108 protein-coding genes, 6 tRNA genes and 1 pseudogene (2 of these 115 cut by a window edge) are annotated in these 115343 nt (G+C 45.1%); 38 read left to right on the plus strand and 77 right to left on the minus strand.

The genetic code is table 11. The features are described 5' to 3' along the window. Positions 1–171, minus strand: the 5' portion of a protein-coding gene (gene glyA / locus DA100_RS18140; protein ID WP_138973413.1) for a serine hydroxymethyltransferase. 1080 nt of this gene lie to the left of the window's left edge; the window shows 171 of its 1251 coding nt (coding positions 1–171); the start codon lies at positions 169–171; its stop codon lies beyond the left edge, outside the window. Between the two features lie 345 nt (positions 172–516). On the opposite strand from glyA, the gene DA100_RS18145 reads away from it, so the two are divergent. Beyond that, positions 517–1116 (plus strand): YitT family protein, encoded by a 600-nt coding sequence (locus DA100_RS18145; RefSeq protein WP_138973414.1) that lies wholly within the window; start codon positions 517–519, stop codon positions 1114–1116. Positions 1117–1177: 61 nt separating this feature from the next. Here the strand turns inward: DA100_RS18145 and vexH are convergent, their stop codons facing one another. Continuing rightward, complete coding sequence (gene vexH, locus DA100_RS18150) at positions 1178–4300, minus strand: vibriobactin export RND transporter permease subunit VexH (RefSeq protein ID WP_138973415.1); 3123 nt, start codon at positions 4298–4300, stop codon at positions 1178–1180. Continuing rightward, positions 4300–5370 carry an efflux RND transporter periplasmic adaptor subunit gene (locus DA100_RS18155; protein WP_138973416.1) on the minus strand — a complete coding sequence of 357 codons (1071 nt, stop codon included), beginning with the start codon at positions 5368–5370 and terminating at the stop codon, positions 4300–4302. The genes vexH and DA100_RS18155 overlap by 1 nt, the downstream gene beginning before the upstream one ends. 284 nt (positions 5371–5654) lie before the next feature. Between DA100_RS18155 and DA100_RS18160 the strand changes: the two genes are divergently transcribed. The 6 genes from DA100_RS18160 (at position 5655) to DA100_RS18185 (ending at position 6687) form a co-directional block, all read left to right on the plus strand. Further along, a tRNA-Tyr gene (locus DA100_RS18160) sits at positions 5655–5739 on the plus strand. 104 nt (positions 5740–5843) lie between these two features. After that, positions 5844–5928: transfer RNA gene (locus tag DA100_RS18165), tRNA-Tyr, on the plus strand. A gap of 104 nt (positions 5929–6032) precedes the next feature. Then, a tRNA-Tyr gene (locus DA100_RS18170) sits at positions 6033–6117 on the plus strand. 105 nt (positions 6118–6222) lie between these two features. After that, positions 6223–6307, plus strand: a tRNA-Tyr gene (locus tag DA100_RS18175). Between the two features lie 105 nt (positions 6308–6412). Further along, positions 6413–6497 (plus strand) — tRNA-Tyr (locus DA100_RS18180). A gap of 105 nt (positions 6498–6602) precedes the next feature. After that, a tRNA-Tyr gene (locus DA100_RS18185) sits at positions 6603–6687 on the plus strand. A 153-nt stretch (positions 6688–6840) separates the two neighbouring features. Here the strand turns inward: DA100_RS18185 and treC are convergent. From treC to gmhB, 5 genes are all read right to left on the minus strand, one after another. Further along, positions 6841–8523, minus strand: coding sequence for an alpha,alpha-phosphotrehalase (gene treC / locus DA100_RS18190; RefSeq protein WP_138973417.1), 1683 nt, complete (start codon positions 8521–8523; stop codon positions 6841–6843). Between the two features lie 80 nt (positions 8524–8603). Further along, positions 8604–10028 (minus strand): PTS trehalose transporter subunit IIBC, encoded by a 1425-nt coding sequence (gene treB / locus DA100_RS18195; protein ID WP_138973418.1) that lies wholly within the window; start codon positions 10026–10028, stop codon positions 8604–8606. A gap of 199 nt (positions 10029–10227) precedes the next feature. Next, complete coding sequence (gene treR / locus DA100_RS18200) at positions 10228–11175, minus strand: trehalose operon repressor TreR (protein ID WP_138973419.1); 948 nt, start codon at positions 11173–11175, stop codon at positions 10228–10230. Between the two features lie 72 nt (positions 11176–11247). Then, a complete protein-coding gene (locus DA100_RS18205; RefSeq protein WP_138973420.1) occupies positions 11248–11592 on the minus strand; it encodes an MliC family protein in 345 nt (114 codons plus the stop codon). Between the two features lie 42 nt (positions 11593–11634). Then, positions 11635–12186 carry a D-glycero-beta-D-manno-heptose 1,7-bisphosphate 7-phosphatase gene (gene gmhB, locus DA100_RS18210; protein ID WP_138973421.1) on the minus strand — a complete coding sequence of 184 codons (552 nt, stop codon included), beginning with the start codon at positions 12184–12186 and terminating at the stop codon, positions 11635–11637. A 223-nt stretch (positions 12187–12409) separates the two neighbouring features. On the opposite strand from gmhB, the gene metN reads away from it, so the two are divergent. Genes metN through DA100_RS18225 form a run of 3 tightly spaced genes read left to right on the plus strand, consistent with a single transcriptional unit; the run spans position 12410 to position 14968 of the window. Then, on the plus strand, positions 12410–13444 hold the full coding sequence (gene metN, locus DA100_RS18215; protein ID WP_138973422.1) for a methionine ABC transporter ATP-binding protein MetN: 1035 nt from the start codon (positions 12410–12412) through the stop codon (positions 13442–13444). Beyond that, a complete protein-coding gene (locus tag DA100_RS18220; RefSeq protein ID WP_138973423.1) occupies positions 13434–14111 on the plus strand; it encodes a methionine ABC transporter permease in 678 nt (225 codons plus the stop codon). The genes metN and DA100_RS18220 overlap by 11 nt, the downstream gene beginning before the upstream one ends. Before the next feature lie 47 nt (positions 14112–14158). Then, a complete protein-coding gene (locus DA100_RS18225; RefSeq protein WP_138973424.1) occupies positions 14159–14968 on the plus strand; it encodes a MetQ/NlpA family lipoprotein in 810 nt (269 codons plus the stop codon). 103 nt (positions 14969–15071) lie between these two features. On the opposite strand, the gene DA100_RS18230 is transcribed toward DA100_RS18225, so the two are convergent. The 4 genes from DA100_RS18230 to DA100_RS18245 form a co-directional block, all read right to left on the minus strand. Further along, on the minus strand, positions 15072–15794 hold the full coding sequence (locus DA100_RS18230) for a transporter substrate-binding domain-containing protein (protein WP_138973425.1): 723 nt from the start codon (positions 15792–15794) through the stop codon (positions 15072–15074). A gap of 218 nt (positions 15795–16012) precedes the next feature. Next, positions 16013–17599, minus strand: coding sequence for an AbgT family transporter (locus tag DA100_RS18235; protein WP_138973426.1), 1587 nt, complete (start codon positions 17597–17599; stop codon positions 16013–16015). Positions 17600–17974: 375 nt separating this feature from the next. Then, positions 17975–18100 (minus strand): type B 50S ribosomal protein L36, encoded by a 126-nt coding sequence (gene ykgO, locus DA100_RS18240; RefSeq protein ID WP_009847431.1) that lies wholly within the window; start codon positions 18098–18100, stop codon positions 17975–17977. Then, on the minus strand, positions 18101–18361 hold the full coding sequence (locus DA100_RS18245) for a type B 50S ribosomal protein L31 (protein ID WP_138973427.1): 261 nt from the start codon (positions 18359–18361) through the stop codon (positions 18101–18103). Between the two features lie 118 nt (positions 18362–18479). Here DA100_RS18245 and tsaA point away from each other — a divergent pair, with 118 nt between their 5' ends. Both tsaA and DA100_RS18255 read left to right on the plus strand, forming a co-directional pair. Further along, positions 18480–19175: a tRNA (N6-threonylcarbamoyladenosine(37)-N6)-methyltransferase TrmO gene (tsaA, locus tag DA100_RS18250; protein ID WP_138973428.1), complete on the plus strand. Its 696-nt coding sequence runs from the start codon at positions 18480–18482 to the stop codon at positions 19173–19175. Positions 19176–19285: 110 nt separating this feature from the next. Continuing rightward, a complete protein-coding gene (locus tag DA100_RS18255; RefSeq protein ID WP_138973429.1) occupies positions 19286–21001 on the plus strand; it encodes a proline--tRNA ligase in 1716 nt (571 codons plus the stop codon). Positions 21002–21166: 165 nt separating this feature from the next. Here the strand turns inward: DA100_RS18255 and DA100_RS18260 are convergent, their stop codons facing one another. Together DA100_RS18260 and lpcA are read right to left on the minus strand one after the other, a co-directional pair. Then, positions 21167–22012, minus strand: coding sequence for a class II glutamine amidotransferase (locus DA100_RS18260; RefSeq protein ID WP_138973430.1), 846 nt, complete (start codon positions 22010–22012; stop codon positions 21167–21169). Positions 22013–22086: 74 nt separating this feature from the next. Continuing rightward, positions 22087–22665, minus strand: a complete 579-nt coding sequence (lpcA, locus tag DA100_RS18265; protein WP_138973431.1) for a D-sedoheptulose 7-phosphate isomerase — start codon at positions 22663–22665, stop codon at positions 22087–22089. Positions 22666–22971: 306 nt separating this feature from the next. Here lpcA and fadE point away from each other — a divergent pair, with 306 nt between their 5' ends. Continuing rightward, complete coding sequence (fadE, locus tag DA100_RS18275) at positions 22972–25425, plus strand: acyl-CoA dehydrogenase FadE (RefSeq protein ID WP_138973433.1); 2454 nt, start codon at positions 22972–22974, stop codon at positions 25423–25425. A gap of 116 nt (positions 25426–25541) precedes the next feature. Here the strand turns inward: fadE and DA100_RS18280 are convergent, their stop codons facing one another. After that, complete coding sequence (locus tag DA100_RS18280) at positions 25542–26792, minus strand: TIGR03503 family protein (RefSeq protein ID WP_138973434.1); 1251 nt, start codon at positions 26790–26792, stop codon at positions 25542–25544. An 8-nt stretch (positions 26793–26800) separates the two neighbouring features. Then, on the minus strand, positions 26801–27538 hold the full coding sequence (gene dnaQ / locus DA100_RS18285) for a DNA polymerase III subunit epsilon (protein WP_138973435.1): 738 nt from the start codon (positions 27536–27538) through the stop codon (positions 26801–26803). Positions 27539–27594: 56 nt separating this feature from the next. Here dnaQ and rnhA point away from each other — a divergent pair, with 56 nt between their 5' ends. Then, positions 27595–28059, plus strand: a complete 465-nt coding sequence (rnhA, locus tag DA100_RS18290) for a ribonuclease HI (protein WP_138973436.1) — start codon at positions 27595–27597, stop codon at positions 28057–28059. Here the strand turns inward: rnhA and DA100_RS18295 are convergent. Then, positions 28056–28799 (minus strand): class I SAM-dependent methyltransferase, encoded by a 744-nt coding sequence (locus tag DA100_RS18295; protein WP_138973437.1) that lies wholly within the window; start codon positions 28797–28799, stop codon positions 28056–28058. The two genes, rnhA and DA100_RS18295, sit on opposite strands and share 4 nt — an antisense overlap. Before the next feature lie 38 nt (positions 28800–28837). Between DA100_RS18295 and gloB the strand changes: the two genes are divergently transcribed. From gloB to DA100_RS18310, 3 genes are all read left to right on the plus strand, one after another. Beyond that, positions 28838–29596 (plus strand): hydroxyacylglutathione hydrolase, encoded by a 759-nt coding sequence (gene gloB / locus DA100_RS18300; protein WP_138973438.1) that lies wholly within the window; start codon positions 28838–28840, stop codon positions 29594–29596. Positions 29597–29666: 70 nt separating this feature from the next. Beyond that, complete coding sequence (locus DA100_RS18305; protein WP_138973439.1) at positions 29667–31229, plus strand: LysM peptidoglycan-binding domain-containing protein; 1563 nt, start codon at positions 29667–29669, stop codon at positions 31227–31229. Beyond that, entirely contained in the window at positions 31226–31912 is a 687-nt protein-coding gene (locus DA100_RS18310; protein ID WP_138973440.1) for a YIP1 family protein, read from the plus strand. Before DA100_RS18305 ends, DA100_RS18310 begins: the two co-directional genes overlap by 4 nt. Positions 31913–31916: 4 nt before the next feature. Here the strand turns inward: DA100_RS18310 and DA100_RS18315 are convergent, their stop codons facing one another. The 21 genes from DA100_RS18315 to rpsB form a co-directional block, all read right to left on the minus strand. Continuing rightward, a complete protein-coding gene (locus DA100_RS18315) occupies positions 31917–32759 on the minus strand; it encodes an endonuclease/exonuclease/phosphatase family protein (protein WP_138973441.1) in 843 nt (280 codons plus the stop codon). 58 nt (positions 32760–32817) lie between these two features. Continuing rightward, complete coding sequence (gene glnB, locus DA100_RS18320) at positions 32818–33156, minus strand: nitrogen regulatory protein P-II (RefSeq protein WP_004415234.1); 339 nt, start codon at positions 33154–33156, stop codon at positions 32818–32820. 101 nt (positions 33157–33257) lie between these two features. Then, positions 33258–33572, minus strand: a complete 315-nt coding sequence (locus DA100_RS18325; protein WP_138973442.1) for a cytochrome c — start codon at positions 33570–33572, stop codon at positions 33258–33260. A gap of 50 nt (positions 33573–33622) precedes the next feature. Next, the gene (gene tilS / locus DA100_RS18330) at positions 33623–34942 is read right to left on the minus strand and encodes a tRNA lysidine(34) synthetase TilS (RefSeq protein ID WP_138973443.1); all 1320 of its coding nucleotides are present in this window, start codon (positions 34940–34942) and stop codon (positions 33623–33625) included. A gap of 95 nt (positions 34943–35037) precedes the next feature. Next, positions 35038–35997: an acetyl-CoA carboxylase carboxyl transferase subunit alpha gene (accA, locus tag DA100_RS18335; RefSeq protein ID WP_138973444.1), complete on the minus strand. Its 960-nt coding sequence runs from the start codon at positions 35995–35997 to the stop codon at positions 35038–35040. Between the two features lie 38 nt (positions 35998–36035). Next, positions 36036–39515 carry a DNA polymerase III subunit alpha gene (gene dnaE / locus DA100_RS18340; RefSeq protein WP_138973445.1) on the minus strand — a complete coding sequence of 1160 codons (3480 nt, stop codon included), beginning with the start codon at positions 39513–39515 and terminating at the stop codon, positions 36036–36038. A 90-nt stretch (positions 39516–39605) separates the two neighbouring features. Continuing rightward, on the minus strand, positions 39606–40223 hold the full coding sequence (rnhB, locus tag DA100_RS18345) for a ribonuclease HII (protein WP_138973446.1): 618 nt from the start codon (positions 40221–40223) through the stop codon (positions 39606–39608). 4 nt (positions 40224–40227) lie between these two features. Next, the gene (gene lpxB / locus DA100_RS18350) at positions 40228–41370 is read right to left on the minus strand and encodes a lipid-A-disaccharide synthase (RefSeq protein WP_138973447.1); all 1143 of its coding nucleotides are present in this window, start codon (positions 41368–41370) and stop codon (positions 40228–40230) included. 92 nt (positions 41371–41462) lie between these two features. Beyond that, complete coding sequence (lpxA, locus tag DA100_RS18355; protein WP_138973448.1) at positions 41463–42251, minus strand: acyl-ACP--UDP-N-acetylglucosamine O-acyltransferase; 789 nt, start codon at positions 42249–42251, stop codon at positions 41463–41465. A gap of 1 nt (position 42252) precedes the next feature. Beyond that, complete coding sequence (gene fabZ, locus DA100_RS18360; protein WP_138973449.1) at positions 42253–42705, minus strand: 3-hydroxyacyl-ACP dehydratase FabZ; 453 nt, start codon at positions 42703–42705, stop codon at positions 42253–42255. A gap of 95 nt (positions 42706–42800) precedes the next feature. Continuing rightward, positions 42801–43832 (minus strand): UDP-3-O-(3-hydroxymyristoyl)glucosamine N-acyltransferase, encoded by a 1032-nt coding sequence (gene lpxD / locus DA100_RS18365; protein ID WP_138973450.1) that lies wholly within the window; start codon positions 43830–43832, stop codon positions 42801–42803. 6 nt (positions 43833–43838) lie between these two features. Then, complete coding sequence (locus DA100_RS18370) at positions 43839–44348, minus strand: OmpH family outer membrane protein (RefSeq protein ID WP_138973451.1); 510 nt, start codon at positions 44346–44348, stop codon at positions 43839–43841. A gap of 16 nt (positions 44349–44364) precedes the next feature. Beyond that, a complete protein-coding gene (bamA, locus tag DA100_RS18375; protein WP_138973452.1) occupies positions 44365–46776 on the minus strand; it encodes an outer membrane protein assembly factor BamA in 2412 nt (803 codons plus the stop codon). A 38-nt stretch (positions 46777–46814) separates the two neighbouring features. Further along, positions 46815–48173: a sigma E protease regulator RseP gene (rseP, locus tag DA100_RS18380; RefSeq protein ID WP_006881550.1), complete on the minus strand. Its 1359-nt coding sequence runs from the start codon at positions 48171–48173 to the stop codon at positions 46815–46817. After that, positions 48170–49378, minus strand: a complete 1209-nt coding sequence (ispC, locus tag DA100_RS18385; protein WP_138973453.1) for a 1-deoxy-D-xylulose-5-phosphate reductoisomerase — start codon at positions 49376–49378, stop codon at positions 48170–48172. Before ispC ends, rseP begins: the two co-directional genes overlap by 4 nt. Before the next feature lie 41 nt (positions 49379–49419). Beyond that, entirely contained in the window at positions 49420–50262 is an 843-nt protein-coding gene (locus tag DA100_RS18390; protein ID WP_138973454.1) for a phosphatidate cytidylyltransferase, read from the minus strand. 11 nt (positions 50263–50273) lie between these two features. Then, positions 50274–51029 (minus strand): isoprenyl transferase, encoded by a 756-nt coding sequence (locus DA100_RS18395; protein ID WP_138973455.1) that lies wholly within the window; start codon positions 51027–51029, stop codon positions 50274–50276. 95 nt (positions 51030–51124) lie between these two features. Next, positions 51125–51682, minus strand: coding sequence for a ribosome recycling factor (gene frr / locus DA100_RS18400; RefSeq protein ID WP_138973456.1), 558 nt, complete (start codon positions 51680–51682; stop codon positions 51125–51127). 97 nt (positions 51683–51779) lie between these two features. After that, a complete protein-coding gene (pyrH, locus tag DA100_RS18405; RefSeq protein ID WP_138973457.1) occupies positions 51780–52511 on the minus strand; it encodes a UMP kinase in 732 nt (243 codons plus the stop codon). Positions 52512–52736: 225 nt separating this feature from the next. After that, positions 52737–53579 carry a translation elongation factor Ts gene (gene tsf, locus DA100_RS18410; protein WP_138973458.1) on the minus strand — a complete coding sequence of 281 codons (843 nt, stop codon included), beginning with the start codon at positions 53577–53579 and terminating at the stop codon, positions 52737–52739. Positions 53580–53710: 131 nt separating this feature from the next. Next, positions 53711–54439: a 30S ribosomal protein S2 gene (gene rpsB / locus DA100_RS18415; RefSeq protein WP_053440062.1), complete on the minus strand. Its 729-nt coding sequence runs from the start codon at positions 54437–54439 to the stop codon at positions 53711–53713. 348 nt (positions 54440–54787) lie between these two features. Between rpsB and map the strand changes: the two genes are divergently transcribed. The 3 genes from map (at position 54788) to DA100_RS18430 (ending at position 58913) form a co-directional block, all read left to right on the plus strand. Further along, positions 54788–55666, plus strand: a complete 879-nt coding sequence (gene map / locus DA100_RS18420; RefSeq protein ID WP_138973459.1) for a type I methionyl aminopeptidase — start codon at positions 54788–54790, stop codon at positions 55664–55666. A 102-nt stretch (positions 55667–55768) separates the two neighbouring features. Next, entirely contained in the window at positions 55769–58390 is a 2622-nt protein-coding gene (gene glnD / locus DA100_RS18425) for a bifunctional uridylyltransferase/uridylyl-removing protein GlnD (protein WP_138973460.1), read from the plus strand. 139 nt (positions 58391–58529) lie between these two features. Continuing rightward, positions 58530–58913, plus strand: coding sequence for a DUF3461 family protein (locus tag DA100_RS18430; RefSeq protein ID WP_138973461.1), 384 nt, complete (start codon positions 58530–58532; stop codon positions 58911–58913). Between the two features lie 221 nt (positions 58914–59134). Here the strand turns inward: DA100_RS18430 and pgpA are convergent, their stop codons facing one another. The 14 genes from pgpA to DA100_RS18500 all read right to left on the minus strand — a co-directional run bounded on the left by pgpA (position 59135) and on the right by DA100_RS18500 (position 71719). Beyond that, positions 59135–59641, minus strand: coding sequence for a phosphatidylglycerophosphatase A (pgpA, locus tag DA100_RS18435; protein ID WP_138973462.1), 507 nt, complete (start codon positions 59639–59641; stop codon positions 59135–59137). Between the two features lie 13 nt (positions 59642–59654). Then, the gene (gene thiL, locus DA100_RS18440) at positions 59655–60620 is read right to left on the minus strand and encodes a thiamine-phosphate kinase (protein WP_138973463.1); all 966 of its coding nucleotides are present in this window, start codon (positions 60618–60620) and stop codon (positions 59655–59657) included. 77 nt (positions 60621–60697) lie between these two features. Further along, positions 60698–61165: a transcription antitermination factor NusB gene (nusB, locus tag DA100_RS18445; protein ID WP_138973464.1), complete on the minus strand. Its 468-nt coding sequence runs from the start codon at positions 61163–61165 to the stop codon at positions 60698–60700. Continuing rightward, positions 61165–61635, minus strand: coding sequence for a 6,7-dimethyl-8-ribityllumazine synthase (gene ribE / locus DA100_RS18450; protein WP_078534915.1), 471 nt, complete (start codon positions 61633–61635; stop codon positions 61165–61167). The genes nusB and ribE overlap by 1 nt, the downstream gene beginning before the upstream one ends. A gap of 188 nt (positions 61636–61823) precedes the next feature. Next, complete coding sequence (ribBA, locus tag DA100_RS18455) at positions 61824–62933, minus strand: bifunctional 3,4-dihydroxy-2-butanone-4-phosphate synthase/GTP cyclohydrolase II (protein WP_138973465.1); 1110 nt, start codon at positions 62931–62933, stop codon at positions 61824–61826. Between the two features lie 59 nt (positions 62934–62992). Continuing rightward, the gene (locus tag DA100_RS18460) at positions 62993–63646 is read right to left on the minus strand and encodes a riboflavin synthase (RefSeq protein ID WP_138973466.1); all 654 of its coding nucleotides are present in this window, start codon (positions 63644–63646) and stop codon (positions 62993–62995) included. 2 nt (positions 63647–63648) lie between these two features. Then, positions 63649–64755, minus strand: a complete 1107-nt coding sequence (ribD, locus tag DA100_RS18465) for a bifunctional diaminohydroxyphosphoribosylaminopyrimidine deaminase/5-amino-6-(5-phosphoribosylamino)uracil reductase RibD (RefSeq protein WP_138973467.1) — start codon at positions 64753–64755, stop codon at positions 63649–63651. Between the two features lie 12 nt (positions 64756–64767). Continuing rightward, on the minus strand, positions 64768–65217 hold the full coding sequence (nrdR, locus tag DA100_RS18470) for a transcriptional regulator NrdR (RefSeq protein WP_138973468.1): 450 nt from the start codon (positions 65215–65217) through the stop codon (positions 64768–64770). Between the two features lie 104 nt (positions 65218–65321). Beyond that, on the minus strand, positions 65322–66572 hold the full coding sequence (locus tag DA100_RS18475) for a glutamate-5-semialdehyde dehydrogenase (protein WP_138973469.1): 1251 nt from the start codon (positions 66570–66572) through the stop codon (positions 65322–65324). A gap of 10 nt (positions 66573–66582) precedes the next feature. After that, positions 66583–67716: a glutamate 5-kinase gene (gene proB / locus DA100_RS18480; RefSeq protein WP_138973470.1), complete on the minus strand. Its 1134-nt coding sequence runs from the start codon at positions 67714–67716 to the stop codon at positions 66583–66585. Between the two features lie 168 nt (positions 67717–67884). After that, positions 67885–68274 carry a sigma factor-binding protein Crl gene (crl, locus tag DA100_RS18485; RefSeq protein WP_138973471.1) on the minus strand — a complete coding sequence of 130 codons (390 nt, stop codon included), beginning with the start codon at positions 68272–68274 and terminating at the stop codon, positions 67885–67887. 103 nt (positions 68275–68377) lie between these two features. Continuing rightward, positions 68378–69625: an esterase FrsA gene (gene frsA, locus DA100_RS18490; protein WP_138973472.1), complete on the minus strand. Its 1248-nt coding sequence runs from the start codon at positions 69623–69625 to the stop codon at positions 68378–68380. Between the two features lie 99 nt (positions 69626–69724). Next, positions 69725–70189 (minus strand): oxytetracycline resistance phosphoribosyltransferase domain-containing protein Tet(34), encoded by a 465-nt coding sequence (tet(34), locus tag DA100_RS18495; protein ID WP_138973473.1) that lies wholly within the window; start codon positions 70187–70189, stop codon positions 69725–69727. Between the two features lie 240 nt (positions 70190–70429). Beyond that, positions 70430–71719, minus strand: a complete 1290-nt coding sequence (locus DA100_RS18500; RefSeq protein ID WP_138973474.1) for an NCS2 family permease — start codon at positions 71717–71719, stop codon at positions 70430–70432. A gap of 1018 nt (positions 71720–72737) precedes the next feature. Between DA100_RS18500 and DA100_RS18505 the strand changes: the two genes are divergently transcribed. After that, complete coding sequence (locus DA100_RS18505; RefSeq protein ID WP_138973475.1) at positions 72738–74210, plus strand: aminoacyl-histidine dipeptidase; 1473 nt, start codon at positions 72738–72740, stop codon at positions 74208–74210. Positions 74211–74264: 54 nt separating this feature from the next. On the opposite strand, the gene DA100_RS18510 is transcribed toward DA100_RS18505, so the two are convergent. After that, positions 74265–74804 (minus strand): DUF3332 family protein, encoded by a 540-nt coding sequence (locus DA100_RS18510; RefSeq protein ID WP_138973476.1) that lies wholly within the window; start codon positions 74802–74804, stop codon positions 74265–74267. Between the two features lie 362 nt (positions 74805–75166). Here DA100_RS18510 and DA100_RS18515 point away from each other — a divergent pair, with 362 nt between their 5' ends. Genes DA100_RS18515 through DA100_RS18525 form a run of 3 tightly spaced genes read left to right on the plus strand, consistent with a single transcriptional unit; the run spans position 75167 to position 77560 of the window. After that, entirely contained in the window at positions 75167–75607 is a 441-nt protein-coding gene (locus DA100_RS18515; protein ID WP_138973477.1) for an ATP-dependent zinc protease, read from the plus strand. Continuing rightward, a complete protein-coding gene (gene rimK / locus DA100_RS18520; RefSeq protein WP_138973478.1) occupies positions 75607–76512 on the plus strand; it encodes a 30S ribosomal protein S6--L-glutamate ligase in 906 nt (301 codons plus the stop codon). Before DA100_RS18515 ends, rimK begins: the two co-directional genes overlap by 1 nt. Next, entirely contained in the window at positions 76472–77560 is a 1089-nt protein-coding gene (locus DA100_RS18525; protein ID WP_138973479.1) for a succinylglutamate desuccinylase/aspartoacylase family protein, read from the plus strand. The genes rimK and DA100_RS18525 overlap by 41 nt, the downstream gene beginning before the upstream one ends. Positions 77561–77645: 85 nt before the next feature. Here the strand turns inward: DA100_RS18525 and DA100_RS21080 are convergent, their stop codons facing one another. Beyond that, positions 77646–77816 (minus strand): hypothetical protein, encoded by a 171-nt coding sequence (locus DA100_RS21080; protein WP_171052254.1) that lies wholly within the window; start codon positions 77814–77816, stop codon positions 77646–77648. Between the two features lie 718 nt (positions 77817–78534). On the opposite strand from DA100_RS21080, the gene DA100_RS18530 reads away from it, so the two are divergent. Continuing rightward, the gene (locus DA100_RS18530; protein ID WP_138973480.1) at positions 78535–79518 is read left to right on the plus strand and encodes a hypothetical protein; all 984 of its coding nucleotides are present in this window, start codon (positions 78535–78537) and stop codon (positions 79516–79518) included. 64 nt (positions 79519–79582) lie between these two features. On the opposite strand, the gene DA100_RS18535 is transcribed toward DA100_RS18530, so the two are convergent. From DA100_RS18535 to DA100_RS18545, 3 genes are all read right to left on the minus strand, one after another. Next, the gene (locus DA100_RS18535; RefSeq protein WP_138973481.1) at positions 79583–80947 is read right to left on the minus strand and encodes a sodium-dependent transporter; all 1365 of its coding nucleotides are present in this window, start codon (positions 80945–80947) and stop codon (positions 79583–79585) included. Positions 80948–81167: 220 nt separating this feature from the next. Next, a complete protein-coding gene (locus tag DA100_RS18540) occupies positions 81168–81911 on the minus strand; it encodes a YggN family protein (RefSeq protein ID WP_138973482.1) in 744 nt (247 codons plus the stop codon). Positions 81912–81967: 56 nt separating this feature from the next. After that, entirely contained in the window at positions 81968–82444 is a 477-nt protein-coding gene (locus DA100_RS18545) for a GreA/GreB family elongation factor (protein ID WP_138973483.1), read from the minus strand. Between the two features lie 78 nt (positions 82445–82522). Between DA100_RS18545 and DA100_RS18550 the strand changes: the two genes are divergently transcribed. Continuing rightward, complete coding sequence (locus DA100_RS18550; RefSeq protein ID WP_138973484.1) at positions 82523–84457, plus strand: RecQ family ATP-dependent DNA helicase; 1935 nt, start codon at positions 82523–82525, stop codon at positions 84455–84457. Here the strand turns inward: DA100_RS18550 and dinB are convergent. Next, positions 84454–85545, minus strand: coding sequence for a DNA polymerase IV (gene dinB / locus DA100_RS18555; RefSeq protein WP_171052257.1), 1092 nt, complete (start codon positions 85543–85545; stop codon positions 84454–84456). The genes DA100_RS18550 and dinB overlap by 4 nt on opposite strands. Positions 85546–85674: 129 nt before the next feature. On the opposite strand from dinB, the pseudogene DA100_RS18560 reads away from it, so the two are divergent. Further along, a pseudogene (locus DA100_RS18560) lies at positions 85675–86768 on the plus strand (diguanylate cyclase). 33 nt (positions 86769–86801) lie between these two features. Here the strand turns inward: DA100_RS18560 and nqrM are convergent. From nqrM to bolA, 9 genes are all read right to left on the minus strand, one after another. After that, positions 86802–87035, minus strand: coding sequence for a (Na+)-NQR maturation NqrM (gene nqrM, locus DA100_RS18565; RefSeq protein ID WP_138973485.1), 234 nt, complete (start codon positions 87033–87035; stop codon positions 86802–86804). 22 nt (positions 87036–87057) lie between these two features. Continuing rightward, positions 87058–88062, minus strand: coding sequence for an FAD:protein FMN transferase (locus DA100_RS18570; protein WP_138973486.1), 1005 nt, complete (start codon positions 88060–88062; stop codon positions 87058–87060). Between the two features lie 135 nt (positions 88063–88197). Further along, complete coding sequence (nqrF, locus tag DA100_RS18575) at positions 88198–89424, minus strand: NADH:ubiquinone reductase (Na(+)-transporting) subunit F (RefSeq protein ID WP_138973487.1); 1227 nt, start codon at positions 89422–89424, stop codon at positions 88198–88200. A gap of 33 nt (positions 89425–89457) precedes the next feature. Further along, a complete protein-coding gene (gene nqrE / locus DA100_RS18580) occupies positions 89458–90054 on the minus strand; it encodes an NADH:ubiquinone reductase (Na(+)-transporting) subunit E (protein ID WP_004415327.1) in 597 nt (198 codons plus the stop codon). A 7-nt stretch (positions 90055–90061) separates the two neighbouring features. Then, complete coding sequence (locus tag DA100_RS18585; RefSeq protein ID WP_053440090.1) at positions 90062–90694, minus strand: NADH:ubiquinone reductase (Na(+)-transporting) subunit D; 633 nt, start codon at positions 90692–90694, stop codon at positions 90062–90064. Further along, positions 90694–91464 (minus strand): Na(+)-translocating NADH-quinone reductase subunit C, encoded by a 771-nt coding sequence (locus DA100_RS18590; protein ID WP_053440091.1) that lies wholly within the window; start codon positions 91462–91464, stop codon positions 90694–90696. The genes DA100_RS18585 and DA100_RS18590 overlap by 1 nt, the downstream gene beginning before the upstream one ends. Continuing rightward, positions 91454–92698 carry an NADH:ubiquinone reductase (Na(+)-transporting) subunit B gene (locus DA100_RS18595; RefSeq protein WP_138973488.1) on the minus strand — a complete coding sequence of 415 codons (1245 nt, stop codon included), beginning with the start codon at positions 92696–92698 and terminating at the stop codon, positions 91454–91456. The genes DA100_RS18590 and DA100_RS18595 overlap by 11 nt, the downstream gene beginning before the upstream one ends. Before the next feature lie 6 nt (positions 92699–92704). After that, positions 92705–94045, minus strand: a complete 1341-nt coding sequence (locus DA100_RS18600) for a Na(+)-translocating NADH-quinone reductase subunit A (protein WP_138973489.1) — start codon at positions 94043–94045, stop codon at positions 92705–92707. A 432-nt stretch (positions 94046–94477) separates the two neighbouring features. Continuing rightward, positions 94478–94786: a transcriptional regulator BolA gene (gene bolA, locus DA100_RS18605; protein ID WP_138973490.1), complete on the minus strand. Its 309-nt coding sequence runs from the start codon at positions 94784–94786 to the stop codon at positions 94478–94480. 136 nt (positions 94787–94922) lie between these two features. Between bolA and DA100_RS18610 the strand changes: the two genes are divergently transcribed. The 4 genes from DA100_RS18610 (at position 94923) to DA100_RS18625 (ending at position 98691) form a co-directional block, all read left to right on the plus strand. Further along, the gene (locus tag DA100_RS18610; protein ID WP_138973491.1) at positions 94923–96053 is read left to right on the plus strand and encodes a methyltransferase; all 1131 of its coding nucleotides are present in this window, start codon (positions 94923–94925) and stop codon (positions 96051–96053) included. Between the two features lie 60 nt (positions 96054–96113). Then, a complete protein-coding gene (locus DA100_RS18615) occupies positions 96114–96683 on the plus strand; it encodes a YajG family lipoprotein (RefSeq protein WP_138973493.1) in 570 nt (189 codons plus the stop codon). Continuing rightward, positions 96683–97228: a peptidylprolyl isomerase gene (locus DA100_RS18620; protein WP_138973494.1), complete on the plus strand. Its 546-nt coding sequence runs from the start codon at positions 96683–96685 to the stop codon at positions 97226–97228. Before DA100_RS18615 ends, DA100_RS18620 begins: the two co-directional genes overlap by 1 nt. A gap of 71 nt (positions 97229–97299) precedes the next feature. Beyond that, positions 97300–98691 carry an MFS transporter gene (locus DA100_RS18625; RefSeq protein WP_138973495.1) on the plus strand — a complete coding sequence of 464 codons (1392 nt, stop codon included), beginning with the start codon at positions 97300–97302 and terminating at the stop codon, positions 98689–98691. Between the two features lie 52 nt (positions 98692–98743). On the opposite strand, the gene DA100_RS18630 is transcribed toward DA100_RS18625, so the two are convergent. From DA100_RS18630 to DA100_RS18640, 3 genes are all read right to left on the minus strand, one after another. Beyond that, entirely contained in the window at positions 98744–99406 is a 663-nt protein-coding gene (locus DA100_RS18630; RefSeq protein ID WP_138973497.1) for a ChrR family anti-sigma-E factor, read from the minus strand. Further along, on the minus strand, positions 99403–99987 hold the full coding sequence (locus tag DA100_RS18635) for a sigma-70 family RNA polymerase sigma factor (RefSeq protein WP_138973498.1): 585 nt from the start codon (positions 99985–99987) through the stop codon (positions 99403–99405). Before DA100_RS18635 ends, DA100_RS18630 begins: the two co-directional genes overlap by 4 nt. Positions 99988–100052: 65 nt before the next feature. Next, positions 100053–100625, minus strand: a complete 573-nt coding sequence (locus DA100_RS18640; protein ID WP_138973499.1) for an LON peptidase substrate-binding domain-containing protein — start codon at positions 100623–100625, stop codon at positions 100053–100055. Positions 100626–100970: 345 nt separating this feature from the next. Between DA100_RS18640 and DA100_RS18645 the strand changes: the two genes are divergently transcribed. The 4 genes from DA100_RS18645 to csdA all read left to right on the plus strand — a co-directional run bounded on the left by DA100_RS18645 (position 100971) and on the right by csdA (position 104565). Next, the gene (locus DA100_RS18645) at positions 100971–101762 is read left to right on the plus strand and encodes an outer membrane protein OmpK (protein ID WP_138973500.1); all 792 of its coding nucleotides are present in this window, start codon (positions 100971–100973) and stop codon (positions 101760–101762) included. Between the two features lie 105 nt (positions 101763–101867). Continuing rightward, complete coding sequence (gene panE / locus DA100_RS18650; protein WP_171052255.1) at positions 101868–102755, plus strand: 2-dehydropantoate 2-reductase; 888 nt, start codon at positions 101868–101870, stop codon at positions 102753–102755. Further along, entirely contained in the window at positions 102755–103354 is a 600-nt protein-coding gene (locus DA100_RS18655) for a DJ-1 family glyoxalase III (RefSeq protein ID WP_138973502.1), read from the plus strand. The genes panE and DA100_RS18655 overlap by 1 nt, the downstream gene beginning before the upstream one ends. Further along, positions 103354–104565, plus strand: a complete 1212-nt coding sequence (gene csdA / locus DA100_RS18660; protein WP_138973503.1) for a cysteine desulfurase CsdA — start codon at positions 103354–103356, stop codon at positions 104563–104565. The genes DA100_RS18655 and csdA overlap by 1 nt, the downstream gene beginning before the upstream one ends. 263 nt (positions 104566–104828) lie before the next feature. Here the strand turns inward: csdA and radA are convergent, their stop codons facing one another. Beyond that, positions 104829–106208 carry a DNA repair protein RadA gene (gene radA, locus DA100_RS18665; protein WP_138973504.1) on the minus strand — a complete coding sequence of 460 codons (1380 nt, stop codon included), beginning with the start codon at positions 106206–106208 and terminating at the stop codon, positions 104829–104831. Positions 106209–106360: 152 nt separating this feature from the next. Between radA and DA100_RS18670 the strand changes: the two genes are divergently transcribed. Then, positions 106361–108700 (plus strand): PilZ domain-containing protein, encoded by a 2340-nt coding sequence (locus DA100_RS18670; protein ID WP_138973505.1) that lies wholly within the window; start codon positions 106361–106363, stop codon positions 108698–108700. A gap of 27 nt (positions 108701–108727) precedes the next feature. On the opposite strand, the gene serB is transcribed toward DA100_RS18670, so the two are convergent. Beyond that, complete coding sequence (serB, locus tag DA100_RS18675; protein ID WP_138973506.1) at positions 108728–109708, minus strand: phosphoserine phosphatase; 981 nt, start codon at positions 109706–109708, stop codon at positions 108728–108730. Between the two features lie 104 nt (positions 109709–109812). Between serB and DA100_RS18680 the strand changes: the two genes are divergently transcribed. After that, the gene (locus DA100_RS18680) at positions 109813–110418 is read left to right on the plus strand and encodes a YtjB family periplasmic protein (RefSeq protein ID WP_138973507.1); all 606 of its coding nucleotides are present in this window, start codon (positions 109813–109815) and stop codon (positions 110416–110418) included. A gap of 213 nt (positions 110419–110631) precedes the next feature. On the opposite strand, the gene deoD is transcribed toward DA100_RS18680, so the two are convergent. From deoD to deoC, 4 genes are all read right to left on the minus strand, one after another. Further along, positions 110632–111351 carry a purine-nucleoside phosphorylase gene (deoD, locus tag DA100_RS18685; RefSeq protein ID WP_005473519.1) on the minus strand — a complete coding sequence of 240 codons (720 nt, stop codon included), beginning with the start codon at positions 111349–111351 and terminating at the stop codon, positions 110632–110634. A gap of 75 nt (positions 111352–111426) precedes the next feature. Further along, on the minus strand, positions 111427–112647 hold the full coding sequence (locus DA100_RS18690; protein WP_138973508.1) for a phosphopentomutase: 1221 nt from the start codon (positions 112645–112647) through the stop codon (positions 111427–111429). A 66-nt stretch (positions 112648–112713) separates the two neighbouring features. Continuing rightward, on the minus strand, positions 112714–114057 hold the full coding sequence (gene deoA / locus DA100_RS18695) for a thymidine phosphorylase (protein ID WP_138973509.1): 1344 nt from the start codon (positions 114055–114057) through the stop codon (positions 112714–112716). 93 nt (positions 114058–114150) lie between these two features. Beyond that, entirely contained in the window at positions 114151–114927 is a 777-nt protein-coding gene (gene deoC, locus DA100_RS18700) for a deoxyribose-phosphate aldolase (RefSeq protein WP_138973511.1), read from the minus strand. Between the two features lie 115 nt (positions 114928–115042). On the opposite strand from deoC, the gene DA100_RS21085 reads away from it, so the two are divergent. Continuing rightward, positions 115043–115198 (plus strand): hypothetical protein, encoded by a 156-nt coding sequence (locus tag DA100_RS21085; protein ID WP_171052253.1) that lies wholly within the window; start codon positions 115043–115045, stop codon positions 115196–115198. Here the strand turns inward: DA100_RS21085 and DA100_RS18705 are convergent. Then, positions 115191–115343 carry the 3' portion of a DUF1427 family protein gene (locus tag DA100_RS18705; RefSeq protein WP_138973512.1) on the minus strand. 18 nt of this gene lie beyond the right edge of the window, so the window shows 153 of its 171 coding nt (coding positions 19–171); the start codon falls outside the window, past its right edge; the stop codon is at positions 115191–115193. The genes DA100_RS21085 and DA100_RS18705 overlap by 8 nt on opposite strands.

Raw genomic sequence — 115343 nt, forward strand, 5'->3', positions numbered from 1 at the left:
TTCAGCGTACTTATTTGTAAGCTGAGAACCTTGAGCTTCCATTACACGTGGACTTGTGTAGTTTTCTGAAGCAATAAGTTCAATGTGTTCTTCCTGGCGAAGAGTTTCTTCTTGAATTGCTGCGAACAGTTCCGCATCGTAATCTGCGATGTTCATATCACGCTTTAGCATCTGTATCTCCTGACTCAGATTGAGACTTTAAATTGCAAAAAAACCGACCTTTGACACTCACGCAAACGTTTGCATCAAGCTAATGACGCGCATTCTACATAATTTGATCTTTGTCATAAAGAGAAAATTTCAGTTTTTCTCATGCAGTTTTTTCATAATGCTTTACAGGGAATCTCATGTTGAGCACTTATCCGAACATTTCGCCAGCTAAGTGTCAATTCCATCCTTTACACCCCGTAAAACGATAATTACATAGGTTTACCTTAAATTTCACTCTCAAGCTACCGAAATCCTATTTTTTTAAATAGTATGCACGCCATTATTTACTTGTTAAATTTCAAATTGATGGAAAAACACTCAAGACGAGAAGATTGGGTCGCAATTTTGACCGGCACCTTTTTAGTCGCCCAAGGCTTCTTTTTCCTCCAATCAGCATCACTGTTGACTGGAGGCACAGCAGGACTGGCACTTTTAGCCAGCCAGATGACCCACTTTTCACTCGGCACTCTGTACTTTATTGCCAACTGTCCATTCTATTTATTAGCATGGAAGCGTTTCGGTACTCGATTTGCAATTAATAGTGCGATTTCTGGTGCTCTTGTGTCACTGATTACTGATCACCTCTATTTAGTCATCAGTCTAGAGACCATCAATCAAGTCTACTGCGCGATCGCTGGAGGCCTTTTGATGGGATTAGGGATGCTGATTCTTTTTCGCCATCGTTCGAGTTTGGGGGGCTTCAATGTGTTGTGCCTGTTCATTCAGGACAAATTCGGCATTTCAGTGGGTAAGTTTCAGCTGGCTATAGATTGTGCGATTCTTTTTGCTTCGTTCTTTTTTGTCTCTCCAGAAGTGATTGGTTTATCGATTCTCGGGGCTGTCGCTCTAAATCTTGTCTTAGCAATGAACCACAAACCAACTCGCTACTCGGTGACTTACGGTTAGTCGTTAACTTCTACTACAAATACAATTAAGCCCGCGATCACTCGCGGGCTTATTGCGTTATTTAGTTCAATTCACCATGTGAGCTTCTCGCTTTCACATCATGGCTTAACTCTTTATTCAGTTCAGCCTCAACATGACCAGGTGATTGTGTGCCTTGCGAAATCAGACGATACATTGCAGGAATGACAAACAAGGTAACAAAGGTCGCAAAGCCCATACCGAAGAATATCACTGTCCCTACCGCAACACGGCTCTCATAACCAGCACCCGTCGAGAGAATCAACGGTATCGCTCCCGCTAATGTGGTGAATGCGGTCATCATAATCGGGCGTAAACGACGCGCAGAGGCATCAAGAATCGCTTTTTCGAACTCAATCCCACGGTCACGCAGTTGGTTAGCGAACTCTACAATCAAAATACCGTTCTTAGTGACCATGCCGATAAGCATAATCATTCCGATCTGGCTGTAGATATTCATTCCCTGCCCCATCAGAAATAGACCAAGAAAACCACCGAATACCCCCATAGGAACCGTAAACATCACCACCAATGGGTTTATAAAGCTTTCAAACTGCGCGGCCAGTACCAGATAAGCGACTAAAAGTGCTAACGCAAACACCAATAGAATGCTCGATTGGTTCTCTTTGTAATCTTTCGATTCCCCAGAATAGCTAACTGAAATATCACTAGGTAGTAGTTCAATCGCTTGCTGGTCAAGGAAATCGAGCGCCTCACCAAGAGTGTAACCGTCCGATAAGTTCGCTGTTATCGTGACCGCTTTTTGCTTGTTGTAGTGAGAGAGTCGAATCGACGAAGCCACTTCTTCAATCTTCGTTACCGCATCAAGCGTAACAAGTTCGCCTGATGATGTACGCATGTAGATTTGGCTCAAGTCTGACGCATTGTTAAAGCTATTTTCATCACCACGCAGATAAACATCATACTCTTCACCTCGTTCGACAAAGGTCGTCTCGCTCTTACCGCCCAGCATGATCTCCAAAGTATCGGAAATGTCTTGTACGCTGATCCCTAGTTCAGCCGCACGCTGTTTGTCTACGCTCACCACCAGCTCAGGTGTTTTCTCAGAGTAGTTAATGTCGCTGCCTTCCATATACGGAGAGTCTTCCGCGATCTGCTCCAATTTCTCCGCCCAGGTTTTCAGTTCACTGTAATCTGAACCGCCAAGTACGAATTGAACAGGTTCACTTGACCCCCCTCTAAATCCTGGCATAAATGGGAACACGCGCACATCCGCCATGCCAGCCAACGCCTTACGCACTTCACCTAACGCCTGCTGTGCTGTGACTTGGCGATCATTCCAATCTTCCAGAATCATAATAACGAAGCCGGTCTGATCCCCCGCATTGCCACCAAACGCAGGCGATTGGATACTGAAAGACTTCAGAAAACCTTGCCCAAGCAGAGGCATTAGTCTGTCTTCGACAATGTCCATATTTGCCGCCATGCGATTGTAACTGGTCGCATCGGCACCACGAACAAACGCAAAAATTACGCCACGGTCCTCAGAGGGTGTTAACTGTGCAGGTACTTGTTGCATCAGCCCCCAGCTGCCACCGATACAGGAGACAATAATCAGCGGTGCAGCCCATTGCCATTTCAATGCCCCTTTCAATACTCGACGGTATAGCAACTCCAAACGACCAAATATTTGGTCAATAAACAGATTAAATCGATTCGGTTTGACGTTCGCTTTAAGCAGTTTACTTCCCAAAACAGGTGTCAACGTCAATGCGATGAGCGAAGAAAAAATCACCGACATCGCAAGCAAAACAGAAAACTCAGTAAATAGCAGACCTACCATGCCGTCCATAAAAGAGATAGGCAGGAACACCATAACCAAAACCAACGTGGTAGCTATAACCGCAAAACCCACTTCGCGGGTCCCTTTGTATGCCGCAAGCAATGGCTTTTCACCATTTTCGATATGATGGAAAATGTTCTCTACAACAACGATAGCATCATCGACAACCAGACCAATCGATAGAATCAACGCCATCAAGGTAATCAAGTTAATCGAGAAACCAAAATAGTAAGCCGCGATAAACGATGAAATCAAAGAGACAGGAACGGTTACCGCAGGGATAAGGGTCGCCCTTGCCTGACCAATAAAGATGTAGAGCACTAAGATGACTAAACCACCGGTAATAAACAAGGTGCTGTACACTTCTGCAATCGAGCGTTCAATGAACACTGTCGAATCATAATCGATCGCTAAACGAGTGCCTTGCGGTAGAAACTTCTGGATGTTTTCAACTTCTTGATGAACTAAGTCCGCCACTTCTAGTGGGTTGGCATCTGACTGCGGCACAATCCCCATACTGACGTTAACCACACCATCACTCTTAAAAGTCGAGTTCTCGTTTTCTGCACCTATGTAGACATCAGCAACATCTTTTAGGTAGATAGGTGTGTTATCTGATGCGCGCTTGACCACCAGATACTCAAAATCTTCTGCCTTGTTATAACTACGAGCCGTACGTACCGACATCACAATCTGATCGTTACGCACTTCACCTCCAGGGCTTTCAATATTCTCACTACGAAGAGCGGAAGTAATATCAGAAGTGGTTACGCCTCGGCCTGCCATCTGTTCTGGCTTCAACTTGACGTACATAACTTTGTATAAGCCACCCGAGATATCGACAGAGCTGACACCTGAGATAAGACTGAACCTGTCAATCAATACGCGTTCAACGTAGTCCGTTAACTGAGTTCTATCCATCTCAGAAGAACTGAGGTTGATATAGAGTGAAGCTTCACCTGAACCGTTGTTTTTGAACACAACGGGATCATCCGCTTCATCGGGTAGTGAACGCTGCGCACGGGCAACGGCATCACGAACATCACTTACGCCCGTATTAAGGTCATAACCAAGATCAAAAGTGATGGTAATACGCGACATACTGTTGCGGGTTGTCGACGATATCTCATCAATACCACTGATACCCGACAGTTGGTCTTCTAATACTGAGGTTATCTGGCTTTCAATAATGGTCGCCGAAGCACCTTCGTAACGAGTACTAATAGAGACAACAGGACTTTCAATGTCCGGCATTTCTCGTACGGCCAGCTTATTAAAGGAAACAATACCGAAAACGCACAACAACAAACTTAAAACAACCGCGGCAACGGGTCGCTTAACTGAAACATCCGACAGCAGCATTAGTTAGCCCCTTCTTGCGGCTTTGCTTTCTCTTTAGGGCGGTCATCGCTACCTAACTCAGAAACCACTACGCCATCACGCATATTCACTATGCCCTGCACGACAATTTTGTCGCCAATCGATAATCCTTGCTCTATGACCACTAAATTGTCGACGCGAGCGCCCAGCAATACCTCGGTTCGTTTAGCATTGTTGTCTTGATCAATAACATAGACGTAACGCTTAGTGCCCGAATACTCCAGAGCCTGGACTGGAATAATTGGCGCTTCTATAGCAGGAAAATCCATATTGGCTGATACCAGCATGCCGGGTTTTAGCTCTTCGGATGGATTACTAAAGTGAATACGCACTCTAAGATTAAGCGTTTCTTGGTTAATACGAGAGTCAATAGCAACAACTTGTCCCTCAAGCACTTTATTCTGCCAAGCAGCCGTAGTCGCCGTCACTTTCATGCCTTCAGAGAGCTGTGACAGGTAACGCTCTGGCACCTGAAGATCCAACTGCATCACGGATAGATTATCCAGTGTGAGTAACGCCTCGCCTGCCGTCACCATTTTTCCGCGACTAAAATCGATAAAACCAACGGTGCCTGCAAACGGGGAGGTAATATGAAGATCTTTAAGGTTTGCGTTGGCCGCATCTAGGCGAGCCTGAGCAATTTCCACACTGGCTTTTTGCGCATCGATCTCTGTCTGCGTAATGGCATTGCGTTTAACAAGACGCTCGAATTCTTTCAACTTACGTTGTTCATCTTTCAAATACGCTTTTGCCTCAGCGACAGAAGCGCGAGCTTTATCATCATTAAGCTGAATGATCATTTGACCTTGACGCACAGCTTGATTCGCTTTGACAGCAATAGTGTCGACTTTTCCGGCGACTTCGGTAGAGATCTCTACCGATTGCTCAGCTTCCAACTTACCGACCAAGACAAGGGACTGAGAGACATTGTGTGTTTGAACAAGCTCAGTGACGACTGTAACTGTCGAAGGTCCTTGCCTCTTTGCATAAGAGAGTGGTGCTGCTGTAAGAATAGACAGAGACAAAAGACTCAAAACAATTTTATTTTTCATAGTGAGATTCTGCATAGATAAACTAGATATATTGTATCCGCTAAAGTCCATTATGAACGTCAAGTAATGTAAAGAGCGAGAAATATTCTGTAAGTGAAGCCGTTGATTGTTTGAGCTTTATGCTCATTTCCTAGCTCCTTTGTCCAAAAAGGCATCATTCAATTCAAAAATACAAGAAAAGTCTTTACAGCATTTACGAGTTTGCTATGATGCGCTCCGCACTTGAGCAATGTGTTGGGAAAACATTACTTAAGCTATTCCTTAATGAGAATAGAAAACACCCTGGAGGGGTTCCCGAGTGGCCAAAGGGATCAGACTGTAAATCTGCTGGCACTGCCTTCGATGGTTCGAATCCGTCCCCCTCCACCATATTTCTTCTTGGAATCTGACTTTGGTGAATAACCTTGGGATAGATTGTGAGAAACACTTGATTAACGTGTTGGGAAAACATTAGTTAAGTATAAAAATACTCTGGAGGGGTTCCCGAGTGGCCAAAGGGATCAGACTGTAAATCTGCTGGCACTGCCTTCGATGGTTCGAATCCGTCCCCCTCCACCATATTTTTCTTACACTTACCCTTCGGTGAATAAACCTCTGGATAAACTGTAAGAAGCACTTGATTAACGTGTTGGGAAAACATTAGTTAAGTATAAAAATACCCTGGAGGGGTTCCCGAGTGGCCAAAGGGATCAGACTGTAAATCTGCTGGCACTGCCTTCGATGGTTCGAATCCGTCCCCCTCCACCATATTCTTCTTACACTTAGCCTTACGGTGAATAAACCTCTGGATAAACTGTGAGAAACACTTGATTAACGTGTTGGGAAAACATTAGTTAAGTATAAAAATACCCTGGAGGGGTTCCCGAGTGGCCAAAGGGATCAGACTGTAAATCTGCTGGCACTGCCTTCGATGGTTCGAATCCGTCCCCCTCCACCATATTCTTCTTACACTTAGCCTTACGGTGAATAAACCTCTGGATAAACTGTGAGAAACACTTGATTAACGTGTTGGGAAAACATTAGTTAAGTATAAAAATACCCTGGAGGGGTTCCCGAGTGGCCAAAGGGATCAGACTGTAAATCTGCTGGCACTGCCTTCGATGGTTCGAATCCGTCCCCCTCCACCATATTCTTCTTACACTTAGCCTTACGGTGAATAAACCTCTGGATAAACTGTGAGAAACACTTGATTAACGTGTTGGGAAAACATTAGTTAAGTATAAAAATACCCTGGAGGGGTTCCCGAGTGGCCAAAGGGATCAGACTGTAAATCTGCTGGCACTGCCTTCGATGGTTCGAATCCGTCCCCCTCCACCATATTGAAGAAACCAGCTCATCGAGCTGGTTTTTTTCGTCTCTACAAAGTCACATCCATCTCTATCTATTAAGAGTCCAACAAAAAAGCCCCGACAATGCGGGGCAAGTATCAGAACCAATAGGATCTGATGAAGCAAACACGACTAGGGGGTGTTAGCTTTCCACTAAAATAATACGTGTTTCGTAAGGTCTGAGTTTCTGCACCTTGTCTACCTGCGGTCTAAGCTCAGCATAGTTAGCCAACAGGTACCTAGCACGTGACACATCGAAGTTGTCAGGCAAGATACACTCTGTCTCTTGACCATAATAGTTGTTTAGACAGATCAAAGTGGCGGTTTGGCTTTGACGTCGATAACCGAATATCGCTTCATGATTCGGGTAAAGGTCCAGATAATCACCTGTCGTGATCACATCCCACTCTTTACGTAACTCAATCAGCTTGTGATAGAAATAAAATACCGAGTTTTCGTCCTCTACGGCCGACTTGGCATTCACTTCACGGTAGTTTTCTGCCACTTCTAGCCACGGTGTCGTTTTGGAGAAACCAGCAAACTTATCATCATTCCACTGCATTGGTGTGCGGGAATTGTCGCGAGACTTTTGTGCCAGAATAGCCATCATATCGTCGTGTGAGACGCCTTGCTGATTGACCATAATGTCGTACATATTGGTACTTTCAACATCACGGTACTGATCAATGCGGGTATAGCCAGGATTGGTCATTCCAATCTCTTCGCCTTGATAAATATAAGGCGTCCCCTGCATCATGTGTATTGATGCGCCTAACATTTTTGCGGATTCAACCCGATACAGTTTATCATTACCTAAACGGCTTACCACTCGAGGTTGGTCATGGTTACACCAGAATAGCGCCCCCCACCCTTTGCCATTAAGACCCGTTTGCCAGTGGTTGAAAATTTGTTTTAACTGGATAAAGTCAAAAGGCGCCTTGGTCCACTTTTCTCCATTTGGGTAATCCGCTTTCAAATGGTGGAAGTTGAACACCATCGACAACTCTTTGTTATCTAATGACGAGTATTGCTGACAATGCTCCAGTGTTGTCGAAGACATCTCACCAACGGTAACGCTGCCATACTTTTGAAATACCGCTGAACTGATCTCTCGGAGATATTCATGAACACGAGGGCCGTCGGTGTAAAAACGACGTCCATCACCAATATCATCGTTCGGAAAGTCTTGCTGCTTAGAAATCAGGTTAATCACATCAAGACGGAAGCCATCGACCCCTTTTTCAGCCCAGAAGCTGATCACCTGTTTGACTTCAGCACGAACCTGAGGGTTCTCCCAGTTCAGATCGGCTTGCTGCTGAGCAAATAGATGCAGAAAATACTGTCCCGTTTGTTGATCGAGTTCCCAAGCACTTCCGCCAAATTTTGATTGCCAGTTATTTGGTCGCTCTCCATCAACCGGATCTCGCCAAATATAGTAGTCACGATATGGGCTGTTCTTGTCGCCCAACGCAGACTGGAACCAGTGGTGATCAGTTGAGGTGTGATTCACGACGATATCCATAATGATACGAATACCACGTTGATGGGCTTGCTCAAGCAACTGATCAAAATCGGCCATAGTGCCAAAGTCTGAGTTAATGGCGTAGTAATCCGAAATATCATAGCCATTATCAATCATTGGTGACTGGTAAATTGGAGTCAGCCAGATTGCATCGACACCAAGGCGCTTTAGATAGTCGAGCTTAGAAATAATGCCTTGAATATCTCCCGTTCCCTTACTTCCGCTATCACAGAAACTTTTGGGATAAATTTGATAGATCGAAGCGGTTTTCCACCAATTTGGATCTTTAGCCATAGCTGTCATTTCTAAACTCACTTACCAAATAAAAATTGAATCTTTAAAAAAAGGAGCGGTGACTGCCCGCTCCTAAATGTATTGCTGAATTACGCGTTCACAGGCTCCAATTCGCCCTTCATTTGTGCGCGCTTATAGAAGAACAGAGTTAACACTGCTGGAAGAGCGATTGCGACGATCATCGCGACAGCATAAATGCCCCAAAACTGTGGTTGGATTGAGAGAATGCCAGGTAAGCCACCCACACCAATACCATTTGCCATCACGCCAGCGCCACCACAGATTGCCGCGGCAACTGCACTACCAATCATGGCACTAAGCATAGGGAATTTGTATTTAAGGTTAATACCGTACATTGCGGGTTCCGTGACACCTAGGTATGCAGAGATTGCTGCTGGTACCGAGATATCACGCTCGCCATGTTTTTTACTGATGATAATGATTCCAACAACTGCTGAGGCCTGAGCGATGTTTGACAGAGCAATCAAAGGCCAGATAGGGGTACCACCAAGATCTTGCATCAACTGAAGATCCACGGCATTGGTCGTATGGTGAATACCCGTGATAACGAGTGGCGCATAGAGGAAACCAAATACCATTGAACCAATGACTGCAAAGTCACCCGTCATTGCTGCTTTTGCGGCAAAAGCCACACCATCACCCAGAACTCGACCAAATGGACCAATTAGCGAGTGCGCCAGAACCACAGAAACGATAATGGATACAAATGGGACAACAACTAGGTAGAGGTAAGACGGAACAATACGTTTCAAATTGGTTTCGATAAAGGCGAGTGCAACACCCGCTAACATCGCAGGGATAACCTGAGCTTGATAACCCACCTTCTCAATGACAAAGAGGCCGAAGTCCCATGCTTCTGGTACTTGCTTACCAATCAAATACGCATTCATCAACTGAGGAGAGACAAGCGTCACACCCAATGTGATGCCTAAAATCGGTGTACCCCCCAGCTTTTTCACCGTAGACCAACACACACCAACGGGAAGGAAGAAGAAAATGGCTTCGCCAATTAACCACAAGAAGCTGTGTACCGTTGCCCAAAATTGACTGATTTCAGTCAGAGTCTGGCCATCAAACATCTTGATGTCACCAATGACATTACGGAAGCCTAAAATTAAACCACCCGTAATAATCGCAGGTAGAAGCGGAACAAAAATTTCAGCTAAATGGGAGATTCCACGTTCTAGGATGTTCATGTTTTGGCGAGCCGCGAGTTTAGCCTCATCTTTCGATGCCGCTTTTTGTCCGGTCAGTTCAATCAGAACTTTATACACTTCATCGACTTCAGTACCGATAACCACTTGAAACTGCCCCGCATTGGTAAAGCAACCTTTTACCATTGGCAGCGCTTCTAATGCTTTCTCATCGGCTTGCTCAGTATTGTTTAGTACAAAGCGAAGACGCGTTAAACAGTGGCTTACGCTCGCGATATTGTCGCGTCCACCGACTAACTCAATCAGACGCTCAACTTCTTGTTTCGCAATCTTACTCATATCCATGTCCACCCTAATTGGATTCTCATTCATGTCTAAATCAACATCAGACTTACAAACTGACCTGCTTTTATAATTATGGGAATGTTCCCATTTATACTTATTATACTGTCAGATCCAATACTAGATAAAAATGGGAACAGTCCCATTAATTGAATGAGATCACAGTATAATTTTAATTCACTTTGAAAATAACGGCTTAGAGAGCAAGCGGCTGCTGAGTGATATGAACCTGTTTCAGCTCACCATTTATTTGAGAGATCAATAAATTAGCGGCTTTTTCTCCCGCAAGGGAATAACCTGGATCAATGCTAAAGACTTTTGGAAAAAGGAAAGAAAGTAGTTCATTTCCCCCTACCCCTGTCACCACGACATCTTCTCTGTCGAGCTCTTGAAGGCGTTTTATCACACCAAGTGCCAACGTATCACTGGCACAAACAATCGCTTCTGTTCGGGCGTCGAGTACGCTATCAACCAGTAAGTAGGCACTTTCATGATTGAGTTGTCCTGTTTGATAATGGGCTTTAATTGCGTGCTGTTCACACCAATTTAGGTATGCCTCTAAACGTAGCTTTCCCGTTGTTTTATCGCTCGGTGAGACTCCGATAAATGCGATGTGTTGGAGTGACTTTTTCTGCAAATATTCCAGAGCTTTGGTGATCACTTGCGTGTTGTCGTAGTTGATAGAAGAGACTTGATCTGTATCCATGGCAATAACGACTGAGCAGTTTTTCCAGCTCGCCAGCTTGGAAATATCGAAATCGCTAAAGCCAAACACAATAACACCATCTACATTTCGTTTTTTCAGGACATCGAGATGTTCATTGGTTTTCTCGCGATCAAACTGGCTCTCCATAATAACAACATCATAGCCTGCATCGTATAAGGTACTTAGCATGCTACCGACGGCTTTATTTTCTGATGGCGAATCGAGGCGAGATATGATGACCCCAACCACCTTCTGGCTGCCTCCACGCATGGCTTGTGCAGATTTTGATGGCACATAACCACACTCTTGAATCACCTGCTCAACTTTGGCTCGAGTTTCAGGCTTCACCTTAGGATCATTGGTCAAAACGCGAGACACCGTCGACTTGCCGACACCAGACAGCTTAGCTATATCAAGAATGGTTAATTTTTTGCTCATAGGTTATTTATTGGGTCTAATAGTTAAATGTTAAAAGGAGGCGAACGCCTCCTTAATACTATCCGAACACATTTATTGGCTGATACAATTTTTATACACGACACGCCCTAGCTCTAAGCGAGCTTCACTGCCCTTAGTAAAGAGGGTCACTGGGTTGAGGGCCTGCGCCGTGCCATCATCAAGAATGTATTTTGTCCCTGAGCCAGAAGGAACTTGAACCAGTCTATAGTCATGCTCTGGTAACCTCAGTAATGCCAAAGGTTGATTGGGCATAAAGGCGACTTTGAAGGTTTTATCTGCACTGCACTGATAAAACTCGAAATCACCTTGATAGGCACTATCACGCTCTACAGCATTATAGGAACACGCTGTTAAAACGAGTCCAATCATCGCCGTGAGTAACACTCTAGATTTCATGATTCCCTCCTGACAAGATTACAGCGGACAACCTGATTTTGTTTACTTGACGAGATAGTCTGGTACTTGCTTAATGCTATCGAGTACCACTGAGGCTAACGCTTCACCTTTCTCAGTCACTGGTTTGCCAGTACGAACAAGAATCTTAGTTCCGACACCAGCAGCGTCAGCCGCCATCATGTCTTCCGCCTTATCACCAACCATCACTGAGCTGGCCATATCAATGTTTAAAAAGTCACGAGCAGAGATAAACATCCCAGGTTTTGGCTTACGACAATCACAATCTTCCTTATATTTACCCTGACCTTGCTCTGCATGGTGAGGGCAGTAATAGATCCCATCTAGCTCAACGCCATTATCAACGAAATTCCAATCCATCCACTGAGTTAGTGATAGAAAACGATCTTCACTGAACATGCCACGTGCAATACCAGACTGGTTAGTCACAAGGACAAGCAGATAGCCCATCTCTTGGAGCTTTTTCGTCGCTTCAAACACACCTTCAATAAACTCAAAATCGTGTTCGTCATGCACATAGCCGTGGTCAACGTTGATTACGCCATCTCGGTCTAGAAAGACTGCAGGTTTTGCCAAAATATGCTTCTCATTTTTGCTTTGATTAATAAGAATTATTGCACGCTTTATTTCTTTCATCACTATCTAATTACTAAACGATTGGGCAAAAAATACGTTTAGACGTCTAGACGTAAAAATATCTATTGACACCAATCACGCAAACCCATAGCATCCTCTAGTAAATGAGATGTGGCTCAAAATAATCTTCTGCTGCTCATCCAATCTGATAGTGGGTTTCTCGATGATTGAAATTAATCAAGTTAATAAGGTTTTCTTCCAAGGCACTAAGGAAATTCACGCCTTGAAAGAGATAAACCTTCATATTCCTCAAGGAACAATCTTTGGTGTTATTGGCTCATCAGGAGCAGGGAAAAGTACGCTTATTCGTTGTGTCAACATGCTAGAAGCACCAACGACAGGCTCGATCGTGGTTGATGGCGTGGATCTCACTAAGCTGTCTAAATCTCAGTTGAGTGAAGCTCGTCGTAATATTGGGATGATCTTCCAGCATTTTAATCTGCTGTCGTCACGCTCTGTGTATGACAACGTGGCACTACCGTTAGAGCTCGCGGGCAAAGATAAAGCGCATATCAACCAAAAAGTGACTGAGCTACTTAAGTTGGTAGGCCTTGAAGATAAACACGAAAGCTACCCTGCTAACCTTAGCGGTGGTCAAAAGCAGCGTGTTGCCATCGCTCGCGCACTGGCTTGCGATCCTAAAGTACTTTTATGTGATGAAGCCACCAGTGCACTAGATCCAGCGACAACTCAGTCTATTTTAGAGCTGCTCAGAGAGATTAACCGCAAGCTCAACATCACCATTCTCCTGATCACTCACGAGATGGATGTTGTGAAAAGTATTTGCCACCAAGTAGCTATTATTGGGGGTGGTGAATTGGTAGAGAAAGGCAGTGTTGGTGAGATCTTCGCGCACCCTAAAACCGAGCTAGCTCACCAGTTTATTCGTTCAACATTGGATCTTTCTATTCCTGAAGATTACCAAGCTCGTCTACAGGACACGCGCGTTGAGAACAGCTACCCACTAGTGCGTTTAGAGTTTACTGGCGCGACTGTTGATGCACCACTCATGAGCCAGATTGCTCGTAAATTCAATATTGATGTCAGCATTTTGAGTTCCGATCTCGATTACGCTGGCGGCGTTAAGTTTGGCATGATGGTCGCCGAACTGTTCGGCAACGAACAAGACGATAATGCTGCCATTGAATTCCTGCGCGAACACAACGTAAAAGTAGAGGTACTGGGTTATGTCCTTTAATGAAATTTCACAGTGGCTGAACTTAAACAGCAACCTACTTATTGGCGCAACACTTGACACTCTCTATATGGTCGCTGTCGCTGGTATTGTCGGCTTTGCAATAGGCATCCCGTTAGGCGTTGTTTTACACACGACTAAAAAAGATGGCCTGCTCGAAAACACTAAGCTCAATAGTGCGCTTGGTGCCATCGTAAACATTGGTCGCTCTGTACCATTCCTTGTCTTGATGGTAGCGATCATTCCAGTCACTAAGTTATTAGTGGGAACCTTTATCGGCACAACAGCGGCAATTGTTCCTTTGACCATAGGTGCGATTCCATTTGTCGCTCGTCTTATCGAAGGCGCATTGCTTGAAGTCCCAACGGGACTTGTCGAAGCTGCGCAGTCTATGGGCGCGACACCGTTGCAGATCATCTCAAAGGTATTACTCCCAGAAGCAATGCCAACTATCGTCAACTCCGTCACTATCACGCTAGTCACTCTAGTGAGTTACTCTGCAATGGCGGGAACGGTCGGAGGTGGAGGTTTGGGTGACGTAGCCATTCGCTACGGATTCCACCGCTACGATGTGGTGATCATGGCAGTGACAGTCGTCATGCTCATCGTACTGGTACAAATTATTCAATCTATTGGTGATGCGATTGTGCGTCGCGTCGATCACCGTTAATAATAAATTAAACGTTAATCACAGATTTTATTTATAAGGAGATAGTGATGAAATTCAGTCTTAAAGGTATTTTGGCTATCGCTGCAGTAGCGTCTGCACTGGTTCTGGCAGGTTGTGGCGATAAAGAAGCAGACACAAGCAAAATCAAAGTTGGTGTTATGGCAGGTGCTGAAGCACAAGTTGCTGAAGTAGCAGCAAAAGTGGCTAAAGAAAAATTCGGCCTAGAGGTTGAGTTAGTGACTTTCACCGATTACGTAACACCAAATGCAGCGTTGGATGACGGTTCAATCGATATCAATGCATTCCAACATAAACCATACCTTGATCAGCAAGTAGCAGACCGCGGTTACAAACTGACAATTGCGGGTAACACCTTTGTTTACCCGATTGCAGGTTACTCTAAGCAAGTAACATCTGTTGAAGAGATCCAAGATGGTGCTCGTATTGCGGTACCAAACGATCCAACAAACCTTGGTCGTTCTTTACTGCTTCTTGAGCAACAAGGTCTTCTGAAACTTCGCGAAGACGTCGGTCTACTAGCAACGGTTCGTGATATCGTTGAAAACCCAAAAAACATCACAATTGTAGAACTTGATGCGGCTCAACTACCACGTTCACTTGATGACGTTGCACTTTCAGTGATCAACACTACATACGCGAGCTCAATCAATCTGACACCACAAAAAGACGGTATCTTCGTTGAAGACAAAGAGTCTCCATACGTAAACCTTATCGTCGCTCGTGAAGACAATGTCCAAGCTGAAAACGTACAAAACTTCGTTAAGTCTTACCAAACTGAAGAAGTGTACAACGCAGCATCAGACATCTTCCAAGGTGGTGTAGTTAAAGGCTGGTAATCCACAACTCGCTTAAACATTCGCTAAGGGCTGACGAGATTCGTCAGCCCTTTTATTTTTGTTCCGGCTTTTTGATACGTTCAAAATAGTTATCAATAATGGCTTAATAGCGACCATCTTGTTTCATTTCTCGCAATGCCTCGTCGAATCGCTCTCGCAGCCAAGCATGTTCCCTCAACTTAGAAAAAGCGATATAGCTGGGTGTCGCTTCAATAGGAGGAGAGAGGATTTCTAACACCTTATCCATCCCCTCACTAGCAATGATACTTCGAGCACCAAAACTGTTATTCACCCATATATCTGCCCGTCCGGTTCTCACCAGATGCGCACAGTCGCGAGTATGGTTACGCCTAAAAACCATTTTGAAACGGCTCTCTGCAAGTAAAGCGTCCATTCTTGCGCCGTAACTCACTCGGTTAACAACGCAGATAGTTGAATTGGATAAATCAGAGGTTAAGAATAAGTCACTAGAGATATTACTGTTTGTCTTCACGACTAAGCTGATGTTTTGTGTGAACAATATCTGGTGACTAAAATCGGCAAACTGTTCTCTTTGTGGATTTTTAAATGCTGTAAAAATTGCATCGGCTCGACCAAATTGGACATTACTTAACGCCCTCGCCCATGGCAATACTTCGATAGAAATTGGAACATTGAGTTGTTTAAATACCGCTTCTACTAATTCGACCGCCACTCCGGAAAGTTCATCTTCGTGACTGACAATATACGGTGGGTATTCAAGGGTAACGAGTTGAATTGGCGCTTCACTACGAACGTTAAAAGCGAGCCCAAAAAACAATGCAGATAACGCGATACGTCGAATCATGAACAAAGAAACTCAAAAGAGTTGAGCGATTCTGTTAAGCGCCGTTTAGCCGCAAGAGATACCACTGTCTGATTTTCATTTAACCTCCGAACTCACTGCTATAGTGGTAAGTAAAGTTCACCGCATTCACTTGTCAACTCGAATTGCACGAATCATCATTGACAAAAAAGCCAGAGCGAATGCTCTGGCTTTGAAATTAACCAATATCTGTATCGTGGTTAAGGTGTGTAATACGTTGCCGCACCTGGACCTACAGGTAGACCCAAGACAAATACCCACACATAGAACAGCAGACTCCAACCTACGATGAAACAAATAGAGTAAGGAAGCATAGTTGCGATAAGTGTACCAATACCTAGATTCTTCATGTAGCGAGTCGCTACGGCTAGGATAAGACCAAAGTAACTCATCATAGGTGTAATGATATTGGTGGTCGAATCACCGATACGGTATGCAGCTTGAATCGTTTCTGGCGCATAACCCACTAGCATTAGCATTGGAACAAAGATAGGTGCTGTTACTGCCCACTGAGCCGACGCTGAGCCGATCATTAGGTTAATGAAGCCACACATCAAGATGAATGCGAAGAACAACATTGGGCCTGTCAGACCAATATCTTGTAGGAAGTTAGCACCTGCAACAGCAAATACCTGACCAAAGTTCGTCCACTTAAAGAATGCAACAAACTGAGCAGCGAAGAACACCAACACAATGTACATACCCATAGAAGACATCGATTTAGCCATCGCATCGATCACGTCGCGATCCGTCTTCATCGTGCCCGTTACTTTGCCGTAAACAAAGCCTGGGATGGCAAAGAAGACAAAGATAAACGCTACGATACTCTTAAGGAATGGCGAACCAGCAACGGTACCCGCATCTGAACGAAGTACACCATCTGCAGGAACAATCGTCCAAGCAAGAAGCGCCGAAACGACAACAACAGCAAGACCAGCTAATTTAAGACCTTTCTTTTCAATATCCGTCAGTTTACCCATAGAGTCGTTTGACAGATCTTCCGATGCTTCCTCATCATTGTATTTGCCAAGTTTAGGCTCAACAATTTTCTCAGTAACAAACGCACCCATTGCAGCAATAAAGAACGTCGACACAAACATGAAGTACCAGTTAACTTCTGGACCAACTGTATAAGTCGGATCAATCATTTGTGCTGCGGTTTCAGTAATACCAGAAAGTAGCGGGTCAACGGTACCAATCAGTAGGTTCGCAGAGTAACCACCAGAAACACCGGCAAACGCTGCTGCAAGACCAGCAAGAGGGTGACGACCTAAAGAGTGGAATAGCATTGCAGCTAGTGGGATTAGAACCACATAGCCAAGCTCAGACGCGGTATTTGAAATGATACCAGCGAAGACTACCGTTACTGTAACCATGCGCTTTGACGCACCCATTACCATGCCGCGCATTGCAGCTGATAGAAGGCCAGAGTGCTCTGCGATTGCCACACCTAACATAGCAACAAGTACTGTACCTAACGGGGCAAAGCCTACGAAGTTCTTAACCAGGTTAGTAACGATCAGTTGTAGACCTTCAGCATTGAGTAGGCTGACAACATGGATCATGCCATCTGCTGAACGACCTTTCGCGCCTTCAGGGCGAGGATCCATAACAGATACTTCAAAGTAACCAGCAATACCGGAAGTGACCAGGATTGCTAAACAGAAGATGGCGAAAAGAGTGATTGGGTGGGGTAAAAGGTTCCCCAAATATTCAACAGTATCAAGAAAGCGCGTGAACAACGGCTTTTTTGGCGAGTTTTGTTTAATCGAAGCAGATGAACTCATCTGTTCCCTCCTTGTAGTTATTCCTGTGCAAATGTGACAAAAATGTTCCAAATGCCGGCAGAGATTACTCGACAAAACTCTCAATTTGAAATTCAAAATGTTACAAAGTGTGTAACACCCAATTCAATTTAACCAAAAATAAACAAAAAATCAGCAAACATGGCTAATTTTAAATCAAAATCCAGAATTATAGTTCAATGTCACGCATTTACTATCAGAATGAAACAAAATCTAACCTCTTGATTCGATTAAGGGTGATAGGAAAGCGCCCAAGATGAGAGTGACCTATTGCACACCATCTTGGACGATTAAAACCCTTGTTGAGGAAAAAGAGTCAACTGACGATTTTTAAACCAACCTCAAACATCCGTCGCACTATTTTTGCACTGCTTTAAACCTTGGGTTCGATTTACATATCACATAGAGTCGCCCACGACGTTTTACGATCTGGCAATCAGGATGACGACTCTTGGCACTCTTTAATGATTTCACTACTTTCATCTATTGGTCCCCTTTTTCAAACTGACCGAAACGACGTCTAAAGTTCGCCACACGACCCTCTTTTTGAATCACTCGTTGCTTACCTGTATAGAAAGGATGAGACTTCGAAGAGACTTCAACGGTGAAATAAGGGTAGGTTTTCCCATCACTCCATTCGATTGTTCGATATGTTTGTAGCGTAGAACCAATCAGAAAATACTCATCGACACTGGTGTCGTGAAAAACAACTGTTCGATATTGGGGGTGGATATTTGCTTGCATGATAAGCCCTTTCAAATCGTTATGTTATAACATATTAATTAGTAATCATTCTCAACAATCATTGCAAGCTTTTTTTGTGTTACTTTTGCTGAATCAGTAGTCCCCGAGTGAAAAGACCATGTATTCCGTAGAGCCGATCGGTTTTATTGAAAGCCCATACAAAGAGAAATTTGCCGTTCCCCGTCAACCAGGTTTAGTGTCCGCTGCCCGCTCTCGTGTCAGATTAACAGGAGCAGCAAACAGCCCTGAATCACTGCGTGGCATTGAGCAGTTCTCTCATGTTTGGTTGCTATTTTTGTTCGATCAGAATCTAGACGCAGGCTGGAAGCCAACCGTTCGTCCACCTCGTCTTGGCGGCAATGAACGAATTGGTGTCTTTGCTTCACGTTCAACTTTTAGACCAAACGGTATAGGTATGTCTGCGGTGAAAATAAAGGGAGTCACCAAACAAGGTGATCAGATCTACTTAGAGCTCGGAAATGTCGATTTGGTTGATGGCACACCTATCATCGATATCAAACCCTACATCCCCTACTCCGATGCGATTACGGCGGCAAGTGAAGGCTATGCTGAAGGAGAACCCGATACTTATCCCGTCAACTTTTCGGCCGCCGCCTTATCTCAGTTGCAGCAGCACAACGAGGCTGAGTATGTTACAGCGGTGATAGAACAGGTTTTGGCACAGGATCCTCGCCCAGCCTACAAAAAGAATAAGCCCGACAGTAAGGAATATGCGGTAAATTTGTTCGATCTTAACGTTAAGTTCATGGTCACCGATAACTTAATAACGGTTACTGCGATTGAAAGCTTTTGACAAAGGCAATTGGCTGATATTATAAGCGGCTAACAATTTTCCCTTTTGGGACTTCCATACTTCAATCCATTGCGGCTTGAGTATCTAACTTTAATAAACGGATAAGTTAAATGCGTACCAGTAATTATCTTCTTTCTACTCTGAAGGAGACTCCAAACGACGCAGAAGTAGTGAGCCACCAGCTCATGCTACGTGCAGGTATGATCCGTAAGCTGGCTTCAGGTCTATACACCTGGCTACCTACCGGTCTACGTGTTCTGCGTAAAGTCGAAAACATCGTTCGTCAAGAGATCGACAATGCAGGCGCTGTCGAAACTTTGATGCCCGTTGTTCAGCCGTTTGAACTATGGGAAGAAACAGGTCGCAGCGAGAAGATGGGCCCTGAGCTATTACGCTTTACTGACCGTCACACTCGTCCGTTTGTACTTAGCCCAACGGCTGAAGAAGTGATCACTAGCCTAGTGCGTAATGAAGTGAGCTCTTACAAGCAGTTACCGCTAAACCTGTACCAAATCCAAACTAAGTTCCGTGATGAACGTCGCCCACGTTTCGGCGTAATGCGTGCTCGTGAATTCTGCATGATGGATGCGTACAGCTTCGATATCGACAAAGCGGGTCTAGAGAAATCTTACCAAGCTATGCATGACGCTTACTGTAAAGCTTTTGACCGCATGGGTCTTGAGTACCGTCCTGTATTGGCAGATTCTGGTGCTATTGGTGGTAGTGGTTCTCAAGAGTTCCACGTGCTGGCTGAAAGCGGCGAAGACCTCATCGCCTTCTCGACTGAGTCTGATTACGCAGCGAACATCGAGAAAGCAGAAGCGGCAGCGCCTGCTGGCGATCGCGCAGAACCAACACAAGAGATGACGCTAGTCGACACTCCAAACGCGAAAACTATCGCTGAACTAGTAGAGCAATTCGATCTACCAATCGAGAAAACGGTTAAAACTCTATTCGTTAAAGCATCTGATGAAGTAGACGCTGAGATCATCGCACTTATCATCCGTGGCGACCACGAACTGAACGAAGTGAAAGCGGAAAACCTACCGCAAGTTGCAGCGCCTCTAGAGATGGCAACCGAAGAGCAAATTCGTGCGCTTATCGGTGCAGGTCCCGGCTCTTTAGGCCCTGTTGGTCTTGAGCTACCATTCATCGTTGACCGCACTGTAGCGGTAATGAGCGACTTTGGTGCTGGTGCGAACATTGATGATAAACACTACTTCGGTATCAACTGGGGTCGTGATGTTGAGCTAGGCCAAGTTGAAGATCTGCGTAACGTTGTTGAAGGTGATCCAAGCCCATGTGGTCAAGGTACCCTAATGCTAAAACGCGGTATCGAAGTCGGTCATATCTTCCAGCTAGGTAACGTTTACTCGGAAGCAATGAACTGTGGCGTTCTTGGTCCTGATGGTAAGAACGTCATCTTAGAGATGGGGTGTTACGGTATTGGTGTATCACGAGTAGTGGCTTCTGCAATCGAGCAAAACCACGATAAATACGGCATCATCTGGCCTGACGCTCTAGCACCTTTCCAAGTTGCTATCGTGCCAATGAACATGCACAAGTCTGAAGAAGTGAAAGAAGCGGCTGAGAAGCTGTACGCTGAACTGACTGCTATGGGTATCGAAGTGCTATTCGATGACCGTAAAGAGCGCCCAGGCGTGATGTTCTCGGATATGGAGCTTATCGGTATTCCTCATACTATCGTGATCGGTGACCGTTCTATGAAAGAAGGCAACTTCGAGTACAAGAACCGCCGCAACGGTGAGAAAACGGCAGTAGCGATGGCCGATATTGTTGAATACGTAAAAGCTCAGCTAGCATAAGCTTTCGCTAAGATATAGGAAGGCCGATGGAGACATCGGCCTTTTTTTTGAGCTGGATTATTATCTCTTCCAGGGAAGAAGTACTGTCAACACCTTTGTACTAAAGGTTCTTTCACCGTTCTACCAACCCCAACCTCTCGCAGGACGAAGTCCGGTCTCGTATTCCTACTCCAACGGCTCTGTAGGTGCCTGACTGGCGACCTTTTTGGGAGCAAAAGCAACATCCCTTAGCGCCGCAGAATTGCCATCGATAAGTTCACCAAAATGGAAAATACCAAACTCACCGGGTTTCATACGATGCCACTCTTCGTTATCAGTCAATGGTTGCGTCGCAATAACCGAAACTATGTCATTAGGCGTTGTTTCTTCTTGGAAATTGATCTCTACATCTTCATCAATCAGTGACGCTTTACCAAACGGAGCGCGACGCGTTATCCAATAAAGATGGTTGGTACAATATGTCATGATAAACTCACCGTCTGACAGCAGCATATTGAAGACACCTTTCTCTTTCAGTTGTTTGCAACACTCGGCAATAAAACGAAATACGCCGACCATATCTTGTGGAGGCTGTGGATAACGCAGCTCCATTTGATTCAATAACCAGCAAAATGACAGTTCACTATCTGTTTGGCCGACAGGGCGATGACGACCCGAATCTAAGCCTTGATAGTCAGTGAGTTGCCCATTATGGGCAAAAGTCCAGTAACGTCCCCAAAGCTCTCGGGTAAATGGGTGGGTGTTTTCAAGGTTCACTGCTCCACGATTCGCTTGGCGAATATGGCTAATCACTGCACAGCTTTTAATTGGATAGTTCTGGACCAGTTCAGCAATTTTTGAGTCACAGCTAGGGTTGGGATCTTTAAAATTACGAAAGCCCTTGCCTTCGTAAAAAGTAATGCCCCAACCATCACGATGCGGACCGGTGTTGCCACCACGTTGCATAAGACCGGTAAAACTAAAACAGATATCGGTTGGCACATTGGCGCTCATTCCGAGCAGTTCACACATGGTTTTAAAAACTCCCTATACAGCAACCGTATTAGTGCAAAGCACTAATACGGTTTACAACCCTTGATAAAGGGTTAATTTTCCATTTCTTTTTCAATCAGTTGGATCACAATGTGAATAATCTTGATGTGAATCTCTTGGATGCGGTCTGCGTAACCAAAATGAGGTACACGGATTTCAATATCCGCCAGACCTGCCATTTTACCACCATCCTTACCGGTTAGAGCGATGGTCTTCATACCCTTAGCGTGCGCAGCTTCAATCGCTTTAAGGATATTGCCAGAGTTACCTGAAGTCGACAGGCCAAATAGCACGTCACCTTTTGAACCTACCGCTTCTACATAACGAGAGAAGACATACTCATAACCAAAGTCATTGCTGACACAAGATAAATGGCTTGGGTCCGAAATCGCAATGCCTGGCAAACCAGGACGATTTTCGCGGTAACGGCCTGTCAGTTCTTCTGCAAAATGCATCGCATCACAGTGTGAACCACCATTACCACATGACAGTACTTTACCGCCTTGCTTAAATGAATCCGCAATCATTTTCGCCGCAGCTTCAATTTGAGCGATGTTATTCTCGTCGCTCAAGAACTTGTTTAGAACATCAGCAGCTTCATTCAATTCGCTTTTAATCAGGTCCTGGTACATAGGTTTTTCTCTAATTTTTGTAATAAATAGTTCTGTGAACAAGACAGAAACGGTTATCTACAGAGTTTACTCAAACAATTCTCACTGTCGATAGCTTGCCGATAACATTTACCGCTTTCTTGCCATTCTCCGCTCACAATTTCCGCACAGCTCGCCATTTTTAGACCTTTGACTCTACTTAGATCACTTTTTGAACAAATATAGGTTTTACATTTCATTAATATTTTGATTACACTTAACTGGTTAGACCTCTTACCCGTCACCGGCGAATAACCAACTATAAATCGCCGCAAAAGGAATATACATATGGACATTTTGCTCTCTATTCTTGGCTTTACCACGGTACTGGCAGTCTGCCTCTATCATCGCACCTCACTGCTAGTGTCGATTGCTGCACTGACTGTAACCATGGTTGCGCTTTCAATTTTCGGTTCTGCTGGTTCACTTAGTTGGATACTGTTTATCGCGGCAATTGCTACCTTAGCGGTTCCATCAATCCGTCAATCTCTGATTAGCAAGAAAGCGTTATCGCTGTTTAAAAAAGTGTTGCCTGCTATGTCTCAAACAGAGAAAGAAGCACTCGATGCAGGTACGGTTTGGTGGGAAGCAGAACTCTTCAAAGGCAAGCCAGATTGGAAAAAGCTTCACGACATCAAAGCCCCTCAATTGAGCGCAGAAGAACAAGCATTCCTAGACGGCCCTGTGAACGAAGTCTGTGCCATGGTCAATGATTACCAAGTCACTCATGAGCTTGCCGATTTACCACCTGAAGTTTGGCAATACCTAAAAGACAACAAATTCTTCGCGATGATCATTAAGAAAAAATATGGTGGCCTAGAGTTTTCAGCGTATGCACAATCCCTAGTATTGCAGAAACTGACCGGTGTCTCTGGTGTGCTGTCTTCAACGGTTGGCGTTCCTAACTCATTGGGTCCAGGTGAACTGCTGCAACATTACGGTACCACTGAGCAAAAAGAATACTACTTGCCTCGACTTGCAGAAGGTAAAGAGATCCCATGTTTTGCCCTAACTAGCCCTGAAGCGGGTTCAGATGCGGGCTCAATTCCAGATTTTGGTATTGTCTGCAAAGGTGAGTGGCAAGGTAAAGAAGTGCTTGGTATGCGTCTGACGTGGAACAAACGCTACATCACGCTGGCACCGGTTGCGACTGTGTTGGGTCTAGCGTTTAAACTGCGCGACCCAGATGGCCTACTTGGTGATCAACAAGATATTGGCATCACCTGTGCCCTTATTCCAACACATTTAGAAGGTGTTGAAATTGGCAACCGCCATTTCCCACTTAACGTGCCTTTCCAAAATGGTCCAACACGTGGCCAAGACCTGTTTGTTCCTCTTGATTTCATCATCGGCGGTCCAAAAATGGCTGGCCAAGGCTGGCGTATGTTGGTTGAGTGTCTGTCGGTAGGTCGTGGTATCACTCTGCCTTCAAACTCGACGGGTGGCATTAAGTCCGCCGCTTTAGCCACGGGAGCCTACGCTCGTATTCGCCGTCAGTTTAAGCAACCAATCGGCCACATGGAAGGTATCGAAGAGCCATTGGCACGCCTTGGCGGCAATGCTTATGTCATGGATGCTGCAAGTAACCTAACAGTCGCGGGTATTGACCTTGGTGAGAAACCATCCGTCATCTCTGCGATTGTAAAATACCACTGTACTCACCGTGGTCAGCAAAGCATCATCGACGCTATGGACATTGTCGGCGGAAAAGGCATCTGTCTTGGCCCTTCTAACTTCCTTGCTCGTGGTTACCAAGGTGCGCCCATTGCGGTGACAGTTGAAGGTGCAAACATTCTGACTCGCTCTATGATCATCTTTGGTCAAGGTGCTATTCGTTGTCACCCTTACGTATTGGAAGAGATGAATGCAGCCTACTCAGAAGCCTCAGACGCGCTAGACAAGTTTGACTCTGCGCTGGCTGGACACGTCAGCTTTACCATGAGTAATCTTGTTCGCAGCTTCTGGCTTGGTTTAACAGATGGTCGTTTCTCGGATGCACCGGTCAAAGATGCCACAACGCGTTACTACCAGAAGCTTAACCGATACAGTGCCAACATTGCCTTCCTTTCTGATATTTCAATGGCAGTGCTTGGCGGTTCCCTGAAACGCAAGGAACGTCTATCTGCTCGCTTGGGCGATATTTTGAGCCAGTTGTACTTAAGCTCTGCAACATTAAAACGCTTTGAGAGTGACGGCCGTATTGCAGATGACCTACCTTTAGTACATTGGGGACTACAAGATAGTCTGAAACAAACTGAGTTGGCGATTGATGAGTTTTTAGCAAACTTCCCGAACAAAGTCCTCGGTAAAGCCCTGCGTCTAGTCATCATGCCGTTTGGTCGAGTTCGTAAAGCACCGAGTGATAAGCTGGATAGCCAAGTGGCTCAAATTCTGCAAACACCGAGCGAAACTCGTTCACGTATTGGCCGTAACCAATACTTGGCAGCAACTGAATTCAACGCGGCAGGTCGTATTGAGCAGGCTCTAGAAGTGATTCTGCAAGCAGAGCCAGTATTCAACAAAATCTGTGAGCAGCTAGGTCAACGTCGCCCATTCTTGCGTCTAGATGAAGTCGCTCAACTGGGCCTAGAAAAAGGCATCATTGATGCTGACGATGCGAAACTACTGACTGAAGCAGAGCAACATCGCTTATACGTCATTAACGTTGATGACTTCAGCCCAGAGGAACTGGCTGCAAAGCCAATGCCTCTGCTTCAACCAGAGATGGATGAAGTGGCGTAACCCAACTTAAAACTGAAACAAAGGGCTGCAATCGCAGCCCTTTGTTTATTCTTGTATCAAAGAATGCCTAGAGGAAAGACGGTAGCCCCATTAACGCGGGTCCCATTAACGACTCACTACTTTTTAGGCATATCGAGTTGCATTTCCGGCAGTGCTTGTCTGCTTGCCTTTAGCTTACGCATAACAAACCAAACCGCGATACCCAATATCAGTACCACCAAATTACCCACACCAATTAGAATCATGGTACGAGTGCGTTTAGCTTCGCGCATCTCCATCATTTGAATTTCTTCCAGCATTTTTTGCTGCTTGAGACGCTCTTCTTCCTGCAAACGACGGGTTTCGGCAATATCTACCTCTTCTACCACGCTGTATGTGTGTTCACTGATCGGGAAAATCAGTGGTCGCTCAGAGCCCATTTCGGTTGCAAAGGCTTTACCATGCCAAGCATAGAGACCAAGATCGGCACTGTAAGGAATCTCAAGCGTCAGCTTATTGCTCTCTTCGCCCGCACTGCCCTGAACGGTGGTCAACGCACCATTAGGAGAGGTATGCTCAACGTGACCGGCAATCGAGCCTGGTTTAATCATTCCCTGCTCACCTGCAAAGACAATCTGGTTAGGACTCATTTCTTCACGAGACTGAATAAAGGTAGCCAACAGGGGCGATGGGTAGACTAAAACCTCTTGCTCTTGAGCACGCAAGAACACGCCATTACCAGAAGTGATTCTGACACGATACTTGCCTGGCTCACTGGTAATAGGCAAAGCAACGGTGAAAATACCATCGCCAGCAACCTCATCAAGATCCTTACCATCATCAGCGAACTCACCAATTACTTCAGGTAATGGACGTGCCTCCTTCACCAACGACTCTTCATTCTCGACATATTTCGTAAAGGTCACTTTCAGTTTCACACGATCAAGAAAATCTCTTAATACGAGTGGCTGATTGTCTGAGGTCAAGCGGGCATTAAACTTAATCGACTCTCCTTGATACAATCGAGTCGGCAGCGTGTCCGTGGACAGCTCAAGATGAGAAATCAGCTTTATCTTGTTCTTGGGAGTCACTTTACCAATTGCTTGCCAAGGGCCAGGCATAGGATTATCAATGGAAACGATGTCCATTGAAGGTTCTTGGTACCAGCGAACATTGTCTGGACTACGCCAGGCATAATATTTCTTGCCGTCGGGTCTCACTAAGACCACTGGTTGAGAACTTTGCGCTCGGTAGATAACAAAGGTAATTTGCTTAATCGACGGGTCGACTCTAAAGCGATTATCCAACAACGACATTGAGGTTCCTTCGGCAGCATAGCCTAACGAACTAAATACAAAACCTAAAATGGCAATCCAAAACCTCAACATCCTTTCTCCTACTGACGCCAGAGACAGCTACCGCTGTTCTCTACTATGTCTAATCTACTTTGGTGGGCTTCTAATTCATCGGCTGTTGCACGTAAAACCTTTAGCGATTTTCGACCACTTGCCGCACGTTTTATGACTTCGCCCTCTTCACCTCCAGAGCTCCCTGCATTGAACTGCAGCGAAGTCTGTCCACCCGTCATTAGCAGGTAAACATCTGCCAGAATCTCGGCATCGAGTAATGCCCCGTGGAGAGTACGGTGAGAGTTATCTATACCGTAACGATCACAAAGTACGTCAAGGTTGTTTCGCTTGCCAGGGAAGATTTTCTTCGCCATAGCCAGCGTATCGGTCACTTTACAATAGTCAATCGTCTTGCCGATGCTAGGGTCAAGCATCCGAAACTCATTGTCCATGAAGCCAACGTCGAAGGGCGCATTGTGCGCCACCAGCTCAGCCCCTTTGATGAAGTCTAGAAATTCAGCATGGACATCACGATAGTCTGGTTTGTCGACCAAAAACTCATCGGTAATACCGTGAACTTCTACCGCATCAGGCTGAATTTCACGATCGGGTTTGATGTAGACATGGAAATGACGCCCTGTCAGTTTGCGGTTTATGATCTCCACAGCACCGATTTCAATGATTCGGTGATCCTGATAGTGAGGTCCACCCTCACGGTTCATACCTGTGGTTTCTGTATCGAGTACAACGATACGATGTTGATTAGAATTGTTGCTGGTATTCATAACAATATGTGTGTCAGACTATGTCAATAATGTGCTTAACCCAATAGTATCAAATCATGACGAAACAGGTGGAAATTTTCACTGATGGTTCTTGTTTAGGTAACCCAGGTCCTGGTGGTTACGGAATCGTACTCCGCTATAAACAGGTCGAAAAAACGCTCGCCAAAGGTTTTACCCTTACCACAAACAACCGTATGGAAATGATGGCTACCATTGTCGCCTTGCAAGCTTTAAAAGAGCCATGCGACGTAATTCTAACGACCGACAGTCAATATGTTCGTCAAGGTATTACTCAGTGGATACACAACTGGAAAAAGCGCGGCTGGAAAACAGCAGACAAGAAACCCGTTAAGAATGCCGATCTTTGGCAAGCGCTTGATACAGAAACCCAGCGCCATAGCATCGATTGGCGCTGGGTCAAAGGTCACGCAGGGCATAGAGAAAACGAAATGTGTGATGAATTAGCCCGTACCGCAGCGGAAAACCCAACCGATGAAGATGTCGGTTATCAGCCTAGCTAGTTGGAGCTAGACTGTCGGCTCGACACTTTGTAATTGACGCCAACTGGCGTCAATTTTCGTTTTAACTTCCAGTGAGGCTTAATTAGCTTGAGTGGATAAGTACGTTTTCGTGCCACGATAAAATAGAGACTTCCCGCAGGTGCCGCCCAATCGCCAAGACTGTTCTCCAACCAAGTCCACATAGTGCGATATTTCTGCATAGGGAACAGTGCGTAACTGTCGCACTCCAACACCTGATAGTTTAATAGCCCAAGCCAATCTTTAACTCGATTGGGCGTAAACATCCGACCGCTCCATGGTAAATTGTTACGTCGCCAAGGCATTAAGCTCGCAAGCCCAGTAAAACTGATTGGGTTGAAACCCGTTATAATCAGGTAACCATCATCAATCATGACTCGGTCAACTTCTCGTAACATACGATGAGGATCGTTACAGTAGTCAAGTTGATGGGACATCAGCACAGCATCGAAACTTTTTTCCAGAAAGGGCAAATCGTAACCATCTGCAATCACATTGTGCAAAGGGTTCTGGATATCTAAGTGAACTTGATGTTGAATGTTACAGTTGAAGCTGGTTAACTCGCAGCTCAACCCGCCCAGCTTAAGTAGGTGATATCCGAATAGTTTTGGGCACCATTCGTCAATGCGGGTTTGAATTGAATCACTGACCCACTGGCCATTTTTTAGCTGAGACCATGAATGAGGCTTTTCAAGCTTTTTTCTGCTAAGTGCTGGTTTCATATATAACCTGCTTCACCCTGGTAACTGGAGACACAACCATGTTGAATATCAAAAGCATACCCGCATTTAATGATAATTACATCTGGGTAATTGAAAATAGCGATCGTCGTTGTGCTGTGGTTGATCCAGGTGACGCGACCCCAGTCCTCACTTACCTAAAAGAGCACGAACTGAATTTAGAGGCAATTCTCATTACTCACCACCACAATGACCATATTGGTGGTGTTGCTGAGCTGGTACGACAGTTTCCTAACGTCGATGTTGTCGGACCCGCCAACGAACCTGTACCCACCTTAACTCATGCCGTCGATGCAGGAGATCAAATAGAGCTATTTGATGAAATCTTTTTTGTTCTAGGTTTAGAAGGCCATACTAGTGGCCATATCGGCTATGTCGGAGATGGAAAGTTATTCTGTGGTGACGTGCTGTTCTCTGCCGGATGTGGGCGCGTATTTGAGGGAACGATGGAACAGATGCATAACTCTCTCAACAAACTCGCAGCCTTGCCAGAAGAGACGGAGGTCTACTGTGCACACGAGTACACCACCAGCAATCTGGCCTTTGCACTGGCCGTTGAACCAGATAATAGTCAGTTGCAACAATATCGAGACGAAGTAAACCGCTTAAGAGCGCAAAACAAACCGACGTTACCGACTACCATTCGCCGAGAAAAGTGGATCAATCCATTTTTGCGTACCGATCAGCCTAGCGTTATCCGTTCCGTATCAAATAGAACCTCTCAAACTGATCCACTCGCGATTTTTACGGCATTACGTGAGTGGAAGAACGAATTTTAACGATTTGCTGCTTGTCACCTACTGAGAGAGGCAAGTATTATCAGCAGCCAAATAGAAAAAGGGCTGTGCAATGCGAGTTAAACACAGCTGGGTATTGGCATTACTCTTAGCAGGTTGTCAGCTTACCCAGCCGACCGATTCTGGAGAAGCCGTCTCTCCAGATACCAACAATCCAACCATAACACCGACTGAGCCTGTAGCTCAGCCAGAAAAACCGGTAGTCAAAGTCGAGCCGGTGGTCACACCGCAAACTCAGCAAGACGTCTGGCAGCGTATCGCGATGCAACTCGATATGCCGATCCCTGATCACCAACTGGTCGATTACTACCGCACATGGTATTTGAAGCATCCAAATCATTTAAAAACGGTTTCGCAACGCGCCGAACCTTTCCTATATTTGATTACAGAGAAGATCGAACAACGTGGCTTGCCACTGGAACTGGCACTTCTTCCTGTCGTTGAAAGTTCATTTGATGCCTTCGCTTACTCTCATGGTAGTGCCGCTGGTTTATGGCAGTTTGTTCCCGGTACGGGCGAGATGTACGGTCTCAAACAAAACTTCTGGTACGATGGTCGTCGCGATGTCCCCGCTGCGACAGATGCTGCACTCGATTACCTGACTTACCTAAATAAGCGTTTTGATGGCGATTGGACACACGCGATTGCCGCGTACAACAGCGGTGGCGGCCGTGTCTCCAGCGCTATCCGCAAAAACAACAAACTCGGTAAGCCAATCGACTTCTTCTCTCTCGACTTACCAAAAGAAACCAGTGGTTATGTGCCAAAATTACTGGCTCTGGCAGACATTGTCGCCAATCAAGAAAAATACGGTATTGAAATCCCACCTATCGCCAACCGACAGGTTGTGGAATTGGTCAATCCCAAAGAACAGCTCGACCTTGCTATCGCGGCTAACTACGCTGGTATCAGTGTCAAAGAGCTGCAAAGCTTGAATCCAGCATACAACCAATGGGCTACAGCACCAGATGGTCCACACCAGTTGCTGCTACCTATGGACAACGTCGCTCAGTTTAACAGTGCGGCTAGCAAAAACCGTGGTAAAGGGATGAAAGTGGTACGCTACAAAGTGAAATCCGGCGATACTTTGAGTGTTTTGGCTGAGAAATATAACACGACAGCCCAAGTCATCCGCACTGCGAATAATATTAGCGGCAATAACATCCGAATCGGCCAACACATAATGATTCCGACCTCAACTCGTGACGACAAAGCGTATGCCCTCAGCGCATCAAACCGCTTAGCTAAAACGCAGTCTGAAAGTCGAGGTCAGTACAAACAGACTCATACGGTACGTTCTGGCGATAGCTTATGGTCCATTGCCAAAGCCAACAAAGTGTCTCACCAATCTCTTGCGAAATGGAATGGAATGGGACCAAGAGATACCCTGCGAGTTGGGCAGAAACTGGTTATTTGGAAAAATAGCTCTGATGGCGCCGTCGTCAGAACCGTCTTCTATAGCGTTCGCTCAGGAGACACGATCAGTGGTATTGCCACCAAATTTAAAGTGAAGTCCAATGACATCGTCAAATGGAATGATCTGAGCAATCAGAAGTACCTCAAACCAGGTCAAAAGCTGAAGCTGTATGTTGATGTAACTAAGGTAAGTGTATGAGCCCCTCAAGTAACCCTATTATTATGCTGGTCGATATCTTCCGTTCGCCTAGCGCCTGTTTTCTCGCTCTCTACCAACGTGGAGCTTGGGGCTGGCAACCATACATTTTCTTGATTCTCTCTCCATTTTTATTTTGGGGAGCGTACTTTGATATGGTCAACTTTGATTGGCTGAGAGAAACGCTTGCGGCTCAGTTGGCGGTCACGAATCCTAAGCAACTTGAGCTTATAGACGCAAACACCCTTATGGCCAGCGAAATCATCAGCGATATTGCAGGCAGAACCCTGACTATCTTGATGCTAGCATTTTGGTTCAACCTAGCAACGAAGCCAAGCCAGCATCAACATGGCTTTTGGAAGTGGTTCGCCGCGAGTGCAGTCATTACCTTCCCTGCTATCATTGGCGACTTAGCAAGTTACGTAAGTGCGCTACTGAAACATGGTCAGGTGTTAGTTTATGCCGCAGATCTCAATAGCCTTAATGGTTTTCTCAAGCTGCCACTCACCAATCCTTGGTCTCAATTTGCCAGTTCATTCCCAATACTGCTCCCTTGGTACATTGCCTTGGGCTATGCCGCGGTCGGGACTTGGACTGAGTTTGAACGAGGTCAGGCTCTTGCCATTTCAGCGCTTCCATGGCTAGCCTACTACCTGATCTGGGCACTTTATATTGTCATTTTTTAATCGGTTATAAGTGAAAAGTCACTAAGATTGGATTGTGATCAGAGGCGTCAGAGACTGGCGCCTCTGCTTTTTCTAACGTAAGTCCACGATAGAAAACATGATCCAAAGGTAGGCCGGTCATAAACTGAGTCCGGTTATCACTGTCATAGGTCACCTCCTTTAATCCCAATGAACTTAGCGCTTCGGACATCACTCTCAAACGCTCTTGGCTCCAGCTATTAAAATCGCCTGCCACAATCACTGGCCCCTGATGTTCACTGAGTTCCTGTGCCAATACGTTTAACTGACGATGATATTCTTCAGTGCCATAGGTAAAGTTGACCGCATGGATATTCACGACCGCAAGTTGTTGCCCATTTGACAGCGGATAGAGTACGTAGAGTGCCGATTTAGGTAGACGAAGCCAAGGTTCAAGTTCTGTATATGCACAAGCTTTTAGTGGTGTATTCAAAGATAAATTCAGCACCCCAGCCGTGGTATCAAACGCTTTAAAAGCATCAACTTGGCTACCAAACCACCGCCCTTGCTTCAGCCACTCTCTCAGCTCCCCCGTCATGCTGGCTTCCTGCAGCAAGACCAGTTGTTTACCTTGAGCATAGTTGCTCAAGCTAGAGCTCCAGTTAGATCGATTTTGCTTATAGATATTCCACACTAACAAGCTAATTTGCTGGTTTTGATCAAGCTGTTTGGCCGTTGGGTTTTCGTAGCATGTCAGGGATAGCTGTTCTGAATCATGGTCATATGACGTTATTTGAGCCTGAGAAGGCAAACTAAAAACGCTCTTATATCCAATCAGTGCTGTACCAACGAAAAGCAGAGCAACTACAAACCAATGAGCTTTTTTCATTTCTCACTATCCAAAAAAATAAAAAAGAGCCATGCGGCTCTTTTCCCAAGGTGTATCTTTAAATTGCGTCTTCGTCTTCTTCGCCAGTTCGGATTCGAACGATACGCTCAACATCGGTGATAAAGATTTTACCGTCGCCAATTTTACCCGTTTGCGCTGTCTCAATAATGGTGTCGACACACTGATCAGCCACTTCGTCAGTGACAACAATTTCAAGCTTTACTTTAGGTAGAAAGTCGACCATATACTCAGCGCCACGATATAGCTCAGTATGACCTTTCTGACGTCCGAAGCCTTTTACTTCTGATACCGTCATGCCTGTAATGCCTACTTCCGCCAGTGCCTCACGGACATCATCTAATTTGAATGGCTTAATGATGGCTTCAATCTTTTTCATGTTCATCCCTTAAACTATTGTTACTTGCGCCATTATCCCACGATAACTAGGTAATAAAAAGCCCGAGCGAATCATGCTCGGGCTGATTTCTCACAACTCGGTTACTTCAAGCTTGCGTAGTATGCAGCAAGGTTAGCGATATCAGCATCACTTAATGCTGCAGCCTGCGCTTGCATCACAGCCGCTAAACCGCCGTTACGCTCTTTATTTTTGTACGCATTGATTGCAGACACAAGGTACTGTTCATTCTGACCTTTTAGATTCGGATAACCAGGGATAATTGCAATACCATCAGCACCATGACACGCAGCACATACCGCGGCTTTTGCTTGCCCTGCTGCTGCATCACCAGCTGCCAACGCCTGACCACTTAGCAACCCCATTCCTAATACCAATCCAATTGCGAATTTCTTCATTGCTCTTCCTTATAATTCCATGTTAGTTGTGCGTTCTTATGTATACAATTTTACATAAACAACAATGGCTTGTCCCAGACGAGTTCACAATCCTGACCTGCAAAATGGCGATCAATAAATAAATCACCCACCGCCACAACTTGCTGATCACAAATTACTATAGGTATTCTACGTCGTAGCCAGCTAGGTACATCATATTCTTGGAACAATTTTTTGAGCTTTCTGCTGTGCCCACGCTCAACGGGATGCGCACTTAATCCCTGAGGTTCAAAAATTACCTGTAGCTTTCCCTGACTTAGTGCTTGTTTTGATAATTGTCCATGCGACGAACTGCGAAGAACTAAGCGGCCTAAATCTTCTGGTAATACACACGCTTGATCGAATCGAAGATCTTGCCGCCACTCCATCAAAGGTTGCCACTCTCTGACGAAATAGAGCCGATTGGCGTGACGTCTGATTTGTCCGTCAATCAACGCGAACTGAGGATTTGCATCTTGCTGAGCACAAGCAACCTGTGGCCATACAAGCTTCAACTGTTCACGCGAAGGCATACGAACGTTTTGCCGAGCTAACCACATACGCAATGCTCGAGTTCGAACTAACTCACTATAGGTGGCCAACGTATTGATATCGAGACTCGCATCACTGTGAAGCGCACTGTTCAACTTGTCACTCATCAATTCATCAAGCAATGCCTCTTGCTCCGCACACAGTTCTGCGCTCCGCTGGACAGCTTGATTGAAGTAAGGCCACCGCTCCGTCAGCGGTGGAGAGACAGTATGTCGGATAAAATTACGCTCAAAGCGCTGGTCAAGATTACTCTCATCTTCCACCCAAGTTAGCTGCTTCTGCTCAGCGTAACCTTCTATCTGTTGACGGCTTATCGTCAATAGTGGTCTGACAATCTTAGCGTGTGCAAATGGCATCGCCTCTGCCATCGCAGACAAGCCTTTAGGTCCACTTCCCCGTTTGAGAGCGAGTAGGAATGTTTCTACTTGGTCATCGGCATGCTGTCCTGTCAGCAATAGATCATCGTTCTCGAGATGGTTAACTAACGCCTGATATCTCGCTTCTCTGGCACTCTCTTCTAAACTACGCCCTTTGCGATCCAGTTGTACTTTTTCAATTACTAAAGGCACATTGAGTTGCTGACACCATTGCTGACACTGTCGCGCCCACTGATCGGCATTGACACTTAATCCGTGATGAACATGCACCGCTAGACACTCAGTCTGCTGACTCCGACTGTACTCGGCCATCAAGTCGAGCATAACCCGTGAATCCAATCCGCCACTTAACCCAAGCACAAGACGACCTTGAGCTTGAGCGTGACGTTCAATAACAGTGGCAAAGTGGGACTTAAGACTCATAAATAGAAAGCATTTGACGATTCAAAACACCAGTTTATCACTGGAAACAAAAAAGGCTGAACCCTAGTTCAGCCTTTAAGCAAAATCCGTATAGATTAACAGTAACCGTAGCTCATTAGGCGTTGGTAACGACGTTCAAGAAGCGTGTCATTATCGAACTGTTCTAACTCTTCAAGCTGACGAACTAACGTATCTTTCATGTTCTTAGCCATCTGAAGGTGATCACGGTGCGCGCCGCCTAGTGGCTCTTCGATGATTTCGTCAATCAATTCAAGCTCTTTTAAGCGAGGAGCGATAAGACCCATTGCTTCTGCAGCTTGTGGCGCTTTGTCAGAATCACGCCATAGGATTGAAGCACAACCTTCTGGAGAAATCACTGAGTAAGTAGAGTACTGAAGCATGTTTACGTAGTCGCCTACACCGATAGCAAGTGCACCACCAGAACCACCTTCACCTACAACGTTACAAATAACAGGCACTTTCAAACCCGCCATCACTTTTAGGTTGGTCGCGATAGCTTCAGATTGACCACGCTCTTCTGCACCAACACCTGGGTACGCGCCCGCGGTATCGATGAAAGTAATGATCGGCATATTAAAACGTTCTGCCGTTTGCATTAGACGTAGCGCTTTGCGGTAACCTTCTGGTTTTGGCATACCAAAGTTACGTTTCACTTTCTCTTTTGTTTCACGACCTTTCTGATGACCAATAACCATGACTGGACGGCCGTTTAGACGAGCCATACCACCTACAATCGCCTTGTCATCAGCGTAGTGACGGTCACCTGCCAACTCATCAAACTCAGTGAAAACATGCTCGATGTAATCAAGTGTATAAGGACGTAATGGGTGACGAGCAAGTTGGGCAGTTTCCCAAGCACCAAGGTCGCTAAATGTTTTCTTCTTTAGTTCTAAGCTTTTTTTCTCTAGCTGTTCGATCTCTTTATCAAGATCAACACCAGAATCACCACCGTGACGAGAGACATCACGTAGTGCTTCAATTTTTGCTTCTAGCTCTGCGATTGGTTTTTCAAATTCTAAAAAATTCAGGCTCATCTATAGATCCTTTCTTATTCGGTAACCTTCTACCGAACTTAGTTAAATTCGAGTTCTACCTGGCCTTTCCCAAGTAGTTGTTTTAAATCATCTAATAATGCGTCGCTTGGCGTAACTCGCCATTCTGTACCCAACGTTAAACGCGCTCGCGCATCTGAGCGTTGGTAGTATACATGGACAGGAACGCTCCCCGCCCTATGAGGCTCTAGTATTTGACTAAACCGCTCAAAAAATCGGTCATTAATTTGAGATTCATCAATTGAAACCGATAGGCCCCGTGCATATTTTTCACGAGCGGTTCCGAGATCCATGACCTCGCGCGCGGACATTTTAAGACCACCATTGAAATCATCAAAGCTGACCTGTCCTGAAACGACCAATATTTTATCTTTTTCTAACAATTCTGCGTAGCGATCGAGCGCATCAGAAAACAGCATGACCTCCATTCGGCCACTGCGATCATCCAGCGTCATAAGACCGATACGGGTACCACGTTTAGTTGTCATGACACGAGCAGCAATAACCAGACCAGCCAGAGTCACGCTCTGATCGCGCCTTGTTGGTGTTGCATCTTTTAATCGACAACTGGTGTACTTGCCAAGTTCCTTACTATACGCATTTATAGGGTGCCCTGTTAAATAAAGGCCAAGTGTGTCACGTTCTCCCTCTAGCCAGACTTTCTCAGGCCATGGCTCAACTTTGATGTACTTGTGCTCAACTTCTTCAGGAGCTTCTGTCAGAACGCCAAAAAGATCACTTTGCCCAAATGCTTCCGCTTGGTGGTGTTGGCTGGCTGCTTTTACGGCATCTGCAAGTGATGCCATCATCGCAGCTCGGTGCGGCCCAAGGCGATCAAGAGCACCTGCATAGATAAGTTTTTCAATAACTCGCTTATTCACTTTCTTGAGGTCAATACGCGCACAGAAATCAAACAGATCTTTGAAGTAGCCACCTTTATTCCGCGCTTCAAGAATGGCTTCAATCGGGCCTTCACCCACCCCTTTAATTGCGCCGATACCGTAAACGATAGCCCCCGTTTCATCGACATTAAAGCGGTATAGACCCGCATTAATATCGGGTGGAAGCACCTTTAGCTTCATACGGAAACACTCATCGACTAGGCCAACGACCTTCTCTGTGTTATCCATATCAGCAGTCATTACCGCGGCCATAAATTCGGCTGGGTAATGCGTCTTTAACCAAAGCGTCTGGTAAGAGACAAGCGCATAGGCTGCTGAGTGAGATTTGTTAAAGCCGTAGCCCGCGAACTTCTCCACAAGGTCGAAGATCTTCATCGCCAGCTCGCCATCAACTCCGTTCTTCTCCGCGCCCTCTTTGAAGGTGCCGCGCTGCTTAGCCATCTCTTCCGGTTTTTTCTTACCCATCGCACGACGCAGCATATCTGCGCCACCCAGAGTATAACCCGCAAGGATCTGGGCAATTTGCATTACCTGTTCTTGATACAGGATGATGCCGTAGGTTGGGTCAAGCGTCTCTTTTAAAGACTCGTGCTGCCAAGTTTCATCTGGGTATGAGATTGCCTCTCGACCATGCTTACGGTCAATAAAGTTATCTACCATGCCCGATTGCAACGGACCAGGTCGGAACAGGGCTACTAGTGCGATGATATCTTCAAAACAGTCTGGCTGAAGTCGCTTGATCAACTCTTTCATACCGCGTGATTCCAACTGGAATACCGCTGTCGTCTCTGAATTTTGCAGTACGTTAAATGACGCCTGATCGTCAAGAGGGATCGACTCAATGGCGACGGCTGGCTTACCTTCGCGCTCAAGACGAGGGTTGATCAAGCCTAAAGCCCAGTCGATGATGGTCAGTGTCCGCAGACCCAAGAAGTCAAACTTAACCAGACCCGCCGTTTCTACGTCATTCTTGTCAAACTGAGTAACTGGAAAGTTACCTTCTGCATCCGCGTATATCGGAGCAAAGTCAGTAATAGTCGTCGGAGAGATAACTACGCCACCCGCGTGCTTACCGGCATTTCGTGTACACCCTTCTAGAATGCGACACATGTCGATAAGCTCTTTTACCTCTTCGTCGTTTTCATACAATTCAGGTAATGCTGGCTCTGCTTTAAATGCCTTTTCGAGGGTCATACCTGGATCGGGTGGTACCAGCTTGGAGATTCGATCAACGAAACCAAAACCATGCCCAAGCACACGACCTACATCGCGGATTACCGCTTTTGCCGCCATCGTACCAAAGGTAATAATCTGAGACACGGCGTCACGACCGTACATTTCTGCGACGTGATCAATCACCTGATCGCGCTTGTCCATACAGAAGTCGACGTCGAAGTCGGGCATGGAGACACGCTCTGGGTTAAGAAATCGTTCGAAAAGTAGGTCATACTCAAGTGGGTCAAGATCGGTGATCTTCAACGCGTAAGCAACGAGAGAGCCCGCACCAGAACCACGGCCAGGCCCTACTGGAATACTGTTATCTTTTGACCACTGGATAAACTCCATTACGATCAAGAAGTAACCAGGGAAGCCCATGTTATTGATAACTTCCAGTTCAACATCAAGACGCTCATCATACTCAGGTCGTCGTTGTGCACGAACTTGAGGATCAGGGAAAAGGAACTCAAGTCGCTCTTCTAAGCCCTCTTTTGACTTCATGACCAAAAACTCGGTCTCTTTCATCCCTTCAGTTGGGAAGGCGGGTAGGAAGTACTCGCCAAGACGTACCGTGACGTTACAACGCTTAGCAATTTCAACACTGTTTTCAAGCGCTTCAGGAATATCTGAGAAAAGTTCACACATTTCTTGTTCGCTACGCAAATATTGCTGAGGGCTGTAGTTTTTTGGTCGACGAGGGTCTTCTAGAGTGTAGCCATCGTGAATGGCAACACGAATTTCATGGGCATCAAACAGGGACTCATCGAGAATAACCACATCATTGGTCGCAACGACAGGTAGCTCCGCTTGTTCCGCTAGCTCCAACGCGAAGTGAAGATAAGTCTCTTCATCGGCGCGTCCGGTTCTCGTCAGCTCAAGATAAAAGCGATCTGGGAAATGGGTTTGATAAAACTCAACACACTCAGACACTACTTTGTGGTTGCCCTTCAATAACGCCTTACCAATTTCGCCATTTTTACCGCCTGACAGTAAGATAACACCTTCAGACAGTTCAACTAGCCACTCTCTATCAATGACAGGCTGGTGCTGAACATGACCACGCAAATACGCTTTTGAGATAAGCAACGTTAGGTTCTTGTAACCGACATTGTCAGCCGCTAGAGCCGTCAACTTTGTTAACTCATCACCAAACCCAGCCGACTGCATCAAGAAATCGGCACCGATGATCGGCTTAACCCCACAACCATGCGCGGTACCGTAAAACTTAACCAAACCACAGAGGTTGGTAAAATCGGTCAACGCCACCGCTGGCATGCCCAATTCAGCCACTTTCTTCACCAATGGTGGTACTTTTGACAAGCCGTCAACCATGGAAAAGTCACTATGAACTCGAAGGTGGATAAACTTAGGGTCTGACATGAATATCGTCCAGAAAGATAACTAATTTGGGAAGACAATTGGGTATTTTAAGTGAAAAACGCGTACTTATATACCCCTTAACAGGGCTTTCTACTCGATGCCAAGAGCCCGTTTAACGGGTTTAAAACTCTTGCGGTGCTGATCGATCACGCCATGCTGCTCAATCGCATCAAAATGCGCCTTAGTCGGATAGCCTTTATGTTTTGCAAACCCAAACTCTGGATACTGCTTGTCCAGCTCTTCCATCTCTTGGTCACGAACCACTTTTGCAATAATGGAAGCAGCACTGATCTCCGCAACTCGTAGGTCACCTTTTACAACCGCCTGTGAGTCCATAGGGAGCTGTGGGCAGCGGTTTCCATCAATAAGCACGAGATCGGGTTGAATTGACAGCCCTGCGATGGCGCGCTGCATGGCAACCATGGTCGCTTGCAAAATGTTTAACTGGTCAATTTCTTGCGGGCTGCAACGGCCAACTGACCATGCCAACGCCTTCTCTTGAATTTCAGGTAATAAGGCGAGGCGTTTTTTCTCTGACAGCTTTTTTGAGTCATTCAAGCCTTCAATTGGATTCTTAGGATCAAGAATAACAGCGGCCGTCACCACATCACCAACAAGAGGACCACGCCCTACTTCGTCAACCCCCGCGATTAACTGATAACCCATTGGGTATTCAAATGGCGGGAGTTCTTTTGTCTGTTTTGTCATTGTCTTACTCTCTGCCGATCAGTTTAAGCACCGCTTGAGCGGCTTGGTTATCGGCATCTTTACGGATCCAGTGATGCATTTCAGTGAACTTTTCAATCATCTTTTCACCACCATTTTCAATTAGACGAGTGACTTCGCGAGAGAGATTCTCCGGTGTGCACTCTTCAAGCAGGTACTCTTTGACTAACTCTTGATCAGCAAGAATATTGGGGAGTGAAACGTATTTGGTCTTGACTAGACGACGAGCAATGAACGCGGTAATCGCATTGACTCGGTAGCCAACTACCATTGGTCGTTTAAGCAGCATACATTCAAGTGCGACCGTTCCTGATGCCAGCATCACAGTATCCGCTGCGGTTATGACGTTTTTCGCCGTGTCATTAACCAATTTAAAATCGAGTTCTGGCGCGATTTGTTGCCAAGCTTGTTCAAATTGCTCACGGCGTTTTTCATTGACCAAGGCAACGACAAAACCTAACTCTGGATATTGCTTATGCAGCAACTGACAAGCTTTGATAAATGGCTCAGCCAGCATCTTAAGTTCACTGCCACGGCTACCTGGCAATACCGCTAGCCATTGCTTATCTTGTTGTAAACCTAATAGCTCGCGTGCTGGTGCCTTAGCCGATTCCATAGGAATGGCATCCGCTAATGTGTGGCCAATAAACTCACATGGAACATTAAACTTGTCATAGAAGGCTTTTTCGAATGGTAAGAAAGCCAGCACTAAGTTGGTTGCAGCTTCAATCTTGAAGATACGCTTTTGACGCCACGCCCAAACCGACGGGCTAACATAATGGACGGTTTTAATTCCCGCTTGCTTTAGATCTAACTCAAGTCGCAAGTTGAAGTCCGGTGCATCAATGCCAACGAATACATCTGGAGGGTTATCGGTGAAGAACTTAACTAACTCAGCTTTGACTTTTAGCAAACGCGGCAGTCGACCTAATACTTCAACCAATCCCATCACCGCGAGCTCTTCCATCTCAAACAGTGATTGGCACCCTTGAGCGATCATCTTCGGCCCGCCGATCCCAACGAATTCTGCATCTGGGTATTTCGCTTTTATCGCCTTGATAAAGCCTTCACCCAACGTGTCCCCTGACAATTCGCCTGCGACAATTCCAATTCGTAATGGTTTTTCCATTGCTGACTGACCTATCTGATTTATTGCTTTAAAACGCAAAAAAGACCGCAGCCGAAAGACTACGATCTTTTACCATTCATTTGACTGCTGGGTTAGCGAATAACACCACGCTCAGACGTTTCCACAAACTCAATGAAGTGCTTGATTGAAGGCCAGTCTTTAGCCATCTCTTCAAGAACGACTTTCGCTTCAGCCTGCGTCTTGCCTGCACGGTAAAACTCTTTGTAAGCATTACGTAGTGCACGCAATTCTGCTTTTTCAAAGCCATTACGCTGCAGACCTACAAGGTTCAGACCAAATGGTGTCGCGTGGTTTCCTTGAGCAAGAACGTATGGTGGTACATCTTTCACTACTGCTGAACAACCACCAATGTAGCTGTAAGCACCCACTTTACAGAATGGGTGAATCGCAGAAAGAGCCATAACACCCGCGTAATCTTCAACCGTTACGTGTCCGCCCAGAATAGCGTTGTTACCCACGTGTGTGTGGTTACCAACGATAACGTCATGGGCGATGTGCGCATTAACACACAGTAGGTTGTCATTGCCAATCACAGTTGTAGCTTTGTCTTGAGTCGTACCACGGTGAATCTGTACCGCTTCACGAATAACGTTACGATCACCAATCACAACCGTTGTCGCTTCGCCACCATACTTCTTGTCTTGGTTCTCTTCACCAATAACAGCGTGTGGGAAAATACGGTTGTCTTTACCAATGGTAGTATGACCTTTAATGACAACGTGAGACATGATTTCAGTACCTTCACCAATCTCAATATTACCTGAGATATAGGTAAACGGACCAACCGTCACGTTGGCAGCAATCTTTACATCTCCTTCAATCACTGCTGAAGGATGAATTTGAGCCGTTTCATGAATCATATTAAAACTCTCGACGAGCACATTTTAGCTCTGCAGAACAGACAACGTCACCATCCACTTTTGCAATGCCTTTGAATGCAGCAATGCCGCGACGCTCTTTGATAAATTCTACTTCGATCACTAGCTGGTCACCTGGAACAACCGGTTTACGGAATTTCGCACCATCAACACTAGCAAAATAGTAAAGTTCGTTTTCTGAAGGAGCACCAAATGATTTGAATGCGAGTAAACCTGTCGCCTGTGCCATCGCTTCAAGGATCAGTACGCCAGGAAATACAGGTAGTTGAGGGAAATGACCTGTAAACTGAGGTTCATTCACTGAAACGTTTTTAATCGCAGTAAGGTATTTCTCTTCTTGAAAGTCAATAACACGATCAATCAGCAAAAATGGGTAGCGATGAGGGAGTAATTCCTGAATTTCAGTGATGTTCATCGTTTTGTTTTCAGTAGTCAAAGTCATATTCCTATGTTGAATGCTAATTTGTATCTGAGAGGCATTATAGATGAAAAAGACCCGCAATACGCGAGCCTTTTTAGTTTCATCTAGAACTAGGCGTCTTCTTTATTTTCTAGCTGTTTTTCCACAGCTTTCAAGCGCTTGTTCATATCGTCAATTCGATGAACACGTGCCGCAGTTTTTCGCCACTCTTTGTTGGTTTGTAGCGGAATACCTGAAGAGTACATACCTTTCTCTTCAATACCACGCATTACCATCCCCATTCCTGTGATAGTAACGCCATCGACAATGTCAATATGACCATTGATCACAGCGCCGCCGCCGATGATGCAGTATTTTCCGATCTTAGTACTGCCCGCAACAATGGTACCACCAGCTATGGCAGTACCATATCCGATGTGTACGTTATGAGCGATCTGCAACTGGTTATCGAGAATAACATTATCTTCAATCACAGTGTCATCCAGTGCACCACGATCAATCGTCGTACATGAGCCGATTTCAACACGGTTTCCAATACGAACAGTGCCAAGTTGAGGGATCTTAATCCACTCACCTTTTTCATTCGCATATCCAAAACCATCAGCACCGATCACTGTATTGGCTTGCACTAAGCAATCTGAACCTAGCTCAACACTGTGGTAAATGCTCACGTTTGACCAAAGTTTGGTATTGGCACCAATTTTGGCGTTTTTGCCAATAAAGCATCCAGCACCAATCACAACGTTATCGCCCAGTTCCACACCGGATTCAATCACAGCATTGGCACCAACAGACACATTGGTACCCAACTTAGCGTCACTCGCAATCACAGCAGACGGAGCGATTGATTCCGCTGGCATCGGAGTGGTATCCAGCGCTTGAGCGACTCTTGCAAACGCGACATACGGATCGGCGACGACCAGTACATTACCCACGCAAAGTTCACGTTGCGCTTCTTTTACCATCACAACTGTTGCTTGGCAGTCTGATAAGTGTTTTGCATACTTAGGATTAGACAGGAAGGTAACGTGACCTGCCTGTGCTTTATCCATCGGCGCTACCATGGTCACTGTCGCGTTCGCGTCACCATGTAGCTCGCCCCCGGTAATCGTCGCCAATTCGGCTAAAGAAAGTGTCGCCATAATCAATTATTTTAGTTGTTTAATTACTTTTTCTGTCACGTTGAATTCAGGTTTGCCGTATTGCATAGTTTGAATATCAACAATAATGTCGTAGCCTTCTTTTTCAGCCACTTTTTTCACTGCATCCTGAATAGTTATAAACAGTTTTTGCTTCTCTTCTGCTTCACGACGTGCGCTAGCTTGTTCCAAAGCTTGGCCCTTGATCTTGTACTTGCTATCAAGCTGACCAATTTCAATACGTAGTTTCTCTACTTCTTCCTGACCAAGTAGTTCACCATCACGCTGCAACTTCTCAATCTTCGTTTTTGCTTGCGCCTTGATCGCCTTTAGCTCGTCAGCTTTGTCCTTGAACTCTTCTTGCATTTTTTGCAATACGACTTCACGTTGAGGAAGCGCTTGAAATACTTGAGCTGTATTCACATAGCCGATCTTTTGCGCCGCTTCAGCAGCATTTGCAAAAAAAGAAGACATCATCACAACAAGGCTTAGACCAGCCGCTTTAATCGTTTTATTCACTTTTATTTCCTCTAGATTAGAAGGTTCTGCCGATGGTGAAAGTGAAGAACTCTTCATCATCACCTTCGTAACTTTCAATAGGTTTCGCAATGGAGAAGACTAATGGTCCCATTGGAGACATCCACTGCAACGCCGCACCATAAGACGCACGATAGTTTGTCGGGTCAGAGAAGTCACCATAGTATGGATCATTCGCATACTTAGGATCGTAGACAAACTCAGTGTCCCATACACTCGCGGCATCAATAAACACACTGGTACGGATTTGACTTCTCACTTCTTCAGAAGCGAAAGGCGTTGGTACGATAAGCTCTAGGCTTGCAAGAGCAACTGCGTTACCACCGACTGAATCGTCGGTTGCTGACACACAACTGCTGCTATTACAGGTATCTGGGTTGCCGTTGGTTGTGTAAACCGCTTTAGGACCCGCACTGTTCGAGCCAAAACCACGTAGGGTTGTAAAACCACCCGCATAGTAGTTTTCATAGAACGGGAATAAGTTGTCGTTGCCGTCGGTTTTGCCATAGCCATTACCATAGCCCAAGCGACCACGCATCAGTAACGTAAACTCATGCTTCTTAGTGATCGGCACGTACTGTCTTACATCATACTGGAGTTTGAAGTACTGTGCGTCTGAGCTCGGTACTGTTGCCTTAGCAAATGCACGTTGATAGTTACCAGCAGTCGGGAAGTAACCACGGTTAAGGTTATTTCGCGTCCACGCAATGTTCATATCAAAGTCATTGGTAATGATATCACCGTCGGCTTGACCGATACTTTGAGCAAAACGTTGGGCTTGGTCGTACGTCGGAACATTACCAATCTTGTTGTGAGTGTAGCCGACACCAATTTCAAAACGGTTCAGCTCATCGAATGGGAAACCCCAAGTTAAGCTGGCACCATAACTTTCGTTGGTGTAGTCAACGATACCCGCTTCCGATGCTTCAAACTCGTTGTAGAAGATCTTTCCGCCCAAACTAACACCATCAAGGTTCCAGTATGGATCACGGTAATCTAAGCTGATGTTTTTCTGGTAGTCGTTCATCATTGCATTGATACCAACGCGGTTACCACTACCCGCAAAGTTATCTTGCTGAAGACCAACCTGGAAACTCACACCAGACTCGGTACCATAACCGATACCAAAGTTAACGCTGCCTGAGTTCGCTTCTTTTACGCTGTAGACCAAATCCACTTGGTCTTCACTACCGGGGACGCGAACGGTCTGCACATCAACGGTTTCAAAGAAACCTAAACGGCTAAGACGGTTTTTACCCGTTTCAATCGATTTGGAGTTAAGCCAACTGCCTTCCATTTGACGCATTTCACGACGTAAAACTTCATCTTTCGTCGCATTGTTGCCCACAAAACGGATATCGCGAACATAGATACGGTTACCCGCTTCCACGTTCACCACCAGCGAAACAGATTGATTTTCATCATCGAATTCAGGAACGGTACGAACTTGAGGATAAGCATAACCTGCTTCGCCTAGCAGGCGTTTAACGCCTTCTTCCAATCCAGTTACCGCAGAACCGTTGTAGGTTTCACCCGGTTCAAAAGTAACTAGATTTTCAAATTCTTGCTCTTTGCCTAGCAGCTCACCACGGAATTTCACATCTTTTACTGTGTAAGGCAGGCCTTCATTAAGACCGAGTGTGATGTAAACACCCTTCTTATCAGGAGAGATAGCGACTTGAGTTGAGTCAATTTGGAATTTCAGATAACCACGGTCAAGGTAGTAAGACTTCAGTGCTTCAATATCACCAGCCAGTACCTGTTTCTGGTACTTGTCGTCAGACAAGAAGTTCCACCAGGCAACATCAACATTCAGCTCAAAACGGCTTAACAGCTCTTCGTCGGTATATTCTTTATTACCGATGAAGTTAATCTGTTTGATCTTAGCGGAAACGCCTTCTGTGAAGACAAATTTCAAATCTGAACGGTTACGAGGAAGAGGAGTAACCACCGCTTTTACGTTCGCATTGTACTTACCAACACTGTAGTAAAAGTCTTCTAGACCTTTTTCAATGGTAGATAGCGTTGTGCGGTCAAGAGCTTCACCGACACGTACACCAGACGCATCAAGATTTTGTTGTAGTTGCTCTTCTTTGATTGCCTTGTTGCCAGAAAAAGAAATACTCGCAATGGTTGGCCTTTCTTTAACCTGAACCACAAGTACGTCATTGTCTCTTAAGACTTTAATATCTTCGAAGTTGCCTGTCGCATAAAGAGCTCGAATCATTTCAGAGACATCTTGGTTATCAACCGTGTCACCGATTCGAACTGGCATTTTAAGCAGAGCGGCACCGAGTGCAACGCGCTGTAAGCCTTCAATTTTAATATCTTGAACTACGAAGTTCTCGGCACCGTTTGCACTCACGCTTGTTGCTAGCAGCGTGGCAAACAGAATATTTTTCATCGCCATATTTGTTTTAGTTATTCCTTACTTCAACCTTTACTCAGCTATAGACGAGCAAAATCATTGAAAATTGCCACTGCCATAAGAGAGAAGATAATAGCCCCGCCAATGCGGTAGCCCATTTCCTGTACCTTTTCCGGTACTGGGCGTCTGATTACAGCCTCAATAGCAAAAAACAATAGATGTCCGCCATCTAACATAGGCAGCGGTACAAGGTTAATAATCCCTAAGTTCACACTGATTAATGCGAGGAAACCCAAGAAATACACTAAGCCGTAATCGGCCGTTGTTCCGGCTCCTTTCGCGATAGAAATAGGTCCACTTAAGTTATTCAATCCTACATCACCTACTATCAGCTTCTTCAACATGCTGATAGTGAGATTGATTACTTGACCTGTTTTCTCAACCGCTTTACCGATTGATTCAATTACACCAAATTGTAAGTCGAAGCGATAATTTTCTGGCCATTCTGCGACTTCAGGTGCGATTCCCGCAAAACCTATCACTTTATCGCCAGATAGCTCGCGACTATCAGGAATCAGAGTCAGTGTCAGAGGCTGACCATTTCGCTCGACCTCTAGCTCTACAGGAGCATTCGGATGTTGCTGAATACTGTTAACAACCTGCTGCCAATCAGTTATTTCAACCTCATCGATCTTAGTCAGAACGTCACCGACTTCCAGACCTGCTCGCGCAGCCGCTCCCTGTTCAGATACGCTGGTAAGTCGCGGAGTAATCTCTGGTGTATAGGGTCTAAACCCTAACGCTGACATAGAAGACTCTTTCTCAGGGTCAAAGTTCCAATTGGTAAGGTCAAAGTATTTAACTTCTTCGATCCCAATGCCCTCTGCCGGAGCGACCGTCATGGTCAGTTGTTTATCACCAATATGGGAAATCAGCCCCATGTTGACCGATTCCCAATCCGCAGTTTTGACGCCGGAAATTGCTTTTAGTTCCATGCCCTGTTGTAAACCTGCTTCGGCTGCAATCGAATGGGGCGTTACGTGACCAACAACGGGTTTCACCGCCGGAACACCGATCAGAAATACTAACCAGTAAGCAAAGATGGCAAACAGGAAGTTAAATGCCGGCCCCGCCGCAACAATCGCTGTTCGCTTCCACAGCGGCTTTTTATCAAAAGCAAATTGCTGCTCACCCTCGGCCAGATCATCGACTCGGCCATCAAGCATTTTGACGTAACCACCTAGCGGAATAACAGACACACTGTACTCAGTGCCATCTTGTCCCACTTTACTCCATATCGATTTACCAAAACCGATAGAAAACTTTTCAACTTTTACACCACAACGACGTGCTACCCAAAAGTGACCAAACTCATGGACTGCAACTAAGATGCCTAGTGCAATAATGAAGGAAACAAAGTTCCATAAAATACCGGTCATAGCTTACGCTCACTCACCCAATTGGTGGCTAATTCTCTTGCCATTCTATCGACCTCAAGAATGGTTTCCAAGTCGCTACAGTGCGACTGATTGGTATCAGCGCAGACTTTGTTCAGAACCTGCTGATTTACTTGCGCAATATCGGTAAATGACAGCTGTCGATTTAAGAAAGCAGCCACCGCGATCTCATTAGCAGCATTCAGTGCAGTAGTGGCGTGCTGACCTTCATAACAAGCATCGATCGCCAGTTTTAAACATGGATAACGAGCGTAATCAGGTTCGAGGAAGGTCAATTGGCCCACTTTCGTAAAATCAAGTGGAGCAACCCCGGCAGAAACGCGCTCAGGGTAAGAAAGAGTCAGGGCAATTGGTGTCGCCATATCCGGTTCCCCCATCTGCGCCAATACTGAACCATCCTTGTACTGAACCATAGAGTGGATAACAGATTGAGGATGAATCAATACCTTTAATTGTTCACGCGAGGTGTTAAACAGCCACTTAGCCTCGATATATTCCAATCCCTTATTCATCATGGTCGCTGAATCTACCGAAATTTTCGGCCCCATTGACCAGTTAGGATGAGCGATAGCCTCTTCAGGTGTAACACGACTTAGTGTATCAATATCGCTGTAACGGAATGGGCCACCTGAACCAGTAAGCAGGATATTTGAGATACCATGCTGATTTAAATCACAGCGGCCTAAATTGGTTTGAATCTCGCTCGGTAAACATTGGAATATTGCATTGTGCTCACTGTCAACAGGCATTAGCTCTGCGCCATGCTGTTTGACGGCATCAATAAACAGTTGCCCAGACATGACTAAGGCTTCTTTGTTGGCAAGCAGCACGCGTTTACCCGCTTTCACCGCCGCCATCGTTGGCAATAGACCAGCTGCACCAACGATCGCAGCCATAACGGTATCAACTTCATCAAAGGAAGAGACATGACACATTGCATTAACGCCTGAAAGTACTTCAGTAGCAATGTTCAGCTCTGCCAATTGCTGTTTTAGCGTCATGGCTGCACCGTCGTTTGCCATGACGGCATACTTAGGCTGCCATCTCTGGCACAATTCGCGCATTTTCGCGACGTTGTTACCCGCGGCAAGCGCGACAACAGAAAATTGTTGTGGGTTCTGTTCGATGACTTTAAACGTGCTTGCACCGATAGAGCCAGTAGCACCCAAAATTGTTAGCTTACGCATAGCAAGAAACCGATTTATGACTTAGGCAAGCCGAAGCTCGCCTAGAAAATGAAGTAAAGAAATGCAAAAACAGGGAATGCCGCTGTTAAGCTATCGATGCGATCTAACACACCGCCATGGCCTGGGATAATATTACTACTATCCTTTATACCTGATACGCGCTTAAACATGCTTTCGACTAGGTCACCTAATACAGAAATCACTACCGTCACTAAAGTAATTGCAATCATGACCAGTGGACTGGAAAATTCTATATCGAACCAATCAGCTGCTAACCAGCCAATAACCACAGCAGTGATAATACCGCCGATCAGACCTTCAATGGTTTTATTCGGACTCACATGGGGAGCCATCTTGCGTTTGCCCAAGCTCTTGCCGGCAAAATAGGCACCGCTATCGGCAGCCCATACGATCAAACATACATACAACACAAGCTTGGCACCGTGGTACGCATCACTATCAATGCCTTCAGCGCGCAGCAGTAACACGCTCCAGAAGAAAGGTAATAGTGTGAGAATACCAAATGCGTGTCGGAGTAATGTTGAGTTTTGCCACAACGCCGAAGACTTGGGATAGGTAATCGCTAATAAGCTTGAGACAATCCACCAAACACAGCCCACTGCTAATACCATATAGTGCGGCTCTACAACTTGGTTGAGACTGATGGCATCAAACGGAATAAAGGCCATACTTAGCGCACTAACTAGTACTGCAGGAATAAGTGCCATCCAACGAGATTTCGGTTCTACAAACTGAGTCCACTCCCAATAGCCAATCAACATTACAGCAGCAATGGCTAGTGTAAACAGTGGCAGCGAGAGTTCAAAAATCCCCAAAATCACTAAAGGAGCAAGGATAAGCGCAGTTATAATTCTTTGTTTCAAACTTAGGTCCTTTATTCGCTTTCCATCAATGCCTTGATCTGTTCGCCAGTGCAACCAAAACGTCGCTCACGATTGACAAACCAAGTCACTGCTTCGATCAAGCTGTTTTCATCAAACTCGGGCCAGTATATCGGTGTAAAGTACATTTCTGCGTAGGCCATCTGCCAAAGCATGAAATTACTGATCCTACATTCACCGCTGGTCCGAATCATTAAATCAACTTCAGGTAAATCTGCCATGGTTAAGTGTTGAGTGATCAGCTCTTCGCTAATCTCATCACACGTTAGTTCACCGGCGGCAACCTTAGCTGAAATTGCTTTTGTTGCCTGCATAATATCCCACTTACCGCCATAATTCGCTGCAATGTTAATGACCATTCCTGTATTTGAGGCAGTCATTGCTTCAGCTTGAGCGATTTTCTTTTGCAAGCGGTCATTGAAACGAGAGGTTTCACCAATCACTCGTAGACGTAAGTTGTTCTTATGCAGTTTTTTCACTTCCGTTGAAAGCACTGTAATGAACAGTTCCATCAAGACGCCAACTTCTTCTTCTGGCCTTCTCCAGTTTTCACTGCTAAACGCAAAAAGAGTAATAGCCTTGATTCCGAGCTTTGCCGAAGTCGCAATGGCTTTTCGTACCGCTGCAACACCATTTTTATGGCCAAACACACGAGGTTTACCTTGTGCCTTTGCCCAACGGCCATTGCCATCCATAATGATTGCGATATGTTTTGGAAGTAAATCAGGGGAGAGTTGTGAATTATGCATAAGACGTTGGTAGATAATCGGCAGGGACAAAGAGTAGCATAAAAAAACGCTGTGCTGCGAGCACAGCGCCAATTATGCGTTAAGTTTATGGAGAATTAGACTTCCATCAACTCTTTTTCTTTTGCCGCTAGCACTTCGTCAACAAGTTTAACTGCTGCATCAGTAAGTTTTTGAATCTCTTCCTGACCTTTACGATCTTCATCTTCAGAGATTTCTTTGTCTTTAAGTAGTGCTTTTAGCTCACCGTTTGCATCACGACGGATGTTACGGATCGCAACACGACCACCTTCAGCTTCACCACGAACGATCTTAACAAGGTCTTTACGACGCTCTTCTGTTAGCGGTGGAAGTGGAACGCGAATGATAGTACCCGCAGACATTGGGTTTAAACCCAAATCAGACATCATGATTGCTTTCTCAACTTTTTGAGTCAGCTCTTTATCAAATACCGTGATTGCTAGCGTACGAGCATCTTCTGCAATAACGTTCGCTACTTGGTTAAGAGGTGTTGATGCGCCGTAGTACTCGACCGAGATACCAGATAATAGGCTTGGGTGCGCACGACCTGTGCGAACTTTAGAAAGGTTGTTCTTTAGCGCTTCAACGCTTTTTTCCATGCGCTCTTGAGCGTCTTGTTTGATTTCGTTAATCACAATATCACCTTAATGTGTAAATCTTTCTCGAAGAAAGCCTAATCGGGAGTCTTCAAAAGGCAATACCGCAGCATTAAATCTGCTGCGGCGATTGGAATTACTCTGCGTCGCTGATTAGCGTGCCTTCTGCTTCACCCATAACCACGCGACGTAGTGCGCCTGGCTTATTCATGTTGAATACGCGAATTGGCATTTTGTGGTCACGAGCTAACGTGAACGCTGCCAAGTCCATCACTTTCAGTTCTTTATCAAGAACAGCATTGAATGAGAGCTTATCATACAGTTCTGCGTCTGGGTTTGCTACAGGGTCAGCACTAAATACGCCATCCACTTTTGTCGCTTTTAGAACTACGTCCGCTTCAATTTCAATACCGCGCAAACAAGCAGCAGAATCCGTCGTGAAGAATGGGTTACCAGTACCTGCTGAGAAAATAACCACGCGGCCTTGGCGAAGTTCGCGGATAGCATCAGCCCAGTTATAGTCGTCACACACACCTTTCAAAGGAATTGCTGACATTACGCGAGCATTCACGTAAGCACGGTGCAGTGCATCGCGCATTGCTAGACCATTCATTACTGTTGCAAGCATACCCATGTGGTCGCCCACAACTCGGTTCATACCCGCTTCAGCTAGACCTGCGCCACGGAAAAGGTTACCACCACCGATTACCACACCCACTTGAACACCAAGTTCAACCAGCTCTTTTACTTCTTGTGCCATACGATCAAGGATCGCAGGATCGATGCCGAAACCTTCATTGCCTTGAAGAGCTTCACCACTCAGTTTTAACAGAATACGTTGATACGCTGGTTTAGGGTTCGTTGTCATGGAGTTTACCTTCCAAAAAGAGAGTTATTGATTAACAGTCATGGATAGAGGAAAGAACCTAGTGATTCGTTCTAAGTCGCTAGAGAAGACCTTGGCACTCTAGGGACTTGACACTAACATCTAGGCGTTGTTTCCCCTATTCATCACGGCTAACCGTTTACTACCGTTATCGTAAAAAGACCGCAGCCAAGGCCACGGTCTAATATTTGCACAATTCGCTAAGGATTAACCTTTTTGAGCTAGTGCTACTTCTTCAGCGAAGCTCATTTCTTCAGCTTTCTCGATACCTTCACCTACTTCTAGGCGAACGAATGTAGCAACTGAAGCGCCTTTTTCTTTCAGCATTTCGCCTACAGATTTCTTAGGCTCCATGATGAACGCTTGACCAGTTAGAGAGATTTCGCCTGTGAATTTCTTCATACGGCCAACAACCATCTTCTCTGCGATCTCAGCAGGCTTGCCTTCGTTCATAGCGATTTCAACTTGAACTTCTTTCTCTTTAGCAACTACGTCAGCTGGTACGTCTTCTGGGTTAACGTACTCTGGCTTAGAAGCAGCAACGTGCATTGCAACGTGCTTAAGAGTTTCAGCGTCACCTTCACCAGCAACAACTACACCGATCTTCTCGCCGTGACGGTAAGAAGCTAGAGCAGCGCCTTCAACGTATTGAACGCGACGGATGTTGATGTTCTCACCGATTTTAGCTACTAGAGCAACGCGAGTTTCTTCGAACTTAGCTTGTAGTTCTTCAACAGAAGCTTTAGAAGCTAGAGCTTCAGCTGCAACTTCGTCAGCGAATGCTGTGAAGTTACCATCTTTAGCAACAAAGTCAGTTTGGCAGTTAACTTCAAGAAGAACAGCAACGCCGTTTTCTTCTTTAATGATGATTGCGCCTTCAGCCGCTACGTTACCTGCTTTTTTAGCAGCTTTTGCAGCGCCTGATTTACGCATGTTTTCGATTGCTAGTTCGATGTCAGCGTTTGCTTCAACAAGCGCTTTCTTACATTCCATCATACCTGCGCCAGTACGTTCGCGCAGTTCTTTAACTAGAGCAGCAGTAACAGCCATTCTAAATTCCTCAGTTGATTCTGGATTTGGTAAAAAACAGGGGCCTACATTTTCGGCCCCTGCTGATAACTATAACTCAGTTTATGCTACAACTAAGTTGCACATAGACTAAGTGTGACTAGGAGCCGCTATTATTCAGCTTCTACGAAACCGTCTTTTTCAGCAGCTGCAGCTACGTCTTTGTTACGGCCTTCAGTTACTGAAGTTGCAACAGCGTTTAGGTATAGCTGTACCGCACGGATCGCATCGTCGTTACCTGGGATGATGTAGTCAACGCCGTCTGGGTTAGAGTTAGTATCTACTACAGCGTATACTGGAATACCTAGGTTGTTAGCTTCTTTAATCGCAATGTGTTCGTGATCAGCGTCGATTACGAATAGAGCGTCTGGTAGGCCGCCCATATCTTTGATACCACCAAGAGATTTCTCTAGCTTCTCCATTTCACGAGTACGCATTAGAGCTTCTTTCTTAGTTAGTTTGTCAAAAGTACCGTCTTGAGCTTGAGCTTCAAGATCTTTTAGACGTTTGATTGACTGACGAACAGTTTTGTAGTTTGTAAGCATACCGCCTAACCAGCGGTTGTTTACGTAGTACTGGTTGCTTGCGATTGCAGCTTCTTTAACAGCTTCAGATGCAGCGCGCTTAGTACCAACAAATAGAACTTTACCTTTCTTCTCGCCAACTTTAGCTAGTTCAGCTAGAGCTTCGTTGAACATTGGTACAGTTTTTTCTAGGTTGATGATATGAACCTTGTTACGAGCACCAAAGATGAATGGCTTCATTTTTGGGTTCCAGTAACGAGTCTGGTGACCGAAGTGAACACCAGCTTTTAGCATATCGCGCATTGATACAGTTGCCATTTTAAAATCCTCTATGGGGTTAGGCCTCCACATCCCCCATAACTCCGACTAGGCTTCTGCCCAGCACCCCGGAATATGTGACGGAATGTGTGTGATTTAAAGATATAAGTTAGTTGGAAGTAATCAGTTTCGCCAGTTAACAAATTTAACCGAAGAGAACAGACCACATTCCGGCGCGCTTTATACCATATTTTCATGTCTTCTGGCTAGTAAAAAAACATATTGCAGTGATTTCACTCTCGCCTTCTCTCGTATCAAAAGTGAAGAATAATTCTCATTATGTAGTGTTCCTGTTAGAATGCGCCCAATCGCACCAACGAGCGCAACTGAATAAAGTAGAGAAAACCGATGTCAATCAAGATTAAAACAGCTGAAGAAATCGAACGTATGCGACTAGCGGGCGCGTTGGCCGCTGAAATCCTAGAGATGATCGAACCTCACATCAAAGAAGGTGTGACAACAGATGAGCTAAACCAAATCTGTCACGATTACGGGATTGAAAAAGGCGCATATTCTGCACCTCTTGATTACCATGGGTTCCCTAAATCAATCTGTACGTCAATCAACCACATTGTATGTCACGGTATTCCAGCTTCAGCAGACGAAGTAGGCAGCAATGGGCAACTGAAACCTGCTGTGCTCAAAAATGGCGACATCATTAACGTTGATATTACCGTTATCATCCCTAACGATGCTGACGCTGATTTGTCTGTCCGCCCAGAGGGTTACCATGGTGATACATCGAAGATGTTCTTTGTCGGCGAAGTATCTCCTGCTGACAAACGTCTATGTATGGTCACCCAAGAAGCGCTATACATTGGTATGCGTCAAGTGAAACCAGGCGCAACCGTTGGTGATATTGGTACGGCAATTGAGAAATACATCAAAACTAACAACAAGAACAATCCACGCAATAAGTTCTCTATTGTTAAAGATTTCTGTGGTCACGGTATTGGTAACGAGTTCCACGAAGAGCCTCAAATCGTTCACTACAAAAATAACGACCGCCGAGTACTAAAAGAAGGCATGTGTTTTACCATTGAACCAATGATTAACGAAGGTAAGTTTGGCGTGACTGTTGATGCCGAAGATGATTGGACGGTTTACACTGGTGATGGTAAGAAGTCAGCCCAGTATGAACACACCATCTTGGTGACGAAAAACGGCTGTGAAGTGTTAACGCTGCGTAGCGATGACACCATCCCTCGCCTAATGAACAACGCTTAATCACAACGCTTTGAAAATATCCCCGCTCAGTCGGGGATATTTTTTTATCTGCTCCATTTTGATAGATTGGTACCTAATGGACCTTCTGCACGGATTTGCTGTATGCCCTTTCAATCTCCACTGACGTTCGACAAAGACCAACTTTCAATTGCTGATCTCAAAAATCAGTTAGAAAAATTCGCGCTCTATCAGAAGCAAGAATTTCTCAATCATCACCCTGTGACCGATTTGGTTCTAGGCCGAGCTGAATATATCGATCTGCTACTCAACCGTTTGTGGATTCACTTTGGCTTTGGTGCTTTACCTAACATCAGTCTCGTGGCGGTCGGTGGCTATGGACGAGGTGAACTCCATCCATTGTCAGACATTGATATCTTGATTGTCTCAAGAAAGGCACTACCAGAATCACTGGCAGGGAAAGTCAGTGAGTTCATTACCCTGCTGTGGGATTTACGTTTAGAAGTCGGCCATGCGGTTCGCTCGGTTGAAGAGTGTGCGGAGATCGGCCGCGATGATTTGACCGTTGCCACCAACCTACAGGAAGCAAGACTTTTATGTGGTTGCGAAGATACCTTTCACCAGCTAAAAATGGTGATTCATTCAGAATCATTTTGGCCAAGTGAGATTTTCTACAAGGCCAAGGTTCAAGAGCAGCGCGACCGACATGCTCGCTACCACGATACGACTTACAATCTAGAGCCGGATATTAAGTCTACGCCAGGTGGTTTACGTGATATACACACTCTGAGTTGGGTCGCACGTCGTCACTTTGGTGCAACGTCGCTACTCGAAATGAGTCGCTATGGATTTCTAACCGATGCCGAGTACCGAGAACTGGTCGAGTGTCAGGACTTTTTATGGCGAGTGCGTTTTGCCCTGCACATTGAACTAAAACGCTATGACAATCGGCTTACTTTTGCTCATCAAGCCCAAGTCGCCGAAAACCTTGGCTATAGTGGTGAAGGCAATCGTGGCGTTGAAATGATGATGAAAGAGTTCTATCGCACGCTGCGCCGTGTGGCCGAACTGAATAAAATGTTACTCAAGCTGTTTGATCAGGCGATCCTCAACAATGGCATCGAAGCTGAGCCGCAAATATTGAGTGACGATTTCCAACGCCGCGGTCACTTGATCGAAGCTCGTAAGCCTGCGTTATTCCAAGCAAGGCCTGAGACAATTTTGGATATGTTTTTGCACATCGCCAACGACTCAACGATTGAAGGTGTGGCTCCGCCAACACTGCGTCAGCTTAGAACCGCGCGCAGAAGGCTAAATAAGTTCCTACATACCATCCCTGAAGCACGTGAAAAATTCATGGATCTCTGCCGCCACCCTAATGCACTGCATAAAGCGTTTAGCCTGATGCACAAATTGGGCGTTCTAGCGGCCTACCTGCCTCAGTGGAGTCAGATTGTTGGCCAAATGCAGTTCGATCTGTTTCATGTCTATACGGTTGATGAGCACAGTGTACGACTGCTCAAACATATCAACACGTTTAGCTATGCTAAAAACCACGATAAACACCCTATCTGCTGCGAAGTCTATCCGAGAATTCAGAAAAAAGAGCTATTGATCATCGCGGCCATTTTCCATGACATAGGCAAAGGTCGTGGGGGAGATCACTCAGTTATTGGTGAAGGTGAAGCGTACGATTTTTGTATCGAACACGGTTTATCTAAGCCTGAAGCAAAGCTAGTTTCTTGGTTAGTTAGAAACCATCTACTGATGTCAGTGACTGCTCAGCGCCGTGACATCTACGATCCTGAAGTCATTACAGAGTTCGCCAAGCAGGTACGAGATGAAGAGTACCTCGAATACTTAGTATGCCTAACGGTCGCAGATATCTGTGCGACTAACCCAGAGCTTTGGAACAGTTGGAAACGCACCCTACTCGCTGAGCTATTTTATTCGACTCAGCGAGCACTGCGTCGCGGCTTAGAGAATCCGGTCGATGTTCGAGAGCGAATTCGCCACAATCAACAGCTCGCCTCAGCGCTACTGCGTAAAGAGGGCTTCAGCGCACGTGAAATTGAAGTATTGTGGCAGCGCTTTAAGGCAGATTATTTTTTACGCCATACACACAAACAGATCGCTTGGCACTGTATGCACTTACTTCGCCATGAAGACCATACCAAGCCACTGATCCTGATGTCTAAAAAAGCCACTCGCGGTGGTACAGAAGTGTTTGTCTATAGTAAAGACCAGCATGCGCTTTTCGCCACTGTGGTCGCAGAACTTGACCGACGTAACTTCAACGTTCATGACGCGCAAGTCATGACCAGCAAGGATGGTTACGTACTCGATACCTTTATGGTTCTAGATCAGCATGGTGAAGTGATTGACGAAAGCCGCCATAAAGCAGTGATTAAACATCTGGCACACGTACTTGAAGATGGAAGACCAACTAAAATCAAGACACGCCGGATTCCGCGTAACCTGCAACATTTTCAGGTGAAGACGACGGTCAATTTCCTACCGACAAAGAGCAAAAAGCGTACCTTACTCGAGTTTGTTGCTCTGGATACTCCTGGATTACTGGCAACGGTAGGAGCAACCTTTGCCGATTTGGGGATTGATCTGCACGCTGCGAAGATCACAACCATTGGCGAACGTGCCGAAGACTTGTTCATCATTACTAGCCAAAATGGTGGCAAATTAACAGAGGAAGAACAGCAAGAATTGCGCGAAAACTTGATTAAAAACATCGCTGAACTGGCACCGTAAGCGATCTCGACCACAAGTTATTAACTTGGTTAAAAAAGCGCTGTCTACCACGAATATTGACTGCTACATTAATAGTGAATTGTTTAATCCCTACTCGCTTTGAGTAGGGATAGTCACTGCAACACAATAGAGGTAGCCTATGTATCCACACCTCACTGGTTTAGGTATTCACGATCCTAAACAAATTGAGCGCTATTCCCTTCGTCAAGAAGCGCACAAGGATGTGTTAAAAATCTATTTTCACAAACAAAAAGGTGAGTTGTTTGCGAAAAGCGTCAAGTTCAAATACCCACGACAAGTCAAAAACGTTTTGGTTGATAGCGGAAGCCATCAATACAAAGAAGTGACTGAAATAAACCGCAACTTGACTCTAGTTATTGATGAGCTGAATAAGTTGACCAAGCCGGTTAGCAGCAATGAAGTCGACGTAAAACAGAAGATTCTTACCGACTTACGCCACTTAGAGAAAGTGGTCTCAAGTAAGATTGCAGAGATCGAAGCGGATTTAGAGAAGCTGAAATAGAAGCGAGAAATTTTTGAAGGGTTGACAGACAGTGTCAACCCTTTTCTTTTAAATTCAGGTAATTAAGCTTAAATATCAGCAAGCGCTGCCTGAAAATTTCGATTCACTCATCACAAACTCCTCTCGAAGGACGAAGTCCGCTCTAAATTCTCGTAGGACGAAGTCCGTTCTCGAAGCGCAGCGTTCTAATTTCTCGTAGGGCGAAGCCCGGTCTCGAATCTTTAAACAAGCCAACCCGCATATTTGCCAACCAGATAAAGTGCCACACCCGCCATCACACCAGCGACAATATCATCCAGCATAATACCTAACCCGCCATGTACTCGCTTATCCAACCAGCCAATAGGCCATGGTTTTACCATGTCGAAGAATCGGAACAGAACAAAACCTGTCAGCAGCCATTTCCAGTCAAATGCAGATAAATTAAATAGCGGCACCACCAGCATGGTAATCCAAAAACCAGCAAACTCATCCCAAACAATAGAGCCGTGATCGTGGACCCCCATATCATCTGACGTTACCTGACAAATCTTAATACCAACGATGCAAGAGATAACGACAGCGATGATATAGAGCGGTAACGGCAATTGCACTAACAGCAGATAAAACGGGATTGCTGCCAGTGTTCCCATGGTTCCGGGTACAAGTGGCGACAAACCACTACCGAACCCCGTTGCCAGTAAGTGCCATGGATTTTTTAAAGAGATGAGAGAAAGAGGATTTGTCATAACTGGTTATATCTTACTTAAAGTGATCGTAGCCGCTTAGGTGCCAGTCGATTGGTTGCCCATTACTGTGCAGTTCAAAGGTTCCCTGAGGACGAATCTGGCCGATACATGTTACCTTAGCGCCACAATGTGCGAGTGCACTTTCAATCGATCCCTTGTTCTGCTCAGGGACGGTAAAGCACAGTTCATACTCTTCACCACTTGATAACGCATATTGCAGAGCAAGCTCTGCACTGCCTACAAACTGAGTAAGTTCATTAGAAACAGGAAGTTGTGCTACGTCAAGGCTTACCCCAACGTGTGAGCGATTCAATATATGCTTGATATCAGAAATCAGTCCGTCAGAAATATCGATAGCGGAACTAGCCAAATTGAGTAGTGCTTGCCCCACCAGCACTCTTGGTGTTGCTAGGTAATGACGCTGCTCCAGTTGCTCGGCAAAAGGCTTACGACGCAAACTGTTATCAAGCATCACATCTAAGCCTGCTTTGCTGTCACCGAGCACCCCGGTAACGTAGACCCAATCTCCAACCTGAGCACCATCTCGACGTAATGCTTTATCTGCATCCACTAAACCCTGCACGGTTAAAGTGATACTTAAAGGCCCTTTAGTGGTATCACCACCAATTAACTGGATTCCGTAGTAATCCGCCAACTCAAAGAAAGCATCACAGAAGGGCGCCAGCCATAACTCATCTGGGCTCGGCATAGTTAACGCAAGTGATACCCAACTCGGGGTCGCCCCCATTGCTGCAAGATCACTAATATTGGACGCTAATGCCTTGTGCGCAACCCAGCTAGGGTTTGCATCAGCCAGGAAGTGTGTCCCTGCAACTAAAGTATCGGTACTGATCGCCACAGAAAGGTTCTCTGGTACTTTTACCAATGCACAATCGTCACCTGCGGCAAGCACAACGTCTTTCCGTTGCTTCTGACGATTAACAAAATATTTTTCAATCAGATTAAATTCACCAGACATACTATGACCGTTAAATTATTGAATGTTTGGACATAAAAAAGGTCAGCATTTGCTGACCTTTAGATAATCAAAACCGATTATTTCTTACGTACATGAGGTGCCGCTTTATCTAGCACACCATTAACGAATTTGTGGCTATCTTCTGCCGCGAACACTTTTGCAAGTTCAATCGCTTCGTTAATGACCACTTTGTAAGGCACGTCTTCACGACGTGTCATTTCATACATTGCTAAACGAAGAAGCGCTAGCTCCATCATATCCAAATCTTGCATTGGACGAGCAGTGTATGGACGAATCTTACTATCTAGCTCTGTGTGACTTAGCACAACACCTGTTAGTAGGTCACGGAAGTATGCGACATCTGTATCCGGAGTAGATAGTGCAGGTTCTGATGCATGATGTTCTTCTTCATCATACTTGCCACCTGACAAAAACTGCTCCTCAATCGTAGCAACATTTTCTTTAGTAATTTGCCAAGAGTAGATCGCTTGTAGAGCGAATCGACGTGCATTACGACGTGCGGCTGGTTTCACACTGGCCCCCATTAGGAATCGATTTCTGAAAGAACGTTAATCATCTCAAGTGCGCTTAGTGCAGCCTCTGCACCTTTATTACCAGCCTTGGTTCCTGCGCGCTCAATTGCTTGGTCAATTGTATCAACAGTCAATACACCAAATGCGACTGGAAGACTGTATTCCAGAGACACCTGCGCAAGCCCCTTGTTACATTCACTACAAACATAGTCAAAGTGTGGTGTACCACCGCGAATTACTGTACCTAGTGATACAATCGCATCGTACTTACCGGTTTTAGCTACGCGCTGAGCAACAAGTGGAAGCTCTACTGCACCAGGACAGCGAACGATAGTGATATTATCTTCGCTTACTTGACCGTGACGCTTTAAAGTATCGATTGCACCAGACAATAGACTTTCGTTAATAAAACTGTTGAAACGAGAAATAACGATAGCAATTTTTGCGTTTGGCGCTGGGAAGCCACCCTCGATCACTTTCATAAGCCTTCCTTTAACTATGTTCATCAAGTGAGAATCGCCGGATTCTAGCACAAATCTGTGAGCAATATCTAATAGAAATTTAACAGAACTCGTACCCAGCAGCTAAAGCATTTGGCTAGTACAAGTTTTAGGCCTTGCACTAACTACAAGGCCTGATTGAGCAGGTAGAACAAGGTCAGTGACCAAGATTACTCACATACATATTCAACGACGTTCAAGCCAAAACCGCCAAGCGCATGGTACTTTTTGTTGGTTGATGACAATAGACGCATATCATGTACGCCAAGATCCGCAAGAATCTGCGATCCCACCCCCACGCGGCGAGAGGTACCTTGTTTTTTCGCTAATGTTGGTGCTTGACCTTTGTCCTGTGCTTCGAACATTTTAACGCGATGGATCAACAGTTCCGTTGACTCCTCGTTACCAAGAATAACCAAAACACCGCCCTGTTCACCGATACGTTTCATGGCCGCATCAAGCGTCCAACTGCGCTCAGCATTTCTATCGCTATGCAGTAAGTCAGTAAAAGTATCTTGCAAATGAACACGGACTAACGGTGCACCTGCGGTTAACTCACCTTTGCAAAGTGCATAGTGGATTTGGTTGTCTATGGTGTCACGGTAAGTCACTAAGTTAAATTCACCAAACTCGGTAGGCAATTGACATTCAGCGACACGCTCAATGGTCGTTTCCGTGTTATTGCGGTATTCAATCAGATCCGCAATCGTACCCAGTTTAAGGCCATGCTTTTCAGCAAAAACCTCCAAGTCAGGACGGCGTGCCATAGTGCCATCGTCATTGAGAATCTCGACAATCACACCCGCTGGCTCTAGCCCAGCAAGACGAGCTAAATCACAACCTGCTTCTGTATGCCCGGCACGTGTTAAAACTCCGCCTTCTTGCGCCGCTAAAGGAAAGATGTGGCCTGGCTGAACAAGATCTGCGGCTTTGGCATCTTTCGCAACTGCCGCCTGAACTGTACGCGCGCGGTCTGCGGCAGAAATACCCGTCGTTACGCCTTCCGCAGCTTCGATTGAAACCGTAAAGTTGGTGGTGTATTGAGCATTGTTGTCTTGAACCATAGGAGGCAAACCAAGACGCTCACAACGCGCTTTAGTCATGGTTAAGCAGATCAAGCCACGACCGTGAGTCGCCATGAAGTTAATCGCTTCTGGAGTCACATGCTCAGCAGCCATGATTAAATCGCCTTCATTCTCACGATCTTCGTCATCCATCAGGATAACCATTTTACCTAAACGAATATCATCAATAATTTCTTGTGGCGTACTAATTGGCATCTTTATATTCCTATCTTGGCTTCTAGCGGCTAATTAAATCGGTCAGACCATTGCCTAACCTAGGCAAATCCATTTTGCTGTAAAAATTCCATGGTGATGCTGGATTGTGTTTGTTGCTCTTCTCGACTGGTCAGTAAACGTTCCATATAGCGAGCAAGTACATCAACTTCGAGGTTCACTTTTCGACCCACATGGAAGTCGGCAATTGTCGTCTCTTCGCCCGTATGCGGAACTATGGTGAGTTTGAACGCGTTCTTGCGTAGAGCGTTCACTGTCAAGCTGATACCATCAACCGTAATCGAACCTTTTTCCGCAACGTATTTCGACAGCTCCTCTGGCATTGATACCCAGAATTCAATCGCACGCCCTATCATATTTCTTTCAACGATTTGGCCGACTCCATCAACATGCCCAGAGACAATGTGCCCGCCAAACCGGGTCGTTGGTAACATCGCCTTTTCTAAGTTAACTTTGTCACCCGCTTGGTAATCAGTAAATCCTGTTTTATCAAGGGTTTCTAGTGACAAATCTGCGGTATAACTGGTGGAAGTAAAGGCGACGACCGTTAAGCAGACACCATTGGTGGCAATACTATCGCCAAGCTTGACATCACTCATATCAAGCTTGCCAACATCAACCGTCACACTAATGTCTTCGCCCTTTGGCGTGATTGCAGTCAAGGTACCGACTGCTTCTACAATACCTGTAAACATGATTAGGATTCTTTCTTTTCAATTGTGGCAACGATGCGTACATCGCGACCAACTAGTCTGATATCTTTAAAATTAAGATCAATAACATCGGCCATTGACGCCAGCCCAAGTGCGCCGAGCAATCCTCGACCATCACTTCCCATAATCTTAGGAGCCAGATAGAGCACCAGCTCATCAACTAGATTTTGCTGAATAAGACTAGACGCTAATGTCGCTCCAGCTTCGACCCAGAGATGGTTAATGTTATGAGCAGTCGCCAATTGAGAAAATGTCGCGGCTAAATCCACTTGCTGATTTGAGTTTAGCGTTGGCTGCACATCACCTTGTGGTGAAACAATTAAACGCTCCCCTTCAGTATGAAATAACTTTAAATCTGGTGTCAGTTGGCTTTGTCTATCGAGAATAACTCTAACTGGCTGGCGCAATTGCTGATGTGGGTACTTCGTCTGTACTGAAATAGGTAATTCTTCCCAACGTACATTCAATGAAGCATTGTCTTCAATAACGGTTTTACTGGTTGAGAGTATCGCGCCGCTTTGTGCGCGGTAGTTTTGTACGTCCTGACGCGCTTGCGCAGATGTGATCCACTGACTTTGGCCATTAGACAAGGCTGTCTGACCATCTAAGCTAGCGGCCATTTTTAATTGAACAAACGGCATTCCGCTTTTCATTCGTTTGATAAATGCCGGATTTAGATTGATCGCATCTTGTTCCAGCAGGCCGACTTCAACTTCTATGCCCGCATCGCGCAGCATTTTAATCCCGCGCCCTGCGACTTGGGGGTTGGGGTCTTGCATCGCGCAAATGACTTTAGCCACTTTGGCCTTGATCAGCCCCTCTGCACATGGTGGAGTTCTGCCGTAATGAGAGCAAGGCTCTAACGTCACGTATGCAGTGGCACCCACTGACTTTTCACCTGCCATTCGAAGGGCGTGTACTTCAGCGTGGGGTTCACCAGCGCGCAAGTGAAAGCCTTCGCCCACGACTTCACCATCAAGGGTGATAACACAGCCTACATTGGGATTTGGAGCCGTGGTATAGATGCCCCCTTTTGCTAACTCAATAGCGCGGGACATCATGATAAAATCTTGCCGAGTAAAGGTAGTCATAGAGAAACGGCCTTAATCTTCTAACCTTGCAATCTCTTCACCAAATTCTCGAATGTCTTCGAAGCTACGGTAAACAGAAGCAAAGCGAATGTACGCAACCTTATCTAGCTCTTTGAGTTGATCCATCACCAAGTTACCTATCATTTCACTAGGTACTTCGCGTTCACCTGTTGCGCGAAGTTGTGACTTAATCATACTAATCGCAACATCGACTGCGTCGGCACTTACGGGGCGTTTTTCTAATGCCCGCTGAAGACCACCCACCATTTTGTCTTCATTAAATGGTTCACGATTCCCGTTAGATTTAATCACACGAGGCATCACCAGTTCAGCGGTTTCGAAAGTTGTGAAACGTTCATTACACGCAAGACACTGCCTACGGCGACGAACCTGATGGCCATCAGCAACCAAGCGAGAATCGATCACTTTAGTATCATTCTCAGAGCAAAAAGGACAATGCATATCACCTCCATATAAGTGACAGACAGTTTAGCGGATTAAGTAATCTTAATAAAAGCAAAAGGGGCCCGTTAGCCCCTTTTTCAACCAATGTTAACCGATATTTGTTAACTGCGCGGCAAGTAGTTCGCCTTACCAACCCATTTATAACTGGTTAGCTCTTCTAGACCCATTGGACCACGAGCGTGAAGTTTTTGGGTTGATACCGCAACTTCCGCACCCAGACCAAACTGAGCACCGTCAGTGAAACGCGTAGAGGCATTCACATAAACCGCAGCCGAACCAGCAGAGTTTATAAACAACTCCGAGTTAACAAGACTGTTGGTCATGATGGCATCTGAGTGGCTAGCATTGTGCACACGCATGTGGTTAATCGCTTCTTTAACATCCGCCACTACCTTAACACCCAGAGTGTAGCTCAGCCATTCAGTATCAAAGTCACCCTCTACCGCATCGCGCTGCTGTTTGGCTGCACTCATAAAAGGCTTCGCACTTGCTTCGACAACAAAGGTAACTTGGTCGTTGATTCGCTCGATCAGCATTGGCAAGAATTCGGCCGCCACTTTCTCATGTACTAACAGAGTATCAAGTGCATTACAGGCGGAAGGACGTTGAACTTTAGCGTTTTCTACCACATCCAGAGACTTCACCAAATCAGCGCTCTCATCCACAAAAATATGGCTGATACCAAAACCACCAATAATCACAGGGATAGTGCTGTTTTCTTTACACATCTTGTGCAAGCCAGCACCACCACGTGGAATGATCATATCAACATAATCATCAAGCTTAAGCAGTTGTGAGACAAGTTCACGATCTGGCTTTTCAATGTACTGGACTGATGCCGCAGGCAGACCCGCTTTTGCCAGCGCAGACTGAATCACTTTAACCAGTTCCATGTTAGAGAAGAATGTCTCTTTACCGCCACGTAGGATGCTTGCGTTACCTGTCTTTAGACAAAGAGCAGCGATATCGATCGTTACGTTAGGGCGAGCTTCATAAATCACACCAACCACACCAAGTGGTACACGACGGCGTGATAGCGACATTCCATTTTCTAGTACTTTACTGTCTAGTTCGCTACCTACAGGATCGTTTAGGCTAATCACGTTACGTACATCGTTAGCAATCCCAGTAAGGCGCTCTGGGTTTAGCAATAGTCGATCAAGCAGTGCCTCGGTTAGACCAGCTTCGCGGCCTTGTTCGATATCTTTCGCATTCGCCGCTAAGATATCTTCAGCGTTTGCTTCAAGCTCATCGGCAATAATCGCCAATGCTTGGTTTTTTTGTGCTGTTGATGCTGTTGCCAGTTGGAAAGCCGCTTCTTTAGCAGCGATACCCATAGAAATCAGTTCCACTTTTCTTTCCTTATTCTTGGATTACGACCATATCGTCACGGTGCAATACTTCACTGCCGTAGTCATAACCTAAAATTCCAATAATATCTTTACTGTGCTTGCCGACAATTTTTGCCATGTCTTGGCTTGAGTAACTGGCGATACCACGTGCAACCAACTTACCTTGTGTGTCAGTCACGCGTACAACGTCACCGCGAGCGAACTCGCCGCTCACTTTAGTTAAGCCTTTAGCAAGCAGGCTACTGCCCTTACCGACCACAGCGTTAACGGCACCATCATCAATCACAATATCACCTGACGCGGCTGGTCCTGCTAGAATCCAACGCTTACGGTTTTCTAATGCTTCTTCACACGGTAAGAAACGTGTGCCTTGTGGGTTATCACCAAGTGAATCAAACACCACATTTGGCGCGCTACCCGCGGCAATGATCACCTCAATACCTGCGCGACGTGCAATATCTGCCGCTTGCAACTTAGTTGCCATACCACCAGTACCTAGCGTGGTACCACTACCACCAGCAATTTTGCGCAGTGTATCGTCAATGGTCTTAACTTCTTTAATCAGCTCTGCATTTGGGTCTTTGCGAGGATCAGCAGTAAATAAGCCTTTTTGGTCAGTCAGTAGCAGCAGCTTATCTGCGCCACACAAAATACCGACTAAAGCAGACAAGTTATCGTTGTCGCCTACTTTGATTTCGCTCGTCGCTACCGCATCGTTTTCGTTAACAACAGGAATAATATCGTTTTCAACTAACGCATTGATGGTGTCACGCGCATTTAAGAAGCGCTCACGGTCTTCAAGATCGGCACGTGTTAACAGCATTTGTCCGATTTTTAGTCCATAAATAGCGAACAATGACTCCCAAGTCTGAATTAACTGACTTTGTCCAACAGCCGCTAGTAGCTGCTTACTTGCCATTGAGTTGGGCAGTGCGGGGTATCCTAGGTGTTCGCGTCCTGCTGCAATCGCGCCAGACGAGACCATCACGACAGAGTGGCCTTGCTTTTTCAGTTCTGCACATTGACGAACCAACTCAACCATATGAGCTCGGTCCAAAGCCAGAGTGCCACCAGTTAAAACACTTGTACCTAATTTAACCACCACGGTCTGAGACTGTGATGCTTTTCCGCTTTCTTGATTCATTGCCTTTCTACTATGAAATAAATAAAAAACCGTCACGACCCTAGCGCAAGAAGATGGGCTAACAAGATCGATTAGACCTGATGTTTTAGCAATCAAATGGCAAATTCACAAGCAGAAAAGGCGCTAAAAAGCGCCTTTTTGATGAACAGCAATAATAAGCAACGAAAATTAGACGAACTCTACCGACTCTTTATGCATTGCCACTGGTATTTCGAACTCCTTACCCAGTGTTTCTATCAGTTTCTGATGGAAGGCCTCCTGAGTGCGCGTCACATCTTCGACCGTTTTTTTCGGTAATGCTTTCTCCTTCCACTCACCTGCCACATCGTACAATCCAGTTCGATAGCGAGCTTCAAATAGATCGCCGTTTTTCTCGAGCTCTAACCACCAGCCCCAAAACTCCCTTTGTTCAGGAGATTTTTTGTCGTTTACACACACAGACAAGCAATCAAAGATATACATGCCATCCGTGCTCTGTGATTCTCGTAGATAAGGACCAATAGCTCTTAGGGTTGATAACAAGCGGTAGTGCGTTGGACTTTTCGTCGGTTCAGACATAATGAATCTCCATATTCATTGACTTATTATAATCGCCTACTAGAAAGGACTTAAAAGTCTGGGTAGTCGATATGATTAAGTGTTGTCTAAATTAGCTGAAATGTCATCTAATTAGCTCGTCTTCCAACCACTTTATCGCTAAATCGAGGGATTGCTCATAGCCTTGTGTAATTGTTTTAGCACTAATTTTCTTAGCTTTACCGTAATCACTAAAAAGTGCCACTAACTGATTGTCACTATAGGGTGAGACTGGATCATTCTCTAAACTCATGGCGAGAATCGGTACACGAGTTTTACGGCTAGACAAAATCCCCTGAACCTTAAGAGACCATGCCATCAACTGACCTGCGAGACTATTAATATCCACCACACTTTTGCCCAGACGCGATGCCAAGACATCTAAATACATTTTGGGCATCTGCTTTAACTTGGCTGGCGAAGACAAGACATCGTGAATAGGTGCTCCTAATGATACGCACGCTTTGATTTTATCTTGCTCCATAAATGACAAACGCACCATCGCATTGCCGCCAAATCGAAAACCAATCAGACCAACTCTATGATGATCGACCCACGGAATACTGTACAACTCATTCAGCACTGCCTGATGCAAACACGACGTGTCCTCTGTCAGGTTCCAATGGATGTTGTGTCCAATCGAAGGCATATCGACAGTGAGCATAGCGATGTTTTTCTTCGCCAAATGATCGCGGAACAAACTCCACAAATCTGTTTGTAGGCTATCTAAGCCAGCACTGACCATCACTACAGGCTGAGGCTTTTCCGTACTGGTCAGATGGAGATGAGCAACGATACTCTTCTTCTGATATGGCACTTCAATCCGCTTAACGATAAAGCCGGTCTTTTTAGTGGCTTCAGTATAAGCGTTACTTGCCAGTACCTGCGCTTGAGTCGCAAGGCGGTCATTTTTCAAATGTGGGTAGCCAGCGATACTAAAACAGAGCGATGCATTAAATAGCTCATCCGCCGCCATTTCACCCTTTAGCTCGGCCGAACGCTTCTGGTGTAGCATCCCCAATTTCGTCCACTCGTATGTCCAGTTACCACTGTGATATCCCATCACAGTGTCGAGCCACTCATCATGAGTACGAGAATGTTTTGAAGCCGCAATTTTAGCGAGGACAGATTCTATTTCGATAGGATCTAATCCCTGCCACGCCCACTGCATTCTGCGCAAGTTTCGGTACCACTTGTAACCATCTTCCAACTGTTTCTCTTCAAGAAGCTTCTCGCTTGTTGGCATGTATTGGGTCAACGCAGAAGTCTCTTTCGCTTGCTTATGGTTAGCGAATAAGGTTTCTGAGAGGTTCTTACTGACTTCCTCGGACATTAGTACAACCTAATTAAAATCATTTTCTAAATAGTAATAAAAAAAATGACCCAATAAAGGGTCATCCATCAATTATTTGCCGAGATATCAATCTAGCGACTACTTTTGCTTACGGTTGATTGGCTCTACGTACTGAATTGACATATCCCAAGGTTGCTCAATCCATGTGTCTTGAGCAATATCGACAACGTAGTCATCCAGCAGTTCAACACCCGCTGGCTTAGCACATACTGCGATCAGTTTGGCTTTTGGGTACATTTCACGCAGTTTACGTGCCGTGTCACCGCTATCGACAAGATCTTCAACAATAAGGAAGCCTTCACCATCGCCTTGAGGTGCTTTAACAACCGTCATATCACGCTGGTGATCATGGTCGTAGCTAGAAATACAGATAGTATCAACATGACGAATACCCAGCTCACGAGCTAGGATTGCACCAGGAACAAGACCACCACGGCTCACAGCCCAAATTCCTTTCCACTGCTCTGCTGGCATCTGTTTTTCAGCAAGTTCGCGACAGAACGTGTGCATTTGGTCCCAAGTGATGATGAATTTTTTACTCATTGTAATAACCTAATAATTTTTAAAATCTGCATCCCAGCAACACGTCAAGAATCTCAGGACGATTGCACCAGACATATCTGGGGGAAAAGCTACGCAAACGATTATTTTAACGGATGCGACATACAATACCAATGGGGAATTTGTCTCTACTACAAAAATAATCGCCATAACAGAGCAACTGTTATGGCGAAAAATAGCGTATTTGAGGTTAACTAGCGAACTAAATCACTGAGTTAGCGCTTAAGCTACTAGGTATTTAATAATGAATACCGCAGCAAGAACCCAAACACTCATAGAAACATCACGACCTTTGCCACTTAGCAGTTTGATCGCTGCGTAAGAGATAAAGCCAAGAGCAATACCTTCAGCAATGGAATAAGTCAGTGGCATAAGAAGACAGGTCACAACAACCGGAGCCGCTTCTGTGAGGTCACGCCAGTCAACGCTTACTAAACCTGACATCATTAGAATCGCAACGTAGAACAGAGCTCCAGCCGTTGCGTAGGCAGGGATCATACCAGCCAATGGTGAGAAGAATAACGCCAGTAGGAACAACACACCAACAACCACAGCAGTAAGACCTGTACGGCCACCGGCCGCAACACCTGCTGTTGATTCAACGTAAGAGGTTGTGCTTGAAGTACCTAGCATCGCACCTACTGAAGTTGCTGTTGAGTCAGCAAGCAGCGCTTTACTTAAGCGAGGAAGCTTACCATCTTCTTTGATTAGGTCCGCTTTTGTTGCCACACCAACTAGCGTGCCCGCTGTGTCAAATAGGTCAACAAATAGGAAAGCAAATACAACCGAGATCATGCCAACTTCAAATACATCAGCGATGTTCATCTGCATTAGCGTTGGAGCAATGCTTGGTGGTGTAGACATAACGCCCCCCCACTGAACATCCCCCATGAGTAGGCCAATAGCTGTGATCACTAGGATAGCAATCATTACCGCGCCACGTACGCCACGGTAAACTAGTGCAATCGTTAAGAAGAAACCAAGTGCGGCAAGCGCTTGTTGCAGACCAGTAATGTCACCAAGGCTAACCAAAGTCGCTGGGTTATCAACAACAATACCTGAGTTTTGTAGGCCGATAAACGCAAGGAAAAGACCAATACCTGCCGAAATACCCGTTCTTAAAGACATTGGGATCGAGTTAATGATCCACTCACGTACCTTAAATACGCTTAATGCCATAAAGATAATACCCGATACGAAAACCGCTCCTAGCGCTACTTGCCATGAGTGCCCCATGCCAAGAACAACACCATAAGTGAAGAACGCATTTAGACCCATACCCGGAGCTAGTGCGATTGGGTAGTTAGCGACAAAGCCCATGATGAAACAGCCGATCGCAGCTGCAAGACAGGTTGCTACGAACACAGCACCTTTGTCCATACCTGCATCTGCAAGCATTGCTGGGTTGACAAAAATGATGTAAGCCATCGTCAGGAAAGTAGTAATACCAGCGATGATCTCAGTTTTAACGTTGGTGCCGTTTTCACTGAGCTTGAACAGTTTTTCGAACATGATCGAATCCTAAAAGGGTAAAAGTAAACGGTTGCGTAATCGATTGGCTCGAATTATAAAGTCATCAAATAGTAAATTCCAGATAGAATTATGACTCTAATCAATATTTCTAACTGTAAAACGACATTTCAAACAAACAACAATGAGAGGCAAGCGTGTTTTCTTGTTTTATTTCAGTCAATAAACATCATTGAGTAGAGAGTTTTCAAAAGGCACTTTTTTACTCTAACGGAAAACTCTTCTTAGGAAACTCGCGCGAAAAGCAAACAAATACACACCCAAATGCATAATAACTAGGTAGATGGCTCGATACACCTAAATCAAGAAATATATCGAGTAGAGGAAAAGGATAGATAAAAAAAACGCCACTCAGATTGAGTGGCGGTTGAATCATGTCAGCTATATAGGAGCCGTAAAGAATTCCAATAATAGGGGTGAACAAACTGTTCGAGAGTGACAAGCTTAGGGTTAGTAACCGAAGCTTGTTGGGTAAGTAAAGCTGCCTGTGTAAACAGAGCTGTTTAGCCAGAACGCTGCACTTGGTAAACCTTTCATAACTATCACCTTCTAAATCAATTGAAACAGATTACAAATATTGATTTCTCGGTTCCTTGGAGGCGACAAATCGGACTCATCCTTTGAGCATTTCTTTCTTCGCTTGGGAAGTTGGTTACAAATATACCTCAAGGAAATTTAATTACAAGCATTAAAGTGATTAAAGTCACAAAAAATTTAAAACCTGATAAAGATCATTATAATTCCGTAATTAAATTACAGAATTATCAGCTTGTTGTTTTATTTTCCTACATTTTATACGAATCTAGCCACATAGCGTAGTCGAAACAATTCCGTATTCTGTGATAGCCACAAGATAATTCAGCTGCGGTTTCACTACACCCGCGACTCTGGGAGTGATATTCTGTGCCTCTATTTAATAGGTCAGATTTAGCTTTTTGTTCTGCTAGCACAACCGCGCCGCACAACAAAATCTGGCATTATTCTTTTTAAGGAGTCATCCGTGTCTGAATTCCATTCTGAAATCAGCAACTTATCACCTGCTCCGCTATGGCAGTTTTTCGATAAGATCTGTTCTATCCCTCACCCTTCTAAGCATGAAGAAGCGCTAGCACAGTACATTGTGAAATGGGCTACTGAGCAAGGCCTACCAGTTCGCCGCGATCCAACAGGCAACGTTTTCATTAAAAAGCCGGCAACACCGGGTATGGAAAACAAAAAGGGTGTTGTTCTACAAGCGCACATTGATATGGTGCCGCAAAAGAACGAAGACACGGATCATGACTTCACTAAAGATCCTATCCAGCCATACATTGATGGTGAGTGGGTTACTGCTAAAGGTACTACCCTAGGTGCTGACAACGGTATGGGTATGGCTTCTTGTCTAGCAGTACTGGCATCGACTGAGATCAAGCATGGTCCAATCGAAGTGCTACTCACTATCGATGAAGAAGCAGGCATGACTGGCGCATTTGGTCTTGAAGCGGGTTGGTTAGAAGGCGATATCCTGCTTAATACTGACTCAGAGCAAGAAGGCGAAGTCTACATGGGCTGTGCTGGCGGCATTGATGGCGAAATGACTTTTGACATCAAACGTGAAGCAATCCCTGCAGGTTATGTGACTCGTCAGCTAATCTTAAAAGGCTTAAAAGGCGGTCACTCTGGCTGTGATATTCACACCGGCCGTGGTAACGCAAACAAACTCGTTGCACGTTTCCTAGCGGGCCACGCACAAGAGCTTGACCTTCGTCTAGTTGAATTCCGCGGTGGTAGCCTACGTAATGCGATTCCTCGCGAAGCATTCGTAACGGTAGCGGTTCCTGCTGAAAACGAAGCGAAACTTGCAGAGCTGTTTGAGTTCTACACTAACCTGCTTAAAACAGAGCTAGGTAAAGTGGAAACTGACATTGTTTCTTTCAATGAAACTATCGAAACAGACGCACAGGTTTTAATCGTTTCGGACCAACAACGCTTTATTGCTGCGCTAAACGCATGTCCAAATGGCGTGATTCGTATGAGCGATGAAATTGAAGGTGTGGTTGAGACTTCTCTTAACGTTGGTGTTATCACAACACAAGAAAACCAAATTCAAGTACTATGTCTAGTACGCTCACTGATTGACTCTGGTCGTCAGCAAGTAGAAGGCATGCTTGCTTCTGTTGCAGAGCTAGCAGGTGCACAGATTGAATTCTCTGGTGCTTACCCAGGTTGGAAGCCAGACGCAGATTCAGAAATCATGGCGATCTTCCGTGATATGTATGAAGGCATCTACGGCCACAAGCCAAACATCATGGTAATCCACGCAGGTCTTGAGTGTGGTCTATTTAAAGAACCTTACCCAAATATGGATATGGTTTCTTTCGGCCCGACCATCAAGTTCCCTCACTCACCTGATGAGAAAGTGAAGATTGATACTGTAGCCCTATTCTGGGATCAAATGGTTGCGCTATTAGAAGCAATTCCAGAAAAAGCATAATATGTATAAGATCAAAGAAGCCGAGTTTGAACTCGGCTTTTTTATTTCACTCGATTAAGCTTTAGAAGCCGCCAACTCTTGCAGCTGCTCTAACGTTGTCTCACCAACTAGCTCTCCATCAATAAAGTATTGGATGTTTTCATCCATCTTCACACCACGCAGGATGGATTTATCGCCATTGCTGTAAGTAATATCGATTTCGAAGGTTTCGTCGTCAATGCGCTTCATTTCCCCTTGCTCAAACGTACGATACATAGAAATTGGAGCAATAGGCGCCTCTTTAAGTGAGTCATCTAGATCGTCGTTTATATCTAGCATGGTCTCAGTCTTGGTATCAAAGATGTGAGGAGAGCCATTAATCGGGTTTTTACCTGTCCAAAACTCCAATGAGTTGAATACAATATAGTCAGCTGCTGTCGTAATGGCGTATACCGGTGCGAGTAAAAAGTTGACCCCGGCACGCGCATATCGGTTATCAACCACTTCAACGTTAAACTGCATAAGCTTGCCTGTAACGGCCATGCTACCTACACAGCCCGTCATGCTTGCTACTACAGCTGCAATTGCCACTACTTTTGCTATTGTTGTTTTCATAAATCCCTCTAACTATTGACGATAATGTTCATCAACAACTTTAGCGCACTTGTTAAGTTGCATATGTTACAGACGTCAATAACCTATGATTAATCCTAAGAATTGGGCTTACAGTCCCAAATTTTAGACGATTAATTTCCCACCACTATCGATAAATTGAATTTGTCGTCATGGATATTTTATTTCGTTAGTCAGCAGTCAAGGTGACTGATACAGTCCGCCTCCTTGAAGCTTCTTGGGCTCATCACAAACGCCCTCTTCAAGCGATAACTCAAATTTAAATAAACATTTTAAGTTGTATCGGTGGACTGAGTTTATCCCTAACTGAGTCTGTAATTCTCTCTAATAAAATTTGTACTGCGATGAAAGAAAAACTATTAGTCGGTTGGCGAGAAACTCTTAGCCTGCCAGGTTTAGGTATTGAAGAAATTAATGCAAAAATTGATACCGGAGCCAGGACCTCATGCTTACACGCATTCAAAGTAGAGAGCTTTAAGAAGGACGAAGCTCTATGGGTCCGCTTCTGGATTCACCCAAAACAACACGACACGGAATTCGAAAAAGTTTGTGAAGCTAAAGTAATTGATGAGCGCACAGTGCGCGACTCAGGTGGTCATGAAGAATCACGTTATGTCATCGAATCAGAACTGAGCATTGGCGGAAAAAGTTGGCCAATTGAAATTACTTTAACTAATCGCGAAAACATGGCTTTTCGCATGCTATTAGGTCGCACTGCAATGCACGATCGCATCATTGTCGACCCTGTTGAATCGTTTTTAGTCCCTTTCGAGGAAAGCAAATAATGAAAATTGGTATTCTGTCTCGCAACGCGAACCTGTACTCAACCAAGCGTCTAATTGAAGCGGCAGAAAGCCGTGGTCACGAAGTAAAAGTGATCGATGCGCTACGTTGTTACATGAATATCAACTCAGAGAAACCAGAGATCCACTTCAAAGGTGAAGAACTGTCTGGCTTTGACGCGATTGTTCCTCGAATCGGTGCGTCTGTAACATTCTACGGTACTGCGGTATTACGCCAGTTCGAAATGATGGGTGTTTACCCAGTCAACGAATCTGTTGCGATCACGCGTTCTCGTGACAAGCTACGCTCAATGCAGTTGCTATCACGCAAAGGTATCGGCATGCCAATCACAGGTTTTGCAAGCAAGCCTGACGATGTAAAAGACCTTTTAGACATGGTTGGTGGTGCTCCAGTAGTGATAAAACTACTTGAAGGTACTCAAGGTATTGGTGTTGTTTTAGCTGAAACTCGTAAAGCGGCGGAAAGTGTTATTGAAGCCTTTATGGGTCTTAAAGCAAACATCATGGTGCAAGAGTACATTAAAGAAGCCGGCGGTGCTGACATTCGCTGTTTCGTCATTGGCGATAAAGTGATTGCGTCTATGAAGCGTCAAGGTGCAGAGGGTGAGTTCCGCTCCAACCTACATCGTGGTGGTAGCGCATCATTAGTAAAAATCACCCCAACTGAACGCCGTACAGCAGTTGCAGCCGCTAAAATTATGGGTCTAAATGTGGCTGGGGTGGATCTACTAAGATCAGACCGTGGTCCATTAGTCATGGAAGTAAACTCATCTCCAGGTCTTGAAGGTATTGAGGCCGCAACTGGTAAAGACATTGCTGGAATGATTGTCGAATTTATTGAGAAGAATGCGGCAAGCAAAAGGACTAAAACTCGTGGCAAAGGCTAAGAAGAATAGCGCATTTGAATTTCTCGGCGAGTCTATCTCGCCGGGAGAACGTAAGGTTGTTGAGTTAGAAGCTGCGAAGCTTTATACCCATTCGCCTTTATCGATCCCTGTTGAGATCATCAATGGTAAGCAAGCAGGACCCATATTAATGGTCAACGCAGCTATCCATGGTGATGAGCTTAACGGCGTTGAAATTGTACGCCAGTTGATCAACACCATTGATGCTAGCAAGCTCAAAGGTACCGTGATTGCTGTGCCAATCGTCAACGTATTTGGCTTTATTCATAAATCGCGTTACCTACCGGATCGACGCGATCTAAACCGCTGCTTCCCAGGAAGTGAGAAAGGTTCATTGGCATCACGTATGGCCAATACTTTCTTCTCTCAGGTCGCTAAGCGCTGTGATTACATTCTGGACTTACACACGGGTGCAATTCACCGCACTAACCTGCCACAAATTCGTGCAGATTTAAGTAACCCAGAAACACTTCGTATTGCTCAGGCGTTCGCTACGCCAGTGATAGTCGATGCTCCACTACGTGATGGTTCTCTGCGTAGCGAGGCTGAACGCCTGGGCATTCCGGTTCTGACTTACGAAGCGGGCGAAGCATTACGCTTTGAGCCAATTTGTATCAGTGCAGGTTTCATCGGTGTACAACGTGTAATGCAGGCAATTGGCATGCTGCGCTCAAGCCGTAAAAAGCTGCCAACACCAGTGATTGCCAAGTCCACTAGCTGGCTACGTGCTGAAAGTGATGGCATCTTGCGTACAGTTGTAACACTGGGTGAGAAAGTTGAAAAAGGCCAAGTATTGGCTTACATCAGCGCCCCACTCGGCCACAGTGAGATTGAACTCACCGCTCGTAAAGGCGGCATTGTTATCGGCCAACAGACCCTACCTTTGGTCAACGAAGGCGATGCAATCTTCCACTTAGCTTACTTTGAGCAAGATGATGAAGAAGTGGAACAAGTGGTTGAGGAGTTCATTGAGAAAGTGAATGATCTGGATGTTGACCCTCTTACAACGGGTCAAATCTCCATGTCATAATTGACTAAGTATCTCAGTCTGTCTACTAGGACTGAGATACTTGTTAGCATCGCCCCCCTATCTTGGTCCAACATCAAATGGACCTTTACAGGTTTCCAACCAAATTTTTAGCCAAATCATTATTATGTTTTTCCATAATGACTTTGTTAGGCGAAACCGTTGCTGAAGCGAGGCCACCGTTAGTTGTAAATACGCTAACACTGGCACTTGCGATACCAGAAAATAGCGCAATGAATAATAGTAAAAACCTACTCATAATTAGCCCTTAAAATTACTCTAGCCTAAGATCGAAAATAATGATGCGTTTTAGAAATTAGTAGTTAGCACATTCATATGATATTAATATAGCCTTCAAACAAATTGCTTTAGTAAGCATTATTATTAGTGACATTAACTCATAACCAAGCTAAGAACCTAATTAGAGTAATCAACAACATACTGAATTTCAGGCATACCTAGTCCTGTAAGCTTGATTTAGTTCCATCGATTTAAGCAACAAAGCCATTTCCACTCTCTATCAAAGTGAACATTTGTAATATCTTTCTTATAAATGGTGATTTACCTTACACAACCAAACCAATTATCTTATTAAAAAAGAGAACAAACACAATGCAAACCAACAAACAATCCTATAGGAATTAAATTTATTATCAAAAACAACAATTTATTAATTGACCCCTATTCATATTAGAAAATAAAAACAACATCAATCTAAAAAAGAACTAATTAATAAGTTAAATAACGACTAAAATAAGCAACCATCAATTAAGCAAATAACAATTAAGATCAAAGGACAACTATGGACATAATAAAACTACGCAACCACAGGCAAAATTGTAGAACACAAACTCATCTGGTCGCCACAGCAAATCACATATGACACAGCAATTTGCACGCGTCTTAATTAGTCATTGGTATTTGGAGTCGGCAAGTAATTTTCATATGACTTTGCTATCCACTACAAGAGAAAAATAATGAAGCAGTTCATCCTACTATTATTTATTAGTATTTGTTCTAGCTGGGTACACGCCAGCGAAGTAACGATACAAAATAGACAAGACATCATGCTTACAGGCATGATCGATCAAGAAATTGCCACCAACTTTGATTCATCTTCAACCTTTCGATCTATCTATTGGCAGACACGTTCCGGCTCTATCGTATCGAGTAAGCCTTACTATATCGCCAACAATTCACACTTATCTTCAGTCAGATTTTGTGTACGTAAAGGCTACCGAGCCCCTAAGTGTTCCGACTATTACAGACCTGCTAGCCCGGCAAGTAGAAACATTCAGGCTAACTCAGGGAATCTTACCGACACCATCAACGGTGGAGAGAACCTAAATGTAGGCGATACATTCTGGGCAACAAGTGAGTTTACTATTTTACAAGGTCAGTTTTCGTTCCTGTACCATCAAGTTGAAGACCAAGACGGTAACGTTTTAAGGGCCAAATTCTCTAATAGTGTAGTGAGCACCCTAAATGGTATCTCTCTGCCCACTGGTACAGATTCTGTGCGCTCTTGCTCGATAGGCGGTTTTGCCCATGGCTTCCCAATATATATCTCAAACTGCTCTCAGTCCGTAGCGGTTATATACGGGCCAACTCAGCCTGTTTATGAGACGTATCGCCACATGTACTACACACAATGGGGGCCATTCTACAACCGTCAGCAAGGAAGGAATGCATGTTCCAATTCAACCTACGCAGGTTACTCCGACTGGCGACTCATCAGATCGAATGAACGCCCGATGACAAGACCACTAAGACGTGCAAGAGAAGCGCCATATAATCTCTACTACACCGGTTACTCCGAGGTAGGATTTGGCATGGCTGATGATGTGTTTTTTAAATGGAAATACTGGTGGCCAGGAAAAATGATGGAACTCCGCTTTGCTTGGTTTTGGCAATGGTTCCCAATCACCTATCAGACCGCCGTTTGTATCAGATCGAAGTAACGGTGGCGTGACTCACTAACGTAGCCCGCATTACGCGGGCTACGTTAACAAATTGAGCTTTGCTTTAACCAAATGATGCCCATATCACGGTGGAGACCAGTACTGGACAAACGAACTTGACATAAATTGGCCATATTTTACCAAACCAGCTTTGAGTGAACTCAGGATACCCTTGTTCTAGCTCTTTAACTTTGCTATTTCGGCTCCACACCCAGCCACCAAACAGACAGAACAACAGCGCTGCGGCAGGTTGCAAGTATTGAGTCGCCACCGTTGCTACCGCCCCAAACATAGCGCCAAAATTGTAAACAATAACAATACTGAACAGAGCGATAAGCCCAGCTAAAACCCAGCTTGTTGTCTTGCGTTTGGTATTGAAACGCTCACTGACCAACGCCACTGGACACTCCAACATAGATATTGATGACGTCAAAGCCGCGATAGTCAACAGTAAGAAAAAGACAATGGCAAATAATTGGCCCAACAAACCTAAACTATCGAACATCAGAGGTAATACGGTGAAAACTAATGTATCCGAGCTTAATAACGCCCCATCTTGCGCGTAAATCTGCACACCCTTTTGCATTGCAACAAACATAGCAGGCATAACCACTAGACCGGCGATAAACGCCACGGCTGTATCAACTAAGGTGACATTCATCGCCATCTTTGGCAGATTTTCCTTCTTGCTTAAATAAGAGCCGTAAATAAGCATTGAACAGCCACCAATCGTGAGCGAGAAAAAGCCTTGCCCCATCGCGGCCAAAATGAGTTTTCGATCCATTACCTTTTCAAAGTCAGGTATCAAATAGTGTTTTAACCCCTCAATCGCACCGCTTTGAGTTATGATATAGATAAATAGCAGACCAAATAGAACAAATAGTGCTGGCATCAAGCGGGTTGACCACTTTTCAATCCCCTGCTTCACTCCACCTTGAACGATTAATACGGTTAGAACATAGAATGCAATCGTACCGAACAAATTGCGCTCTACGCTAAATCCCTTAAACCAAGCGGTTGCCTGCTCAAACCCCAGAACGTCGGTTATTGCTCCCAGTAAAAAGCAAATTAGCCAACCGCCTACAATGCTATAGAATGCCAATACCGCACTTGGCACACTCAATCCAATCCAACCTACCGTTGCCCCTACTTTTTTACCTAAAGGGTTGCTAGTAAGTGAGCGCATACTATCTACCGGATTTGCCTGACCATATCGACCGATTGCCATTTCAACGACCAACATGGGAAATGCAACCACTAGAATCATCACTAGGTAAACTAGCAGAAATGCACCACCACCATTGCTCGCGGCTTGCGTAGGGAAGCCCCAAATGTTGCCAAGACCAACCGCAGCGCCTGCCGCAGCGAGAATAAAACCAAGACGAGAACCAAAATGCTCACGTGTTTGTGTGTAATTTGTTTGAGCCATACAACTTATTCGCACCAATGAACTAGCTAACTAGTACACAAGTATAAAACACTAGCCAAAACTAAACAATCAACACACACGGGCAGTTCTCAGCGTATTTACAACAAATCAGTCTCAAATGAGCAAAAATCAAACAACAATTCACTACTCCAGTACTCAAGACATAAAAAAGCGCCATACAGGCGCTCTTTATTCAATACAATCGAAAAAGTAAATCGGATTAGATGGTGAAGATTTGGTAATCCTTCAATTGCGGGATCTTATCGTGAAGTTGCTGCTCTTGTTCAACCATTTGATCAAGAGAATCACAAAAGTCTTCACTTTGTTGCTCAACTTCAGCCGCATGCTCGGCAAGACGTTTAGCAACTCGTTCTTTAAGTTCCGCCATTGAGTTGGCCATTTCAGTTAAGTTCAGCCCACCCTCTGCCTTCATTTTCGCTGACATTGCATCAAAGGCACTCGTAATGAACTCTTCATTAAACAGTGCTTTGGCTTTTTCTAAGTCTTCAGCCCATGTTTCATTTAGCGATCCAAAGCTTTCGGCAGGTAAAACCAAATCACCATTCTTGTAGTATCGAGCTTCAATATCGGCATAAAACTGCTTCATAGCCTCTTTGACGCTATCAAACGCCTCTGGCGCGTCAAAGCTCTCTGCCACATCATCAACAATATCATTCGCGAGTGCTAAGCCATCTTGGGCGATTTGCTTCGCTCTAGGCAAATAGTCATTAATATTCTCTCGATATTGGGCAATAGCTTGTTTCTGGCTATCATCCAACTCAATTTTTTCACCATGAATCGTTAGGCCATTGTCTGCATCGACAACCGCGGTTTCACCACCAACTTGGTGAATTTCAATTCTCTCACCATTCAAGTGAATTTCGTTTTTTAAGTCAACTTTACACTGTGCAGCATAAACTTGGCTGGAAAGTAATAAAGGTAATGTCAGTAATACTTTTTTCATTGTTACCTCTCGAGCAGTTATTGATGCCTACCATAGCAGAAATCATTTGATGTTTGTCAGCTTATGGTTTCAATCTCGTAACAATGTCCTACACCGGCAACCTTGTAAGTCACTTCATCTCCAACTTTCTTGGACTTGAGAGCCTGACCTAATGGCGAATCAAACGTTACTAATGTGACGCTCTCATCGTCGATTGACACTTTTAAACCACCCGCACGTGGTGAGATAAAAAAGCGTTTGATCTGATCGTCATCGTCCAGTAATGAAATCACACATCCAAGTACCACTTTTTCGGGCTCGATAGGCAAAACAAGTTCTTTCATCACGCGAATTTCTTGTTCACATTCCTGTAAGCGCATTGCCTGACCATGGGCAAGATAAGATGCTTCAAGGGCTAAAGTGTCATACTTATGCTCAGGAACCGTTTCTTCGTCCGTCGCCGATTCAATTGCCCTTTGAACTGAGCTTTGCGCGATTTGCCATTTTTGTTCTAGCAAATCCTGAATAATGCGTTTTAGTTCCAACTTATTCATACTAAAACCATGTTCCAATCATTTTAATACCCTTAGAATAGAGCTCATTGCCCTTTAAAGATACTGGAATCAAGTATTATGTTTAGCCCCAACCAAGAATTCGATCTTCAGCAGACACTCCATCACACCTTTGGTTTCGAATCACTTCGTACAGGGCAGCAAGCGGTTATCGAAAAAGTGATGCAAGGGCAATCATGTGCAGCAATTTTCCCTACCGGTTCAGGCAAATCTCTCTGTTATCAACTTCCCGCTGTCGTCTTGCCTCATCTGACTTTGGTGGTTTCTCCTCTGCTGGCATTGATGAAGGATCAGCTCGCCTTCCTAAGCAGCAAACAAATTCCCGCAGCATCCATTGACTCTAGCCAAACCCGTGAAGAGTCCTTACAGATCATGAATCAGGTAAAACAAGGACATACCAAGGTTTTGATGATATCTGTCGAAAGGCTGAAGAATGAACGCTTTAGGCAGTTTATTTCCCAAGTACCGATATCTTTGCTGGTCGTCGATGAGGCTCATTGTATCTCTGAGTGGGGCCACAACTTCCGCCCGGACTACCTCAAACTGCCGCACTACCTGAAAGAATTGAATATACCTCAAGTCCTATTGCTTACCGCGACAGCCACACAAACGGTTATCGAAGATATGCAGAGCAAGTTCTCCATTGAACCTGATGATGTTGTTGTCACTGGCTTTTATCGTCCTAATCTCGATATTTCTGTCTCACCATGCCTGGACGAAAACAAGCCTGAAGCGCTACTGAGTTTAATTAAATCAAACTGCAAACTGCCCACCATTGTCTATGTGACCCTGCAAAATACCGCCGAGCAGGTTGCCCGTTTACTGGCTGATAATAACCTTAACGTCAGTGCCTATCATGCAGGCATGGGCAATGAAACGCGTGAGCAGATTCAAAATCAATTTATGCAGGGGCAGCTAGATTGTATTGTCGCAACAATCGCTTTTGGAATGGGAGTGGACAAATCTGATATTCGCCGAGTCATTCACTTCGATCTGCCTAAATCCATCGAAAACTATGCGCAAGAAATAGGTCGAGCAGGACGAGACGGGCATCCGTCCCAATGCGTATTACTCGCGAACCAAAATAGTATCAGCACCTTAGAGAACTTTATTTTTGGCGACACGCCTGAGACAAGCGAAATAGAGTTTGTCCTCAAACAAGCGATTGACTCATCTCCTCAATGGGAAGTCGTGCTCAGCAGACTCTCGACAGAAAGCAATATTCGTCAGCTTCCTTTGAAAACGTTATTAGTGTACATGGAAATGGAAGGTGTCATCGAGTCACAATACAGCTATTTCGCAGACTATCGTTTTAAGTTTCTCACCGATAAACAAAACATTGTCAATCATTTTGATCCACAACGTCGTGAGTTTATTAGCGCGCTATTTAACTGTTCACCCCAAGCTCGCACTTGGTGTCAGGTCGATTTTGAGACCTTATGGCAAGAGTTCCAAGGCGATCGTTCAAGAGCCATAGCCGCACTCAACTATTTCAACGAGAAAGGCTGGATAGAGCTAGAAAGTAAACTGATGACTGAGGTCTATCGAGTTTCGTCAAAAGCCAACACTACCGCTGAACTCGCTGAGAAACTATCCTCTCTGTTTAAAAATAAAGAAACCAATGATGTGAATCGTATTCGCGAACTGCTGGATTTCTTTGAATCAAGTCAATGCCTTAGTGCAAGGTTGGCCAAGTATTTTGGCGATAAACACGCACCTTCCAATTGTAACCACTGTAGTGTCTGTCGTGGCGAAGTCGCACACTTACCCAAGTTAGTACAACGCGAGACTGATCAAGAGCAAGTTCGTGAATGGTTGGTTCAATTGGAAACCAAAGCTCGTGCGCCTTTGTCGCTCAATCTAAGAACGAAATTTCTTTGTGGGATCACTACACCAGTATTTACCAAGATCAAAGCACGCTCTTTAGCTGGGTTTGGTCAACTTGAAGCCATCCCCTTCAGTGAGGTTAGGCTGTGGGTAGAAAGCCTAGATTAAAAAAAACTCAGTTGTTTACTCTGTTCCTCGGGTTTAAGCATCACGCTTAGACCCAGTAATCGGATTTCTCGGCCTTGTTGACGTTTAAGAATGTCATGCAATAGCTGTTTAAAATATTCCAACTCCAACTGCGAGTGAATATGTTCTATCGTCGTTAATTGAAAATCAGCAAATTTAACTTTAATCCCCTGCTTGATGATCGCCTTGTCTGGCAATGCTCTTTCTAGCCTTTGTTCTAATTCAGGAAACAACTTGTCTTCTATGACACGCCAACATTCATCATATGAAAAAATATTTTCGGCAAATGTACGCTCGACCCCAACCGATTTTCTTTCCCTTTCAACCACGACTTCACGATCATCAACACCATGGCTCTTGTTCCACAACGAGGCTCCAAGCCGGCCGAACTTGAGTAGTAAATCGCGATAGTCACTGTTTTTGACGTCTTGCCCTACATACAACCCAGCTTGATGGAGTTTTTCCAGACTCACTTTGCCAACCCCCGGAATTTTCTCTAACGGCAAATTGTCTATCTCACTTTGAACTCTATCCGGAGGAATCACATACTGACCATTGGGCTTATTCATATCGGAAGCAATCTTGGCGAGAAACTTTACTGGCGCGATACCCGCAGATGCCGTTAGCTGTAGCTCATTCCAAATATCGCTACGAATAGCTTCAGCAATCAGGGTTGCCGAGCCTTTATGTAAAGGACAATCCGTCACATCGAGGTACGCTTCATCAAGAGACAGGGGCTCAATAAGTGCTGTGTAACGCGAAAAGATAGCGTGGATCTGTTTTGAAACCGCTTTGTAGATCTGCATTCTTCCCGGTACGACAAGTAACTGAGGGCATAACTGCAATGCTCTAGAGGTTGGCATTGCACTACGGATGCCGAACTTTCTCGCTTCATAATTGCAGGTACTTAGCACGCCACGTTGTTTTTCATGCCCCCCGACGGCGAGTGGCCGTCCACGATATGAAGGGTTATCACGCATTTCCACTGCCGCGTAAAAACAATCCATGTCTATATGTATGATTTTTCGCGTTTTCTTATCCACTTTCGAAGACCAGAACAGACTGTACATATAAACAGTATAATAAATCACATATATATCTCAAAGTACAAATTGTCTGCAAATTTGTCCTGTTCGACACTCGCAAGTTTGTTGGATGCAGTTATTATTAATTCTATAGGTAACAAAAGAGGCACCGCTTTGAACAATAAAGTCTTGGTTGTAGAGGATAGTCGCGCTTACCAAAATTTCTTAAAACAGCAGCTTACTACTTTAGGCTGTCATGTCTGCTGTGCAGAATCTTTTGCACAGGCCGAACAGTTATTGCAAAGGGGGTTCTGGACTACATATTGAAAGACAGCATGGCATCCATCTCCTACCTACTTCCTCTAGCTAAACGGCTTATTAATAACAGCAAACACCATGCCCTCATTGTTGATGACTCAGCGACAGTCCGACGCTATGTGACACAGTTGCTCGAACATCAGTACATTCGCACCACGCAGGCGGAAAACGGTCAAGTTGCACTCGAAAAACTGCAAAGCTGTTCCGATATCACCTTTGTTATCACTGATCACGACATGCCGGTTAAAGATGGCATATCCATGACTCGTGAAATGCGCCAGATGTACGATAAGAACCAACTCGCCATCATAGGGCTATCTGGCAACGAATCGAAAACCCTTACCGCCCAGTTTCTAAAAGCGGGAGCGAATGACTTTCTCACCAAGCCATTTAATCAAGAAGAGTTTTACTGTCGGGTTCACCAGTTGCTTGATATGAAGGAAGCAACCGATGAGTTACACAAACTCGCTAATCAAGACGTTCTCACAGGGTTGTGGAATCGAAGATTTCTCTTTAGTCAGGCTTGCTCTGGTTGTCAGCTACGTAACATTGCAATGATTGATATCGACCTATTCAAACAGGTCAATGACAATTATGGTCATGACGGGGGCGATGCTGCTCTTAAAACAGTCGCAAATATCCTGAAGATATATTTTCCTGATGATATCGTGGTGCGTTTTGGTGGTGAAGAGTTTTGTATTCAATCGTGCACGCCATACGATGATTTCATCAATCGCATTGAAAACATGAGACAACGTGTCGAGAAAACCCCCGTAAAGCATAATGGAAATATCATACTTGTTACTGTCAGCATAGGCATAAGTAGTATCACTGGGGACATTCATGACCAAATTAAGATCGCTGATGATCGCTTATATTTAGCGAAGAAGTTGGGACGTAACCGGACTATTTTCACCGACGAAATGTTAAAAAAAACACCAGTCGAGTGACTAGTGTTTGTGTTTTGTATTAACAGGACGGGACTAAGCGATGCGGTCTTTTTCCCATGCGGCTAGCTTTTCTTGACGGGCCGCTTCACGTGCTTCACGCTTCTTACGTGCATCACATGGTTCAGGACAATTACATACCTTTTCGATACCAACCGCCCCTAAGCCACCACAGCTACCTTTAACAACTTTCTTCTGAATGATATAGCCTATGGACATCGCTGCAATCACGGCCATAAACACACCAAATGTAATCAAAAATGTACTCATAATGACATGCTCGCTCGAGTTATTATTTATTCGTATAAGGCTTATAGGCAGAAGAGGCTAGTTCTTTAAAGCCCTCTTCCGTTTTTACGATCATAAACACAGGAATATTATTTTGCTCAGCGATTTTCATACCTTGCTCTTCGCCAAGAACCATCAGTCCAGTCGCTAAGCCATCTGCCGTCATTGAAGAGGCATCTAAAACAGTGACCGACACTACTTTATGATTGATCGGCTTGCCTGTCGCTGGATTAATAATATGCGAGTAGCGTACACCATCACGCTCAAAGTAGTTACGGTAATCACCTGACGTCGCAACTGCCATATCACCCGGTTCAATAATCTCTTGAATCGCACGTTCTTCTACAGAAGGCTTCTCAATAGCAATACGCCAAGCCACACCTTCGCGGTTTAAGCCTTTAAGACGCATCTCACCGCCGACTTCTACCATGTAATTCTGGATGCCTTGAGACTGGATGTAATCAGCCACAACATCAACACCCCACCCTTTAGCAATTGTAGACAAATCTACGTAAAGGTTAGGAATGTCTTTAGATAGGGTATTACCCTCAACACTTAGATGTTGAATACCTGTTCTCGCTTTGCGCGCAGATAGTTCTTCATCTGAAGGCACAACTTCTGGTCTACCTTCAGGACCAAAGCCCCATAGGTTAACTAGTGGACCGACGGTAACATCAAGAGCGCCTTGAGTTAGACCGTTGAGACGAATCGCTTCTTTCACAACGGTTGCCGTTTGTGGTGACACTTCAAATGCCTCTAGCGATTCGCTTTGATTGAAACGGCTTAGCTCAGAGTCTTTACGGTAAGTCGACATCTGATCGTTTACTTCTTCAAGTAATCGATCGATTTCAACTTGTAGATCTTGGGGAGAGGGCTGACCTTCGGCCGCAATGTATTTAATGTTGTAAGTTGTACCCATTGTTGGGCCACTTAAATGAATCTGCTCTACTGGTTTTTCACAACCAGCCAGTACCAACAGAGAAGCAAATGCAACAAGCCATTTTTTCACTTGTTAAACTCCTGTATTTTTGGGGAACGGGAATAGCTCATACGTCTTTATCTAACGTATCGACTATTACCATTCTTAAAAAAATAATGGCTGACTCTAGCGAGTCAGCCATAACATTCAGAGATTTAAGGTAGATTAACCACCAAAATCATCTAGAAGAATGTTCTCATCTTCTACACCGAGATCTTTAAGCATGCCGATAACAGCTGCGTTCATCATCGGTGGACCACACATGTAGTACTCACAGTCTTCAGGAGCTTCGTGATCCTTCAGGTAGTTTTCGTACAATACGTTGTGGATGAAGCCTGTGTAACCATCCCAGTTATCTTCTGGCATAGGGTCAGACAGAGCACAGTGCCATACGAAGTTGTCGTTTTCAGCTTGTAGGCCGTCAAAGTCTTCAACGTAGAACATTTCGCGCTTAGAACGTGCACCGTACCAGAAAGACATCTTACGAGTAGACTTAAGACGCTTAAGTTGGTCGAAGATATGTGAACGCATTGGCGCCATACCTGCACCACCACCAACGAATACCATTTCGTTGTCAGTATCTTTAGCGAAGAACTCACCAAATGGACCAGAGATCGTACACTTATCGCCCTCTTTAAGAGACCAGATAAATGAAGACATGATACCAGGTGGTACGTCAGGATTATTAGGCGGCGGCGTAGCGATACGCACGTTCAGCATAATAATACCTTCTTCTTCAGGGTAGTTCGCCATTGAGTAAGCACGGATCGTCTCTTCGTTTACCTTAGACTCGTAACGGAACAGATTGAATTTATCCCAATCTTCACGGTACTCATCTGGTACATCGAAGTCAGCGTATTTCACGTGGTGAGCAGGTGCTTCAATCTGGATGTAACCACCAGCACGGAAAGGTACTGATTCGCCATCTGGGATTTGTAGCTTAAGCTCTTTGATGAATGTTGCTTTGTTATCGTTAGAGATAACTGTACATTCCCACTTCTTAACACCGAAGATCTCTTCAGGAAGCTCGATATCCATGTCAGTTTTCATTGCAACCTGACACGCTAGACGCTCACCTTCACGTGCTTCACCTTTAGTAATATGGTCAAGCTCGGTAGGTAGGATGTCGCCACCACCTGATTTAACTTTTACGCGACACTGACCACAAGAGCCACCGCCACCACAAGCAGAAGATACGAATACGCCAGCACCTGCTAGAGCACCCAGTAGCTTGCTACCTGGTTGTGTAACGATCGCCAGTGAAGGGTCATCGTTCACAGAAATTGTAATGTCACCTGATGGTACTAGTTTAGATTTAGCGAAAAGAATCACTAAAACTAGCGCCAAAATAATCAGGGTAAACATCACTACACCAAAAATAATAGTATTCATGACTATTCCTTTAATTGCTGCCGTTTACCCGACTTACAGTTGAACACCAGAGAAAGACATAAAGCCTAACGCCATAAGACCAACTGTGATGAACGTAATACCAAGACCGCGTAGACCTGGAGGTACATCAGAGTACTTCATCTTCTCGCGGATACCTGCTAACGCAACGATAGCTAGCATCCAGCCCACACCAGAACCAAAGCCGTAAACAACAGATTCAGCAAAGTTGTAGTCACGTGTAACCATGAAAGACACGCCACCGAAGATCGCACAGTTTACTGTGATTAGCGGTAGGAATATGCCTAGCGCGTTGTACAGAGGTGGGAAGAAACGGTCTAAGATCATTTCTAGAATCTGTACAAGTGCTGCGATTACACCGATAAAGGTGATGAAGTTCAGGAAGCTAAGATCCACGCCTTCAACTAACGCATTCTCTTTAAGAATGAAAGTGTAAAGCAGGTTGTTCACTGGTACTGCTACTGTCAGTACGAATACAACCGCAACACCAAGACCGAAAGAGGTCTTAACTTTCTTAGATACAGCAAGGAATGTACACATACCTAAGAAGAACGATAGTGCTAAGTTTTCGATGAAAATCGATTTAACTAGCAAACTAATGTAATGTTCCATGACGTCCTTACTCCTTCGCTTCTACTTGTTCTGGTTTCAGAATACGGATTGCCCAGATTAGGAAGCCGATTAGGAAGAATGCTGATGGCGCTAGAAGCATCAGACCGTTTGGTTGATACCAACCGCCGTTGCTCACTAGAGGAAGCACTTCCATACCGAACAGTTTGCCTGAACCAAATAGTTCACGGAAAAAGCCAACAGTGATAAGAACGAAACCGTAACCAAGACCGTTACCGATACCATCGATTAGAGATGGGATTGGCTCAGACTTCATTGCGAATGCTTCAGCACGACCCATTACAATACAGTTTGTAATGATTAGGCCTACGAATACCGATAGCTGCTTAGAGATATCGTATAGGTATGCTTTCAACACTTGGTCTACCACGATTACTAGCGATGCGATGATTGCCATCTGTACGATGATACGCACGCTGTTTGGAATGTGGTTACGGATTACTGAAACGAAGAAGTTAGACAGTGCAGTTACAAAGATAACCGCTAGTGTCATTACAAAAGCCGTTTCTAGTTTGGTGGTTACTGCAAGAGCAGAACAAACACCAAGAACCTGAAGCGCGATTGGGTTGTTATCCAATACTGGTGCTAACAGACTCTTCTTAACGTTTTGTGCGCTAGACATTAGTTCAGACCTCCGTCACGAACTTTTGCTAGGAATGGACCAAAGCCCATATCGCCTAACCAGAAATCAAATGTACCTTGAACACCGTTACCTGTTAGTGTCGCACCTGATAGGCCATCAACACCGTGTTCAGAACCGGCTGGGGCACCACCTTTAACAACTTTGATAGCTGGCTTGAAGTTTTCATCATAAAGCTTCTTGCCAATAAATTGATCACGCCAAGATGGGTTCTCAACTTCACCACCAAGTCCAGGAGTTTCACCCTGCTCGTAGTAAGTGATCGCAGATACAGTGTTACCGTCAGTTTCAACCGCAACAAATGCATACATCATTGACCAAAGACCATTACCGTGTACCGGTAGGATGATCTTAGATACAGCGTCGCCATCTTTCACTAGGTATACAACACCCGTGTTAGCACGACGAAGGATCTTAGCTTTGTCTTGGTCAGCGGTTAGCTTGATAGACTCTGCTGGATCTTTTGCTGCTTTACGCTGATCGTAAGTTGCAGCATCGCCGTCAACAAACGCACCAGTTTCAAAGTCAACTAGACGAGGTTCGATGTACTCAGCAAACAACTCAGGTACTTTCTTACCGTCAGCGTCAATACCAGCAACTTCAACGATCTTAGTTTGCTTATCTAGTACAGCGTTAGCTTTTTGCTTGTCACGTAGACCTACCGCTGCTGTTGATACGATGATTGAACAAACAAGGCTCAACCCGACAACAACACCCAGCGTCTTTTTAATGCTGTCGTTATTACTTGCCATAGCGTGCTAGTCTCCGCTTGATGTTCTTCTCGATAACCACATGGTCGAACAGAGGTGCAAACAGGTTCGCGAATAGAATCGCCAGCATCATGCCTTCTGGGTATGCTGGGTTCACAACACGGATTAGTACACACATCACGCCGATTAGCGCGCCGTACCACCATTTACCTTTGTTAGTAAATGAAGCTGATACAGGGTCTGTTGCCATAAAGAACATACCGAACGCAAAGCCACCAAGAACTAGGTGCCAGTGCCATGGCATGTTGAACATTGGGTTAGTGTCAGAGCCGATAACGTTGAACAGCGTAGCTGTTGCAATCATACCGATCATCACACCTGCGATGATACGCCAAGATGCAATACGCATGTAGACGATCATTGCTGCACCGATCATGAGAGCAAGAGTCGATACTTCACCAATTGAACCTGGAATATTACCGATGAATGCATCCATCCAAGTAATAGGAGCGCCAGTGATGTTGTTGATCAACGCGCCGCTACCACCGTGAGCCCATTGGCTAAGAGCCGTTGCACCAGAGAAGCCGTCAGCTGCTGTCCATACTACGTCACCCGAGATTTGAGCTGGGTAAGCGAAGAATAGGAATGCACGACCAGCAAGTGCTGGGTTAAGGAAGTTACGACCCGTACCACCAAAGATCTCCTTAGCAACGACAACACCGAAGGTAATACCTAGCGCTGCTTGCCATAGAGGTAGCGTTGGTGGAACGATAAGTGCAAACAGGATAGAAGTAACAAAGAAACCTTCGTTAACTTCGTGCTTACGCACCATACAGAACAGTACTTCCCAAAAACCACCAACGATGAATACCGTCGCGTAGATAGGTAGGAAGTAAGTTGCACCCAAGATCATCTTACTGCCAACGCCTGCGTCGGCGGCTAAGGTGCCACCCAGCATTTCAGTTAGCCAGTAGTGCCAGTTACCTGCTACTACTGCTGCAAGTTGGTCACCAACATACATGTGGTTAAGTGCAGCGATAGCTTGGCCACCTGCGTTGTACATACCCCAGAACATTGCTGGGAATACCGCAAACCAAACCATGATCATGATGCGTTTTAAGTCAACGCTATCACGAACGTGAGAGCTTTTTTTCGTTACTAAGCCTGGTGTGTAGAAAAGTGTTGCTGCAGCTTCGTAAAGCGCAAACCACTTCTCATGTTTTCCACCTGGCTCAAAATGATGCTCGATGTCTTCAATAAACTTTTTAAGGCCCATGAAAAATTACCCTTCCTTCTCAATGGTATCTAGGCATTCACGAAGGAGTACACCGTATTCGTATTTACCAGGACACACAAAGGTACACAATGCTAAATCATCTTCATCCAGTTCAAGTGCACCTAGTGCTGCTGCACTGTCAGTATCACCTGCACATAGATCACGAAGTAGCAGAGTCGGTTCCATATCTAATGGCATTACGCGTTCGTAGCTACCAATTGGAACCATAGAACGATCACTACCGTTAGTCGTTGTTGTCATGTTGAACAACTGACCTTTGAAGATATGACCAAGGAATGAGCGAGTTACCGAGAACTTGTTCTTACCAGGCGTAGCCCAGCCAAACAGTTCTTTTTCACGGCCTTCACGTAATACAGAAACCTGAACGTGGTAACGACCTAGGTATGCGTGAGGTCCAGTTGCATGAGTACCAGAAAGTACCGAACCAGAAATCACACGAACTTCACCTGGCATCAGCTCGCTGTCCGTTACGTCTTCTAGGCTTGCACCTACAGTTGTACGAACTAAACGAGGGTTATTTACTACTGGGCCAGCCAGAGAAATAACACGATCAGTGTAAAGCTCACCAGTAAGGAACAACTTACCAAACGCAATAACATCTTGGTAGTTGATGCTCCACGCCACATTTTCTACATTCACTGGGTATAGGAAATGCATGTGGGTGCCAGCAAGACCTGCTGGGTGAGGGCCATCAAATACATGCTCTTCAACATTTGACTGAGAAGAACGAGGCAGACTTGTACCAGATTTACATACGTAAACCTTGCCATCTGTCAGGGTTGAAAGCAGGTCTAAACCGGCAACGAATGCTTCTTGCTGTTCGTTGATGATCAACTCAGGCTGAGCTGCTAACGGATTAGTATCCATTGCAGTTACGAAGATAGCCTGTGTAGAAGACTCAATTGCTGGAACCTTGCTGAACGGACGAGTACGTAAAGCTGTCCAAAGACCTGAATCAACAAGCTGAGTTTTAACCGCTTCACGGTCAAGACTTGCTAGTTGGCCAGCTTCAAACTTATCGAAAGTAACCTGCTCTTCGCCTGCCACTTCAATCACTACAGACTGAAGTACACGCTTAGCGCCACGGTTAACCTCGATCACTTTACCAGCTGCTGGTGAAGTAAATTTCACACCTGGGTTCTTCTTATCTTCAAAAAGAACTTGAGCTTTCTTTACTTCATCGCCTACGCGGACATGCATAGTAGGACGCATGCCGACGTACTCTTCGCCAAGCAAGGCGACTTTTTTGATGGTCTTACCATCATTAATCACCTGGGATGGAGTTCCTGCGATTGGCAGGTCCAAACCCTTCTTTATTGTAATCATACGCACTTGCACTACTTTTATCGGGAAAAAGATTCTTAGATTGCGTAACTTTTAGACACGACACTAGTGTCCGGTTTTGGCGCTGTTTAAAACACCAAAATCGCAACATCCTCTTAAAAATCTCGTCACAAGAAATCATCGAGATTTATCAGGTGCGATAGTCTATCATCTTTTTAGAAGTTGATGCCATGATGAATCCTATGAATAACCGAGATATTTCGAAGGAATTGAGTTTAAAAGGCTAAGGAATAGTCATAAGTTTGAGCCACCGCACAAACCCTTTTCTGCATATCATTTTGTATAGCTCATTACATTCACATCGTGAAACAATCTTATTTAAAACTTACTACTGCATTTATTTGTTTCTACGTTGTTAACAACACCCCTTAAGCACTAACTAAAAAGGGTAGCCGTTGCTACCCTCTCATTTTATTATTTTGAACTGCCCAAGCACATTGGGCTATCTGGAGCGAGTTGGTTCTGCTCTTTCCATTCACTCGCGGTATAGGTGTGCATAGAGAGCGCATGAATATGATTCGCCAGCTCCTCAGCCAACACTTGATTAACTTGGCGGTGACGACCAATAAGTCTTTGCCCTTCAAATTTTTCACTCACAATCACAACTTTAAAGTGGCTTTCTGAACCGGCTGGCACATTGTGCATATAGCTCTCGTTCACAACACTTAGGTAGCTAGGTTCAAATGTATCTGTAAGTTTGCTTTCTATTATTTCCTGCAGCATTGCACTTTACCATCAGACTAAACAACATAATGGGCTAGATAATAGTCGCCTTAAGCGGAAAGCTAAAGGTTTTAGTTTTCACAACCGCAGCGTTTTGCGACAATTCCCCAATGACCGATAACCTTGCGTTGCTATTATGATTACTGAGCTTTCACTGCATGAGCGAACCCTTTCTTTATTCCGATACCCAAAGAGAAACAACGAAACTCTTCAGGCATGGGATGCGGGAGACGAATACCTAATCAACCATGTTGAAGATATGGGACTCGAGCCCAACCAGCATATCTTAATCGTCAACGACAACTTTGGAGCACTCAGTTGCTGGTTTAGTGACAAACATCGTATCACTATGATGAGTGACTCGTTTATTTCTCAGCAAGGTACTCTTGCAAACATACAACACAATCAGTGCCCTAACGTCGACTTCATAACAACTATGGATGAAGTACCAGCCGACGTAGATTTGGTTTTGCTTCAGTTACCCAAAAGCAATAGGCACCTAATTTGGCAACTCAGTCAGTTGCGTCAAACACTGAACGAGACAATTCCTGTTATTGCTGTCAACAAAGCAAAAGAGATCCACTCCTCGACACTTAAGCTTTTTGAAAAACATCTGGGTGAAACAAAAACCTCACTTGCTTGGAAAAAACACCGTCTAGTCTTTAGTTCAGCAAATAGTGCTAATGCCACCCAAGTCTCTGCCAATACTCAATGGTCAGTAGAAAAAGAGAACATTACGCTAAACAATCTGCCAAATGTCTATTCAGGAGAAAGCTTAGATTTGGGCGCTCGCTTTATGCTTGAGCACTTACCAAAAAACCAAAATCTTAAACATGTGGTCGATCTAGGTTGCGGTAACGGTGTCCTTTCCGTAAAAATGGGGCAATTAAACCCACAAATTAAATTAACCTGTGTTGATGAGAGCTTTATGGCGGTCGAGTCGGCTCGACACAACCTCCTAACCAATCTTGGTAGTGATAGAGAAATAGAGTGCGTTGCGAATAACTGTTTAGATGGAATGACGGCGAGCGATGTGGATATGGTCATGTGTAATCCCCCATTTCATCAGCAGCAAGCTGTCACCGATCATATTGCATGGCAGATGTTCTGTGATGCAAAGCAAATTCTTACTGTTGGTGGGCAATTATTAGTTATCGGTAACCGTCACCTCAGCTACGATGGAAAGCTATCTAGGCTATTTGGTAAGTCAAACGTCAAAGTGGTTGCTGCCAATAAGAAATTTGTTATTTTACAAGCGACTAAATAGTCCTCTATTATCTGTTTACGTTTGTATAAGCTCGCAGAGTTACAAAGAAAGGAAATTACAATGAGAAAACTGGTTCTAGTCGCGTCAATGGCACTACTTACTGCGTGTTCAGCTCCGCAGCAAGAGCAAATTAATTTTATGCCTAAGGCTGTCCTTAGCAACAGCGTTCTTGTTCAAGATGCGGCATTTACGCTAACCAGTAAAGACGTGCGTTCTGCACAATACGTTGCTCTTGTCGATAGCGGTCGTTCAAATATTGAACCGATTCATTCTAAACAAAACGTACGTATCTCAATTGAAAATGCGCTATTGGAGCAGTTCCAGTCACAAGGTTTCCGCAGTACCGTCAATAGTGAAAACTCAATTGAAGTCGAAGTTCAAGAAGCCTTAGTGTCCGTTCAGCACACTGTGATGGAAAACCAGATGGATGGTAAGGTAGTCATTGAAATCACGGCTGAAACGCCACAAGGTAAACTGGTTAAGACCTACACTGGTACAGCGAAGCGCACCGGGGCGCTCAGTGCTTCTAACGAAGAAATTGAAGTTGTTCTTAATGACGTCATCAACTTAGTTCTTCAAGAAGTGGCCAACGACCGTGAACTTCAGAATTACATGCAGGAGCGTTTCTAATGTTGAAAATGGTATTTGCCTCACTCGCATTAGTCAGTTCACTTGCGCTAGCGGGTCCGAAGGTAGAGTTTGAAACAAACCTAGGCTCTTTTACAGTCGAGCTAAATGAAAACAAAGCACCGATTACCGTTGCTAACTTTATTAAGTATGTCAACGATGGCAGCTATGTCGGTTCTCAGTTCCATCGAGTCATTCCTGGCTTTATGGCTCAGGGAGGAGGTTTTGATGAGAATATGAACCCCCTACCGACATACGCTCCGATCAAAAACGAAGCGTATAACGGGCTTAAAAATGATAGTGCGACCATTGCCATGGCACGTACTAATAACCCGGATTCAGCGACTCGACAGTTCTTTATCAATTATAACGACAATAGCTTCTTGGATTATGATCAACGTCCACCTGGCTACGCTGTATTTGGCAAAGTGACTCAAGGGTTTGACGTTATCCAAACTATGGCGAGCAAGCCAACAACAACCAAAGGGCGCTACCGCGATGTACCAGTAGAACCCATCATTATCACCAAAGCCACACTCATCAAATAATCATATTAGGCTCTACTTTGTTAGAGCCTTCTGTTTTCTTGCTGACCAAACACTCAAACAAGGATTTGTGTATGTCTTCAGACTCTCCTTCTATGTCTTGGCTAGAGACGATTCGCAGTTATATGGACAAGCGCCTAATGTGGGTATTTATGCTTGGCTGTTCGAGCGGCTTTCCTTGGGTTCTGATCGGTTCAAATATGTCAGGTTGGTTAAAAGACGCCGGACTCACACGTGCAGCAATAGGCTACTTTGGTAGCGTATTTGCCGTTTACGCCATTAATTTCCTGTGGGCACCACTCGTTGACCGAGTCCGTATTCCTCTTCTGCATGGAATGCTCGGACAGCGAAGAAGTTGGGTCTTTGTTTGTCAATCAATTGTGCTAGTTTGTACCCTATTAATAGCCGGTGTCGACCCATCACAAAACCTAATGCTCACTTCAATGCTTGCTCTGGGTATCGCTATCTCGTCGGCCACTCAGGACATCGCCATTGATGCCTTTCGTATCGATACATTCCCTAAATCAGAGCCCTCTAAATTGCCACAAGCGTCAGCGATGGCGGTTATCGGTTGGTGGACGGGCTACTCGGTGCCAGGTTACTTAGCTTTTATCAACGCTGACTCTATTGGCTGGAATGGGGTTTACTATGGAATGGCAGCGATTGTCGTCCTACTAATGATTTTCACGCTCTTAGTTGGTGAACCCAAAACTCAACGTGACGCGTTGCAAGCGCAAGCCGAACAACGTCACAGCAAAGTCGTTGGCAATCGTATCGTCGCATGGATCACGGTCACTGTCGTTGAGCCTTTCCTCGATTTCTTCAGAAGTAACGGATTTAGAGTCGCAATCACCCTACTACTGTTTGTTTTCCTCTTTAAGATTGGAGAAGCTTTCTTAGGTCGAATGTCGATTACCTTCTATAAAGAAGTAGGCTTTACTAACGAGCAGATTGGTTACTATTCAAAACTGATTGGTTGGGGGCTCACAATTGTGTTCACCTTGATCGGCAGTATGGTTAACGTGAAGTTCGGTATCGTACGTGGCTTAATGATCGGTGGCATTGCCATGGCGTCAAGTAACCTCATGTTTGCTTGGATAGCAAAAGTAGGGCCGAGCGAGCAATTATTCTTAGCCACTTTGGTTGTCGATAACTTCACTTCTGCATTCTCAACCGTTGCCTTTGTGTCATTCTTGACAGTGGTCACAGGTCAAGCGTTCTCTGCTACTCAGTACGCTTTACTCGCCTCTTTAGGCAACTTCGGTAGAACAACACTCGCCTCTTTCTCGGGAGAACTGGTTGACTACCTCAACGACTGGTCAACCTTCTTCGTCCTGACGGCACTGATGGTAATACCGAGTTTGATTATGCTCTATTCGTTGCGTCATTATTTCACGGATATGTTAAACAGAGCTCAGCAGAGAGATTCTCAACAGGCAGATCAACAGGACACAGCACAACAATAAAAATAAAGGCTTGGTTTCTCACCAAGCCTTTTTTCTCGCATCAATTTTCTGACTAGGGATAAAGCCCCTTACCAAATAAATTGAATACTCTGGCGACACCTTGAGTGAATATCATCGGCTGTGTGAGTACAGTCAAACACAAACAATCTTCACCCTGTTTAGTGTATGGACTGTGTTTTACTGTTCCATCTTTGAACAAGAAGTCCCCCACTCCATAGTGCCCATCTTCATCGCTAAAGCTACCGTGAAGAACCAAGGTCGACTCCGTGCCTTTATGAGTGTGCTGGGGAATAGCCACATTTTCGCTAATGTACATCAGGTTAATTCTAGCATCTGGCGAGATATCTATTGCCGCGCTAAATACCTTGCCTCCATAGCTCTTCCAATCACTGATCCGGTCTCTAAAACGCGATAGCGACAGAGGAAGACGAAAAGACTTGCCATTCACTTCAACAAACGTCGGCATACGAGGAAGCCTCATAGGGTCACTGTTTTGTTCAAGAGCGACAATTTTGTCGAACATAGCATCGAAGTCATCTTTGACGCTAATATCGCTCGCCATTAGCTCTTCGCCGTATAGCTGTTCAAACCCGTTAACTTGGCTTCGACAGCGTGGACAACTTTCGATGTGGGTGGCTATCGTAAAAGCGCTCACATCATCCAACGTGCCTTGAGCGTATGCTTGCAAAACGGATGCATCTGGATGGTAACTCATAGTGTATCTGCCTCTATCGAAATTCGAAGTTTCTCTACTGCTAAGCGCAACCGTGACTTAACCGTTCCAAGGGGAATATCAAACATCTCTGCGACTTGCTGATGCGGTAACTCTTCCAAGTAAACTGCCTGTACGACTTTGCGTTGAGATTCCGGCAGCAAATCCAAATATTTAACCACCTGTAGTTTAAGTAGTTCGGCCTCAGGAGAATAATGTTCCACCATATCTGGCGGACAATAATCATTAGGCCAAAGATCCTCAGAATGTATATGCGCATCCCTACCTTTCTGTTTGCGCAAAATGTCAAAACAAAGGTTACGGGCTATCGTAAAAATCCATGTAGAAAGCGAACTCTTACTGCTATCAAATAACGCGCTTTTTTGCCATACGGTTGTCATCGCTTCTTGAACGACTTCTACGGCAATCTGCTCATTGCCCATATGCCTGAATGCAAATTGCTTGAGACGTGGAGAAAAATGACTAAAAACCAATGCAAACGCATGTTTGTCCTGCTGTTTCACTTTTTCCATACACTCAGCCCAATCTGCTTTGGTGAAAGCTTGGCTATCTGAATTGGCCATTTCGATATCCTTAAACGGTGCCCTTAGACAGTATATACGCTTCAATTCATGGAAAGATCATTTAGCTATTGGCTAAAGAGCGCTTTATTTAAAAACTGTATCGCCTCACGACAATCACGCGCAGCAGCAAGATGATCAAACTGGCCTTTGGACAGCGGCAATATCTCAAGCCATCTTTGACTAACCCAGCTTGCATCATCCAGAAACTTTTGGTCATACAAGTTGCTCACTTCGGGAAAACGCTCATAAACCTGCGCGAGATGCTGAGCGACAGACTCCGTCTCGATACTAAGCTGTTCAACTTGCCAGTTGGGTAGCTTAGTCACTTTCGCATAGCGAAGACCATCATATTCAACACGCACCTGATCTATCTCGAATCTTTCTAATCCTGTCACTGTGATTCCTAATAGACCCGCGTCTAGCACTTCAAAATCGACGATTTGTGCCAGCGTCCCAATCTTAGATAGCTCATTTTCACCAGACTCTTTCGCCTTTTCAAACATACAGATGCCAAAAGTGCCATCCGCACGCATCGCTTGAGAGACTAAACGTTTATATCTCGACTCAAAAATTCTTAGTCGCATTTTTCCCTCAGGGAGAACTATTGAACTTAGAGGAAAAAGCATTACTTCGGCCATATAAAATCACTCCCAACCATTTTATTAACAGTTACGTTACAGGTCGCAAAAGCGATCATTAACCGAATGTGTTGAATAGTTGATAGACATTAAATTTAGAGTAAACGCTTGCGTAATCGATACCTGTTTCACTTTTTGTGCAACGGGATGAAAGTTCCATTGGAACGTTATTTTTTGCTTATTAATGGGATTCAGATCACTTGTTTTATGTTTTTTTACATCAGTTGCACATGGCTTTTGAGATTTTTATCGATATTATTCACATCCATAAAGCACAGCTAAGATTGTGCAACTAAGTAAATATCGAATGAATATTGAAATTAACAAACATAGAGAGTTCCCATTATGCGTAAATCACTTTTAGCTCTAGGTGTTGTTGCAGCGGTATCAGCTGTACCAGCTCAAGCAGAATACTTATTCGGTTTCGGTGGTATGTATGTTGACTACCAAGCATGGAACCACGGTATCGGTAACGATAACGATAACTTCAATGCAGATATCGAAGATCGTAACCAAGCGGTAATCGGTATTGAAGGTGGTGCCGTATTTGACTGGGGGCAAATCTACGGTTTCTACGACTATGAAGGTGTTGATCGCGCTGGTGACGATCGTGGTGCTTCCACTAAAGGCACAATCCACTATAACCTAACTGATTCTGGTATCTCTTTATACGCTCAGGTCTACAACACTGATAAAGACAACGACGGTAATGGTGGTGCCTTACATGAACAAAACCGTGTAATCGGTCTTGGCTATACAGGTCTTAAAGGTGACGGTTGGGGTTTCACGCCATTTATCGGTATTCACCAAATCAACAGTGGCAACATCCGTGGTAACAACGGTGGTATGTTCGGTTACGTAGGTTACTACAACACCGACATCGCTGGTCAAAACTTTACCTTCTCAACTTGGAATGAGCTTGAATTTGCGCGTAACGACGAGTACTCAAATCTGCAAAGCACTGATTTCAACAGCGGTGTTAATGCAGAAAGTTGGGGGCTAAACGGTAGCCTAAACGCAATGTGGAACATTAACCAAAATTGGTCAACTGGTGTTCTATACCGCTATACAGTTAACAAACTAGCACGTAAAGATTACCAAGATCTTGTAATCTACCGTGTACAGTACAACTTCTAATTGTTGATGTTTTGACTAAAAATGGCACCTTCGGGTGCCATTTTTATTGCTTTCCCCTTCACTGACATTATCCTTGGTGCAAAGTTATCTACTTGCGAGCATTCAGTGAATATTCTCATCTTAGGCCCGGGGGCAATTGGCTCTTTATGGGCAACCAAGTTTGAAGCATCAGGGCACAGTGTTTCTCTCTGGTCGACCTCTAGCGAACCAAGACTCACGCTTCAACTTGATCAGCAACCGCCGCAAACCTTTTCTAACCGCAGCATCAACAGTGTTGAACAAGCCGATCTGATTCTTGTTACAGTAAAAGCGTGGCAAGTTGATACCGCACTGCACCCGCTTATGCGACACATAAGCCCAGATGCCATCATAGTGCTAATGCATAACGGCATGGGCACAGCTGAAGCCGTGGGGCATAAAATGCCTAACAACCCGTTAGTACTGGCTACAACCACCCACGGGGCGTATAAGCCAAGTAAACAACAAGTTTTGCATACTGGCATAGGACAAACGCAGCTCGGTGGTTTTAATTCACTCGGCAACAAATGTTCATTTCTTGAAGAAGTCTTTACTCATGCATTTCCTGTCGTAGCTTGGAATAACAATATTCACCACGCACTATGGACTAAGCTCGCGATAAATTGTGCGATTAACCCCCTCACGGCCATTAATCAAATCAAAAATGGTCAGCTTGCCGCTCAAGATCACCAGCTTGAAATCAATGGACTACTGGATGAAATCTATCCAGTGTTAGCCGCTGAACAGATCCCGCTTTCACGTGAGCAACTGTCGCAAACAATCAATCACGTCATCGAGGTAACCGCTGCAAATCACTCTTCTATGCAGCAAGATATTTTCCATCGCCGCCCAAGCGAGATAGACTTTATTACTGGATACTTACTTGAGCGCGCGCAACACCATGGCATCTCGACGCCCAAAAATCACAAACTGTATCAAGCCATCAAAAACATAGAACAAAGTTGGAATCAATAATGACAAAGAAAGTCCTCGTCCCTATCGCACCCGGCACAGAAGAAATGGAAGCCGTTACCATCATCGATACGATGGTCAGGGCTGGCTATGAAACCATTGTTGCGAGTGCAGATTTCGATGGTCAGTTAACCATGAAAGCATCACGAGGAGTAACGCTGACCGCTGATTGCAAGTTGGTTGATATCGCTGACGATGAATTTGATGCGGTGATCCTGCCAGGCGGAGTGCAAGGCGCAGAAACATTCCGTGACAGTACGGTGCTGGTTGAAATTGTTCGACAACAAATGTACGAAGGCAAGCTCGTCGCTGCGATTTGTGCTGCACCCGCTTTAGTCCTTGCCCACCATGGTCTTTATCCCGACGCACTCATGACTTGCCACCCTAGTTTTGAAAGCCACATCCCCGCTCAAAACTGGCGTGTAAAGCGCGTGACTTACGATACCAATCATAACCTTTTAACCAGCCAAGGACCGGGGACCGCACTTGAGTTCGCGATGGAAGTAATCATTAATCTCTCAGGTAAAGCACACGCATGGAGTGTCGCAGAACCAATGGTCACTATGCCTACCTTGCAGTACCACAAACTAGGTGAAGAGTAATGTTTGATGTCCAGCAAATCGCAGCGCAGTTTCCTGCACTGAAGCAGCAGATCAATCAACAAAGGCTAGTTTATCTAGATAGTGCAGCGACTACACAAAAACCTCAATGTGTCATAGACGCCATCTCTCACTATTACAGCCAGCAAAATGCCAACGTTCACCGCGGCAGCCACAGCTTGACCGCTCAAGCCACCAGCCAATTTGAGAGTGCTCGTGAAACAGTGGCCCGCTTTATCGGAGCGAACTCAAGTAAAGAGATAATCTGGACACGCGGAGCGACAGAAGCACTAAACCTGATCGCACAGACCTATGCCCGAAACATCTTGCAGCCTGATGATGAGATTTTGGTTAGTGAAATGGAACACCACGCTAATATTGTTCCCTGGCAGATTGTCGCGCAGCAGACTGGTGCTAAAGTAGTTAAGATCCCGATGACAGATCAATGCCAGTTTGATCTTAACGCTTTTGAAACTTTACTATCGGATAAGAGCAAGATCGTCGCCCTGGCTCATATCACTAATGTCACTGGCACTCGCCAACCGATTGAAGAGGTTATAGCTCGCGCTCATCAAGCTGGATCGGTTGTGGTCGTTGATGGTGCACAAGGTATTGTTCATGAATCTGTTGATGTTGCACAGTTAGATGCCGACTTCTATGTTTTCTCTGGACATAAGATCTTTGCTCCTGCGGGAATTGGTGTGCTTTACGGTAAGCAAGCGATCCTCGAAGCCATGCCTCCATGGCACGGTGGCGGCAAGATGGTAGAGAAAGTTTCTTTTGATGGCACTACCTTTAGTGAGCTTCCTGGTAAGTTCGAAGCTGGCACACCAAACGTTGCCGGTGCTATTGCGCTATCCACGGCAATTCAGTGGTACCAAGGATTAGATCATCAATCACTTGAAGATCACATCCACTCCTTAGTTAACCAAGCCAAGGCTGGATTAGAGCAACTGGATGACGTTCGCATCTTAGGTTTTCAGGCTAACTCATCGGTGCTGTCATTTATCATTGAAGGCGTTCACCATCAGGATGTTGCTACACTACTCGATCAGCAAGGCATTGCAGTCAGAGCCGGAAATCACTGTGCTCACCCGCTAATGGACGCTCTGGGTGTAAAAGGCACTATCCGCGCCTCATTTGCCGCCTACAACACAGTTGAAGATGTCGAGAGACTCGTTGCAGCTGTAGCGAAAGCGGTAGATATGTTGTAGCGAGAAGCGAGAAGCGAGAAGCGAGAAGCGAGAAGCGAGAAGCGAGAAGCGAGAAGCGAGAAGCGAGAAGCGAGAAGCGAGAAAATCTTGGAAGGGTTGACAGTGTGCGTCAACCCTTTTCTTTTAAATTCATACAATTAAGCTTAAATCTCATCCAGCTTTGCCTGCAACTTTCGACTCGCTCATCACAAGCTCCTCTCGAAGGGCGCAGCCCGATCTCGACGCGAAGCGTTCTAGATTCTCGCAGGGCGAAGCCCCTCTGTTTAAAGCTCATCAAACGCTTCAATCGCTTCGCTAAGCTTTTTAACCCCATGAATCTGCATTCCAGCAATACCACCTTTAGGCATATTTGCCGCAGGCACTATCGCTCGCTTAAAGCCGTGTTTAAAGGCTTCGTTAAGTCGCTCTTGACCACTGGGAACAGGGCGAATCTCACCAGCCAATCCAACTTCTCCAAACACCACCACATCCTTAGGCAATGGTCGATCACGGAAGCTAGAGAGTAGTGCCATCACTAACGCTAAATCGGCACTGGTTTCTGTCACTTTTACCCCGCCGACGACATTGACGAAAACATCTTGATCCGCCATCTGTAGACCACCATGCTTGTGCAGCACTGCAAGTAAAAGCGATAAACGATTCTGTTCGAGACCAACAGCAACACGACGTGGATTGGCCAACTGTGAATAATCAACCAACGCCTGTATCTCAACAAGAAGTGGGCGTGTTCCTTCCCAAACAACCATCACCGAGCTGCCTGACGTCTCTTCCTCGCCGCGAGAAAGGAAGATTGCAGATGGATTGCTCACCTCTTTTAAGCCTTGACCCGTCATAGCGAAGACCCCCAGCTCATTCACCGCACCAAAACGGTTTTTATGGCTGCGTAAAGTACGAAAACGACTGTCTGCCCCGCCATCGAGCAATACGGAGCAGTCAATAATATGTTCCAATACTTTTGGCCCCGCCAACGTACCATCTTTGGTAACATGACCAACGATAAATACCGCGACATTGTTTTGTTTAGCGTACCGTGTGAGCGCAGTAGCAGACTCTCGTACCTGAGCCACACTACCTGGTGAAGATTGAACATCTGATACATGCATAACTTGAATAGAGTCAATCACCATAATTTTGGGCTGCTCTTTTTCAGCGATCTGACAAATTCGGTCAACATTGGTCTCCGAAAGCATTTTTAGATTATCTTTCGGCAGACCTAACCGAGAAGCGCGCATCGCGACCTGTTGCAGTGACTCTTCACCAGTCACATATAAGGTCGGCATTTGTGATGCCAAATAGCACATAGTTTGTAGTAGCAGTGTGGATTTACCAGCCCCCGGATTACCACCGATAAGGATCGCAGCCCCAGGAACGACACCGCCACCCAGAACTCGGTCGAGTTCTTTAAAGCCGCTCGTAAAGCGAGGGACTTCTTGCAGATCGATCTCTGACAGTGTCTGAACTTTGGTTTCCGTAGTTGAACCTGCATATCCCGATAGACGTTCGTTACGAGCAACACTTGGAGATGCTGCCAATCGGACTTCGCTGATAGTGTTCCACGCGCCACAGGCGTTGCACTGTCCTTGCCAACGTGGGAAATCTGCACCGCAGTCATTACATACGTACGCTGTTTTCGCTTTTGCCATGTAACCTCAGGTCTTAAATTATGTATTTGTGACATAAACTACGACGGAAGTAGCTTATATCATCTTCTCTACTTGATTCGCAGTAACATATCACTAAAGATCTTTATATCAAGGCCGATATGAAATGAGTAAGGGATACTCTAACAAAAAATATGCAGCAGCCAGAAATACTCTCTCTCGCGGAACGTCTAATTCCCGTTTATCACTCAGAAGACTTCGATTATCTTCTCGGTCAAATGACAGAGGGGGATCCTCCTTCCGTTAAGATCCTAGTAAAAATGGAGCTTAACCGTGTTATGGCGCCTTGCACTAAACCCATCGATTTACGCGGACGAGTCAAGGGAGAGTGCCGCGAATACGAACTCGATGGTCTCAAGCACTGGTTAGATGATGTCGCTTTCAACGCCTATCATAAGAACACCCGTAAATTTGGTGGGTATACTGAGGGTGTTTGGGAAGCGCTATGTAACACCCATAATAATTTCCGCGTCATGCAAAAGCGTGGCAAGCCCCTAGGCACTGAAGTCAGCATAGAAACGAATGGCATCAACGTCGAAGCAATCACGTTAGGCTATGATCTTAAGCGTAAAGAGAACCGCCTAAAACTGTCTTCTCAAATAAAACTCAAGTTGGCCAATAGACAAGTGGTCCACGCGGTCACCATCGATCTCTCTCCTTCAGGCGCTAAGTTTAAAGTCCCTTCCGCGTTTGATTACAAACTCGGTGAAGTGATCGATGTTCGTCTAGTAGAACTGAGTAAAAATGTCGACATTGGTGGTATTGATTCCGTGATCCCATATCGCATTGTTGGAATTGATGAGTCATACGAAAACGATGCGGTTAAGTTCCTTCGCCTACTAAAGCTTGATACGTCAAACATCATTGAGCAAGTTATCGACTACGTAGTGAAAAGTGACACGCAGAAAGCTCGTCATGACAATCAAGACAAGATTATCCGTGCTCGTTCACGAGGTTTCGAGCACACCTATTTAAAACACACTTGCAACTTGCCTGTCTTTTTTAGCGGCAATGAGCTTAAGCTCGTACTGATGACGGAAAATAATCAACCTATCTGGCAGTACTGGCATGACGAGCGCAATCAACAGACACTAAGCAGCCTTTTTCACGAGCAGCGTATGACGCAGTTAACGGCTGAAGGCATGAGAGGCAGTAATAATGTACTTTACTCGTTCACTCATGAACATAAAGATAAAACCCTCTTCTTCTCAATGATGATGCCGGAAGCGACTCGTGAATTGCGTCAGTTGTTTTGGCATATTGGAGCCAAAAAGGAGAGCTGGAAGGCATTCCGCCTGTCTGTGTTTGAGTTGTCTGAAGCAGAAAAACAGACACTGGCAAATCACTCCAGTGAGTTGGAAACAGAGTCTTTGACTCACTGCGGTATCTTACAAGAGATCGCCGACGAAAGTAGCCGACAGGACTACCTGCTAACGGATAAACCTCAGCTCGCAAGCAACGATCTCAATCGTTTTCGACATGCTCGAAACCCTAAAAGCAATCCTGCTTGTGTCTACTTTGATGCAAAATCTCGACGCAAAGAACCTAGGTATCAGTTCCGTTCCCCTATTACGCTTTCACATCCAAGTGGTGAAAGTATTGATGGCGTCAGTGTCGATATTTCCAAGCACGGTATGAACATCGCATTAACACAACCATGCAGCTTAAAAGCGGGGGATACTTGTACGATTAACTTCAAAGAACTTCAGCTTTACGACAAGAAGCTGCCTTTGGATGTGGTGCCATACACCATTATTCGTGTCAGCCCAGGCGAAAAAACGCTCCAACTTGCTATCATTGAAGATAGCCAGATGATGCGAACTATTGCCTTTTTCGGCAAGTTAATCGAACACAACCAAGATAAACTCATCGCTAAAAAAGAGTTGCTCCCAAGTAATGAGCTATTGGAAGGTTTACACAACATCCTACTCGATAAGATGGTCAGCACGCCTCTCTACGTAGAGAAGAAAGAGGGAAGTCTCAGACCTAAAGCGATTGGAGTGAACTATCCACTCAAGTCTTATCTCGCAATCTTAGCGAAACTAGGCGATGAAAAGAGCTTCTCCTTAGCACCAATCTATAAGGGACGGACAAATACGCTGCTAGCACAACCAATGAAGCGTATCGAGGGTGCAGAGCCTCAATACCACGAACTCTACCTAGCGACAGTCAAGTTCGGCACTCGAATCCAATCTGTCGAATCAAAGCTGAGCAGTGAATTTGCCAATATCAAAGAACGCATTATGTTTATCAAAAAGTCACAAGCGATGGGTGAGTTTTATGCCATCCGTATTTGTGGTGCCCCTGTATTTGACCCGATAACAGCTTTAGTGCGCAAAGACTTAAACGAGCTGGCTCAAGTCAGCATGCATCAAGCTCGAAGCTTAGAAAAAGAGATGCATAGTATTGTTGGCTACGGTGAACTTATCGACATCACTGAAGAAGTCTTAATCCGACTGGAGTTAACTCGATAAAAAAGCGAGACAATGTCTCGCTTTTCTTTAAGGTTGAGGCTTAAAGCTAACCCGTTTCTGCTTAACTAGGATTGCAGATAGAATGCAGATTATGCCGCCCAGCCCAGCGTAACGCACGGCACTTCTTGCTTGCTGCTCTACCTTAGGTTTAGCGTGATAAGCAACACCCAATCCAGCCGCTTCCATCATCACTAGATCATTAGCGCCATCACCAACCGCAATCGTATTGTGCGCTTCAATATCATACTGCTCAGCTAATTCGAGTAGGATGTCAGCCTTCGTCTGTGCAGATACCACGTCACCAACGACCTTACCGGTTAGCTTGCCGTCGACAATCTCTAGTTGATTTGACTGTGCATGGTCTAGCTCAAGGCGCTGCTGAAGGTGATCGGAAAAGTAGGTAAAGCCACCGGATGCGATAGCTGTCTTCCAACCATACTGCTTTAGTGTACCGATCAGTTCAGGCAAATCAGACATTAAAGGGAGTGTTTGGCGTACCTCAGACAATATAGATTCATCTGCGCCCTCAAGTTTGGCAACGCGCTGACGCAAGCTCTGCTCAAAATCGAGCTCGCCTTGCATTGCACATTCGGTCACTTCTGCCACTTCCTCGCCAACACCTGCTAGCTTAGCGATCTCATCGATACACTCAATCTGAATTGCCGTTGAGTCCATATCGAGTACCACCAAACCCGGCTTAGTCAAATCGGGCATATCATGCAGAGCGGAATAGTCTAATTTCAGAGCTTGTAAAATTTCCTCATGCTCTGCGGTGAGCTCCCCTGCCATTAATGCAACTTCGTAGTTTCCAACTTTCCATACATCAACAACGGCATTGTTATAGCCGACGAAGAAATCAATATCATTAAACTGATCTGGGCATAGATAGTCAGCAAAAACGACCCATCCAGCTTTCGCCTTGTCAAATTGCGTTGCTAGTCGGGTTTCAGGTAAGCGGTTAATTAAAGGGGTATGTTTACGAATAGAGAGAGTCTTCAACGTGTCCATGTTTGCAATTCCTATAAAATCTCCCATCACGTTAACCTATTGCAATTTGGATGCGCAAGTCTCAATATGCTCTAAAGTACAATTAAGCTCGATTTAGGTGAAAAATGGACACCTCCCTATTCTCATTTCGAATGGCCATGAAGGTGCTAGGAATTATCTCCTTAATTGCGATGGTGGCGTCTATCGCGATCAACAGCGTCAAAATAACCAAGGGCAATGAACAGATTCAGGCTAATCAGTTAGAAACGCTAACCAATATTCTGATTTCACAGGCTTCACTTTCCGCTAGCGATATGATCGTTAATCAGGATCAAGAGCGCCTACTGAGACTGACTAATCAGCTGGCTAAAGACAATCTGGTTGTTGATGCAACCATTTATGATGCTGAGGGTGTAAAACTGGCAGCCAGTGATCACGCCAAATCCGTTCGAGAAATGCTCGGCCTTGATACACCTCTACAGACTGCACGTATTGGTAAACAGCAACTGGTAGAACCGGTTTTGCACGATGGTTCTGTTATCGGGTTTGTGCGCATTACCTTTGAAACCGGTAAATTAACCGCCTTCTCTGATCACTATTACCGTAAAAGTGACCGCTATATGTACACCATGGTTGGTCTTAGCTTTGTGGCGGGATTGCTTCTCACACTGATCGTGCGACGTAAGCCGAACAAACGCAAAGGCGAGAATTTGTTGTTGAAGGATATGTAAGCGAGAAAATCTTGGAAGGTTGACGTGAAAGCGTCAACCTTTTTTCTGGATTTTAGACGTAAGTCCCTAACAAAAAACTCTGTATCAGATACCTACTCAGCATCTATAACGTGCACCTCTCGAAGGGCGCAGCCCGTTCTAAATTCTCGTAGGACGAAGTCCGTTCTCGAAGCGCAGCGTTCTAAATTCTCGCAGGGCGCAGCCCGCTCTTAATTACTCTGCGTCACCTAGTAGCACTGAATCCAACGCAATGATCATCATATCGTTGAAAGTCGTCTGACGCTCATCTGAAGTCGTTTGCTCACCCGTCTTGATATGGTCAGAAACAGTACAGATGGTTAGCGCTTTCGCGCCGTACTCAGCACATACGCCGTAGATACCAGCGGCTTCCATCTCAACACCTACGATGCCGTACTTGTCCATTACATCGAACATTTCAGGATCTGGCGTGTAGAAGAGTTCTGCCGAAAATAGGTTACCTACTTTTACTTCAATGCCACGAGCTTTCGCTGCATCTTCAGCTGCACGAACCATCTTGTAATCAGCGATTGCAGCAAAGTCATGACCTTTAAAACGGATACGGTTCACTTTCGAGTCAGTACACGCGCCCATACCGATAACAACGTCGCGAACTTTAATGTCTTCGCTTACTGCACCACAACTGCCTACGCGGATAATTTTTTTCACGCCGAAGTCTTTGATAAGTTCCGTCGCGTAGATCGAGCATGATGGGATACCCATACCGTGACCCATTACTGATACTTTACGGCCCTTGTAAGTGCCCGTGAAGCCGTACATGTTTCGTACGTCACATACCTGTACAACATCTTCCAAGAAGGTTTCTGCAATGTATTTGGCACGTAGCGGGTCACCCGGCATTAGAACAACATCTGCGAATGCACCCATTTCTGCGTTGATATGTGGAGTTGCCATGATTCAATTTCCTTAGTTAGAAATGACAAAATAATAGAGGGACTAGCCCTCTATTTTTCAATTAAACTGCTTGGATTACAGGAAGTTTTTACCGTAATCCATTGGCGAAATACCAAAGTGACTCGCCAGTGTCTGACCGATGTCAGCGAATGTGTCACGTAGACCAAGAGAGCCCGCTGGAACTTTTGGACCGTAAACAATCACTGGAATGTGTTCACGAGTGTGGTCAGTACCTGGCCAAGTTGGGTCACAACCGTGGTCAGCCGTCAGGATAAGAACATCATCTTGCTCCATTAACTCTAGTACTTCGTTGATTCGTCCATCGAAATATTCTAGTGCGGCTGCATAACCCGCCACATCACGACGGTGACCGTATGCAGAGTCAAAGTCTACAAAGTTAGTGAACACGATAGTGTTGTCGCCAGCGTCTTTGATTTGCTCAAGAGTCGCTTCGAACAACGCAGGGATACCTGTTGCTTTCACTTTCTTCGTAATACCGCAGTTAGCGTAGATATCAGCAATCTTACCGATTGAAACAACATTGCCTTGCTTCTCTTCTACCAGTTTTTGTAGAACAGTGGCTGAAGGTGGTTCAACTGATAAATCGCGACGGTTACCAGTACGCTCAAACTGACCTTTACCAGGGCCAATGAAAGGACGAGCGATAACACGACCAATGTTGTAATCTTCCAGCTCTTCACGCGCAATTTGGCACAGTTCAAGTAGGCGGTCTAAACCAAATGTCTCTTCGTGACACGCAATTTGAAATACTGAATCAGCCGAAGTATAGAAGATCGGTTGACCCGTTTTCATGTGCTCTTCACCAAGATCATCAAGAACTTGTGTTCCTGATGCGTGACAGTTACCTAAGAAACCATCTAAGCCTGCACGCTCAAGAATTCGGTCCGTCAGTTCTTTAGGGAAACTGTTTTGTTTATCTGTGAAGTAACCCCAGTCGAAAAGTACAGGCACACCTGCAATTTCCCAGTGACCAGATGGCGTGTCTTTGCCTGAAGATAGCTCGGCAGCATGGCCGTAAGCGCCAATGATTTCTGCATCAGCGTCAAGGCCCGGAGCAAAACTACCTGTCGACTCTTTATGTGCCATCGCAAGACCAAGTTTAGACAAGTTTGGTAGACGAAGAGGACCACTACGCTCTGCGTTATCCGCTAAACCTTTCTCACACTGCTCTGCAATATGACCTAATGTGTCAGAACCGACATCACCAAAGTCTTTTGCATCTGCAGTTGCACCGATGCCAAATGAGTCTAGGACTAAAATAAATGCTCTTTTCATTGCTCTTTCCTTAGGCCCACTCAACTTTGACTATTTGTGGTGCAAGCAGGCCTTTGTGTAATTTAATTAAACGTCTTCCGCGCGAATCTGGCAGTAAACTTCTGGCGTTGCAATGTACTCACCGCCAATCGTAATTGCTTTCTTCAGCGCATCTGCCGCTTCCTGCCATTGCTCTTCACTACGTGCGTGAATAACAGCGAGAGGTTTATCATTCGAAGCTTGTTCGCCTAAACGAATAAAATGATCGAAACCGACAGCATAATCAATCGTATCAGTTGCAACTCGGCGTCCACCGCCCATCGCAACCACGGCCATACCAATTGCTCGAGTATCCATAGCAGAGACTACGCCCGATTGTTCCGCATAAACCGGCTTAATAATTTCTGCTTTATCTAGGTAGCTATCATAGTTTTCTACGAAGTCAGCAGGACCACCAAGACCAGCGACCATTTTACCGAAGCATTCCGCCGCTTTACCGTTATCAAGTACTTCCATCAGTTTAGCGCGTGCTTGTTCAGTATTGTCAGCGAGTTTAGCCAACACCAACATTTCAGCACATGACGCCATCGTCACTTCAAGAAGACGCGGGTTACGATACTCGCCAGTCAGGAACTGAACGGCTTCACGCACTTCTACTGCGTTACCAGCAGAGGAGGCTAGAACTTGGTTCATATCCGTTAAGATTGCCGTTGTCTTAGTACCCGCACCGTTTGCAACCGCTACAATAGATTTAGCTAATTCTTCAGATGCTTCATAAGTTGGCATAAAAGCGCCAGAACCCACTTTGACATCCATAACAAGCGACTCTAGACCAGCAGCAAGTTTCTTCGAAAGAATCGATGCTGTGATCAGAGAAATGTTGTCAACGGTTGCTGTGATATCGCGAGTGGCGTATACACGTTTATCGGCAGGAGCGAGATCACCCGTCTGGCCAATAATCGCCACACCAGCATCTTTAGTAACATCACCAAACACTTCATTGGTCGGCGTGATATTGTAGCCAGGAATCGATTCAAGCTTATCGAGAGTTCCCCCCGTATGACCAAGACCACGGCCTGAGATCATCGGAACGAAACCACCACATGCTGCAACCATAGGGCCAAGCATTAGTGAAGTGACGTCACCGACACCACCGGTTGAGTGTTTATCAACAATCGGGCCGCCAAACTCTTTGTGGCTCCAGTCAATGACCATACCTGAGTCACGCATAGCACAAGTGAGTGCGATACGTTCTGGCATGGTCATCTCGTTGAAGAAAATAGCCATGGCAAACGCTGCAATCTGACCTTCAGATACAGTGTTTTTTGCTACGCCTTGGATAAAGAAGTTGATTTCGTCGGCAGTCAGAACTTCGCCGTCACGTTTTTTACGAATCACTTCTTGTGGTAAGAAAGCTTGAGGTAAATACATTAGATCCTCCCATGCTTTTTTAGCAATGGTTGTAAGGTAAAGAGGTAATGGGGAGCAGCATCAATACTGCTCCACCTGACAGACTATTTAGAATTAGTAAGCTGCTGGATCAGCAGTTTCGTCTGTTACTTCTAATGTATTAAGTAGGTTCGTCAGCAAGCTTGACGCACCAAAACGGTAGTGACGAGCATCTACCCAGTTGTCACCAAGGATTTCGTCAGCCATTGCTAAGTATGCTTGCGCATCTTCCGCAGTACGCACACCACCCGCTGGTTTGAAACCAACCGTTTGTGCAACGCCCATGTCACGAATCACTTCTAACATCATGCGAGCGTACTCTGGAGTTGCATTTACTGGCACTTTACCCGTTGAAGTTTTAATGAAATCTGCACCCGCTTTAATACAAATTTCTGATGCTTTCTTGATAAGTGCTTCTTCTTTCAGCTCACCCGTTTCGATGATAACTTTTAGAAGGATATCGCCACACGCTTCTTTACATTGCTTAACCAGCTCGAAACCCACTTCTTCGTTACCCGCCATTAGGGCACGGTATGGGAATACTACGTCAACTTCATCAGCACCGTAAGCAACGGCGGCTTTTGTTTCAGCAACTGCGATTTCGATATCGTCATTACCGTGAGGGAAGTTTGTTACTGTTGCAATGCGAACGTCTGGCGTACCTTGCTCACGAAGCGTCTTCTTAGCAATAGGAATAAAGCGAGGGTAAATACAAATTGCAGCCGTGTTACCTACTGCTGATTTTGCGTCATGACATAGAGAAATAACTTTCGCATCAGTGTCATCATCATTCAGCGTAGTTAGGTCCATTAGTTTAAGTGCACGTAGTGCTGCTGCTTTTAAATCGCTCATTTCTATCTCCGATCAATATTCAAAAAAGTTACTGCTCTGCATCGTTTGCAGAACTGCAGTCATTTATGAACGGACTTGGTTCCTTGAAGACTCGGCATATACAGCGAATTTTAATATGCCAATTGCTATCCTTGTCACCGCACAGTACCAGCTTGGTCTATGGCACAACAATCTACGATTGCGGTGTCTAACGTATATGGGCTTTAACCCAAGCAACGGTCAGTTGCTGCCAGCGCCAATCATACTCCTTGTATTAATTATCGCTAGCTAAAAAACCTTTCAATAATCCATTGATAGGCTACACCACCTAAGTACACTCCGACGATGCCCATAACGCCTGCCAAAACAGGTGGCGCAGGTACCGGAAGCTTGATGGCGGAAAACAGGACTCCAACGACAAAACCCGCTAAGGTTGC

This window comes from Vibrio sp. Hep-1b-8, from assembly GCF_006124995.1.
Taxonomy (GTDB): Bacteria; Pseudomonadota; Gammaproteobacteria; order Enterobacterales; family Vibrionaceae; genus Vibrio.

What these genes read in the sequence shown, in the direction of transcription:
- DA100_RS18145 (WP_138973414.1), top strand. Translation starts at nt 517, where the DNA reads ATGGAAAAACACTCAAGACGAGAAGATTGGGTCGCAATTTTGACCGGC.
- vexH (WP_138973415.1), bottom strand. Translation starts at nt 4,300, where the DNA reads ATGCTGCTGTCGGATGTTTCAGTTAAGCGACCCGTTGCCGCGGTTGTT.
- DA100_RS18155 (WP_138973416.1), bottom strand. Translation starts at nt 5,370, where the DNA reads ATGAAAAATAAAATTGTTTTGAGTCTTTTGTCTCTGTCTATTCTTACA.
- treC (WP_138973417.1), bottom strand. Translation starts at nt 8,523, where the DNA reads ATGACAGCTATGGCTAAAGATCCAAATTGGTGGAAAACCGCTTCGATC.
- treB (WP_138973418.1), bottom strand. Translation starts at nt 10,028, where the DNA reads ATGAGTAAGATTGCGAAACAAGAAGTTGAGCGTCTGATTGAGTTAGTC.
- treR (WP_138973419.1), bottom strand. Translation starts at nt 11,175, where the DNA reads ATGAGCAAAAAATTAACCATTCTTGATATAGCTAAGCTGTCTGGTGTC.
- DA100_RS18205 (WP_138973420.1), bottom strand. Translation starts at nt 11,592, where the DNA reads ATGAAATCTAGAGTGTTACTCACGGCGATGATTGGACTCGTTTTAACA.
- metN (WP_138973422.1), top strand. Translation starts at nt 12,410, where the DNA reads ATGATTGAAATTAATCAAGTTAATAAGGTTTTCTTCCAAGGCACTAAG.
- DA100_RS18220 (WP_138973423.1), top strand. Translation starts at nt 13,434, where the DNA reads ATGTCCTTTAATGAAATTTCACAGTGGCTGAACTTAAACAGCAACCTA.
- DA100_RS18225 (WP_138973424.1), top strand. Translation starts at nt 14,159, where the DNA reads ATGAAATTCAGTCTTAAAGGTATTTTGGCTATCGCTGCAGTAGCGTCT.
- DA100_RS18230 (WP_138973425.1), bottom strand. Translation starts at nt 15,794, where the DNA reads ATGATTCGACGTATCGCGTTATCTGCATTGTTTTTTGGGCTCGCTTTT.
- DA100_RS18235 (WP_138973426.1), bottom strand. Translation starts at nt 17,599, where the DNA reads ATGAGTTCATCTGCTTCGATTAAACAAAACTCGCCAAAAAAGCCGTTG.
- ykgO (WP_009847431.1), bottom strand. Translation starts at nt 18,100, where the DNA reads ATGAAAGTAGTGAAATCATTAAAGAGTGCCAAGAGTCGTCATCCTGAT.
- DA100_RS18245 (WP_138973427.1), bottom strand. Translation starts at nt 18,361, where the DNA reads ATGCAAGCAAATATCCACCCCCAATATCGAACAGTTGTTTTTCACGAC.
- tsaA (WP_138973428.1), top strand. Translation starts at nt 18,480, where the DNA reads ATGTATTCCGTAGAGCCGATCGGTTTTATTGAAAGCCCATACAAAGAG.
- DA100_RS18255 (WP_138973429.1), top strand. Translation starts at nt 19,286, where the DNA reads ATGCGTACCAGTAATTATCTTCTTTCTACTCTGAAGGAGACTCCAAAC.
- DA100_RS18260 (WP_138973430.1), bottom strand. Translation starts at nt 22,012, where the DNA reads ATGTGTGAACTGCTCGGAATGAGCGCCAATGTGCCAACCGATATCTGT.
- lpcA (WP_138973431.1), bottom strand. Translation starts at nt 22,665, where the DNA reads ATGTACCAGGACCTGATTAAAAGCGAATTGAATGAAGCTGCTGATGTT.
- fadE (WP_138973433.1), top strand. Translation starts at nt 22,972, where the DNA reads ATGGACATTTTGCTCTCTATTCTTGGCTTTACCACGGTACTGGCAGTC.
- DA100_RS18280 (WP_138973434.1), bottom strand. Translation starts at nt 26,792, where the DNA reads ATGTTGAGGTTTTGGATTGCCATTTTAGGTTTTGTATTTAGTTCGTTA.
- dnaQ (WP_138973435.1), bottom strand. Translation starts at nt 27,538, where the DNA reads ATGAATACCAGCAACAATTCTAATCAACATCGTATCGTTGTACTCGAT.
- rnhA (WP_138973436.1), top strand. Translation starts at nt 27,595, where the DNA reads ATGACGAAACAGGTGGAAATTTTCACTGATGGTTCTTGTTTAGGTAAC.
- DA100_RS18295 (WP_138973437.1), bottom strand. Translation starts at nt 28,799, where the DNA reads ATGAAACCAGCACTTAGCAGAAAAAAGCTTGAAAAGCCTCATTCATGG.
- gloB (WP_138973438.1), top strand. Translation starts at nt 28,838, where the DNA reads ATGTTGAATATCAAAAGCATACCCGCATTTAATGATAATTACATCTGG.
- DA100_RS18305 (WP_138973439.1), top strand. Translation starts at nt 29,667, where the DNA reads ATGCGAGTTAAACACAGCTGGGTATTGGCATTACTCTTAGCAGGTTGT.
- DA100_RS18310 (WP_138973440.1), top strand. Translation starts at nt 31,226, where the DNA reads ATGAGCCCCTCAAGTAACCCTATTATTATGCTGGTCGATATCTTCCGT.
- DA100_RS18315 (WP_138973441.1), bottom strand. Translation starts at nt 32,759, where the DNA reads ATGAAAAAAGCTCATTGGTTTGTAGTTGCTCTGCTTTTCGTTGGTACA.
- glnB (WP_004415234.1), bottom strand. Translation starts at nt 33,156, where the DNA reads ATGAAAAAGATTGAAGCCATCATTAAGCCATTCAAATTAGATGATGTC.
- DA100_RS18325 (WP_138973442.1), bottom strand. Translation starts at nt 33,572, where the DNA reads ATGAAGAAATTCGCAATTGGATTGGTATTAGGAATGGGGTTGCTAAGT.
- tilS (WP_138973443.1), bottom strand. Translation starts at nt 34,942, where the DNA reads ATGAGTCTTAAGTCCCACTTTGCCACTGTTATTGAACGTCACGCTCAA.
- accA (WP_138973444.1), bottom strand. Translation starts at nt 35,997, where the DNA reads ATGAGCCTGAATTTTTTAGAATTTGAAAAACCAATCGCAGAGCTAGAA.
- dnaE (WP_138973445.1), bottom strand. Translation starts at nt 39,515, where the DNA reads ATGTCAGACCCTAAGTTTATCCACCTTCGAGTTCATAGTGACTTTTCC.
- rnhB (WP_138973446.1), bottom strand. Translation starts at nt 40,223, where the DNA reads ATGACAAAACAGACAAAAGAACTCCCGCCATTTGAATACCCAATGGGT.
- lpxB (WP_138973447.1), bottom strand. Translation starts at nt 41,370, where the DNA reads ATGGAAAAACCATTACGAATTGGAATTGTCGCAGGCGAATTGTCAGGG.
- lpxA (WP_138973448.1), bottom strand. Translation starts at nt 42,251, where the DNA reads ATGATTCATGAAACGGCTCAAATTCATCCTTCAGCAGTGATTGAAGGA.
- lpxD (WP_138973450.1), bottom strand. Translation starts at nt 43,832, where the DNA reads ATGGCGACACTTTCTTTAGCCGAATTGGCGACGATTACCGGGGGCGAG.
- bamA (WP_138973452.1), bottom strand. Translation starts at nt 46,776, where the DNA reads ATGGCGATGAAAAATATTCTGTTTGCCACGCTGCTAGCAACAAGCGTG.
- rseP (WP_006881550.1), bottom strand. Translation starts at nt 48,173, where the DNA reads ATGACCGGTATTTTATGGAACTTTGTTTCCTTCATTATTGCACTAGGC.
- ispC (WP_138973453.1), bottom strand. Translation starts at nt 49,378, where the DNA reads ATGCGTAAGCTAACAATTTTGGGTGCTACTGGCTCTATCGGTGCAAGC.
- DA100_RS18395 (WP_138973455.1), bottom strand. Translation starts at nt 51,029, where the DNA reads ATGCATAATTCACAACTCTCCCCTGATTTACTTCCAAAACATATCGCA.
- pyrH (WP_138973457.1), bottom strand. Translation starts at nt 52,511, where the DNA reads ATGACAACGAACCCTAAACCAGCGTATCAACGTATTCTGTTAAAACTG.
- tsf (WP_138973458.1), bottom strand. Translation starts at nt 53,579, where the DNA reads ATGGCTGTTACTGCTGCTCTAGTTAAAGAACTGCGCGAACGTACTGGC.
- rpsB (WP_053440062.1), bottom strand. Translation starts at nt 54,439, where the DNA reads ATGGCAACTGTATCAATGCGCGATATGCTAAAAGCTGGTGTTCACTTC.
- map (WP_138973459.1), top strand. Translation starts at nt 54,788, where the DNA reads ATGTCAATCAAGATTAAAACAGCTGAAGAAATCGAACGTATGCGACTA.
- glnD (WP_138973460.1), top strand. Translation starts at nt 55,769, where the DNA reads ATGCCCTTTCAATCTCCACTGACGTTCGACAAAGACCAACTTTCAATT.
- DA100_RS18430 (WP_138973461.1), top strand. Translation starts at nt 58,530, where the DNA reads ATGTATCCACACCTCACTGGTTTAGGTATTCACGATCCTAAACAAATT.
- pgpA (WP_138973462.1), bottom strand. Translation starts at nt 59,641, where the DNA reads ATGACAAATCCTCTTTCTCTCATCTCTTTAAAAAATCCATGGCACTTA.
- thiL (WP_138973463.1), bottom strand. Translation starts at nt 60,620, where the DNA reads ATGTCTGGTGAATTTAATCTGATTGAAAAATATTTTGTTAATCGTCAG.
- nusB (WP_138973464.1), bottom strand. Translation starts at nt 61,165, where the DNA reads ATGGGGGCCAGTGTGAAACCAGCCGCACGTCGTAATGCACGTCGATTC.
- ribE (WP_078534915.1), bottom strand. Translation starts at nt 61,635, where the DNA reads ATGAAAGTGATCGAGGGTGGCTTCCCAGCGCCAAACGCAAAAATTGCT.
- ribBA (WP_138973465.1), bottom strand. Translation starts at nt 62,933, where the DNA reads ATGCCAATTAGTACGCCACAAGAAATTATTGATGATATTCGTTTAGGT.
- DA100_RS18460 (WP_138973466.1), bottom strand. Translation starts at nt 63,646, where the DNA reads ATGTTTACAGGTATTGTAGAAGCAGTCGGTACCTTGACTGCAATCACG.
- ribD (WP_138973467.1), bottom strand. Translation starts at nt 64,755, where the DNA reads ATGACTACCTTTACTCGGCAAGATTTTATCATGATGTCCCGCGCTATT.
- nrdR (WP_138973468.1), bottom strand. Translation starts at nt 65,217, where the DNA reads ATGCATTGTCCTTTTTGCTCTGAGAATGATACTAAAGTGATCGATTCT.
- proB (WP_138973470.1), bottom strand. Translation starts at nt 67,716, where the DNA reads ATGAATCAAGAAAGCGGAAAAGCATCACAGTCTCAGACCGTGGTGGTT.
- crl (WP_138973471.1), bottom strand. Translation starts at nt 68,274, where the DNA reads ATGTCTGAACCGACGAAAAGTCCAACGCACTACCGCTTGTTATCAACC.
- frsA (WP_138973472.1), bottom strand. Translation starts at nt 69,625, where the DNA reads ATGTCCGAGGAAGTCAGTAAGAACCTCTCAGAAACCTTATTCGCTAAC.
- DA100_RS18500 (WP_138973474.1), bottom strand. Translation starts at nt 71,719, where the DNA reads ATGTTCGAAAAACTGTTCAAGCTCAGTGAAAACGGCACCAACGTTAAA.
- DA100_RS18510 (WP_138973476.1), bottom strand. Translation starts at nt 74,804, where the DNA reads ATGAAAACAACAATAGCAAAAGTAGTGGCAATTGCAGCTGTAGTAGCA.
- DA100_RS18515 (WP_138973477.1), top strand. Translation starts at nt 75,167, where the DNA reads ATGAAAGAAAAACTATTAGTCGGTTGGCGAGAAACTCTTAGCCTGCCA.
- rimK (WP_138973478.1), top strand. Translation starts at nt 75,607, where the DNA reads ATGAAAATTGGTATTCTGTCTCGCAACGCGAACCTGTACTCAACCAAG.
- DA100_RS18525 (WP_138973479.1), top strand. Translation starts at nt 76,472, where the DNA reads ATGCGGCAAGCAAAAGGACTAAAACTCGTGGCAAAGGCTAAGAAGAAT.
- DA100_RS21080 (WP_171052254.1), bottom strand. Translation starts at nt 77,816, where the DNA reads ATGAGTAGGTTTTTACTATTATTCATTGCGCTATTTTCTGGTATCGCA.
- DA100_RS18530 (WP_138973480.1), top strand. Translation starts at nt 78,535, where the DNA reads ATGAAGCAGTTCATCCTACTATTATTTATTAGTATTTGTTCTAGCTGG.
- DA100_RS18535 (WP_138973481.1), bottom strand. Translation starts at nt 80,947, where the DNA reads ATGGCTCAAACAAATTACACACAAACACGTGAGCATTTTGGTTCTCGT.
- DA100_RS18540 (WP_138973482.1), bottom strand. Translation starts at nt 81,911, where the DNA reads ATGAAAAAAGTATTACTGACATTACCTTTATTACTTTCCAGCCAAGTT.
- DA100_RS18545 (WP_138973483.1), bottom strand. Translation starts at nt 82,444, where the DNA reads ATGAATAAGTTGGAACTAAAACGCATTATTCAGGATTTGCTAGAACAA.
- DA100_RS18550 (WP_138973484.1), top strand. Translation starts at nt 82,523, where the DNA reads ATGTTTAGCCCCAACCAAGAATTCGATCTTCAGCAGACACTCCATCAC.
- dinB (WP_171052257.1), bottom strand. Translation starts at nt 85,545, where the DNA reads ATGTACAGTCTGTTCTGGTCTTCGAAAGTGGATAAGAAAACGCGAAAA.
- nqrM (WP_138973485.1), bottom strand. Translation starts at nt 87,035, where the DNA reads ATGAGTACATTTTTGATTACATTTGGTGTGTTTATGGCCGTGATTGCA.
- nqrF (WP_138973487.1), bottom strand. Translation starts at nt 89,424, where the DNA reads ATGAATACTATTATTTTTGGTGTAGTGATGTTTACCCTGATTATTTTG.
- nqrE (WP_004415327.1), bottom strand. Translation starts at nt 90,054, where the DNA reads ATGGAACATTACATTAGTTTGCTAGTTAAATCGATTTTCATCGAAAAC.
- DA100_RS18585 (WP_053440090.1), bottom strand. Translation starts at nt 90,694, where the DNA reads ATGTCTAGCGCACAAAACGTTAAGAAGAGTCTGTTAGCACCAGTATTG.
- DA100_RS18590 (WP_053440091.1), bottom strand. Translation starts at nt 91,464, where the DNA reads ATGGCAAGTAATAACGACAGCATTAAAAAGACGCTGGGTGTTGTTGTC.
- DA100_RS18595 (WP_138973488.1), bottom strand. Translation starts at nt 92,698, where the DNA reads ATGGGCCTTAAAAAGTTTATTGAAGACATCGAGCATCATTTTGAGCCA.
- DA100_RS18600 (WP_138973489.1), bottom strand. Translation starts at nt 94,045, where the DNA reads ATGATTACAATAAAGAAGGGTTTGGACCTGCCAATCGCAGGAACTCCA.
- bolA (WP_138973490.1), bottom strand. Translation starts at nt 94,786, where the DNA reads ATGCTGCAGGAAATAATAGAAAGCAAACTTACAGATACATTTGAACCT.
- DA100_RS18610 (WP_138973491.1), top strand. Translation starts at nt 94,923, where the DNA reads ATGATTACTGAGCTTTCACTGCATGAGCGAACCCTTTCTTTATTCCGA.
- DA100_RS18615 (WP_138973493.1), top strand. Translation starts at nt 96,114, where the DNA reads ATGAGAAAACTGGTTCTAGTCGCGTCAATGGCACTACTTACTGCGTGT.
- DA100_RS18620 (WP_138973494.1), top strand. Translation starts at nt 96,683, where the DNA reads ATGTTGAAAATGGTATTTGCCTCACTCGCATTAGTCAGTTCACTTGCG.
- DA100_RS18625 (WP_138973495.1), top strand. Translation starts at nt 97,300, where the DNA reads ATGTCTTCAGACTCTCCTTCTATGTCTTGGCTAGAGACGATTCGCAGT.
- DA100_RS18630 (WP_138973497.1), bottom strand. Translation starts at nt 99,406, where the DNA reads ATGAGTTACCATCCAGATGCATCCGTTTTGCAAGCATACGCTCAAGGC.
- DA100_RS18635 (WP_138973498.1), bottom strand. Translation starts at nt 99,987, where the DNA reads ATGGCCAATTCAGATAGCCAAGCTTTCACCAAAGCAGATTGGGCTGAG.
- DA100_RS18640 (WP_138973499.1), bottom strand. Translation starts at nt 100,625, where the DNA reads ATGGCCGAAGTAATGCTTTTTCCTCTAAGTTCAATAGTTCTCCCTGAG.
- DA100_RS18645 (WP_138973500.1), top strand. Translation starts at nt 100,971, where the DNA reads ATGCGTAAATCACTTTTAGCTCTAGGTGTTGTTGCAGCGGTATCAGCT.
- DA100_RS18655 (WP_138973502.1), top strand. Translation starts at nt 102,755, where the DNA reads ATGACAAAGAAAGTCCTCGTCCCTATCGCACCCGGCACAGAAGAAATG.
- csdA (WP_138973503.1), top strand. Translation starts at nt 103,354, where the DNA reads ATGTTTGATGTCCAGCAAATCGCAGCGCAGTTTCCTGCACTGAAGCAG.
- radA (WP_138973504.1), bottom strand. Translation starts at nt 106,208, where the DNA reads ATGGCAAAAGCGAAAACAGCGTACGTATGTAATGACTGCGGTGCAGAT.
- DA100_RS18670 (WP_138973505.1), top strand. Translation starts at nt 106,361, where the DNA reads ATGCAGCAGCCAGAAATACTCTCTCTCGCGGAACGTCTAATTCCCGTT.
- serB (WP_138973506.1), bottom strand. Translation starts at nt 109,708, where the DNA reads ATGGACACGTTGAAGACTCTCTCTATTCGTAAACATACCCCTTTAATT.
- DA100_RS18680 (WP_138973507.1), top strand. Translation starts at nt 109,813, where the DNA reads ATGGACACCTCCCTATTCTCATTTCGAATGGCCATGAAGGTGCTAGGA.
- deoD (WP_005473519.1), bottom strand. Translation starts at nt 111,351, where the DNA reads ATGGCAACTCCACATATCAACGCAGAAATGGGTGCATTCGCAGATGTT.
- DA100_RS18690 (WP_138973508.1), bottom strand. Translation starts at nt 112,647, where the DNA reads ATGAAAAGAGCATTTATTTTAGTCCTAGACTCATTTGGCATCGGTGCA.
- deoA (WP_138973509.1), bottom strand. Translation starts at nt 114,057, where the DNA reads ATGTATTTACCTCAAGCTTTCTTACCACAAGAAGTGATTCGTAAAAAA.
- deoC (WP_138973511.1), bottom strand. Translation starts at nt 114,927, where the DNA reads ATGAGCGATTTAAAAGCAGCAGCACTACGTGCACTTAAACTAATGGAC.
- DA100_RS21085 (WP_171052253.1), top strand. Translation starts at nt 115,043, where the DNA reads ATGCCAATTGCTATCCTTGTCACCGCACAGTACCAGCTTGGTCTATGG.